This window comes from Ectothiorhodospira lacustris (genome assembly GCF_022227845.1).
Classification (GTDB): Bacteria; Pseudomonadota; Gammaproteobacteria; order Ectothiorhodospirales; family Ectothiorhodospiraceae; genus Ectothiorhodospira; species Ectothiorhodospira lacustris.
Window position 1 is genome coordinate 1 of the sequence record NZ_JAJNQN010000001.1, and the last position, 113,818, is coordinate 113,818.

Here is a 113,818-nt window from a genome sequence, read left to right on the forward strand (position 1 = left end):
TCCCAGATACTGAGCACCTGAGGTGGACCCCAAAATTCGGACCAGGCGCTAAGAGCCTGTTCAAAGTCTCTTGAGAGGACCATCCTTGCGCTGCCGCATGGCTTTGGCAGGCAAACGGGTGCATGCTGGACATGAAGCCTCCATCCCTCAAAGAAAAAAGGCCTGCCATGAGACTCCCGCACCCACGTCTTCCCTTCACGCTGCCGCCGATGCTCTGTCTGCTGGCGGCCATGGCCTTCACACCGGCCACGGCGAATGAAACCGAAGCCACGCTCCCCGTCTTCACCCTTGAACAGGTGGCGGAGCACCACAGTCCGGATGACTGCTGGATGGCCATTCGCGGCAAGGTCTATGACCTCACCCCCTACGTGCCGAATCATCCCGGACCGGCGGGCATGATGCTGGTCTGGTGCGGGCAGGAAAGCACCGAGGCCTGGGAGACCAAGAGCTACGGCGAACCCCACAGCAGTCTGGCGGCACGTCTGCTCCAGCGCTATTTCATCGGCACCCTGGAAGAAACCGACTAGAGAACTTGGGCTTTGCGCCGGGGTCTGAAAGCTCACACCCACCCGGAGCCCCGCCATGCGTCGATGTCTTCTGACCGCCCTGCTGATCACCCTGCCCTGGAGTCCCGGCCTCATTGCCCGGGAGGCACCGGGCCATGGCGATCTGTTTGACCATGACCTGCGGCGCCTGCACTCCAGCGAGGTGGTCAACCTGCGGGAGCGGTTCGCCGGACACCCCCTGCTGATCGTGAACACCGCCAGTCATTGCGGTTTCACCGGACAGTTTTCCGCCCTGGAGGCCGTGCACCGCAAGTATGCGGACCAGGGGCTGAAGGTGGTGGGATTTCCGTCCAACGACTTTCGTCAGGAAGCGGATGATGAAGCAGACACGGCCCGGGTCTGCTTTCAGAACTTCGGCGTGAGTTTCGACATGTTCGCCCCCATCAGCGTGCGGGGTGACACGGCCCACCCCATCTTCCAGGAACTGGCACGGCAAAGCCGGGCGCCGAGATGGAATTTCTACAAGTACCTGGTGGACCGGGAGGGACAGGTAGTGGCCACCTTCTCCAGCATGGTGTCGCCGGATTCCCGGCGTTTTGAGGCGGCGGTGGAAAGACTACTGCGGGATTGACATAAAAAAAGCCCCTCTCCCCTTGATCAGGGAGAGGGGCTTTGGGGACTTATCAGGAAGCCTCGTTGACCGCCTTCATGCTCAGGCGGATGCGGCCCTGCTTGTCCACTTCCAGGACCTTGACCTTGACGGTCTCGCCTTCCTTGACACGCTCGGAGACACTCTCCACGCGCTCTTCTGAGATCTGGGAGATATGCACCAGACCGTCGCGACCGGGCAGGATGGTGACGAAGGCGCCGAAGTCCATGATCTTGGCTACACGACCTTCGTAGATCCGACCCACTTCCACGTCGGCGGTGATCTCTTCGATCCGGCGACGGGCCTCTTCACCGGCCTCCTTGTCCACGGAAGCGATCTTCACGATACCGCTGTCGTCGATGTCGATGGTGGCACCGGTCTCTTCCGTCAGGGCGCGGATGGTGGCGCCGCCCTTGCCGATCACATCGCGGATCTTTTCCGGGTTGATACGAATGGTGATGAAACGTGGGGCGTAGGCGGACATCTCGACGCGCGGGGTGCTGATGACCTTGTTCATCTCACCCAAGATATGCAGGCGACCTTCGCGGGCCTGAGCCAGGGCGGCCTCCATGATGTCACGGGTGATGCCGTCGATCTTGATGTCCATCTGCAGGGCGGTGACGCCCTCTTCCGTGCCGGCCACCTTGAAGTCCATGTCACCCAGATGATCTTCATCACCCAGGATGTCGGTCAGCACTGCAAAACGGTCGCCGTCCTTGATCAGCCCCATGGCCACACCGGCCACCGGCGCCTTCAAGGGCACGCCGGCATCCATCAGGGCCAGGCTGGTACCGCAGACGGAAGCCATGGAGCTGGAGCCGTTGGATTCGGTGATCTCGGACACCACGCGCAGCACGTAGGGGAAGTCGCCTTCCGCCGGCATCACGCCCTGCACGCCCCGCTTGGCCAGACGGCCATGGCCGATCTCACGTCGCTTGGGCGAGCCCACCATGCCGGTTTCACCGGTGCAGTAAGGCGGGAAGTTGTAGTGCAGCATGAAGCGTTCGCGGCGCTCACCCTCGATGGCATCGATGATCTGGGAGTCCCGATCCGTGCCCAGGGTGGCAGTGACGATGGCCTGGGTCTCGCCGCGGGTGAACAGGGCGGAACCATGGGTACGGGGCAGCACGCCGACGCGCACGTCGATGGGACGCACGGTGCGTGTGTCACGACCGTCGATACGGGGCTCGCCGTCCAGGATGCGATCGCGCACGATGCGCTTTTCCAGACCGTGGAAGATCTCCTTGACTTCATCGGCCAGGGGGGAGCCTTCCTCGCCATCGGCAAGGCGGGCCACCACGGCCTCGCGGACCTCGGCGATGCGGTGGGTGCGTTCCTGCTTCTCGGCCACCTGGTAGGCGGCGGTCAGGTCGGCACTGCAGGCCTCCGCCACGCGGGTACGCAGGTCGGTGTTGTCTTGCGCGGGCTGCCAGTCCCAAGCCGGCTTGCCGGCTTCGGCGACCAGTTCCTGGATGGCCTGGATCGCCACCTGCATCTGCTCGTGCCCATAGATCACAGCACCCAGCATCACCTCTTCGGAGAGCATGGCGGCTTCGGATTCCACCATGATCACGGCGTTGGCCGTACCGGCCACCACCAGGTCCAGGGCGGAGTCCTTGAGCGGGGAACGATCGGGGTTGAGGATATACTGACCGTCCACATAGCCTACCCGGGCGGCGCCGATGGGACCGGCGAACGGCAGGCCGGACAAGGCCACCGCCGCGGAGGCACCCAGCAGGGCCGGGATGTCCGGGTCCACTTCCGGGTTCAGGGACATCACCGTGGCCACCACCTGGACTTCATTGATGAAGCCCTTGGGGAACAGCGGGCGCAGGGGCCGATCGATCAGGCGGGAGGTCAGGGTCTCCTTTTCGGAGGGACGACCTTCACGCTTAAAGAATCCACCCGGGATACGGCCAGCTGCATAGGTCCGTTCCTGATAGTTCACGGTCAGGGGAAAGAAATCCCGGCCCGGCACGGCATCCTTGCGGCCCACCGCCGTGACCAGCACCACGGTGCCGGCCACATTGACCATAACGGCGCCGGAGGCCTGACGGGCGATCTCGCCGGTTTCGAGGGTAACGGTATGCTGACCATACTGGAACGACTTGCTTATTGACGGCACGTTGAATCCCGGTTTTGACTGGTTCTTGTTCGATGGCTCCGGCCGAGACTCAACGGCGCAGGCCGAGGCTGCTCACCAGCTCCTGGTAACGATCCTGGTCCTTGCGCTTGAGATAGTCCAGCAGCTTGCGGCGCTGGTTGACCATCTTCAGCAGACCACGGCGGGAATGATGATCCTTCTTGTGCTTGGCAAAATGCTCCATCAGGTGCTGGATGCTGGCGGACAGCAGGGCCACCTGCACTTCCGGGGAACCGGTGTCCACGGAACCACGCTGGTATTTTTCCACGATGGCGGACTTGACTTCACTGCTAAGGGACATGCTCTAAGACTCCTGGAATTGACCCCGGCACCCTCTTGGCCGGAATCGTTACATTCGTTGAAGGCCCGCGATTCTATCACGCGCCCCCTGTTTGGAACAGGGTTTCACCCTGAATTCGAGGGGATCATCAGCCGCTTGGGTGCCACCTTGCCATCGTCCTGGAGCTGACCAATACCCATGAAACGATCACCGGGTCCGTAGAGTCGCAGCCACCCGGTCCGGGCAAGACCGGGTACGAACACCGCCTGCCCCTGGGCAAGATAGAAGGCGCTGTCCGCATCCAGATGCACCACGGGCCAGTGCATCAGGGCCTCGTCGGCCGGATGCAACGCCGTATCCAGGGCCTCGGGGCCCTGCTCGGCCAGCGTCTCCAGTTGTGCCAGCGTCACCATCCGGGGCGCTTGGAACGGCGTCAGCCCCACCCGCCGCAGTTCGATCACATGGGCGCCACACCCCAGTGCCCGGCCGATATCTTCCACCAGCGTGCGGATATAGGTCCCCTTGGAACAGGCCACATCCAGACTCAGGGTATCCGCGGTCCGGGACAGGCAGTCCAGATGGTGAATGGTCACCGGGCGCGGTGCCCGTTCCACTTCCCGCCCCTGGCGGGCCAGATCATAGAGCCGCTGCCCCTGGTGCTTGAGGGCGGAATACATGGGCGGGATCTGCTCGATAGGACCCCGGAACCGGGCAAGGACCGCCTCGATCCGGGTGTCATCCAGTTCAGGCACGGGGCAGGTCTCGATCACTTCTCCTTCCGCATCCGCCGTGGTAGTGGTCACCCCCAGGCGGCAGACGGTGCGGTACTGCTTGTCCGCATCCAGCAGGAAGGCGGACACCTTGGTGGCCTCGCCGAAACACAGGGGCAAAAGACCGGTGGCCAGCGGATCCAGGCTGCCGGTATGACCGGCCTTTCTGGCCTTGAACAGATACTTCACCCGCTGCAAGGCCTGGTTGGAGGTATAGCCCACCGGCTTGTCCAGCAGGATCAGGCCGTGCACATCACGGCGCTGGATTCTTGGCTTGCTCATGAATGGTCGTCGGTGTCATCCCGATGGCGGGCCTTGTCTTCGGCCACGGCCCGGTCGATCAGCGCGGAGATGCGAGCACCTTCGCGCTGGGTATCGTCATAATGAAAATGCAGCTCGGGTATGGAGCGGATGCGCATGCGCCGCCCCAACTCCCGACGCAGGAAGCCGGCCGCCTTGCGCAGTCCTTCCGAGGTGACCTTGATGGCCTCATCGTCCCCGAGCACGGTGAAGAAGACCTTGGCGTGGGCTAGGTCCCGACTCACCTCCACCCCGGCGATGGTGAGCATCCCCACCCGGGGGTCCTTGAGCTCCTCACGCACCAGCTCGGCCAGCTCCCGCTGGATCTGATCCCCCACGCGCTGGGCACGGGAATATTCTTTAGGCATCTCGAAACATCTCCAGGCCTTCGCGTATCGGATACGGGCGATTACAGCGTCCGCGCCACTTCCACCCGCTGGTAGACCTCGATCTGGTCGCCGGGCTTCACATCATTGTAGTTCTTCACCGCGATGCCGCACTCAGTGCCGGTCCGCACCTCGTTGACGTCATCCTTGAAGCGACGCAGGGATTCCAGCTCGCCCTCGTAGACGACCACGTTGTCTCGCAGCACGCGGATCGGGTTGCCGCGGCGCACCGAGCCCTCAATGACCAGACAGCCCGCCACCGCACCGAACTGGGACGACTTGAACACATCCCGCACCTGGGCCAGACCCACGATCTCCTCCCGCAACTCGGGGGAGAGCAGACCGGTCAGGGCCTGTTTGACGTCGTCGATGGCCTCGTAGATCACGCTGTAGTAGCGCAGATCCACTTCCTGTTCCGCCACTGCCTTGCGGGCACCGGCATCGGCACGCACGTTGAAACCGATGATGATGGCGTTGGAGGCCTTGGCCAGATTGACGTCGGACTCGGTGATACCACCCACACCGGCAGCCACGATCTTCACCTTGACCTCGTCGGTAGACAGCTTTTCCAGGGAGTCGCGCAGGGCCTCTGCGGAACCCTGTACATCGGCCTTGAGCAGGATATTGACCACCGAGGCGGCACCTTCCTGCATCTGGCTGAACAGGTTTTCCAACTTGGCGGCCTGCTGGGTGGCCAGCTTGGACTCGCGGAACTTGCCCTGACGGAACAGAGCGACTTCGCGGGCCTTGCGTTCGTCGGCCAGTACCAGCATGTCGTCACCGGCATTGGGCACGCCGGACAGGCCCAGCACTTCCACCGGGATGGAGGGACCGGCCGTCTTCTCGGGCCTGCCGTTCTCATCGAACATGGCACGCACCCGACCGAATTCCTGACCGGCCAGGATCACATCACCCTTGTTCAGGGTACCGGCCTGCACCAGCACGGTGGCGACGGGACCGCGCCCCTTGTCCAGGCGGGATTCGATGACGACACCCCGGGCCGGGCCTTCCTTCGGCGCCTTGAGCTCCATCAACTCCGCCTGCAGATGAATGGCCTCCAGCAGACGCTCCATGCCATCACCGGTCTTGGCGGAGACATGGACGAACTGGGTATCGCCACCCCATTCCTCGGAAATCACGTTGTGCTGGGACAACTCGTTCCTGACCCGATCCAGATCGGCCTCGGGCTTGTCGATCTTGTTGACTGCCACCACCATGGGCACTTCACCGGCCTGGGCGTGCTGAATCGCCTCCAGGGTCTGGGGCATGACGCCGTCATCGGCGGCCACCACCAGCACCACCACGTCGGTGACCTTGGCACCACGGGCACGCATGGCGGTAAAGGCCGCGTGGCCGGGAGTATCAAGGAAAGTGATCCCGGTGCCTTTCTTGAAGGGGACGTGATAGGCGCCGATGTGCTGGGTAATGCCCCCCGCCTCGCCCGAAGCCACCTTGGTGCGACGGATGTAGTCCAGCAAAGAGGTCTTGCCATGGTCCACGTGTCCCATGACGGTGACCACGGGAGGACGCGACAGGGCCTCGCCCATCTCCTCGGTCTCCAGGGCCAGCTCCTCACCCACTTCGGCATCCTGCATGGGCTTGGCGACATGCCCCATCTCCTCCACCACCAGGGTGGCGGTATCCTGATCAATGGACTGGTTGATGGTGGCCATCACACCCATGCCCATCAGGGTCTTGATCAGCTCGGGGGCCTTGATGGCCATCTTCTGGGCCAACTCACCCACGGTGAGCATCTCGGGAATGCTCACTTCGCGCACCACCGGGGCGGTGGGACGCTCGAAACCGTGCTTGCCCGTCGGACTCGCGGCAGCTCCACCGCGTCCAGCCTTACCCTTGCCGCGGCGGCCGCGCTTGTCGCTGGCCACGTGCAGCTCTTCACGCTTGGACTTGCCGACCTCTTCGCGCTCCTTGCCACGACGGCGGCGGCGGGGGTTGTCCGACGCCGGCGCCGGGGTAGCGGCAGCACCAGAGGGTGAGGCAGGTCCGGGAGTCGCCGCAGCGGCGGGGGTGGGGGTGGGGGCGGCGGCCGCGGCCCGTTCCATGGCCGCCTTGCGGGTCGCCTCTTCCACAGCCTGGCGCGTCTGGAGCTCAGCCTCGCGCCGGGCCATGGCCTCGGCCTCCTTGATCATTTCAATCTCACGGGCCTTGAGTGCTTCCGCCGCCTGGCGAGCCGCTTCTTCCGCTGTCCGCTGTGTCTCCTCGGCACGGCGCAACTCAGCCTCGGCAGCGGCACGCTCGGCTTCCTTAGCCTGCATTTCCAGCTCTTCCGGTGTCGGCTGCGGGACTTCCGCCGTCACGACCGGCGTCGGCTCCGGGGCGGGCGGTGCCATATCGGCAGCCGTCTTCTCAACCGAAGACGGGACTTCCGGGATCTCGCTGGAGGTCTCCGTCACCAGGGATTCCGGCGCAGTCTCAACCACATCGGCGTCCGTCTCACCCTGTTTCACGTAGGTGCGACGCTTGCGCACCTCCACGCTCACGGTCTTGGCGCGACCCTGGGCGCTGGTCACTTTGAGTTCCGTGGTGCTCTTGCGTCGCAGGGTAATGCGGCGGGCCTGGCCGGCCTCTGAAGTCTTGCCGTGAACCTTGCGCAGATGTTCCAGGAGCTGCAATTTCTGCTCCTCGGTGACGGTCTGATCGGGATCCGCAACGGGCACTCCCGCCTCGGACAACTGCTCCAGCAGTCGTTCCACGGGCGTCCCAACTACTTCGGACAATTGTTTCACCGTAACGTCGGTCATGTGCCGTTACCTCCGATCTGAATGCTTCCGCGAACCCTGGCCGCGACTCAGGGTCGCGGGGCGTGCGCACGGCTGGCGCACACCGGTCCAACTGTCTTATGCGTCTTTTGGCTGGTCCGCAAACCAGGGGGCACGGGCAGCCATGATCAGGCCGGCGGCCTGCTCGGCATCGATCTGTGCCAGTTCTACCAAGTCGTCCACCGACTGTTCCGCCAAGTCTTCCATGGTGCAGACCCCGCGGGATGCCAGTCGGTAGGCCAACTCACGATCCATACCATCCATCTCCAGCAGATCCTGCGCCGGCTCACCCGTGGTCACCTGCTCTTCGGTGGCAATGGCCCGGGTCAGCAGTGCATCGCGCGCCCGACGTCTGAGCTCTTCGACCATATCTTCGTCGAACTCTTCGATCTGCATGATCTCTGTGGTGGGCACATAGGCCACTTCATCAATGCTGGAAAAGCCTTCTTGCACCAGAATGGCCGCAACTTCCTCATCCACGTCCAGACTGCCCATGAACATCTGCTGCAATTCTGCGGACTCGCTCTCGCTCTTTTCCACCGCCTGCTTTTCGCTCATGACATTGAGTTCCCAGCCGCTCAACTGAGAGGCCAGGCGGACATTTTGCCCACCACGGCCGATGGCCTGGGAGAGCTTTTCTTCCGCTACGGCGATATCCATGACCCGATTATCCTCATCCACCACAATGGACAGGACTTCGGCCGGGGACATGGCATTGATCACAAACTGAGCGGGATTGTCATCCCAAAGGATAATATCAATTCGCTCTCCGGCCAGTTCATTGGATACGGACTGCACCCGGGAACCACGCATGCCTACGCAGGCGCCCACCGGGTCCAGCCTGGGATCCAGGGATCGGACGGCAATCTTGGCGCGCATCCCGGGATCACGGGCCGCGCCCATGATCTCGATCAGGCCCTGCCCCACTTCCGGCACTTCCAGCTTGAAGAGCTCCACCAGAAACTCGGGGGCGGTACGGCTGACAAACAGCTGGGGACCACGAGCCTCGGTACGCACATCCTTGAGATAGCCGCGGAGGCGATCATTGGGGCGCACGGACTCACGGGCGATCATCTCGTCCCGGGGGATAAAGGCCTCGGCATTGCCCCCCAGATCCAGAAACACACCATTGCGCTCCGAGCGCTTGACCACGCCCATCACCAGCTCACCGACACGGCTCTGGAATTCATCCACCACCTTGGCACGCTCGGCCTCGCGCACTTTCTGCACGATCACCTGCTTGGCGGTCTGGGCGGCAATACGACCAAAATCCACCGACTCAATGGGCATCTCGACGTATTCACCCACCTGGACATCGGGGTTTTTCTGGATGGCGTAGGAATACAGGATCTGTCGATCCGGGGATTCGAACTCGGGGTCCTCATCATCCACCACCAGCCAGCGGCGAAAGCTCTCGTAATCCCCGGTGTCCCGGTGGATGCTGACACGCACATCGATGTCGCCACCGTGCTTCTTGCGCGTGGCAGAGGCCAGCGCGGCCTCGATCGCCTCGAAGATCACTGCCTTCTCGACACCTTTCTCGTTGGAGACGGCGTCCACCACCAGCAAGATTTCTTTGTTCATCAGTACGTCTCCACAGGACTGTCCCGCTGGGCCGGGATACAGCCCCCGCCGGACAGGACACGGATTATCTAGAATTTGGGCACCAGCCGTGCCCGGGAGATGGCTTCCAGAGGCAGTCGCACGGAATTTTCTTCCACCGCCAGGATCACTGCGGTCTCCTCGACACCGGCGATCCGGCCACGGTAATTGCGCTGCCCCTCGACCGGCCAGTTCAGGCGGACTCGGATATCTTCGCCCTGGTAGCGTCGGAACTGATCCGGGGTAAACAGCGGCCGGTCCATCCCAGGGGATGAAACCTCCAGCCGGTAGGGAACAGGGATGGGATCTTCCACGTCCAGGACACCGCTGACCTGGTCACTGACTGCGGCGCAGTCATCCAGGTTGATGCCATTGGGACCATCGATAAAGATGCGCAGCAAGGCACTGTTGCGCTGCACACGGTACTCCAGCCCCCAGAGCTCGAAACCGAGTCCGGCGATGACGGGAGTGATCAACTCTTTCAATTCCAGGGCGTCCTGACTCACGCACTCTCCACAAACAAAAAATGGGCCTACGGCCCATTCAAGAATACTCGCCGGCCCGGCACCGTACCGGATGCCACCTTGCCATCCCGCCCTACCGGACGACTGACAACATTGCTGGCCAGCTAACAAAAAAACCCCATTAGGGGCCTTGAACAAACAAAAACTCAAGACTCACGCCGGATTGAGCACTGGAATCAGCAATCAATCCGCCGGATTCATCGTGTCTGACACCGCTGTAGGCCCGGACCCATGATCTGAAGGCGGCGTCATCAGGGATGCGTATCCTAACTCACAAAGACGTACCACGTAAAGGGCTACCGGCTGCGCCACAGCGCCCAGGCGGCCAGGCCGAATACCAGCAGATAGCCGGCGAACGCGGCATTGGCGAAGGAGATCCCCAGCCACTGGGGACCCATCTCGTCACACAGACCGGTGGCCAGGAACAGTGTGGGCACCTGCTGCCCCAACCACTCCACCAGGCGTTCAATGATGCCCATCTGAGGCCCCACGCAGGAAAACCCCAAATCCGGCGGCTGGCGCTCAAGCCAGCTCTGATAGCCCGCCACCCCCAGGCCGGCACCCGCCGTGGCCAGCACCAGCCCCCCCGCAATCATCCCCGCCGAGGCAGCCCCGAACACCACGCCGCCCAGCGCCAGTACGGCCAGGGCCATGAACAGCAGGCGCTGAAAGATACACAGGTGGCAGGGGTGCAGGCTGAACCACTCGGTCAGGCCGATGCTCAGCGCAGCAGACGTCGCCGAAAACAGGGCGATCAGCAACCAGATGGGACGAACCGCGGGTGCGAACATGCATGTCTCCCGAAGACGGGCTATGACCATTGCTTGAGCTTGCGGCACATGATGACCGAATCGGCGGACGGGGAAAAGAGGCATGCCCGACACCCGCCCCTGCGGCTGCACCATCGAGTATTGAACCACCCCTCGAACCCTTCAAAGCCCCCCGCTCACGCGGGGGACCTTGAACTTGACCCGTGGGTCTGCATCCGGATACTGAAAAGCAAACCCAAGCTCCACGGTCAACATGGTTGAACATCTTCCCATAAGAACACGGGCACTGCTGCTCGGGGCTGGCCTGCTGTTTGCTGCCGGCGCCATGCTGGGGCTGGTGCTGCCCATTCGCGCCGAGTTGGAAGGCTTTCCCACATCCCTGATCGGTCTCATCGGCAGTGCCTTTGCCGCCGGCTACGTGGCCGGCTGCCTGTATGTGCCGCGCCTGGTGGCCAAGGTAGGTCATATCCGGGTGTTCGGGGTGATGGCGGCGCTGGTGGCGATGACCGCCCTGATCAACGTCCTGTACGTTTCGCCCCTGGCGTGGATTCTGGTCCGCGCCATGACCGGTTTCGCCTTTGCCGGCGCCACCATGATCATCGAAAGCTGGCTCAGCGAGAGCGCCAGCAGCGAGACCCGCGGACGGGTGTTTGCCCGCTACATGGTGGTCAACCTGGCCAGTTCAGTGCTCGGCCAGCTGGCGGTGATGCTCTATCAGCCGGGTGGCTTTGAACCCTTCGTGATCGTGGCGATCCTGGCCTGTCTGGCCCTGATCCCCACCGCCCTGAGTTCCAGCCGGGCGCCTGAGCCGCTGCACGAGGTCAAGCTGGACTTCAAGCGACTCATCCGGGTGTCTCCCATTGCCGTGGTGGCCTGCTTCGGCGTCGGCCTGGCCAATGGGGCCTTCGGCACCCTGGCGCCGGTCTATGCCAACAGCATCGGCCTGCCGGTCTGGGCCGTCGCCCTGCTGGTGGCCGGAGCCATCGTCGGCGGTGCACTCATGCAGGTGCCGATAGGCCGCCTCTCCGACCGGCTGGACCGGCGCTGGGTGGTGGTGGCCATCGCCCTGACCGGGGCGGGCCTGTCCTTCCTGCTCTACAGCCTGGATCTGCGTGAACCGACGCAGGTGATCCTGATGGTGGTCTTGCTGGGGGGGGCCATGCATACGATCTATCCGGTGGCCGTGGCCCATGCCAACGACCGGGCGGCGGAAGGCAATTTCGTCGCGGTGTCCAGCGGCCTGCTACTGGTCTTCGGCGCCGGCGCCACGCTGGGTCCGGCGGTGGCGGCACCCTTGATGCAGTGGGGTGAGCCGGGCTGGCTGTTCCTGTTCCTGGTCTTCATCTATTCCGGCATGGCCATGCATGCCATCTGGCGGACCCGCATCCAACCGCCCGTGGCAGAGGTGCGGCACACCTTCGTCGGACTGGAGACCATGCAGGGAGCTACTCAGGAAACCATGCACATGGACCCAAGGGCCGAGGACCCCGGTCAAGAGGCAACGCCATGAGATAACCAGGAATCATCCCGGCGGCCGCCTGAATTGCGACGAAGTTCCCGGATACGAGGCCGCGCAGCGCGCAACATCAGGCGCAGGGCGACTCATCCGCAAGGAAAAATCATCGCCCCGCCGCGCCCTTCGTCCAAGCGAAAGGCGCGGGAGACACAGGTTAACTCCACAAGGAGGCTACGCCATGAACAAGGCACTCATTTTTGGTTTTGCCGTCGCTCTCGGCCTGCTGCCCGCGCTGGGTGCAGTCCAGGCGATGGAACAGGCGATGGAAGAGGAAAAGACCATCTACGGCAGCCAACTCATGACCCAGGAGGAGCGGGACGAGTATCGTGCCCGGATGCGGGCGGCAACCACACCCGAGGAAAAGGCACAGATCCGGGAGGAACACCACGCCCGCATGAAGGCGCGGGGCGAGGAAATGGGCGTTGAACTGCCGGACGAGCCCCCCGCTCGGGGTGGGCGCATGGGACCTGGTGGCGGCATGGGACCTGGGGACGGCACGGGACCCGGCTACGGCCGCTGAGGCAACGTTTGTCGGACTGAACGGCATCCAGGGTGCCCATGCACCCTGGATTTGCCATGAAGTCACGCAGACGCATGACGGCGATGACCTGTCCGGTCAGTCGTGGACCTCGCTCCAGGGCACCACCAGCAGTCTTTGGTGATGTTGCTCAAGAATCTCCCGGATCCATCGGCCCTCGGCAGCCTGACGCGCCTTAAGGATGGGATCGCTCACCGTCACTGGGCTGAGTGCCTGATTCACGATCCAGCCGGCGGGCTCGATGCCGGCCCGCCGCAGATCCGCCTGCAGCGCCGCGGCCTCATGCACCGGCGTGGCCTCCGGCAGGGTACAGATCAGCACGTGGGTGAAGGCCGGATCCCGTAGCCGGGGCAGCAGCTGTTCCACTGCCTCCGGCACGCCCTGGCTCTGGCGCCCCAACTCCCGATGGTAGGCCTGCGCGGCATCCAGCAGGAGGATGGTGTGGCCGGTGGGTGCCGTGTCCAGGACCACGAACTGTTCCCGGGCCTGATCGACCGTCTTGGCAAAGGCCTGGAAGACGGCAATCTCCTCGGTACAGGGAGAACGCAGATCCTCTTCCAGCAAGCGGCGGCCCTCCTCGTCCAGATCCTTGCCGGCGGAGGCCATGACCGCTTCCCGATAACGCCGGGTTTCCAGAACCGGGTCCACGCGCCCGATGGTCATGCCTTCGGGCATCTCGCCCACGGCGGCCTGCACATGCGCCGCCGGATCCGTGGTGGTCAGATGGACCTTGTGGCCGCGCTCGGCCAGGGCCACCGCGATGCGGGCCGCCAGGGTGGTCTTGCCCACACCGCCCTTGCCCATGGTCATGATGGCACCATGGCCACCGACTGCCAGGGCATCCACCAGTGCATCGAAGGATTCCCCCTCCGGCACCGGGAACGATTCGCCGGGCTCGGGCGCGGGCGCGGGCTCCGTGTCGGCCAGCAGGATGCGCAGGCCTTCCAGCCCCATGGGGGGACGACCCCGCAGCGGGCGTTCACTGCGCGGCAGGTCCCTCAGCATGGCGGGTATGCGTTCCAGGGCCTGGCGCCCCCGCGCCTCCAGGGCGCGGGCCACTGGATCATCTTGAGCCACGGCCCGGAACAGGCCGTTGACCACCAGATGCTGATTCGCCACACCCAACTCCCGCAGTTCCCCGCTGGAACGGGCCGCCTCGTTGAGGGCCGCCGCCTCGGGGCGGCTGACGAGTACCAGAGTGGTGCGTCGGCCATCGCCAAGGCTCTCCATGGCCCGGGCATAGATCTCTTTCTGGCCGGCCAAACCCTCCAACGGTCCCAGGCAGGAGGTACCGGAGGTATTGCTTTCGATATACCCGGTCCAGGCGCGGGGCAGGGACAAGAGGCGCAGGGTGTGCCCCGTGGGCGCGGTATCGAAGACCAGGTGATCGAAGTCCCGGGTGGATCCGGGATCCCCCAACAGGGCAGCGAAGGCGTCAAACGCCGCAATCTCAATGGTGCAGGCCCCGGAGAGCTGTTCCTCCATGCTGTTGACCACGGTTTCCGGGAGTTTGCCCCGGTAGGGACCCACCACCCGCTCACGATAGGCGGCGGCGGCCTTTTCCGGATCGATGTTCAGGGCCTTGAGGCCCGGCACGCCCCGGATGGGGGTCGGCGTGTCGCAGAGGGGGGTTTCCAGGACCTCGTCCACGTTTGAAGCCGGATCGGTGGAAATGAGCAGGACCTTCCTACCCTGTTCAGCCAGGGCCAGGGCACCGGCGCAGGCCAGCGAGGTCTTGCCCACGCCCCCCTTGCCGGTGAAGAAGAGATGTCGGGTGGGGTCTTGCAGGAAATTCATGAGAAGCCTCGATGTGAATTCATGTCCCCCTGAGTGGAGAAGGGAGCCAGCCCCCCCCTCAGGGAGAAAAGGAAGTCAGAGCCCCTCTCCCGCTGGCGGGAGAGGGGTTGGGGTGAGGGTGGAGAAGCTTCAATTCAGCCGCAGCAACTGTTACCCGGACTGACGCTCTTGCTGCATTCCACCTCCAGACCCGTCCACTGGGCCAATTGCTCCCGATCCGGGTACACACCCCGACTCCTGACCTCTCCGTTCACCAAGAACACCGGCAGGGCGCCCTCGCCGTCCTGCTCCAGGATGGCCTGAATGGTCGCGTTCTCCACGAAGGCGCCGGGTTGCTGGGACAGGTTGTAACGGGTCACGGTCACGCCGGCATGACGCAGCCAGGCCAGATCCCCTGCCAACTTTGAGAGCTTGGGATCCACACTGGGTCCGCACACGCCGCTGGCACAGCACTGGGGTGGGTCGAATACGGTCACTTCGGTCATGATGATTGTCTCCGGGAGAATGGCATTGCTCGTGTAGAATACGCATTTACGCATATATGATCAAACATATATGATGCACTTGGCGCACCCGCCTCTCTGGGCCTAGAGGCCATCCAGACAGCGATCAGCCCTTCATCAAGGGGAACACTGCCAGCCCCGGATTCAGGACAATGACGCCCAGTTCAGGATGAAATCCCGGATCTGTCCCACATCGCTGAGCGACAGTACGGGCAAAGCGGTCTGCACCGATACCGGCTCGTCCGTAGCCACGGCGATGATGTCCGGGTCCTGAAGGTAGCGGGCAGGCTTGCCCAGGGAGGGACGAAACAGTTCCAGCTTGGGGAAGGGCTCCGCCTTGAATCCCTCCACCAGGATCAGATCGGTGCGGGACGCATCCAGGTGCCCGATCAGCTCCCACAGATCCGGCTCCCGGGACTCGGGCTGCTCCACCATCAGGGCAAACCGCTGAGTGGAGGCAATGAGCATCTGCTCGGCACCCGCCTTGCGCAGTGCGTGGCTGTCCTTGCCCGGTTGATCCACATCGAAAGTGTGATGGGCATGCTTGATGACCGCAATCCGAATGCCCCGCTCCCGCAGCAGGGGGATCAACTGCACCAGCAGGGTGGTCTTTCCGGTACCGCTCCAGGCGGCAAAACCCAGGATGGGTGGGGAATGCTCCATGGGGTGTTCTGTCTCCCGCCGAAGGCCTTCGGATCTGTTGGGTGGGGTCACTTCACTTACCGGCCGGAAAAGGATCGCCGTCTTCCCGGCAGACCCGGAGGACACATGGCGGCCATCCCCATGACCTGATCCCGCTCGTCCACGGGGATCGCCACATGTTCGGCGGGCAGGCCGTCGGCCGCCAGTCGCTCCCGGATCACCGCCATGTCCGCCTCGCTCAGGTGGCGACCGGCATACTGGGCACGCAGACGGGCGATCTCCGGATCGATGTCCTCACCGCCTTGGCATGGGACGGGGGGCGCCGACACATGGCCAGCCATGTCCGCCTGTACCGCCGCCTCCAGCAGGCAGGCCAGAGCCGTGTAGGGATGGTCGGGCAGTTCGAATCGGCGGCCTGCCTGCTCGATATCCAGCCGTAGCGGCGTGACCCAGCGGGCCACGAAATGCTGCAGAAACTCATCGGCCGTCATTGGCGCAGGCTCACCCTCCCCGGCTGCGGCCTCGGCACGGGCCGCCAGCAGCCAGGCCACAAACTCCAGCTGCACACTGATCTGATCCGGCAGATCGTGGAAGTCTTCGCCCTTGTCCAGACCGCAGCGCCGGTAGCAGCCGTGTATAGCATGCACCGAACCGCCGGCGATGGTGCCATCCAGGTAACTGGCGGTGTTGAGACTGGGATGATCCGCGCCCGGCATCAGAAAGAGACGGGAATACACCACCAGCAGACCCGGGTCATCCAGGCCTCTCAGGCTGTCCCGCAAGGCCGCCAGCGGGACCTCGACGTCATAGCCGCAGGGTCCGGCGGCCGCTTCCAGGTCCAGGGGCAGGGTATCCCGCAGGGCACTCAGGGTGCCGGGGGCCGGGACCGCAAAGGCCCGGGACAGGCACAGATAATAGGCAGCGCGTTCGATCTCTCGGCCGACGTCGTACATGGAATCACCTTCATCAATTTGCCGTGACTGCAGAACCCCCGGGCATCCGGCACCCGGGGGCGTGACGGGAACGTGGCCTACTCAGCGGCTGCGGGTGATCCCCAGCACCCCGCCCAGGGCGTTGACCACGTTGGCCAGGAAGATGGCCATGATCAGCAACAGCCACTCCGTGGACGACGGGGCATAGGACAGCACCGGCGGTGCCCAGCTACCCTTGAACAGGGGGATGATCTGGCCGCCGATGATGTACTCGTAACGACCGATGAACAGCCCCACCATCACCAGCACGGCGGCGGCCACCTGGACCAGAATGTTGCGCCGCAGGGCATGACTGAACATGATCACCAGGGCCGTCATCAGGGCCGCCAGTTCAATCCAGTACAGGGGGGAGGAAACGATGTACTGCCAGGCCTGCAGACCTTCCACGTTGCCGTACAGGCCGTTGACGGTCCGGCCCACCACGAACACCAGATGCAGCACGATGGCCCAGGCGAAGACGCCCCCCATCCTCCCGGCAAACACCGAACGAATGGACACCGGCACCTTGTCGGCCTGGAAGCCGTAGGCCAACAGGGTGAAGAAATAGACGAAGGCCAGACCGCCGACGATGGATTCCACGATGAAGGCGGCCGGGATGTCACCGGAGGCCCAGAAGGGGCGGAAACTCTGGGAGCCGTACACCACCCCTGCCAGGGCCGTCACCAGAATGGCAAACAGCAACGTCAGCCGGGTGAGCCCCCGCAGACTGTCCAGGGTGGACTGGGTGGCCCGGGCACGCCAGATCAACAGCAGCAGGCAGACGGTGAAACCGATCACCGCCAGCACCTTCCAGTACAAGGGGGAGCTGAAGGCGAAACTGAAGGGAATGAGGAACATGGCCCGCAGGGGGTAGCCCAACTCCATCATCAGCACCGCCACCCCACCGCTGAGACCGGCCAGGGCCAACCACAAGCTGCGCGCAAACAGGGGACGGAAGGTCTCGCCGGTGAACAAAAAACCGAAGCAGGCCACCATGGCAATGCCGGTGGAGGTGAGCAGGAAAAAGTCATACACCACGATGGGAAAACCCCAGAACAGGCCGTCGTTGGAGATGTTGAAGGCCGCATGGCCCTGGCTGGACAGATTGAACATCACCAGCCCGGCGGTGATCAGAAAGCCGATCCCCGCCACCAGCAGGATGGGCATCTGGATGCCCTTGTTGTCCATGGTTGCAGTGGTCATGGTCTGGATTCCTCTCAAGCCTTGTCTTGGTGGACCGCACGCAGTGAGGGCACTGCCGCGGAGGCGCCGCCCGACAGGTAATAGACCTGGGGCTTGTTGCCGGTTTCATCCTTCAGCCGGGTGCCCCGGTGATCGGCGATGAGCTTGTTCACCCGGCTCTCCGGATGATCCAGGTCACCGAAGAAACGGGCCTTGGGGGCGCACACCCGCACACAGGCGGGCACGTATTCCTTCAGTTCCGGGATGTCCTCGTCCAGGTCCGGCACGCCCGCGGGGGCCTGGCTCACCTTGTGGTAACAGAAGGTGCACTTGGAAACGACCCCGTGGGGCTGGATGCCGATGCCCCGACGGGGGTCGTCCTGGGGTCCCTTCCAGGGCGGATCCCACTGGCGGCCCTCCTCCGACGGGAAGACCGTGCGGATGTCCGGCTGTACCACCGCCTTCTCATCGGTGTAGAAACGCACCCCGTAGGGACAGGCCACCTGGCAGTACTTGCAGCCGATGCAGCGGTTCCAGTCGATGAGCACGAACCCGCCCTCCGGGTCCTTGTAGGTGGCCCGGGTGGGGCACACCGAGACACAGGAGGGGTTTTCGCAATGCATGCAGGGACGGGGCAGCCACTTGAGCTGCACGTTGGGATACTTGCCCTCGTGATAGAAGAGCACGTCCTGCCAGTTCTCCCCCGGCAGGCGGCTGTTTTCCATGGCACAGGCCGTGGTACAGGCTTGGCAGCCGGTGCAGGTGTCCAGGTCGATGACCATTCCCCATTTCGCCATGTCTCATGTCTCCTCTGACCGCCAGCGCGCTCAGGCGCGCTCGATGCGAACCTTGGTGGTGTAGTAACTGCACTGGCCGGTGATGCGGTCGGACTGGTTCACCGTGATTTCGCCGCTGTGGCCGGGCTTGCGTCCCTTGGCCCAGCGTCCGTGAGCCCAGTGGCCGTGCTCCATCGGGAATACCAGAGTGTCCGGACGCACCCCCTCGTAGTACTTGCAGAAGCCCTCGATGGCGCCCAGATCGGAACTGATGCGCACCCGTGACCCGTCCGGAATGCCTCGGGCCCGGGCGGTCTTGGGATTGATTTCGATGTAAATGGTATTGCGGCCACCCAGGGTGGGCTGCATGTTGGCGATGGCCACCGGCAGGTTGGCGCCCCGCCCTTCCGCGTGCAGCGCCACCTTGGGGGTGACCATGTAAAGATCACCACCGCCGGGATGGCTGGGTTCCTCCCAGATGGGGAACATGAGCCGGGACGGGTCACGACCGGTCTTGGCGGCGATCCAGTCCGCATGGGCCTCCAGCCAGCCGGAACGGATCTCGAACTTGCCGGACGCGGTCTTGAACAACGCGCCCCTGACTTCATCGGCGGACATGAGACGGGCATGGTCCTGGCCGTCCCACTCATAGAACTCGCCATCGATCTGCCGATAGGGGTAGACCCGCTTGTACCAGACCCCCTTTTCCTTCCAGCTCTCGAAGGAATTGACGCCGTTGTCGCCGGGGTCGCTTTCAAAGCCCTTGGCCAGGTGCCGAATGACGTTCTCCGTGTTGTCCAGGGCTTGGTAGTACTCGCCCATGGAACCATTGATCCGCTTGCCCAATTCGATGAGGACATCACCGAAGTATTTCGTATCGTAGAGGGGCTTGACCGCCGGCACCCGCAACTGGGTCATGGGCCAGCCCTGGAAGGGATAGGTGGGCGCATCCTGCAGCCGCTCCAGATAGGTGTGGTCCGGCAGGATCACGTCGGCGAACATGGCCGTCTCGCTGGGGAACGGGGAAGTCTCGATGACGAACAGTTCCTTGAGGGCCGCCTCCCAGGCCTTCACGTCCGGCGCCGTCCAGATGGCGTTGTTCAGGTAGAACATGATGGTATCCAGCTTGTAGGGCTTACCCTGCAGGGAGTTGGGCCCGATCTCCTGCATCATGTTGTTGGCCAGCAGGTAGCCGTCGGGATGACCCTTGAGGTCGATGCGAGGCTGCGCCTTCCAGCCACCGGCTCTGGCCCAATCATCCAGGTAGTCATCCGCGTTCACCGGCAAAGGACCGTAGGAGGGCCCCACCTGGTAGGCCAGGCCGCCCTTGGCGTAGAGGGACCCCACCAGGGCATTGAGGGTGTGGATGGCCATGCCGTTGAAGATGCCGTTGCTGTGAGCATGGGCCCCCCGCTCATACAGGGCGATGGCCGGACGGGTGGTACCGAACTCATGGGCGGTGGCCAGGATATCCCGCTCGTACAAGGTGGTGACCTGGGCCGCCCAGCGGGGAGTGCGATCCTTGAGTTCCGCATTCCACCATTCCACCAATCCCTTGACCCACTTCTCCTCGAAGCTGTCCGGGTCCACGGTCTCGCCCGGGATGAAGCGGTTGACGCCGTCGCCGAAATCACCCACGAATGCCTTCTCCCACAGCCCTTCGACAAGGATCACGTGGGCGATGGCCAGGGCCAGGGCACCATCCGTCCCCGGCTTGATGAGCAGGGCCCGATCCGAACCGGCCAGGGTGGTGTTCATGTGTACATCCACCGCCGTGATGCGGGTCTTGGGCACCTTCACCCCGCGGATGTAACCCCACACCTGCATGTTGTTGTTGTAGGGACGGAAGGCCTCCAGGAAACCGGCACCGAACATGAGCAGCATGTTGGCGTTCTTGTAGTCATAGCTGTTGTACCCGCCGATGCCGTCCACCGCCTTCTTGGAGATGATGCTGCCGTCGGAGCACATGGAGGAATGACCGATGGCCACGTTGGGGGAGCCGTAAAGCTTGCCGAAATTGCCCAACAGTCCGGCGCAGGAAGCGCCCCAGCCGCGCCCGTAGAGCAAGGCGAAGCGATGGGATTCCTCCCGCTCACGCAGCCCGTTGAGGCGCTCGGCCACCATGTCCAGGGCCTCGTTCCAGCTGATGGGCACGAAGCCAGGGTCCTGGTCCCGGCCCTTGCTCGGGTTGGTGCGCTTCATCGGCCCCTTGAAACGATCGGGGTCATAGAGGATGTAGGCCCCCAGGGGACCCTTGGGGCAGAGCTTGCCGTTGGAGATGGGGTGGTCCGAGGTCCCGTAGATGGCGTGGACCCGGCCCCCGGTGGTGTAGACATCGATGCCGCAACGGGCCGGGCACTGATGGCAGATGTTCTTGGTGATGGTGGTATCGGCCGACGGTGCCGGCGACCGGGCATGGGACAGGGTCGTCAGGCCGGGGACCACCCCGGCCCCACCGGCCACCACCCCGGCACCCGCCACGGCGCCGGTGGCCTTGAGAAAACGGCGCCGATTGATCAAGGTTTCAAGCAGCTTCATCGAGATCCCTCCTCAGGGTTGACTCAGGCCCGGGACACACCGGGCGCATCCGGAGCAGCCTCCGGGGGATGACATGGGTCCGCTATCCGGGCCGAATCCTCACATTCGGCCATTTGCCGAAACAGGGATCTCGCAAAGGCCTGGGAACGGGCGCAGGGGACACATTCGCTCTCATCGCCGAGGGTCTGGAACGGACTGCCGCAGCGGCGGCAGGTGCGCGAACCGAACTCGCGCAGGACTTCCGGCAAGCGCCAGTCATCGTCCTGCCGTGCCTCAATCCGCAGGGCCTGCTCCGGACAGGCCCGCTCACAGGCCCCGCAACCGATGCAGTGACAGGGATCAAAGATCAATGCCGTGGACCCGCTTTCCTCCTGCCGACGAAACAGGGCCCCGGTGGGGCAGACCGAACTGCAGACCCCATGGCCGCGGCAGTCATCACCGACTTCCATGGCACTGAACAGTCCATGGGGCATGGGTAAAGCTTGTTGCCGGGCCAGTTCCAGACAGGCGTTGAGCAGACGCAGACGGGCATCCGAAGGCCGGGCCGACGGCACGCGGGACAAGGCTGGGGGTGCCGTGAGTGAGGCCGTCCCGGTCGCCGGGGAGACGAGCGACATCGCCGGTACGGTATGGCCCATCAAACGCCCCGCCTCCAGCCCCAGGCGGCCCAGAAAGGCCCGGCGTGAGGCGTCGGGGATCGAGGAATCTTGTGCCGTCACCCCGCAAGCCCCCGGGGCCGGGGCCGATTGCAGGCGCGGCAGGTGAGACAGGGGGACCCCCATGGTTTCCAGCAGATGGCGGGCCTGATCCAGGGTCGCCCGGGACGGATGGATCTCTGCCCCGCCACCGGAAGGGCAGTGGGCACAGAGTCCACGATCCACCAACCGGGGTCCCTCCCCCGCCAGACGATGGGCGTGGATCAGGGCGGCCGCATCCAGCCCGCCCAGACAGGGCACCATCCGTGATCGAGGCAGGCGCGCAGAAGGCGGAACCTGCTCACACTCCAGATGCGTGGCCGGCGACGCCTCGGACCCGACCCCCTCCAGGGACAAGGCGCCCATGGGACAGGCCGCCACGCAACGGCCACAGCCGGTGCAACCCTCGGCGGGTTCCGGCACCGCGTCGGCGCTCGACGGCCGCAGGGCCTGAACGGGACAGACCCGCACACAGGCGTCACAGCCGCCGAGGCGAATGGAGAGGGTCTGGCAGGTCATCACCGCCAACTGCAGTCCCCGGGCGGGGTGCAAGGTACGATGCACGGCGACGGGCAGGGAAGAATATGCTTGCATGGCATATATAAAGCACAAAAAATACCTGGTTTTATACCAGACTGTTTTCAAAGATGATTTTGACAATCATCAAAATCATCCAGAGGGTCCCGTTACCATGCGGTAACATGAGCACCCGCTAACCCGTCACCATCGGGTAACACCCGGCACAAAGCGTTACCATGCGGTAACCAGGAGTCTGTACGACATGGGCGAACCTGCCACCGAGACCGGTTTTTCCCTGCGTCGGCGCCGGACCCTGCAGGCGCTGGGCTGCCTGGGCGCCCTGGGCTGGGCACGTGCCGGCGCCGATGAGCCCATCCGCTTCGGCCTCACGCCGGTGTTCCTGGATGACCAGGTGGGTTTTCTGGGGCGCTGGCGATGGTATCTGGAAGGGCGCCTGGAACGGCCATTGCAGTTCGTGCAGCGACGCAGCTATGACGAGATCCTGCAATTGCTGCTGGAGGGGCGCATCGATTTCAGCTGGCTGTGCGGTTATCCCTACTGGCGTCATCGGCACCGCCTGGCCCTGGTCTCGGTACCGGTCTACGAGGGCGCGCCCCTCTACCGTGCCTACCTGATCCGCCACGCCGAGGACCCCCACCTCCAGGACCTGAACCGGCTGCGGGGTCGTACCTTCGCCTATTCGGATCCGGACTCCAATTCCGGCTATCTCTATGTGCGCCATCGCCTGCAACAACAGGGCCTCGACCCGGCGACCCTCTTCGGCCGCAGTTTCTTCACCCTGGCCCACCGCCGGGTCATCGAGGCCGTGGCGGTCCGGCTGGCGGATGCGGGCGCGGTGGATGGCTACGTCTGGGACGTGCTCTCCCGCCGCGCCCCCGGGATCACCGACGACACCCGTGTCATCGAACGCTCGGACCCCTTCGGTTTTCCCCCGGTGGTGGCCAGTCGGCACCTGGCGCCGACGTTGAGCGAATCCATGCAACGGGTGCTCAACGGGATGCACCGGGATGCGGACGGCCGAGCCCTGCTGGCGGAACTGGCCCTGGACCGTTTCGAGACCGCGGCCCCCGACCTCTATGAAGACATCGGTCGCATGGCGGACGGGGTGGCCTGACATGCTGCTGCTGCGCGATCTCAGCCTGCGCTACAAGATCCCCCTGCGGGCCGTGGTCCTGGTGCTGATCACGGCCACCCTGCTCACCGCCGTGCAGGTGCCGCGGGAACGGGATGAACTGCAGCATGACCTGGAGGAAAACGCCCGGCTGCTGGGCATTACTCTCACCCAGAACCTGGTGGTGCCCCTGATACAGGATGACGTCTGGCGGGCCTTTGAACTGCTGCGGTCACCGCTGTCCGGGGTTGACGAGCGGGCGGCGGAGCGCCTGCCCTTCGCCCTGGTATTGTTTGACCGGGACCTGCGGGTGATGGCCAGCTCCGATCCCGCCCGCTATCCGGTGAACGCGGAGCCCGAGGCCCTGCCCCGGTTTCGCGGCATCGCCCCCTGGGTACGGGCATCCCCCACCCTGCCCGGGGCGCGGCCCTTGGTGGTGGACGAAAACACACTGGCCCTGGTGCTGCCGGTGGTGGCCGACGGCGTCACCCTGGGACATCTGGTCCTGGGCTATTCCCGGGACGGCATGCGTGCCCGCGCCGCCCGTCTGGTGCAGCAATCGGTGATCTACACCCTGGCCCTGCTGGCCCTGATCCTGCCCCTCACCTGGTACTGGGGGCAGCGCACCGCCAGACCGCTGATCAAGCTGGCCGACGGCATGGCGCAAGTGGGGGCCGGCCTGCCCGAGGATGCCGCCCTGGACCTGGAAGAGTCGGGGGACGAGATCGGCCGTGCCGGCGTGGCCTTTCGGCGCATGCTCTATGAACTGCGGCAGAAAGAGGCCCTGGAGCAGGAGGTGATGGTGAACGAACGGCTGGCGGCCGTGGGGCGCCTGGCCGCCGGCGTGGCCCATGAGATCAACAACCCTTTGGGGGGCATGCTCAATGCGGTAGATACCTTCAAGCGCTACGGTGGCGATGCCGAGCAGACGGCCCGTACCCTGTCCCTCATCGAACGGGGCCTGCTGCAGATCCGGGACACGGTCTCCGCCCTGTTGGTGGAGGCCCGCCCCTCGGGCAAGCCCCTGTCCCTGCAGGACTTTGAAGACTTGCATACCCTAGTGTCCGCCGACGCCCACCGACAACGGGTGAACTTTGACTGGCACGTGGCGCTGCCGGACGTGCCCCTGCCCTTGCCGGCCACCCTGGTCAGGCAGGTGGTGCTGAACCTGCTGCTCAACGCCCTGCAATCCACGCCGCCAGGCGAGATCATCACCGTCTGCGCCCACATCACGGGCGAATACCTGAGCATCCAGGTGATCAACGCAGGCCCCCTCATCCCGCCGGAACGCCTCGGTCACTTGTTCGAACCCTTCGCCGGAGATCACCCTCGCGGCCACGGCCTGGGCCTGTGGGTGAGCTACCAGATCGTCCAGCAGCTCAGAGGACAGATCGCCGTGGACAGCGACGAGAGTGGCACCGGCTTCACGGTAAGACTGCCCCTGTGCCACGAGGAGGATTGATGAAGATGAAGACGAAGGCACGCATTCTGATCGTGGAAGACGACGCCATCATGGGTGAGTCCCTGCTGGATCGTTTCCGCCTGGAACACTACGACGCCCTCTGGTGCCGCTCCGCCGAAGACGCCCTGGCCCGCCTGTCCGCCCGGCCGGTGGACCTGGTCCTAAGCGACATTCGTCTTCCCGGGATGAACGGCCGTGCGCTGCTGGAGGCCGTCAACGGTCTGCCGACGGCACCACCGGTCATCCTCATCACCGGTTACGGCGCCATTCAGGAGGCGGTCTCGGCACTCAAGGCGGGGGCGGCGGACTATGTCACCAAACCTTTTGATCTGAACCGGCTGATGGAAAAGGTGGCGGGCCTGTGTCCCGAGCGAGAAGACCGGGAGGGTTTCCCGCCTCTGGGCGTCTCCGCGCAGATGCGGCAACTGGAGTCCCTGCTGCCCCGGGTGGCCGCCCAGGCCGGAACCATCCTGATCACGGGAGAATCGGGCGTGGGCAAGGAACGGGTTGCCCGACGCCTGCATGATCTGTCTGGCGGTACCCCCGAATTCCCCTTTTTGGCCATCAACTGCGCCGCCCTGCCCCATCCCCTGCTGGAGGCCGAGCTGTTCGGCCATGAGAAGGGGGCCTTCACCGGTGCAGACCGCCGCCGTACCGGGCTGTTCGAGGCCGCGGGGAGCGGCAGCCTGTTCCTGGATGAGATCGGCGAACTGGATCTGTCCATGCAGGCCAAGCTGCTGCGGGCGGTGCAGGAACGGGAGGTGATGCCCATCGGCAGCCACAGTCCACGACGATTCGAGGCGCGACTGATCTTCGCCACCAACCGAAATCTGCGGGAGGAAGTGGAACAGGGCCGTTTCCGGGAGGACCTGTACTACCGGATCAACGTGATTCACCTGCACGTCCCGCCGCTGCGGGAGCGACGGGAGGACATCCCCTGGCTGGCCCAGGGGTTCGCGGCGGACTGTTCCCGCCGACAGGGCAAGCGCTGTGTGATCACGCCCCAGACGATGGATACCCTGTCGATCCATGATTGGCCGGGCAACGTGCGGGAACTCAAGCACGCCATCGAACGGGCCTGCATCCTGTCCGATTCACCGGTGATCCAGGGGAGTGATATTTTCAGGGAGCGTGACGCGGGCCTATCGGAAACCCACGCCGGGGACACCGGGACATCGGCTCCGGCGGCAACCCATCAGGACTTTGATCTATCCACCCATCTGCAACGCTGTGAGCGGGCCTTCATCCTGGAGGCCCTGCGGGCCAACGAGGGCAGGATCACCCAGACCGCCCAGGCCCTGGGCATCAGCCGCAAGAATCTGTGGGAAAAGATGCGGCGGCTGGGGCTGGGGGCTGATGGGCCGGGGCATTGACTTATTCCGAACATCCCACGCAGATGCGGTTACGCCCCCCGGATTTGGCTTGGTAAAGCAGCTTGTCGGCGGCAATCAGCAGCTCCTGCAGGCTCGTGTCCGGTCTGTGCTGACAGATGCCGATGCTGACCGTGACCGGTCTGGGAACCGGGAATCGATGGGCGGCAATGGCGGCACGGATCTTCTCGGCAATGTTCATTGCCGCGGCCTGATCCGTTTCAGGAAACAGGATGAGAAACTCCTCGCCCCCCCACCGCGCCACGCTGTCGGTGGCGCGAACCATGCTGCGCACCAGGGCCGCCAGTTCCTGGATGACGAAATCGCCCACATGATGGCCATGGGTGTCGTTGATCTGCTTGAAATGATCGATATCGAAGAGCATCAGTACGAAGGTGCCCTGATAGCGACAGACCCGCGAATACTCCTGCTCCAGCTGTTCGTTCATCTTGCGACGATTCATCAGGCCGGTCATGGAGTCGGTCTGGGACAGCCTTTCCAGCAACGCATTGTTGTGCTGAAGCTCCCGATTCTTCTGATACAAGGCGTGTTCCGTCACCGCCTCGATGGCCTGAGAAATGGTACCGATCTCGTTTTTCAATCCCGCCAGCGGCACCGACTGTCGTGTCTGTCCCAAGGCCTTGCCATCGACCACATCCCGAACCCGCTGCTCCAGCAGACGCAACGGCCCCACGATATGGGCGCTCAGGTTTCGTGCCATGGAGGCGGACAGCAACAACGCGATACACAGCACCACGGCCACGCTTTGCAGGATGCGCAACATGATGGGCAACAGGACTTCCCGCTTCTCCACCATGGTGACCACGGTCCAGTTCAGGGGCTCTTCATGAATGAACTGCACCATCCAGGTCCTTTGATCCACTGCCAGGAAGAGCTGACCGCTTCCCTCCCCCATCATCGGCGCCAGGCTGTCCCAACCGGCAAACCGGGTACCGATCAAGGCGTCCTGTGCATGAAACAGTATCCTGCCCTCATGATCCAGCACCAGGTTGCGGGCAGTGGTGAAGGAGGGATCGCGGGCGCCGATGACCTCCATCACCGCATCCACCAAAGCATCAATTGCCACCACGCCGCGTAGCCCGCCATCCTCGTCCAGCAATACCTGACTGAACGACACCAGCCACTCGTCCGACTTGATTTCACGGTAAGGGATGCCACCCGACAATGCCGTTCCCGCTCGCACCCCCGCCTCATACCAGGGGCGGATACGGGGATCGAATCCGGGGGGCGGCACATAATCATTGATGACCAACCGACCGTCCTCGTAGGCTGCGAAGATGAAGTGTATGGTCGGATTGGCATCCTGCAGCACACGGAACAGTTCCAGGAGTTGCGACTCGTCACGGTAGTTCGTATCCATGGCCTGACGCACGGCATCTTTGGCGGCCAGGTACTGCACGACGGACCGCAGCGGCTGTACATAGCCCCGAATATGGTGAGCGGCGGCCATGTTCTTGTTGCGAATGACGGCCTGAGCCGAGTCGAGGCCGCTGTGATACAGCACAACCGACACCAGGGAGCCCAGCAGGATCACCATCGCCAGCGTCAGCAAGACCAGTTTTCCGAACAGCGTCTTCTGGAGGCTCATGCCGCCGGCGCCCCTGTTTTGACTGGTTGCCCCTGGATTGAGGGACAGGGAGAGGAAGGTATGCCGCAGGCGCCATGCCGGCGACCTGCTCCCGCCCATCTTACCAAACAGCGCCATCCTCACGCCGTCACTAACCCTCGCCGGCACCGTCGTCACTCCCGCGAAAGCGGGAGCCCAGGGGGAGGCCCCGCAACTGGATTCCCGCTTTCGCGGGAATGACGGGTACGGATGAAAAACTCTTGCCGTCATTCCAGAACGGACCCTCGCCAAGCCCCGTCGTCACTACGCCAGGCACCGTCGTCACTAACCCTCGCCGGCACCGCCGTCACTCCCGCGAAAGCGGGAGCCCAGGGGGAGCCCCCGCAACTGGATTCCCGCTTACGCGGGAATGTCGGCCTGGACAACCCCGCATCACCCTCACGCTCCCGGAATACCGCTTTGTGCGGGGTGTCCCGTCCGGAGCATCCCAGGACCTGCGGATGAGGCCGCTGACAATGAGGGCTGGTCTACGACTGCCTGACCACCAGCGTGGAGGCAATCAGGTCGTGGAGACCTTGCTTGCGCCGGGTAAAGGCGATCATCAGATAGCCGATGAACAGCAAAAGCGCCGAAAGGATCTTGGACCAGTAGCGGCCATTGGCGCGACCAAAGCCGATCCGGTTGCCGTCCATGTCCGTCACCCGCAGGCCCAGCATCCGCTTGCCGGGGGTGGATTGCCATTTCGAGGACTCGAACACCGTGTAATAGAGCCACCCCAGCAGCAGGGACAGCAGATTACCCATACCTTCCGCAACCAGAGTGATCTCCTGGCCAGTGGCCCCGCTTGCCGCCATGGATGCCCCCAGGGCAAAACCCAGCGGAACCGCCACCACGATGGTGATCAGGGTCAGGATGACCATGTCAATCACGAATGCCAGCAGGCGATACCAGAATCCGGCATCCCTGACCGAGGCTGAGGCGGGCGCAGCAGCGGCGCCCGCTCCCTCCGCCATGTCGGCCGGCAACGGCTGCGTCCCGAGGGACGCCCCGCAACCGGCGCAGAAACGTGCCGAATGATCGTTGTTGTGACCACATTGCGTGCAGTACATGATGACGCTCCCTGTATCGTCGAAGCTGGCAAAAGGACGATTCTACCTCGCTTGATCCCTGCCTGCCGGTCTGGTGATCAGCGGATCAGCGACAGCCAGCCGGCCAGGGCCAGCAGCGTGACCAGCAGCACCGGCGGCGTGATCAGGATGCCGATCCTGAAATACTGGCCCCAGGTGATCTTGATGCCTCGTCGCGCCAGCACGTGCAGCCACAACAGGGTGGCCAGGCTGCCGATGGGGGTGATCTTCGGCCCCAGGTCGGAACCGATGATGTTGGCATAGATCATTGCCTCCTTGATCACGCCGGTGACATTGGCCTCGTCGATGGACAGGGCCACCACCATCACCCCTGGCATGTTGTTCATGATGGAAGAGAAGAAGGCGGCGATGAAGCCGGTCCCCACCGCCGCCGCCGTCACCCCAAACTGACCGATCCAGTCCAGGGCAATGGCGATGTCCGCCGTCAGCCCGGCATTGCGCAGGCCGTAGACCACCAGATACATGCCCACGGAGAAGATCACGATCTGCCAGGGGGCACTGACGAAGACCCGGCGGGTGGAAATCACATGTCCCCGCGCAGCCACCGCCAACAGGATGGCGGCACCCAGACCCACCATGGCGGAAATGGGCACACCCATGGGCTCGATCACCAAAAAGCAGAACAGCAGCAGGGCCAACACCACCCAGCCCGTCTTGAACACGGCCGGGTCCTTGATGGCCTGTTCGGGCCTGCGCAGACCGTCGAGGCTGTAGGTGCGGGGGATCTGTTTGCGGAAGAACAGATACAGGATACCCAGCGAGGCGGTCACCGAGACGGCATTAACCACCATCATCACGGCGGCGTACTCGCGGAAGTTGATACCGAAGAAATCCGCCGAGACGATGTTTACCAGGTTGGAGGTGACCAGGGGCAGACTGGCGGTGTCGGCGATGAAACCGGCGGCGATGACGAAGGCAAAGGCCGCCCCGGCGGTGAAGCCCAGGGCCAGAAGCATCTCCAGCACGATGGGAGTGAGCATGAGGGCAGCACCGTCGTTCGCAAACATGGCGGCCACCGCAGCGCCCAGCAGGATGATGAAACAGTACAGGCGCAGGCCGCTACCCTTGCCCCAGCGAGCCACGTGCAGAGCCGCCCATTCAAAGAATCCGGCCTCGTCCAGCAGTAGGGAAATGATGATAATGAAGACGAAGGTGAGCGTGGCGTTCCAGACGATGTCCACCACGATGGGCACGTCGGAGAACTGCACCACCCCCGTGGCCAGGGCCAGGGCCGCGCCGCCCAAGGCGCTCCAGCCGATACCAAGCCCCTTGGGCTGCCAGATGACGAAGGTGATGGTGACGATGAAGATCGTCAGGGCGGTCAACAACATGGATATGTCCTGTGGTCGGGTTCAGTCAGACAGCCACTGCCGCACCTCGCCATGGCCTTCGGCATGGAAGCGCTGTGCACCAGGGTGAAGATTTCCAGCATGCACTATGCCGGGTCATTCATTAGTCATGAGAGATAAGATATAGTCCATACCGCATATTCGCAAGAACAAATATCTATTCACCCACCAAGGCACAGCCCCATGACTTCATCAAATAATCCCAGCATCCTGTTCCTCTGCACCGGCAACTCCTGCCGTTCCCAGATGGCTGAAGGCTTTGCCCGTCATCTGGGAGGCGACGCCTTCCGGATCCAGTCGGCGGGGATCGAGGCCCACGGCAAGAACCCCCGGGCCATCCTGGCCATGGCGGAACTGGGGATCGACATCAGCGGCCAGGAATCCACCCGCGTCACCGATGCCATGCTGGTGGAGGCGGATCTGGTGGTGACGGTCTGTGGGCACGCGGATGAACATTGCCCCCTGCTGCCTCCGGGCACACGGCGCCTGCACTGGCCCCTGACGGACCCGGCCAAGGCCACCGGCACCGAGGAAGAGATCAACCTGGCCTTCAGGCAGATACGGGACGAGATCCGGGCGCGGGTGAGCACCCTGCTGGCAGATCTGAAGCGCTGAAACGAAAAAACCCGCGCCGGGATGACCGACGCGGGTTTTTTGTACTTCGAATGTGGTAGCGGGGGCAGGATTCGAACCTGCGACCTTCGGGTTATGAGCCCGACGAGCTGCCAGACTGCTCCACCCCGCAACTGAAGATATGTATACTACCGATCTTGCCCGGATAATACAAGGGTTTCATCCAACTTTTTTGCAACTCATGCACCACGGTGGACCAGGTGTCGGCGCAGATCATGTCGATAGATGAATCCGGGCATGGCAAACACGGCAAACATGGACAGGGTGATGGCATAGAACTGCCAGCCCTGGGTATGGATCGTGCCGGTGACCAGACGCTCCAGCCCAAGGCCGATGGCCACCACCAGGGCGTAGAGTATACCCCATTCCAGAAAGCGCATGAAGGCCGGTTTGGCATCGCCCCGTGGCGTCAGAACGAACAGGACCCGTTCATTGAGCCACGGCAGGTTGGCTGCCGCCAGGGCGATGAGAAGATAGAGCCACACGGTAACCTGCAAAAGATCCATACCCCCTCCCCTACCGGACCGCTGCAGTCAGCGACATCAGGATGCCGGGGAAGATCCCCAGACCCAGCATCAGCAGACCGTTGACCGACAGCACCACGTTGAAATCCATGCCCCGGGACAGTTCGGTCCGATCCTCCGGCTTGTCGAAGTACATGAACTTGATGATGCGCAGGTAGTAGAAGGCACCGATCACCGACATCAGGACGGCGAACACGGCTATCCAGACGAAGTCCACCTGCACCACCGCCTGCAGCACCGCCAGCTTGGCATAGAAACCCAGGGTAGGCGGCAGGCCTGCCATGGAAGCCATCAGCAGCAACATGATGAAGGCAAACCAGGGACTGCGTTCATTCAGGCCGCGGAAATCCTGGATGTTGTCCGCCTCGAAGCCCTGGCGGGACAGATACAGCACCATGCCGAAGCCGCCGGCTGCCATCAGGGCATAGGCGATCACATAGAACAGGGCCGCCGCATTCCCCTCCGTCGTCCCGGCCATGACGGCCAGCAGCACGAACCCGACGTGGGAAATGGTGGAATAGGCGAACATGCGCTTGATGTTGGTCTGGGCGATGGCCACCACGTTGCCCACCGCCAGGGAAAGCACCGCCAGGATCAGCAGCATGCCTTGCCAGTCCGCGTGCAGCGGCCCAAGGCCATCCACCAGTAGGCGCATGATGATGGCCAGAGCGGCGATCTTGGGCGCCGTGCCGATAAACAGAGTCACCGGTGTGGGCGCGCCGTGGTACACATCCGGCAGCCACATGTGGAAGGGCACCGCCCCCAGCTTGAACGCCAGGGCCACCACCACGAAGGCCAGGGCGAACACCAGGGCCATGTTGAATTCACCAGAGGCCGTCAGGATGCCCGCGGTCACACCGGCGATGTCCAGGGTACCCGTGATGCCGTAGAGCATGGACATGCCGTAGAGCAGTACGCCCGAGGCAATCGACCCCAGCACGAAGTACTTCATGGCGGACTCGGCCGCCTGGGTGGAATCCCGATTGAAGGCCACCATGGCATAGAGGCACAGGGACAGTAGCTCAAGCCCGAGATAGAGGGTGAGCAGGCTGTTGGCCGAGATCATCACCATCATCCCCAGCACCCCGAACAGCCCCAGGACATAGAACTCACCCTGGTACAGATCCCGGCTCATCAGGTAGGGCCGCGCATAGAGGAAGACCACCGCCGAAATCAGCAACACCACCGACTTGAGCAGATCCGACATAGGATCGGCCACGAAGGTACCGGACATGGTGATCCGTACCTCCGGCGCCGCCAGCCACAGGGTCAGCAGCAGGGCGCCCAACAGGGAGAACTGAGCCAGTCCGTAGGTGATGTCACGCCGGGCCTGGGGGATGAACAGATCCGCCACCAGGATGAAGCAGCCCATGCCCAGCAGGAAGAGCTCGGGAATGACGGGGATGAAGTCCGGAATCTCAAAGGTCATATCGGCATCCAGGAGAGCTTAGAGCTTGGAAACGGCGATATGCCGCACCAGGTTGTCCACGGTGGCGGCCAGCACATCCAGCAGAGGCGCCGGCCAGACCCCCAGCAGGAGTACGGCAAAGGCCAGCACGCCCAGCACCCAGAACTCGCGCCGGTTCACATCCGTCAGCCCGGCCACGTTGTCGTTGGCCACTTCGCCGTAGACCACCCGTTTCACCAGCCACAGGGTATAGGCCGCGGCCAGGATCAGGGTAGTGGCGGCCAGCAGGGCGATCCAGAAGTCGGCCCGGAAGGCGGCCAGGATCACCATGAACTCGCCCACGAAGCCCGAGGTACCCGGCAGCCCCGTATTGGCCATGGCAAACAGCACGAAGAAGGCGGCAAACCAGGGCATGGTGTTGGCCACACCACCGTAATCGGCGATCCGGCGGCTGTGCATGCGGTCATAGAGTACGCCCACACAGAGGAACATGGCCGCGGAGATCAGGCCATGGGAGATCATCTGCACCATGCCGCCACTGATCCCCAGGGCGGCCCCCTGCCAGGAGCCGGTGTTGTTGTAGATCATGAAGACGATGAAGAAGCCCAGGGTCACGAAGCCCATGTGGGCGATGGAGGAATAGGCGATCAGTTTCTTCATGTCCTGCTGCATCAGCGCCACCAGACCGATGTAGACCACGGCGATCAGGGACAGGGTGACCATCAGCCAGTCCAGGGCCATGGCCGCGTCCGGGGCGATGGGCAGGGAAAAGCGCAGGAATCCGTAGCCGCCGATCTTCAGCATGATCGCCGCCAGGATCACCGAACCGCCGGTGGGCGCCTCCACGTGGGCGTCCGGCAACCAGGTATGGACCGGGAACATGGGGATCTTCACCCCGAAGGCCAGCAACATGCCCAGGAAGATCAGGGTCTGGGCGGTCATACCCAGGGGCAGATGGTGGAAATCCAGGATGGCGAAGCTACCGGACTGGGTGTACAGGTAGATCAGGCCGATGAGCAGGAAGACCGAGCCCAGGAAGGTGTAGAGAAAGAACTTGAGGGTGGCGTAGATCCGGTTGGGACCGCCCCAGATGCCGATCACCAGGAACATGGGGATCAGCATGGCCTCGAAGAAGACATAAAACAGCACTGCATCCAGGGCCGAGAAGACCCCGATCATCAGGCCCTCCATGACCAGGAAGGCCGCCAGGTACTGGGATACCCGATACTGGATCACCTCCCAGGCGGCGATGACCACCAGCACCGTGGTGAAGGTGGTGAGCAGGATCAGCGGCATGGAGATCCCGTCCACGCCCAGATGGTAATGGATGTTGAAGGTGCTGATCCAGGGGATCATCTCCACGAATTGCATCTCGTGGGTGCCGCGGTCGAAGAGCGTGAACAGCGGGATACTCACCAGGAAGGTCAGCACCGCGAAGGCCAGGCCCACGCGCCGGGATGCCTCGGGCATCCGGTCACCCATGGTCAGGACGATCAGGCCGCCGAGAATCGGCGTCCATATCACAAGAGAGAGCAGTGGCCAGTCAGCGAACATTATTTCTTCCCAGTGGAATCCTGCGTTGATCCTGTCGTTGCACCCAGCACGACCGCGCTAGAAGGCAAACGCCATGATGAGTACCAGCAGACCGATGATCATGGCGAAGGCGTAGTGATAGACATAGCCCGTCTGCACTTGGCGCACCTGCCGGGATGCCCAGCCCACCACCCTGGCGCTGCCGTTGACGAGGGTCGTGTCGATCAGCAACGTGTCGCCAAAGCGCCACAACCACTGCCCCAGGCGCTGGGTGCCCCTGGCGAACACCACATCATTGAACTGGTCGAAGCCGTAGCTCCGGTTCAGCAGGTCATAGGCCCAGGGAGCGCGCCGGCGTGCGTTGTCGGCAATGTCCGGACGTTTCGTGTACACGTACCAGGCCGTGGCCAGACCCGCCATCGCCAGCCAGAAGGGCGGCATCGCCAGACCGTGGGTGATATAGCCCATGACCCCGGTATAACTCTCGCCCAGACGGGCCAGCACATCCCGGGTCTCGTCCACATGGATCACCCCGGCGAAGAAATCACCGAACAGCAGGGGGCCGACGAAATAGCCCGCCAGTACCGAAGGGATGGCCAGCAGGATCAGGGGTACGGTCACCACCCACGGCGATTCCTTCGGGTCGCCCTGCAGGCCGTGACCATGCCCGTCATGGTCGTGGCCGTGATCGTGGTCGGTGCCGGGCGCCGCATGGCGGAAACGCTCCTCGCCGTGGAACACCAGGAAGAACATGCGGAAGGTGTACAGGGCAGTGACGAACACGCCCAGCAATATCAGCACGTAGGCAATACCCGCCCCCGGAATCTCCGACAGGGACACGGCCTCGATGATGCCGTCCTTGGAGAAGAAGCCGGCCAGGCCCGGGAAGCCGATCAGGGCCAGGGAGCCGATCAGGGCGGTGGCATAGGTGATGGGCATGTACTTGCGCAACCCCCCCATGCGACGGATGTCCTGCTCATGATGCATGGCCATGATCACCGAACCGGCCGCCAGGAACAAAAGGGCCTTGAAGAAGGCATGGGTCATGAGGTGGAAGATCCCCGCCGCATAGGCGGAGGCCCCCAGGGCCACGGTCATATAACCCAGCTGGGACAGGGTGGAATAGGCCACCACCCGCTTGATATCGTTCTGCACCAGCCCCACCAACCCCATGAAGAAGGCGGTGACGGCACCGATGATGAGTACGAAGCCCAGTGCGGTGACGGAGAACTCATACAGGGGCGACATGCGCGCCACCATGAAGATCCCCGCCGTCACCATGGTAGCCGCATGGATCAGGGCCGAGATGGGTGTGGGGCCTTCCATGGAGTCGGGCAGCCACACATGCAGGGGCACCTGGGCCGACTTGGCCATGGCACCGATGAACAGCAGGATACAGGCCACGGTCAGCAGGGACCACTCGGTGCCCGGCAGGACACTGATGCCGGCCTGGGACATGCCTTCCGCCTGACCGAAGACGGTGGCGTAGTCCAGGCTGCCGGTGTAGAAGACGATGGCGGCAATCCCGAGCACGAAGGCAAAGTCCCCCACCCGGTTGACGATGAAGGCCTTGAGGTTGGCATGGATGGCGGTGGGCCGCTTGAACCAGAAGCCGATGAGCAGGTAGGACACCAGGCCCACGGCCTCCCAGCCGAAGAACAGCTGCATGAAGTTGTTGGCCATCACCAGCACCAGCATGGAGAAGGTAAACAGGGAGATCAGAGCAAAGAAGCGCTGGTAGCCCGGATCCTCATGCATGTAGCCGATGGTGTAGATGTGCACCATCAGGGAGACGAAGGTCACCACCAGCATCATCAGGGCGGTGAGGTTATCGATCAAAAAACCCACCTCGAAGCGGATGCCGTCGCTCACCAGCCAGGTGTACACGGTCTCGTTATAGACCCCGCCCCCGCCGAACACGTGATGCCAGAACACCACCAGGGAGAGCAGGAAGGAGACGGCCACCCCGGCGACGGTAACGGTATGGGCCCCGGTCCGCCCCAACTGTTGGCCGAACAGGCCGGCGGCAATGGCCCCGAACAGGGGGGCGAGAACGATGAGCAGATAGATAGTATCCATGCCCTACCCCTTCATCTCGTCCAGATCCTGGACGTTGATGGTCTGTCGATTACGGAACACCAGCACCAGGATGGCCAGGCCGATGGCCGCCTCCGCCGCTGCCACGGTGAGAATGAAGAACACGAATATCTGCCCCGACAGATCCCCCAGATAATGGGAGAAGGCGACAAAGTTCATGTTCACCGCCAGCAGCATGAGCTCGATGCACATGAGCAGGAGGATCAGGTTTTTCCTGTTCAGGAAGATCCCGGTGACGCTCAGTGCGAACAGGATCGCCCCAAGGATGAGGTAATGCGACAGAGGAATCATGCTTGGTCCCGTTTTTGGCCCAGCGCAGGTCTCGCCACGGCGCCCGCTTGGGTGTTTTCGTTCAGCCCTGTAGATTCACTCGAACCCGTCCGCCAGGCCGATCCGGCCACGGCAGACGGGTTCAGGGTCCATCGGCCCATGTGACGCTACTTCTTTTCCGCTTCCATCTTGATCAAGCGCACGCGGTCCTTGCGCTGCACCCGGACCTGTTCCGCCGGGTCCATGTAAAGACTGTCGCGCCGACGCCGCAGCGTCAGCACGATGGCCGCAATGATCGCCACCAGCAGGATCACGGCGGCAATCTCGAAGGGATACACGTACTCGGTATAGAGCAACCGACCGATGGCCTCGGTGTTGCTGTAGTCCGCATCGGCGCGGCCGGGGGACTCCACCTGGAACACCTTGGCACCCACCACCATGGCCATCACCACCATCATGCCCACGGCCACCACCAGCCCCACCGGCAGCAGGCGCGCAAACCCCTCCCTGACCCGGGCCACGTTGATGTCCAGCATCATGACCACGAACAGGAACAGCACCATCACCGCACCCACGTACACCAGCACCAGCAGGATGCCGAGGAATTCCGCCTCCAGCATGATCCAGTGAGCGGCGCAGGTGAAGAAGGCCAGCACCAGAAACAGGGCCGCATGGACGGGATTGCGCACCGTGATCATGGCCACGGCCGAACCCACCAGGACGGTGGAGAAGAAGTAGAACAGAAACTGTTCGAAACTCATGACGGGCAGTCCCCCTGATCAGCGGTAGGGCGCATCGACGGCACGGGCGGCGGCAATCTGCGCTTCGTTCTTGTCACCGATGGCCAGCAGCTTGTCCTTGGTCATGATCTGCTCGCCGCGATTTTCGAAGTGGTAGTGCATGATGTGGGTCTCCACAATGGAATCCACCGGGCAGGCCTCTTCGCAGAAGCCGCAGAAGATGCACTTGAACAGATCGATGTCGTAGCGGGTGGTACGACGGGTACCGTCATCCCGCTGCTCCGACTCGATGGTGATGGCCAGGGCCGGACACACCGCCTCGCATAACTTGCAGGCAATGCATCGCTCTTCTCCGTTGGGATAGCGGCGCAGGGCGTGCAGGCCGCGGAAACGGGGTGAGATCGGTGTGGTCTCGTCCGGATACTGGACGGTAATCTTGCGGGCAAAGAAGTGCCGGCCGGTGAGCTTCAGGCCCAGCAGCAGTTCCCACAGCAGGAAGGTCTTGAAGAACTGGCGAATCGCCGTGCTCATAATGAAAGCCTCCCTCACGCGAACCAGGGACCGACGCCCAGGGCGACGGCCACGCCCAGGACAAACAGCCATATGATGGTCACGGGAATCAGCACCTTCCAGCCCAGTCGCATGATGTGGTCATAGCGATAGCGCGGGAAGGTGGCGCGGAACCAGAGGAAACAGAACAGGAAGAAGGCCGTCTTGATCAGCAGCCAGTGGATGCCGCTGTCCAGCACCCAACCGATCAGCGGCAGGTCGAAGGCGCTCTCGGGCAGGATGCCCTGGAAGGGCGACAGCCAGCCACCCAGGAACAGCAGGGCGGTCAGGGCCGAAATCAGGATCATGTTGGCGTATTCGGCCAGGAAGAAGATGGCAAAGGCCATGCCGGAGTATTCCACGTGGAAACCGGCAACAATTTCCGACTCGCCTTCCGCCACATCGAAGGGCGCGCGGTTGGTCTCGGCCACCCCGGAAATCAGGTAGACCAGGAACAGGGGGAACAGGGGCAGCAGGAACCAGTGGTAGACACTGCCCTGCTGAGACATGACGATCTCGCCCAGGTTCAGACTTCCGGCGGCCATCACCACCCCCACCAGGGCAAAGCCCATGGCGATCTCGTAGGAGACGATCTGGGCGGCGGAACGCATCCCCCCCAGCAGGGCGTAGCGGGAATTGGAGGCCCAGCCGGCGATGATGATGCCGTAGACCCCCACCGAACTCAGGGCCAGCAGGTAGAGCAGGCCGGCATTGATGTCCGCCAACACCATACCGTCGTCGAAGGGGATCACCGCCCATACCGCCAGGGCCGGCGCAATGGCCAGTACCGGCGCAATCAGGAACAGGTACTTGTCCGAATTACTGGGGATGATGACTTCCTTGAGCAGGAGCTTGAGGGAGTCGGCAATGGGCTGCAGCAGGCCCCTGGGTCCCACTCGGTTGGGTCCCACCCGCACCTGCATGTAGCCGATCACCTTGCGCTCGGCGAGGGTGGTGTAGGCCACCACCAGCAACAGGGGTCCCACGATCATCGTGATCTTGGTCATGATCTGCATGATCACGGGTAACCCGTCCCAGAATTCCATCATGGCTTGCTGCATGCTCGGACCCCGACCTTAAACCTTGTGCAGTTCCACCGGCCCGTAAGCGGGGCCGAGGGTGCTTGTTTCCGTGATGCCACCCGGCAGCCAGACACAGCCGGCGGGTACCGTATCGTCGATCACCAGCCCCATACGGGCGGTCAGCTTGCCCTGGCGCACCACCACTTCCTCGGCCCCCAGCAGATCCTGACTGCGGGCCTCGACTTCATTGAGGCGGGCCGCACCGTCCCGGGCCTCCGGCGTCTGTTGCAGCGGCAGGGACCGGCGTACCAGACTGTCCACCCCATACATGGCGGTCGCGGAGACCCGCTGCAGCCCGGCAGGTCTGGGCGGCAGGGCCAGGGCACGGCCTTCCAGGGGGACCCGGTTCTCGAAACCGGTGACGCCCGCCTCGGCCAGGCGTACCTTGAGTTCGTCCCTCACCTCTTCCGAGGAAAGGTATTCGAATCCGGAGAGATCGCTCATGTTGCCCAGTACCCGCAATACCTTCCAGGCGGGACGGGTATCCCCGGGCGGCGTGGCGGCGCCGGGCACACTCTGCCAGCGGCCTTCCACATTGACCCAGGTTCCCGAGGTTTCGGCAAAGGTGGCAATGGGCAGCAGCACATGGGCATGGCGACGCAGACTATCGGTGACAAACGGCGTCATGGCCACCACAAACTCTGCCTCCTGCACGGCTCGCAGGGCTTGAGCAGGGTTGTCACAATCCAACTCCGGTTCCACATTCAACAGCACACAGGCCTTGATACCGTCGGCCAGCATGCTCCGGACATGACGTCCCCCGGCTTGCAGGGCAACCCCGGCCGCGCCCCGATGGGGGACCGCTCCCGCCAACCAGGCACCGGCGGCATTGCCGCCTTCGGGCAAATACCCCTGGCGGGCGCCGGTGATCTCGCACAGGGCACCCGCCAGGGCGCCCAGCAGGGCAAACTGGGGATGATGCATGGCCTGGGTGCCCAGGAGTACGTGCCCCTGCGCCCCTGCCTGGACCAGCACTTCGGCCATGGCCGTATCAACAGCATCGGGCTTGATGGCCTTGAGCACGTCGGCCAGGGCCGCCGGCGCGGATTGCCCCTTCCGGGTCAGTGCCGCCTGCAGTACCCCCGCCAGGGCGGTGAGCATGCCGTGGGGGTCAGTGACCCGCTGATGAGCCAGCGGGAAATGAAAACCAAAATCCCGCGGATTGATGGCCATCACCGGCCGTCCCCTGAGGGCCGCCCTGCGCAGACGATGGGCCAGCAGGGGCTGTTCCTTGCGGACATTGCCACCCACCAGCAACAGACCGCCGGTCTCGTCCAGATCCTCCAGGCTGCTGCCCAGATAGGGGAATAGGGGCGCCTGATCCTGATCCGAAAAATCCGTCTGCCGCAAGCGGTGATCCAGTGACTGGATCCCCAGGCCCCGCAGCCACTGCTGGGCCAGATAGAGTTCTTCCAGGCTGGACTGGGGCGACAGCAGGGCGCCGCTCTCGGCGGCCGGCAGCGCCCGCAGTCCCTCAACGGCCCGGGCCATGGCCGTTTCCCAGTCGGTGCTCACCCACTCGCCCTTGTCACGGATCATGGGGGTGGTAAGGCGATCCTCCGACTGCAGTCCGGCATAACTGAACCGGTCACGGTCCGCGATCCAGGTCTCGTTTACGCCGTCGTTGCGACGGGGCACCACCCGTTTGGCCTGACCGTTATAGCTATGCAGGAACAGGTTGGAACCCACGCAGTCATGGGGAGAGATGGTCGGATGCTGGATCAGTTCCCAGGCCCGGTAGGTGAAGCGGGACGGCTTGGCGGTCAGCGCCCCTACCGGACACAGGTCGATAACATTGCCCGACAGTTCGGACACCACGGTACGCTGGATAAAGGTGCCGATCTCCATCCGTTCACCCCGGCCGGTGGCCCCCAATTCCCGCATGCCGGCGATCTCCTCGCCAAAGCGCACGCAGCGGGTGCAATGAATGCAGCGGGTCATCTCGGTGGCGATCAGGGGACCGATGTCCTTGTCCCTGACCACGCGCTTGGCCTCGCTGTAACGAGACAGGTCCTCACCATAGCCCATGGAGACATCCTGCAGTTCACACTCCCCGCCCTGGTCACAGACCGGACAGTCCAGGGGATGGTTGATGAGCAGGAATTCCATCACCGCCTTCTGGGCGGCCAGGGCCTTGGGCGAGCGGGTGTAAACCTTCATACCCTCGGCCACCGGCGTGGCGCAGGCGGGCATGGGCTTGGGAGCCCGTTCCACTTCCACCAGGCACATACGGCAGTTGGCCGCCACCGACAGCTTCTCGTGGTAGCAGAATCGAGGGATGCGGATACCGGCGGCATCCGTCGCGGCGATCAACATGCTCCCTTTCCTGGCTTGCAGGGGGATGCCGTTGACCTCGAAGTTGACCAGATCGTCACTCATGCTTCACTTCCCGTTGCCCCGTTCCGCACCCGTCAGGCCGCGTCCGCCACCAGGCTGCGACCGTGCTGAATGTAGTGTTCGAACTCGTGTCTGAAGTGCTTCACAAAACTGCGCACCGGCATGGCGGCGGCATCGCCCAGGGCACAGATGGTTCGCCCCTCGATCTTGGCGGCCACATCGTCCAGGCGTTCCAGGTCTTCCATGCGGCCCTGGCCTTCCACGATGCGCGTGACCATGCGGTAGAGCCAGCCCGTACCCTCTCGACAGGGAGTGCACTGGCCGCAGGACTCGGCGAAGTAGAAGCGGGAGATGCGTTGCAGCACCTTGACCATGTCGGTGGTCTCGTCCATAACGATGACGGCACCGGAACCCAGCATGGAACCCACCTTGGTCACACCGTCATAGTCCATGGTCGCGGTCATCATGAGATCACCCGGCACCACCGGCACGGAGGAACCACCGGGGATCACCGCCTTGAGCTTGCGCCCCTTCCAGATACCGCCGGCCAGGGCCAGCAGGTCGGCAAACGGGATCCCCATGGGCACTTCATAGTTGCCGGGGCGTTCCACATGACCGGAGACCGAGAACAGCTTTTCACCCCCGGCGCGCTCCACCCCCAGATCGGCAAACCACTTGCCCCCTTCACGCAGGATGGCGGGCACCGAGGACAGGGTCTCGGTGTTGTTGATGGTGGTGGGCCGGCCGTAGAGACCGAAGTTGGCCGGAAACGGCGGCTTGAACCGGGGCATGCCCTTCTTGCCTTCCAGGGATTCCAGCAGAGCGGTTTCCTCGCCGCAGATGTAGGCCCCGGCGCCCAGGGTGGGATAAAGGTCAAAATCGATGCCGCTGCCCTTGATGTTCCGCCCCAGCCAGCCGTGGTCATAGGCCTCCCTCACCGCCTGGCTGAAACGCTGGTAGGGCTCGTCCATGAACTCGCCGCGCATGTAGTTGTAACCCACGGTGGCGCCGATGGAATAGCCGGCGATGATCATGCCCTCCACCAGGGCATGGGGATTGAAGCGCAGGATGTCCCGGTCCTTGCAGGTGCCCGGCTCGGATTCATCCGAGTTGCACACCACGTACTTCTGGCCCGGCGCCGTGCGCGGCATGAAGCTCCACTTGAGACCCGCCGGGAATCCGGCACCGCCGCGGCCTCGCAGATTGGATGTCTTCACCTCTTCGATGACCTGGTCCGGCGTCATCTTCTGGGCGATGATCTTTTCCAGGGCCTGGTATCCCCCCACCTTGAGATAGTTCTCATAGGTCCAGGGCTCATCGAACCGGCGGGTGATGAAGCAGATGCGGTTGGTCATGGGCGCCTACTCCAGCTTGTCCAGGATCTCATCCACCTTCTCGGGGGTGAGATGCTCGTGATAGACGTGGTTCACCTGCATCATGGGGGCGCCGCAGCAACCCGCCAAGCACTCCTCCTCCTTTTTAAGGAAGAAGCGGCCGTCGGGGGTGGACTCACCCAACGTGATGCCCAGTTTGTTTTCCACATGTTCGAGGATCTTGTCGGCACCACGCAGCATGCAGGAGACATTGGTGCAGACGGAAATGCTGTGACGCCCCACCGGCTCCAGCTCGAACATGGAGTAGAAACTGGCCACCTCGTAGACGGCGATCTCGGGCATGCCGATGTACTCAGCCACCGCATCCATCATCTCGGCACTCAGATGCCCCTGCTCATGCTGGACGGCCCGCAGGGCCGCCAGCACCGCGGACCGGCGGCGATCTTCCGGATAGCGGGCCAACCACTGATCGATCTCCTCGCGCAGATGCGCATCGAGCAGGCTGGCCTTCCCCTTGGTCTGCTTGGCTGACATCAGCGATCAATCTCCCCGAACACGATATCCAGGCTGCCGATCAGGGTGACCACGTCGGCAAGCATGTGGCCCCGGGACATCTCGTCCAGGGCCGACAGATGAACGAACCCCGGGGGGCGAACCTTGACCCGGTAGGGCTTGTTGGCCCCGTCGGAGATCAGGTACACCGCGAATTCCCCCTTGGGATGCTCCACCGCCGAGTACACCTCGCCCTCGGGCACGCAATAACCTTCGGTGTAGAGCTTGAAGTGATGAATCAGAGACTCCATGTCCGCCTTCATCTCCTCCCGCGGCGGCGGCGCGACCTTGTGGTCGTCGAGCATCACCGGACCCGGATTGGCCTTGAGCCAGTCCACGCACTGACGGATGATGCGGTTGGACTGGCGCATCTCTTCCACCCGAACCAGATAGCGGTCGTAGCTGTCGCCGTTGACCCCCACCGGGATATCGAAGTCCATGCGATCATAGACGGCATAGGGCTGCTTCTTGCGCAGATCCCAGGCCACCCCGGAACCGCGCAGCATGGGTCCGGTCAGCCCCATCTGCAGGGCGCGCTCCGGACTGACCACGCCGATCCCCACGGTCCGCTGCTTCCAGATGCGGTTATCCGTGAGCAGGATCTCATATTCATCCACGTGGGTCGGGAAGCGGTTGGTGAAATCCTCGATGAAATCCAGCAGGGAACCGGAGCGGTTCTCGTTGAGACGCTTCACATCCGCCGGGCTCTTCCAGCGGGAGGTCTGGTACTGGGGCATGGTGCCGGGCAGGTCCCGGTTGACGCCGCCGGGACGATAATAAGTGGCGTGCATGCGGGAACCGCTGACTGCCTCATAGCAGTCGATGAGGTCCTCGCGCTCGCGGAAACAGTACAGGAACATGGTCATGGCGCCCACGTCCAGGGCGTGGGTGCCCAGCCACAGCAGGTGGTTCAGGATCCGCGTGATCTCGTCGAACATGACGCGGATGTACTGGGCCCGCAGCGGCGGCTCGATCCCCATCAGGCGCTCAATGGCCTTCACATAGCCGTGTTCGTTGACCATCATGGACATGTAATCCAGGCGATCCATGTAGCCGATGCTCTGGTTGTACGGCTTGCTCTCGGCCAGTTTCTCCGTACCCCGGTGGAGCAGGCCGATATGGGGATCGGCACGTTGCACCACCTCACCGTCCATCTCCAGCACCAGCCGCAGCACCCCGTGGGCAGCCGGGTGCTGGGGGCCGAAGTTAAGCGTGTAATTGCGAATCTCAGGCATCGGCGGACGTCTCCTCGGCGGCATCGTCCAGATGACGATGATCCTTGCGGATCACCCGGGGCACCAGGACCCGGGGGGTGATGGTCACGGGCTGGTAGATCACCCGGCGCTGTTCCGGGTCGTAGCGCATCTCCACATGCCCCACCAGGGGAAAGTCCTTGCGGAAGGGATGGCCGACAAAGCCGTAGTCGGTGAGGATGCGGCGCAGGTCCGGGTGACCATTGAAGACGATGCCGAACAGATCAAAGGCCTCCCGCTCGAACCAGTTGGCACTGTTCCAGACCTCGACCAGGGAGGGCATGGCGGGAAATTCGTCGTCCTCGCAGAACACCCTGATCCGCAGGCGATGATTATGGGCCACCGAAAGCAGATGGTAGACCACCGCAAAGCGGGGATCGGCGCGTTGGGAAACCGGTGGTGTCTCATCGAAGGTGAACCGACCGAAGGTGGCCTTCTCCACCCCGCGACTGAAACCCTCGGCAGTGGAAGACTCGGTGCTCCACTCCGTGACCCCGTAGGCGGAATAGTCCACGCCGCAGACATCCACCAGCATATCGAATCCCAGTTCGGGGTCCCGGCGCAATGTCCTGGCAACCCTCAGCAGGTCTCCCGCAGAGACTTCGAGGGTCAGTTCATCACAGGCCCGGTGTATGCCCCGGATCTGATCCCTGATTTTTTCTTCCAGGCACGCGGCCAGTCTGTCGAGTTTCTCGCTCATCGTGAAGTCCAGGCTGGGGACCGCCGGCTAGCGGGCTATGGTCTGAGTGCGACGGATCTTGTTCTGCAACTGCAGAATGCCGTACAGCAGGGCCTCCGCGGTAGGAGGACATCCGGGGACATAGACATCCACGGGCACGATGCGGTCACAGCCGCGAACCACCGAGTAGGAGTAGTGATAGTACCCTCCCCCGTTGGCGCAGGACCCCATGGAAATGACCCAGCGGGGTTCGGCCATCTGATCGTAGACCTTGCGCAGGGCGGGTGCCATCTTGTTGCACAGGGTGCCGGCCACCACCATGACGTCCGACTGACGTGGACTGGGGCGGAAGATCACGCCCAGGCGGTCCATGTCATAGCGGGCGGCACCGGCATGCATCATTTCGATGGCGCAGCAGGCCAGACCGAAGGTCATGGGCCAGAGAGACCCGGTACGGGCCCAGTTGATGAGCTTGTCTGCGGAGGTAGTGACAAAGCCCTTTTCCAGGACGCCCTCTATTCCCATTCCAAGGCCCCCTTCTTCCACTCGTAGATGAAGCCGATCACCAGGATACCCAGAAACATGGCCATGGCGAGCAGACCGAACATACCGATCTCGTCCAGGGCCACCGCCCAAGGGAAGAGAAAGGCAATTTCCAGATCGAATATGATGAAGAGAATAGCCACCAGGTAGAACCTGATGTCGAATTTCATGCGGGAGTCTTCAAAGGCTTCGAAGCCGCACTCGTAGGGCGAATCCTTGGCGCTATCGGGCTTGCGTGGCCCCACGGCCATGCCGATTGCCAGGGGGATGACGCCGACAAGCAGCCCGATGCCAATGAACACCAGTATTGGCAGGTAGTTTTCCAGCATTTCCCTCTCCTCCTGACCCATCGCTAACGGGCATGAGACAGGACTTGGTGATTTTTCGTGTACCCATGACTTAAGTCCAGGCACATCTTTTTATTAGTTATTTGAGCCGGCGTAAAGTGCCAATGCTTCTGAAGTCCGGGCGAGTCTAGGACACCCATAAAAAAAGTGTCAAGCTCCCAATAAAACCAATGAATTGATGAACCAGCAAATTATTTTGATGACCCGCAATATCCAGCCTATGGAAGGGCTGGTTTGCCGCCACAAAATCCCATCGACGGACAGGCACCGGATTCACCGGACAGGGTGACTCACTCGGAAAAAACCGAGGCCTGCTCTGGATGCAGGATCAGGACTGAAAGGATAAAGATGGTGCAGATGGTCGGACTCGAACCGACACGGCTTTCGCCACCGCCCCCTCAAGACGGCGTGTCTACCAATTCCACCACATCTGCAATATCGACTACTGAGGTCCCGGCAGCTTGCCGCGCTGCGTCAGCTTGGCCGCCGGACCGGCATTCTATCAGAAACCGCGCCGGGGTGAACCCCGAATTTCGCTTTATTTCCAATCAATTCGGCACATCAGCAGGCACATCACGCGCACCGTTGGCGGGCACCTGATCCACCGGCTGCTCGATGACACGCGGTGCGGTGTCGATCAGATCGATGACGCTGGGCGCCTCGGGCCGGTTGGCCACCAGATACGCCAGCGCCAGGCTGTTGACGAAAAAGGCGGTGGCCGTGAAGGCGGTGGCGCGACTGAGGACATTCGCAGAACCACGGGCCCCGAAGACGGTGGCGGAGGCGCCGCTGCCGAACGCCGCACCGGCATCCGCACCCTTACCGTGCTGCAGCAGGATCAGGGCGATCAGTCCAATGGCCAGGATGACCTGGATAACGAGCAAAATGCCATACAGCATGACGATTTCAACCTGCTTGTTCTGCGGCCTTGCAGATTGCCAGGAAATCCGAGGCCTTGAGTGAGGCGCCGCCGATCAGGCCGCCATCGATATCGGGTTGTGCAAACAGCTCGGCGGCGTTATCGGCTTTGACGCTGCCGCCATACAGGATACGAACCTTCTGCGCCACGGCCGGATCCCGGTCCGCCAGACGGGCGCGGATAAAGGCGTGGACCGCCTGCGCCTGTTCCGGCGTGGCGGTCCTGCCGGTACCGATGGCCCAGACGGGCTCATAGGCAATCACGGCATCCGCCAGGGCTTCAATCCCCACCCGCTCCAGCACGGCATCCAGCTGGCGCGCCACAACGGATTCGGTGACCCCGCCTTCACGCTCTTCCAACAACTCACCCACGCACAAAATGGGGGTGAGACCATGGCGGCGGGCGGCGGCAAACTTACGCGCGGTAAAGGCATCATCCTCACCGTACAGGGCACGGCGTTCGGAATGACCCACGATCACGCACGTGCATCCCATGTCCCGCAGCATGTCGCCGGACACCTCGCCGGTGAAGGCACCGCTGTCCTGATCCGACACATCTTGGGCGCCCAGGGCGATCCTGCCATCCCGGCACAATCCCGCCACCTGTTCCAGATACACGAAAGGCGGACAGACCGCCACGTCCACCTTGCCCAGACCGCTCACGGAACCCACCAGTTCCTGCATCAGGACCTGGTTGGCATTGCGTGAACCATTCAACTTCCAGTTACCGGCTACCAGGGGCCTGCGCATGAATCTGCTCCTGAGTTCGCACTGCGTGTTGTATGGAGCCGGGAATCCTACCTTCGCGGCGCGGATAAATCAATTTCATCCTGTCTCGGCGGCCCGGCGTACCACTTCCGCCAGTTCCTGGGCGATACGTCCCACCAGACGCATGTCGGACCCTTCCACCATCACGCGCACCAGGGGTTCGGTACCCGAGGGACGCAACAGGACGCGCCCGCGACCGGCCAGGGTGGATTCGGCGGCCTTCAGCGCCGCAGCAATCTCCTGGTGATCCAGCAACGTGGCACGGGGCATGGCGGCGTTGATAGGTACGTTCACCAAGGTTTGCGGGTATTTTTCCATCACCGCCTTCAGCGCCGACAGCGGCCGTCCCGAAGAACGCATGACCTCAAGAATCTGCAGGGCTGCCAAGATACCGTCTCCGCTACTGCTGCGATCCAGGCAGATCAGATGCCCGGAGGACTCCCCCCCCAGCACCCAGCCCTCCGACTGCAGGGCCTCCATCACATAGCGGTCCCCCACGGCGGCACGGCGAAACGGGATCCCCTTGGCCGAGAGGGCCTGCTCAAGACCTAGATTGCTCATGAGGGTGCCCACCACCCCCCCCTGCAGGATGCCGTCCTCGTGCCGGGCCAGGGCGATGATGCACAAGGCCTGATCACCATCCACCACCTCACCCTTTTCGTCCACCAGGATCAGGCGGTCGCCGTCCCCGTCCAGGGCGATGCCCAGGTCCGCCTGATGAAACAGCACCGCGGTCTGGAGCTGCTTGGGATGAAGGGAGCCACAGCCCTCATTGATATTGAAACCGTCCGGCTCCACGCCGACGGGAATCACTTCGGCGCCCAATTCCTCAAACACATGAGGGGCCACCGCATAGGTGGCACCGTGAGCGCAGTCGACGACGATCCTGAGTCCACGCAAGGTCGTGCCGGTGGGAATCGTGCCCTTGCAGAATTCGATATAGCGACCGGCGGCATCCACCATCCGCTCCACCTTTCCCAGGTCAGCGGAATCCACCGTCTCCATGGGTTTCTCCAACTCCGCCTCAATGGCCTGCTCCACGGCGTCCGGGAGCTTGCTCCCATTGGTGGAGAAGAATTTGAAACCGTTGTCGTAGTAGGGATTGTGAGAGGCGCTGATGACGATGCCGGCCGAAGCGCGGAAGGTGCGGGTCAGATAGGCCACGGCAGGGGTCGGCATGGGGCCGAGGAGGCGGATATCCACGCCGGCGGCGGACAGGCCGGCCTCCATGGCGGACTCGAACATGTAACCCGAGACCCGGGTGTCCTTGCCGATCAGGACCAGGCCCTTGCCGTCCTGTGCCAGCACCCGTCCGGCGGCCCAGCCCAGGCGCAGGGCAAAGTCCGGGGTCATGGGATGATGTCCGACACGGCCGCGGATGCCGTCGGTACCGAAGTATTGTCTTTCCATGGTCTTACCTGAGTCTGTCAGTGAGTCTGCCGGGGCAGTCTTGTCGTTATCATTGTCTATCCCAGGGCGGCCAGGACCCGCAAGGCATCCCGGGTGGCCCCCACATCGTGGACACGCAGAATCCGGGCACCGCGCTGGGCTGCCAGCAAGGCCGCCGCCACGCTCCCCGTGACCCGTTCCCGGGGCGGGCGATCATCGCCGAGCATTTTACCGATCATGCTCTTGCGGGACACGCCCACCAGCAGGGGCAGTCCATTGACCGCCAGCGCCGACAGGTGATTCATGAGGGTGAGATTATGCGCATGGGTCTTGCCGAAACCAAACCCCGGGTCCAGTACCAAGCGATCCTCGCGGATACCGGCCTCAAGGCAGGCGGCCACCCGCGCGGCGAGAAAATCGCGCACCTCCGCCACCACATCGTCATAACGGGGATCCACCTGCATGCTGCGGGGCTCTCCCTGCATGTGCATCAGACAGACCTGAGCGCCCGTCCCGGCCGCCACCGCCAGGGCGCCGGGGGCCTGCAGGGCGAAGACATCATTGATCATGCCGGCGCCGGCGACACAGGCCGCGCGCATTACCTCCGGCTTGCTGGTATCCACCGAGATCAGCGCATTCACCCGCGAGGCAATGGCCTCAACCACCGGGATGACCCGGTCCAGCTCTTCCTGTAGGGACACCCCGGCCGAACCCGGACGGGTGGATTCCCCTCCCACGTCAATGATGCCCGCCCCCTCCTCCACCATGGCAAGCGCCCGCTCGATTGCCTGTCCCGGGGCCAGGAAACGGCCGCCATCGGAGAAGGAATCCGGGGTGACGTTGAGAATACCCATGATCTGGGGCGGGTTGGTGCGATGGATCATGTCTTGCGTCCAGGGATTGGAAATTGACCGATGGCGGGGTACGAATAAAACAAAGAAGCCGCCCAGAGCAGGCGGCTTCTCCCAACGGGCCGTAACGGCCCGTTTCATACGGCCACGGGCGCATCAGGTCTGACTGGCGGGGCCGCCGATCACACCCTTGCCGTCGCCCTTCTCCTGGTCACGACCGGCTGCACCGCCACCGGCGCCCGGCTCGTTGCCACCGGTCCAGCCACCGGGCTCACGAGGCTCGCGACCTTCCATGATGTCGTTGATCTGATCCACGTCGATGGTCTCGAACTTGATCAGGGCGTCGGCCATGGTGTGGAGCCGTTCCATGTTGGCCTCGATAATCGTCTTGGCCCGCTCGTAACTGCTGTCGATGACGCGACGGATCTCCTCGTCGATGGCGTGTGCCGTCTCATCGGACATCTGCTTGCGCTGGGTCATCTGGCGGCCCAGGAAGACTTCACCCTCCTCCTCGCCGTAAGACAGGGGACCCAGGCGGTCGGAAAGCCCCCACTTGGTCACCATGTTGCGGGCAATGGCCGTGGCCCGTTCAATGTCGTTGGAGGCACCCGTGGTCACCTTGTCGGCGCCGAAGATGACCTCCTCGGCGATACGACCGCCGAACAGGGAGCAGATCTGGCTCTCCAGCCGGGTCTTGCTGTGGCTGTAGCGGTCCTCGTCGGGCAGGAACATGGTTACGCCCAGGGCACGGCCACGGGGGATGATGCTCACCTTGTAGACCGGATCATGCTCGGGCACCAGACGACCGACGATCGCATGACCCGCCTCATGATAGGCAGTCAACTTCTTCTCGTCGTCGCTCATCACCATGGACTTGCGCTCGGCGCCCATCATGATCTTGTCCTTGGCGCGCTCGAAATCGGTCATCTCCACCAGGCGCTTGTTGGAACGCGCCGCGAACAGGGCCGCCTCGTTGACCAGGTTGGCCAGGTCCGCACCGGAGAAACCGGGGGTGCCCCGGGCGATCAGGTCGGCACGCACGTTCTCGGACAGGGGAACCTTGCGCATGTGTACCTTGAGGATCTGCTCACGTCCGCGCACATCCGGCAGGGGCACCACCACCTGGCGGTCGAAGCGGCCGGGACGCAGCAGCGCCGGATCCAGCACGTCGGGGCGGTTGGTGGCGGCGATGACGATGATGCCCTCGCTGCCCTCAAAGCCGTCCATCTCCACCAGCAACTGGTTCAGGGTCTGCTCGCGCTCGTCATGGCCGCCACCCAGGCCGGCGCCGCGATGACGGCCCACGGCATCGATCTCGTCGATGAAGATGATGCAAGGGGCATGCTTCTTGGCCTGGTCAAACATGTCACGGACACGGGAGGCGCCCACGCCCACGAACATCTCCACGAAGTCGGAACCGGAAATGCTGAAGAAGGGCACCTTGGCCTCACCGGCAATGGCCTTGGCCAGCAGGGTCTTGCCGGTACCGGGCGAACCCACCATCAGGACGCCGCGGGGGATCTTGCCCCCCAGTTTCTGGAACTTGCTGGGATCACGCAGGAAGTCCACCAGTTCGGAGACATCCTCCTTGGCCTCGTCACAACCGGCCACGTCACCAAAGGTGATCTTGATCTGGTCCTCGCTCATCATGCGGGCCTTGCTCTTGCCGAAGGACATCGCCCCCCGGCCGCCGGCACCACCCTGCATCTGGCGCATGAAGTAGATCCAGACACCGATCAGCAGCAGCATGGGGAACCAGCTGATGAGGATATCCATCAACAGCGAACGCCGGGCGGGCTCCTCCACGCGGATCTCCACATTGCTGGCCAGCAGGTCGCCGATCAGGCCGGGATCATTGGGGGCGTAGGTATTAAAGCGCTCGCCGCCGATGGTACGACCTTGGATGGTCTTGTCCTCGATGTAGACGCTATTGATGCGTCCGGCCTTCACCTCACTGAGGAATTCCGAATAGGACCAGGCCTGGGGCTGCGGTTGGGTCGGGCTGAAGTTGTTGAACACCGACATCAGCACGATGGCGATAACCGCCCAGATAATCAGGTTTTTTACCAGCTCGTTCAAGGGTCTACCTCGACTTTGTCTGTCGTGTGCTCGTGGTTTTAACTGACCTTACACCAGTTTGACGCCCCTGGCCAACGCATATACTTCCCGCGATCGGGAGCGTGACGCCTCGGGCTTGCGGATCTGGACCTTTTCGAACCGTCCGCGCAGGGTCTTCACGTAATCGTCAAAACCCGCCCCGTGGAAAAGTTTGACCAGGAAATCACCGCCGGGTTTCAACACCCGGCCTGCCGTATCCAGGGCCAGCTCCGCCAGGTACATGGCCCGAGGCTGATCCACGGCCTCCACACCACTGGTATTGGGGGCCATGTCGCAGATTACAAGGTCTGCCGGCTCACCCCCCAGGGCGGCGAGGATGGCCTCCAGGACGTCCTCCTCGTGAAAATCCCCCTGGATGAACGTCACCCCCTCAATGACATCCATGGGCAGGATATCGGAGGCGATCACCCGGCCCTTGCGACCCACCTCGCCGACGGCGAACTGGGTCCAGCCGCCGGGGGCGGCGCCCAGGTCCAGCACCTGCATGCCGGGCCGGATAATCCGGTCGCGGGCCTGGATCTCCTGCAGCTTGTAGACGGCGCGGGAGCGCCAGCCTTCCTGCTGCGCCTTCTGGACGAAGGGATCGCTGAAATGTTCCTTGAGCCAGCGGCTACTGGTCTTGCTGCGTGCCATGGGTACGGGTTTCCGGGGGTTACTTCCTGCGGACGTCGGATCGGCGGGCGATGTTGCCCGGGGTCAGACTCCTACAGCGGGTGAGTGCATGCTAGACTCGGCATCCCTGGAACGGCCCGCATGCCCCGGCCGCCCTGTCATCTCGCGGGAACCTCCCGCGCCTTGGTTATTCTTGCGGATTTTCCCTGACATGCCCATCGAAAGACACATCAAGCACCTGCGTGCCCTGGCGCACTCCCGTAAACCCGTGGTCAGCCTCGGCCGCAACGGCCTCACCGAACCGGTCATGGAGGAAATCCGCCGGGCGCTGGATCACCATGAACTCATCAAGATCAAAGTGGCCATCGGCGATCGGGAGCAGCGAGATGCGGCGGTCAGTGAAATCTGCGGGCAAACCGGGGCGGAACTGGTACAGCGGGTGGGATTCATCGCCACCCTGTTCCGACGCAATCCGGAAAAGCCGGTGATCGAACTGCCCTGAATCCCGCAGCCCTTCTCCCCGGGGGAGAAGGGCTGTCCGCGGCCATCAACGGTAGTGTACCGCCAGGATCTCGAAGTGTTTCTCCCCGCCCGGGGCGCTGAAGTGGATCTCGTCCCCTTCATGCTTGCCGATCAGGGCCCGGGCGATGGGTGAGTTCACCGAAATCAGGCCCGCCTTGATGTCGGCCTCGTCGTCCCCCACGATCTGGTAGGTCACCTCCGCGTCCGAATCCAGGTCCACCAGTTCGACGGTGGCGCCAAAGACCACCTTGCCGCCGGCACTGAGGGTGGTCACGTCGATGATCTGTGCGTTGGAGAGCTTGGCCTCCAGATCCTTGATACGTCCTTCGATGAACCCCTGCTGCTCCCGTGCGGCATGGTATTCGGCATTTTCCTTCAGATCGCCATGGGCACGGGCCTCGGCAATGGCGGCAATCACCCGCGGACGATCCTCGCTCTTGAGGCGCTGCAACTCCGCCTTGAGCAATTCGGCCCCACGTACCGTCAAAGGCGTCTTGTTCATGAGCGGATCTCCTTGTGCATGTCCTGCAGGCAGTACACCTGGTCGCTGTCCAGGTATTCCAGGGCCTGGACCGTGGCATAGGCGCCGGCCAGGGTGGTGGTATAGGTCACCTTGTGCTGTAGGGCCTCGCGGCGGATCGTGAAGGAATCCGCGATGGCCTGCTTACCTTCGGTGGTGTTGATGATCAGGCTGATCTCGTCGTTCTTGATCATATCGACGATATGGGGACGACCTTCGGTCACCTTGTTGATGCGCGCGCAGGCCACGCCGGCGTCCTCCAGGGCCTGGGCGGTACCCTGGGTGGCGATCAGCTCGAAACCATGGGCGACCAGCTCCTTCGCCACCTGGATGATGCCGGGCTTGTCCACCTCGCGCACGCTGATGAAGGCCTTGCCGGTCTCGGGCAGCTTGACGCCTGCACCCAGCTGGCTCTTGGCAAAGGCCTCGGGGAAGCTGCGGCCCATGCCCATGACCTCACCGGTGGACTTCATCTCGGGGCCGAGAATGGGGTCCACGCCGGGGAACTTGATGAAGGGGAAAACGGCTTCCTTCACCGAATAGTAGTCAGGTACCACGGTCCGGGTGGCGCCCTGCTCCACCAGAGAGCGGCCGGCCATGCAGCGGGCGGCGATCTTGGCCAGAGGCATGCCGACGGCCTTGGAGACGAAGGGCACGGTACGGGAAGCGCGGGGGTTCACCTCCAGCACGAAGATGCGGTCCCGCTGAATGGCGAACTGGGTATTCATCAGTCCCACCACACCCAGGGCCAAAGCCATCTTGCGCACCTGTGCGATGATCTCGTCCTGCAGCGCCATGCTCAGGCTGTAGGGCGGCAGGGAACAGGCAGAGTCACCGGAATGCACACCGGCCTGTTCGATATGCTGCATGATGCCGCCGATGAGTACGTCCTTGCCGTCGCAGATGGCGTCCACGTCCACCTCCACGGCATCATCCAGGAAGCGATCCAGCAGCACCGGCGCATCATTGGACACCTTCACCGCGTCACGCATGTAGCGCCGCAGATCGGACTCGTTATAGACGATCTCCATGGCGCGGCCGCCCAGCACGTAGGAGGGGCGTACCACCACCGGATAGCCGATGGCCTCGGCGTGACGTACCGCCTCGTCCACGCTGCGGGCGGTGCGGTTGGGAGGCTGGACCAGTTCCAGCTTCTCGATCAGCTGCTGGAAGCGCTCCCGGTCCTCCGCCAGGTCGATGCAATCGGGGGTGGTGCCGATCACCGGCGCACCGGCGGCCTCCAGGTCCCGGGCCAGCTTCAGCGGGGTCTGGCCACCAAACTGGATGATGATGCCCTTGGGTTTTTCCAGGTGCACGATCTCCAGCACGTCCTCCAGGGTCAGCGGTTCGAAGAACAGCCGGTCGGAGGTATCGTAGTCGGTGGAAACGGTCTCCGGGTTGCAGTTGACCATGATGGTCTCATACCCGTCCTCGCGCATGGCCAGGGCGGCATGCACGCAGCAGTAGTCGAACTCGATCCCCTGCCCGATACGGTTGGGGCCGCCGCCCAGCACCATGATCTTCTCGCGGCCGGAGGGGTTGGCCTCGCACTCTTCCTCATAGGTGGAGTACATGTAGTCGGTGGTGGAGGCGAACTCGGCGGCACAGGAATCCACCCGCTTGTAAACGGGGTGGATGCCCAACTCGTGGCGATAGGCACGCACGGTCCGTTCGGTCTCGTTGAGCAGCTTGGCCAGACGGCGGTCGGAGAAACCGTACTGCTTGAGGGTGAACAGGGTCTGACGATCCAGGTCTTTCAGAGATCGGGTCTTGAGGTCCTGCTCGATGTCCACCAGCTCCTGGATCTGGGCCAGGAACCAGGGATCGACGCGGCTGAGCTCATGCACCTGCTCCAGGGTCAGACCGAAACGGAAGGCATCGGCCACGTACCAGATGCGCTCGGGACCGGCATCCGCCAGTTCGCTGCGGATGGTGGACTCGGCGTCTTCTCCGTTCAGATCCACCATCTCGTTGAGACCGTCACTGCCGGTCTCCAGGCTGCGCAGGGCCTTCTGGAAAGATTCCTGGAAGGTACGGCCGATGGCCATGGCCTCACCCACGGACTTCATCTGGGTCGTCAGCTTGGCCTTCGCGCTGGGGAACTTCTCGAAGGTGAACCGAGGAATCTTGGTCACCACGTAATCGATGGACGGCTCGAAGGAGGCCGGGGTCACCCCGCCGGTGATCTCGTTGCGAAGCTCATCCAGGGTGAAGCCAACGGCCAGCTTGGCCGCCACCTTGGCGATGGGGAAGCCGGTGGCCTTGGAGGCCAGGGCCGAGGAGCGGGACACCCGGGGATTCATCTCGATGACCACCAGACGACCGTCCTGCGGATTCACAGCGAACTGCACGTTGGAACCGCCGGTATCCACACCGATCTTGCGCAGCACCGCCAGGGAGGCGTTGCGCATGATCTGGTATTCCTTGTCCGTCAGGGTCTGGGCCGGGGCCACGGTGATGGAGTCACCGGTATGGACGCCCATGGGATCCAGGTTCTCGATGGAGCAGATGATGATGCAGTTGTCCGCACGGTCGCGGACCACCTCCATCTCGTACTCCTTCCAGCCCAGCACGGATTCCTCCACCTGCACCTCGTTGACCGGGGACAGGTCCAGGCCGCGCCTGACGATCTCTTCGTATTCTTCCCGGTTGTAGGCGATGCCGCCGCCGCTGCCGCCCATGGTGAAGGACGGGCGGATGATGATGGGATAACCGATCTCCGGCTGCACCCGCTGGGCCTCTTCCCAGCTGTTGACCATGAAGGCCATGGGTGAGGCCAGGCCGATCTCGTCCATGGCCTGACGGAAGCGTTCCCGGTCCTCGGCCATGTCGATGGCGTCTTCGGTGGCGCCGATCAGTTCCACGCCGAACTGTTCCAGCACGCCGTTGCGGGCCAGATCCAGGGCACAGTTGAGGGCGGTCTGCCCGCCCATGGTGGGCAGGACCGCGTCCGGGCGCTCCCGTTCGATGATGCGGGCAACGGTCTTCCACTCCACCGGCTCGATATAGACGGCATCGGCCATCTCCGGATCGGTCATGATGGTAGCCGGGTTGGAATTCACCAGGATGACCCGGTAACCCTCTTCGCGCAGGGCCTTGCAGGCCTGGGCACCGGAGTAGTCAAACTCACAGGCCTGGCCGATGACGATGGGGCCGGCGCCTATGATGAGGATACTCTGGATGTCGGTTCTCTTTGGCATGGGTGTCCTACCGTGAACAGCCCGGCGCCTTCAGGGGCGCCGGCGGGCAAAATGGGGGGCGGTCTTTATGGGTCGGATCAGGTGCCGTAGCAGCGCCATCCAAATCGAAACGAGCAGGCCCGGACGACGCTTGGAAAGTACTTCATGACACGCCGAGTCCTCAGCCCTGATGGGCTCGCATCATGTCGATGAACCGGTCGAACTGCGGCGCCACGTCCTCGGGACCGGGGCTCGCCTCCGGGTGTCCCTGGAAGCTCAGGGCCGGACGGTCGGTCAGTTCGATGCCCTGCAAGGTCCCGTCGAACAGGGAACGGTGGCCCGCGCGGGCATTGCCCGGCAGGGTCTGCTCGTCGATGGCAAAGCCGTGGTTCTGACTGGAGATCATCACCTTCCCGGTGGCCAGATCCTGGACGGGATGATTGGCACCGTGATGGCCGAACTTCATCTTCACGGACTTGGCGCCCACGGACAGTCCCAGCAGCTGATGCCCCAGGCAGATACCGTACAGGGGAACATTTTTTTCCAGCAGTCCCTGGATGCCGCGGATGGCATAGTCGCACGGAGCCGGGTCACCGGGGCCGTTGGAAAGCAGGACGCCGTCCGGGTTCAGGGCCAGAATCTCCTCGGCGGTACTGGTACCGGGCACGACGGTAATCCGGCACCCCCGATCCGCCAGCAGACGCAGCATGTTGCGCTTGACGCCGAAGTCGTAGCAGACCACATGGAAAGGACGCTCGGCAGGTCCCGGGCGATAACCTTCGCCCAGGGCCCAGCTACCTTCCGTCCATTCGTACGCCGCTGCCGTGGTAACGGTCTTCGCCAGATCCATGCCGTTGATGCCCGGGAAGGCACGGGCGGCCTCCAAGGCCTTGGCCTCGTCCACCTCGCCGGCCATGATGCAGCCGTTCTGGGCGCCCTTTTCCCGCAGCAGGCGGGTCAGGCGACGGGTGTCCACGCCGGTGATGGCGACGATACCGTGACGCTTGAGGTAGTCGGGCAGGGATTCGGCGGCACGCCAGCTGGACATGCGCGCAGGCACGTGGCGGACGATCAGGCCGGCGGCCTGGGGCCCGGCGGCCTCTTCATCTTCGGGATTGATGCCGGTATTGCCGATGTGGGGATAGGTGAGCGTCACCATCTGACGCGAATAGGAGGGATCCGTGAGGATTTCCTGATAACCGGTCATGGATGTATTGAACACGACTTCACCCACGGTGGTTCCTTCCGCACCCAGGGCGTAACCGTGAAACAGACTGCCATCTTCCAAAGCCAGCAAGGCGGGTGTGGTTCTCAAAGAGTCCTCCGGCACACATAGAAACAGGGCGGGTTGGGAGACCCAACCAGCCCTGTCAGGGATTTCAAGACCTGTTGAATGGCACAAATTCTAGCGGATCAGGGCCATTTCGTCCAATGAGCCCCGCCGCCGGGGCGGCTTAACCGGCCAGTCCCAGCACGTCCTGCATGTCGTACAGCCCTGCCGGCCGCCCATTGAGCCAGGCGGCGGCGCGCATGGCCCCCTTGGCGAAGGTCATGCGGCTGGAGGCCTTGTGAGTGATCTCCACCCGCTCCCCCAATCCGGCAAACATCACCGTATGCTCGCCCACGATGTCACCGGCCCGGATGGTCTCAAAACCGATGGTCTGCCGGTCCCGCTCGCCCGTCACCCCTTCCCGGCCGTAGACGGCGCAGGTCTTCAGATCGCGCCCCAAGGCATCGGCCACCACCTCACCCATGCGCAGGGCGGTACCGGAAGGGGCATCCACCTTGTGCCGATGATGGGCCTCGATGATCTCGATATCCACCTCGTCACCCAACACCCGGGCCGCCAGGTCCAGCAGCTTGAGGCACAGGTTGACCCCCACGCTCATGTTGGGCGCAAAGACCACGGGGATCTCTTGTGCAGCCTTGCGGATGACGGCCTTTTGTTCATCGGTGAACCCGGTGGTCCCGATCACCATGGCCTTGCCCGCCCGGCGACAAATCTCCAGATGGGCCAGGGAACCCTCCGGACGGGTAAAGTCCACCAGCACATCGAACCGGTCCACGGCGGCCGCCGGGTCCGACTCCAGCAACACACCCAGACGGCCCAGGCCGGCCAGCTCACCGATGTCGGAACCCAGCAGGGAGCTGGACGGCATCTCCGTGGCCACGGTGGGCTCCAGCCCCGGGGCCAAGACCGCCGCCTCGATCAGGGTACGCCCCATGCGCCCCCCGGCACCGACAATGGCTACGCGTACCGCGCTCATGACTTTCTCCAGAATTTCAGATCTTCAAAGAAACCCTTCACCCCATCCAGCCAGCCCTCATGCTGGGGGCTGTGCTTCTGACCGCCCGCCTGCATGGCGGCATCAAACTGCTGCAACAGCTCCCTCTGCTCCTTGGTGAGGTTCACCGGCGTCTCCACCTTGACACTGCAGATCAGGTCACCCTCGGCGCCGCCGTGGACGGACCTGACACCCTTGCCCCGCAGGCGGAACAGCCGCCCGGACTGAGTCTCGGCGGGGATCTTCAGGGCCACCCGACCCTTGAGGGTGGGGATCTCCAAATCACCGCCCAGGGTGGCGACGGCGAAGCTGATGGGTACCTCGCAGAACAGATCGCTGCCCTTGCGGGTGAACAGCTTATGGGGTTTGACGTGGACCTGCACGTACAGATCCCCGGACGGCCCGCCGTTGACCCCTGCCTCCCCTTCTCCGGACAGCCGGATACGGTCGCCGCTGTCCACACCGGCGGGAATGGCCACGCTCAGGGTACGACGCTCCTCCACGCGGCCCTGCCCCCGGCAGGTTCCGCACGGCTTGGCGATGATCTTGCCGGTGCCGCGACACCTCGGGCAGGTCTGCTGCACCGAGAAGAAACCCTGCTGCATGCGTACCCGCCCGATCCCGTTACAGGTCGGGCAGGTCTCGGGGCTGGTGCCGGGCTCGGCGCCCGAACCGTTACAGGTCTTGCAACTCACCAAGGTGGGGACACGGATCTTCACCTCGGTGCCGAAGACGGCCTCTTCCAGGGTCATTTCCAGGTTGTACTGCAGGTCCGCACCACGGAAGGCATTGCTGCCGCCGCGCCCACCGGCACCCCCGAAGATGTCGCCGAACAGATCCTCGAAGATATCGCTGAAACTGCCGCCTCCCGGTCCCCCACGGCCGGCACCGGCAGCACCCTCAACGCCGGCATGCCCGAACTGGTCATAGGCGGCCCGCTTACGGGCATCGGACAGCACCTCGTAGGCCTCCTTGGCCTCCTTGAAGTGTTCTTCCGCCTGCTTGTCCCCGGGGTTCCGGTCGGGATGATATTTCATGGCCAACCGGCGGAAGGCCTTCTTGAGTGCGTCCTCGCTGGCGTTCTTCGCCACCCCCAGGACTTCGTAATAGTCGCGTTTTGCCATGATTACCGTGGGTCTTGCAGAAACGTTAAAGCCCGCAGACCGGCACATGCCCCTTTTGAGGGCACCTGCCGGTCAACGGACCCGGATGCCGTGGAAAAGGCCCGTCCTGGAACGGGCCCTGACCGTCACTTCTTCTTATCGTCCACTTCTTCGAACTCGGCGTCCACCACATCGTCCCGGGCACCCTTGCTGCCGGCCTGGCCCTGGGTGTCGCCGGCATCTTCGGCGGCGGCACCTTCAGGCTGCTGGGCATACATGCGTTCCGCCAGCTTGCCGGAGGCCTCGGACAGTTTCTGGGTCCGCTCTTCGATGACCGCCTTGTCGTCACCCTTCATGGCATCCCGCAGGGCGCTGACAGCGGATTCGATGGCGCTCTTCTCGCCGGCCTCCACCTTGTCGCCCATGTCCTTGAGGGTCTTCTCCACCGAATGGATCAGGTTATCCGCCTGATTGCGCACGCCCACCAGTTCGTGGAAGCGCTTGTCTTCCTCGGCGTGGGCCTCGGCATCCTTCACCATGCGCTCGATCTCGTCATCGTTCAGGCCGGAAGAGGCCTTGATGATGATGGACTGCTGCTTGCCGGTGGCCTTGTCCTTGGCGGAGACGTTGAGGATGCCGTTGGCATCGATATCGAATACCACCTCGATCTGGGGTACGCCGCGGGGCGCCGGCGGGATATCCGCCAGGTCGAAACGGCCCAGGGACTTGTTGGCATGAGCCACTTCGCGCTCACCCTGCAGCACATGCACCGTCACCGCCGTCTGATTGTCATCGGCAGTGGAAAAGACCTGGGAGGCCTTGGTGGGGATGGTGGTGTTCTTCTCGATCAGCTTGGTCATCACGCCGCCCAGGGTCTCGATACCCAGGGACAGGGGGCTGACGTCCAGCAACAGCACGTCCTTCACGTCACCGCCCAGCACGCCGCCCTGGATCGCGGCGCCCACGGCCACTGCCTCGTCGGGGTTGACGTCACGACGCGGCTCCTTGCCGAAGAAGTCCTTCACCGCCTCCTGCACCTTGGGCATGCGGGTCTGACCGCCCACCAGGATCACGTCATCGATCTGGGACACGGACAGGCCCGCATCTTTCAGGGCCACCTTGCAGGGTTCGATGGTGCGCCTGACCAGCTCTTCCACCAGGGCTTCGAGCTTGGCCCGGGAGACCTTGATGTTCAGGTGCTTGGGCCCGGTGTTGTCGGCGGTGATGTAGGGCAGATTGACGTCGGTCTGCTGGCTGGAGGACAGCTCGATCTTGGCCTTCTCTGCGGCCTCCTTCAGGCGCTGCATGGCCAGCGGGTCGCCGGTCAGGTCAATGCCCTGCTCCTTCTTGAACTCGGCCGCCAGGTATTCGATCAGGCGGGAGTCGAAGTCCTCGCCACCGAGGAAGGTATCGCCGTTGGTGGCCAGCACCTCGAACTGGTGCTCGCCGTCCACTTCCGCGATCTCGATGATGGAGATATCGAAGGTACCACCACCCAGGTCATAGACCGCCACCTTGCTGTCACCGCGCTTTTTGTCCAGGCCATAGGCCAGGGCGGCGGCGGTGGGCTCGTTGATGATGCGTCTGACTTCCAGACCGGCGATCTTGCCGGCGTCCTTGGTGGCCTGACGCTGGGAGTCGTTGAAGTAGGCCGGCACGGTGATCACGGCCTCGGTGACCGGCTCGCCCAGATAGTCCTCGGCGGTCTTCTTCATCTTCTGCAGGACGCGGGCGGAGATTTCCGGAGCGGCCATCTTCTTGCCGCGCACATCCACCCAGGCGTCGCCGTTGTCCGCCTTGACGATCTTGTAGGGCACCAGCTTGATGTCCTTCTGCACTTCGGGTTCTTCGAAGCGGCGTCCGATCAGACGCTTGACCGCAAACAGGGTGTTCTGGGGGTTGGTGACCGCCTGGCGCTTGGCGGACTGGCCCACCAGCACCTCGCCGTCTTCGGCAAAGGCCACGATGGAGGGGGTGGTACGACCACCCTCGGCGTTTTCAATGACCTTGGCGCTGCCGCCTTCCATGATGGCGACGCAGGAATTGGTGGTGCCCAGGTCAATACCGATGATCTTGCCCATGTGTTTCTCCAAAAATGTTCAAATGTCTGTCAATGCCGTGAATTCCGGGGTTAACCGCTTGATGGGGGTGGCGTCGGACCTTTTCAAGCCCCGGCCGAAAATCCCCCCGTCGGCTATTCGCCTCCGGCCGCCGGCGCCTTGCTGACGATCACCATGGCAGGGCGCAGCAGGCGGTCGTTGAGGGCGTAGCCCTTCTGCAGCACGGCCATGACGGTGTTGGGCTCCAGCTCGGCATTTTCCTGCATGGACATGGCCTGATGCCGCTCCGGATCGAAGCGCAGGCCGGCGGGATCCACCGTCTCGATGCCCTGCTTGGACATCACCTGCTCCAGCATCTTCAGGGTCAGCTCGGTACCCTCGCGGATCTTGTTCAGATCGGCCTCGCCCCGGGTGGCGTCCAGCCCCATCTCCAGGCTGTCCTTCACCGGCAGCAGTTCACCGGCGAAGCGTTCCAGGGCGAACTTGTGGGCATTCTCCACATCCCGGCTCATGCGCTTGCGCAGGTTTTCCAGCTCGGCCTGGGTACGTACCAGCTTGTCCCAGTGGTCCTGGGCCTGTTTCTGTGCCTCTTCCAGCTGCTTGAGCAGCGCCCCGGGACTGAATTCCGGCGCCTTCTCTTCAGGGGCCGCGGGCGCCTGTTCATGCTGGGGGTTTTCGACTTGTTCCTCGTTCGCCATGGAAAGCTCCGATCCGCTCATGTCTTGGTGTGTTCCGGCAAAAGCAATCGCTCACCGGCGATGATTCCGATGAGCGCATGCCACATGTATGTGGGACTTCAGTTACGGGAATTCAAGGCCGCACCCAGCAGCCTGGCGGTGATATCCACCACCGGGATGATGCGCTCGTAGGCCATGCGGGTGGGACCGATCACCCCCAGCACCCCCACAATCCTGCCACCCACGCTGTAGGGGGCCGTCACCACGCTGCAGTCATCCAGCATCTGGTGCCCCGATTCCTGGCCGATGAAGATCTGAACCCCTTCGGCACTGATGCAATTGTCCAGCAGGGTGAGCAGCTGCCTTTTTTCGTTGAAGGCCTCGAACAGGTTGCGCAACTTCTCCACGCTGGAGAGTTCCGCGTAGTCCATGAGGTGGATCTGACCGGCAAAGACCAGGTCGTCCGCACCTTCATCGTCGCAAAAGGCCTTTTCCCCCAGCTCGATGGCGGCCAACATGAGAGTATTCATGTGCTCGCGGACGGCCTTCATCTCCTTGAGGATCTGTTCCCGGGCCTGCCGCAGATCTCGCCCGATCAGATGCTGGTTGAGATAGTTGGCCATCTGCTGCAATTCGGCATGGGAGTACTCCCGGTCCAGATCCAGGATGCGGTTCTGCACCTCCCGCTTGTTCATCACCAGGATGGCCAGCACCTGGCGCCCGGACAGCTTGAGAAACTCGATCTGGCTCAGGGCGGCATGATCGCGCCGGGGCACCCGCACCATCCCGGCCATCTGGGTCACGGCCGAAAGCAGATCCGATGCAGACTCCACCAGGGCCTTGGTATCCATGTCGGGGGTGAGGCGCTGCTTGAGCGTATGCACCTCGGCGCTGTCCAGCGGCTTGACCTCCAGCAGGGAATCCACGAACAGGCGATAACCCAGCGAAGTGGGTATCCGTCCCGCCGAGGTATGGGGGGAACTGACCAGCCCGAGATCCTCCAGATCCGCCATGACGTTGCGGATGGACGCAGGACTGAGATCCAGCCCGGCCGTGCGGGCCAGGGTACGGGACCCCACCGGCTGTCCGTCGCGCACATAGCTCTCCACCAGCGCCCGCAGCAGCCGTCGGGCACGTTCGGAAAGGGCCTGCGATGATCTTGTCGAGGATGTCTTCAATGGTCCACCCTGGCACTCGTTGAGTGTGAGTGCCAGGGTCAGCATGTTACTCAAGGAAACGGCCAGTGGCTAGTGGCGTGCCGATACTCGCCACTCACCACGTATTTCCACCATAATCCCTCCCATGAATCCGTCCTTTCACACCATCGGCATCATTGCCAAGACTCACGAGCAGCGCCTGGGGCACATCCTGGAGGCCCTGATCGGGCATCTACAGCACCATCAGCGCCGCATCCTGCTGGATGACACCGTCCTGCCCTGGCTGGAGGACGACACCCTTGGCGGCGAACCGGCGACACGGACACGGATGGCTGCCGAAGCGGACCTGGCCATCGTGGTGGGCGGTGACGGCACCTTTTTGGGTGCGGCCCGCACCCTGGTGGATGCGGAGGTCCCCCTGCTGGGCATCAACGCCGGCCGCTTGGGCTTTCTGGTGGATGTCTCGCCCCACGAGATGCTGGGGCGACTGGACGAGATCCTCTCCGGGCTCTATGTGGAAGATCGGCGCAGCATGCTGCATGCCCGCCTGATGCGGGGGGATGACGTGGTGGCGGCCCAGGACGCCTTGAACGACGTGGTCCTGCACATCCGAGATGCCATCCGCATGATCGAATTCGATACCTGGATCAACGGCCGTTTCGTCAACACCCAGCGGGCTGACGGCATGGTGGTGGCCACCCCCACCGGCTCCACCGCCTATGCCCTGTCGGGCGGCGGTCCCATCCTCTCCCCCTGCCTGGAGGCCGTGGTCATGGTGCCGATCTGCCCCCATGGCCTGAGCAATCGCCCCCTGGTGGTCCCGGCCGGCAACCGTATCGAGATCGCGGTCAACGAGCATAGCCGCACCCTGGCCCAAGTGGCCTTCGATGGTCAGGACACCTTCGACATGGAGCCCCTGGACCGGATCGTGATCGAGCCCAAGCCCCGCAAGCTGCGGCTGATCCACCCCACCGGCTATGACTATCTGCAGATCCTGAGGGTGAAACTGGGCTGGGGGGAACAGCCCTGACCCCAACACAATACTGTTCAAACATACAATAAAATGGTCACGCCCTCTTTCTTCGAGGGCATTTTCTCTTTAACCTCTCACAGACATCAGGGCCGCCACCCCGCGACACGCCCACAACCCGCAACCGCGAATCCCGACCGTGCTGACCCACATACAGATCCGAGATTTCGCCATCGTCGATGAACTGTCCCTGGACCTGTCCGCGGGCATGACCGCGCTGACCGGGGAGACCGGGGCAGGCAAATCCATCCTCGTGGATGCCCTGGGTCTGGTCCTGGGCGACCGGGCCGACAGCACCACCGTCCGCCACGGCGCGGAACGGGCCGAGATCAGTGCCCATTTCGACATCAGCCGGGAGGCGACCGCCGGTGCCTGGCTGGAGGAGCAGGGTCTGGCGACGGAAGATTGCCTGATCCGGCGGGTCATCGGCCGGGACGGCAAGAGCCGGGCCTGGATCAATGGTTCGGCGGTCACCCTGCAATCCCTCAAGACCCTGGGCGAGATGCTGGTGGACATCCATGGTCAGCATGCCCACCAATCCCTGCTGCGCCGGGACGTGCAGCGACGCATCCTCGACGACTACGCCGATCATCTGGAACTGCTGACCGCCATGGCCCGCGATCACGGCATCTGGCAAAAGGCGGCCCACCGGCTGGCGACGCTGAGCGAGGACGGCGAGGCGCGAGAGGCACGTCGGGAATTGCTGCGATTCCAAAGCGATGAACTCAAGGCCCTGGACCTGGCGGCGGGGGAACTGGAACGGATCGAGGAAGAACACGGCCGCTTGGCCCATGCCGGGCGCCTGCTGGAGGTAGCGGAGACCGCCTACCAGAGCCTTTATGAAGCCGACGGCAGTGCCGAATCCCTGGTGGGGCGCTTTTGCAGTGACATTGAACATCTGCAGCCCCTGGACAGCCGTCTGGCAGAACCGCGGGAACTGCTGGCAGCCGCCCAGATACAGATCCGCGAGGCCGCCGACTGGCTGCGCCGCTATGCCGATGGCCTGGAGATGGACCCGGCGCGGCTGAATTTTCTCGAATCCCGCATGGCCGCCGCTCAGGACCTGGCCCGCAAGCACCGGGTGGAACCCACCACCCTGCCCCACCTGCTGCAAACACTGGAAACGGAACTGAATCGGCTGGAAGAAGGCGGCGACAACCTGGAAACCCTGGCAAAAGCGGTAGAACAGGCACTGCAGACCTGCCTGCGTCAGGCCACCGCACTCTCGGATGCCCGCCGTCGGGCAGCGGATCGGCTATCGCAAGCCGTCACCCAGGCCATGCAGGGCCTGGGTATGGAAGGTGGGCGCTTTGCGTGCAGTGTGGAGGATGACGGCAGGGGGCACCCTTCCTCACACGGCATGGATCGGGTGGAGTTCATGGTCAGCGCCAATCCCGGCCAGCCCCTGCAGCCCCTGACCAAGGTGGTCTCCGGTGGCGAACTCTCCCGCATCAGCCTCGCCATCCAGATGATCGCAGCCCATGCCCTGCCCATCGCCACCCTGGTTTTCGACGAGGTGGATACGGGAATAGGCGGCGGGGTGGCCGAAGTGGTGGGGCGCCAGCTACGGAGTCTGGGCCGGCACCGTCAAGTGTTGTGCGTGACCCATCTGCCTCAGGTGGCGGCCCAGGCCCATCAGCATCTGCAGGTGAAGAAGCACAAGGGCAAGGATCACACCACCACGCGCATCCGCTCACTGGCGGACGAACACCGGGTCCGGGAACTGGCCAGGATGCTGGGCGGCGTCGAGATCACCGAGCAGAGTCTGGCCCATGCCCGGGAGATGATGACCCGGGCATCGACCGACTGATCAGTTCCCCAGACCCGGTTCCTGCTTCTTGGGGCAGCCGCCCTGGCTGCACTCACCATAAATGATCAGGGCGTGGTCCTGAATGGTGTACCCCAGTTTCTCGGCGATGGCCTTCTGGCGTTCCTCAATGATCGGGTCCACGAACTCATCCACGCGACCACACTTCATGCACACGATATGATCATGATGACGCCCGCGCTCCAGTTCAAAGACCGCCTGATTGCCCTCGAAGTGATGACGACTGACCAGACCGGCCGCCTCGAACTGGGTGAGCACCCGATAGACTGTTGCCAGACCGATCTCCTCGCCCGCCGACAACAGTTGGCGGTAGATGGTCTCCGCGCTCATATGGTGGTCTTCCGCGGTTTCCAGGATCTGCAGGATCTTCACGCGGGGCAGCGTCACCTTGAGTCCGGCCTTCTTGAGCTCTTGGGTTTCCATGGGATTTGATCTCCATGCGAGATGATCCGACACCTGGTGTAGAATCCCGCGCTATTGGTTTTCGGAACGAGGCCCATCTTGCAACTCACGGCCCACAGGACGCAATTATGGCAAGACTGATTCTTTATTCTATCCTCATTGGCGGATTACTGCAGGGGTGCGGTAGCGGACTGCTGTCCGTGCATCGACCGGACGTGCAGCAGGGCAATGCCATCGAGGAGAGCCGACTGGAACAGGTACAGGTCGGGATGACCCAGCGGCAGGTCCGATTCCTGCTGGGAGAGCCGGTGCTGAGGGACCCCTTCCAGGGCGAGAGCCGATGGGATTACGTGTACTACCATCGGCCCGGGAACGGCACGGCAGTGCATCGACGGGCCATTATCTTCTTCGAAGGCGGTCTGGTGTCGGGGATCGAGGACAGCGGGCTGCGGGAGTGACGCGGGCGTAGTCGATCCCGGCATGAGGGGGGAGGCGTCAGGCCTCCCCTGCGCCTTTCTTCATAGCCTTGCCTTCGGCAGCACGCTTCTTGCGGACCTGTTTGGGGTCCGCGATCAATGGCCGGTAGATCTCCACCCGGTCACGCTGGTTCAGCACGGCATTGAGCTTGGCGAGCTTGCCGTAGACACCCACCTTGTTCACCGCCAGGTCGATCTCCGGCACCTTGTCCAGAATACCGGACTCGCGGATGGCGTCTTCCACCGTTGCGCCCTGGGGCAGAGAAACCTCCAGGACCCACTGCCGGTCGGAGCGGGCATAGGCAACCTCCACCCGGAGCCGTTCATCGGACACCGTAGACCTCCCGTGCCCGCTTCACGAAGGAGTCCACCAGGGTATTGGCGAGCTGATGGAATATCGGACCAAAGGCCATGCTCATGATCCGGTTGGAAAATTCGAACTCCAGATCCAGGGACACCCGACTGGCGGTGTCACTCATGGCATCGAAGCGCCAGAAACCCTCCAGATGCCGGAACGGCCCTTCCACCAGCCGCATCTCGATCATCTTGTTGCGCTGCAGCCGATTACGGGTGGTGAACGACTTGCCCACGGCACCCTTGGCCAGCTCGATGCTGGCCTTCACCTCATCCTCATTGGCCGACAGCACAGCCGAGCTGCGGCACCCGGGTAGAAAGCGCGGATAGGCCTCCACGTCATTCACCAGATCAAACATCTCCTTGGGCGTATAAGGCACCAGCGCATGACGACTTATGGAAGGCATGAAGCTCCCCTGGATATCAGATGAGATTGACCGCCTTGAGGAAGACCAGCAGGATGCCGATCGGGGCGGCGAAGCGCAGGACATAATACCATGCCCTGAAAAAGGCCCGGCTGTGCAGACCCAGTTCGTCCTCCACGGAACGCTGGGTCATGCGCCAGCCCACGAACAGGGCGATCAGCAGGCCGCCCAGGGGCAGCATGATATTGGAGGTCAGGTAATCCGCCATCTCGAACAGGGTGCCGCCGATGAACAGGGCTTCACCCCCGAGGGTCAGATTGAAGCCGATGGGGTTGGACCACAGGCTGAAGGAGAGGATCGTACCCAACCCCAGGAACCAGGCGATCCCGCCCACGATCACCGCGGCCATGGGCCGGTCAAGGCCCCGATTTTCCACCAGCCAGGCCACCGCCGGCTCCATCAGGGAAATGGATGAGGTCCAGGCCGCCGTGACCAGCAACAGGAAGAACAAGGTGCCGAAGACCAACCCGCCCGGCATCTCCGCAAAGGCCATGGGCAGGGTGATGAAGATCAGCCCGGGGCCTTCACCGGGTGCCAGACCGCCGGCAAAAACGATGGGGAAAATGGCCAGACCTGCCAGCAGGGCGACGGCGGTATCCGCCGACACCACCATGGCAGAGGTCTTGAAGATGGAGGCCCTGGAGCTCAGATAGGAGCCGTAGATCATGATGGCGCCCATGCCCAGGCTAAGGGTGAAGAAGGCCTGCCCCATGGCCAACAGGATGGTGTCGCCGGTCACTTCGCTCCAGTCCGGCTTGAACAGGAAGCTGACCCCCTCCATGAAATGCCCCTGACTCATGGAATAGCCGACCAGGAGCAGCAGCAATCCGAGCAGCGCCGGCATGAGGAACTTGACGGCCTTCTCAAGGCCGGAGCGCACCCCCCTGGCCACCACCAGGACATTCATGATCATGAACAGGGTATGCCAGGCCAGCAGCCGTTCGGGATCGCTCACCAACGACTCGAACATGCCCCTGACCCCGTCCGCGTCCAGGCCGGTGAAGGCACCGCCGCCGGCCCTGAAGACATAGGAAAGCGACCAGCCGGCGATCACGCTGTAGTAAGAGAGGATGATGAAACCCGCCGCCACGCCGAGCCAGCCGACGAACCCCCAGGCCCGATGCAGCCCTTCTTCCCGGGACAGGGTGGCCATGGTGTTGATGGGGCTTTGCCGCCCGCGCCTGCCCAGCGCGATTTCCGCCATCATGATCGGCAGGCCGATCAGCAGGATGCAGGCCAGATAGATGAGCACGAAAGCGCCGCCGCCGTTCTCTCCGGCGATATAGGGAAAGCGCCAAATATTACCCAGACCGACCGCCGACCCGGTGGCCGCCAGCACGAACACCAGCTTCGAGGACCACTGGCCATGAATCGAGCTTTCTCTTCTCATTGATGGTCTCCCCCCCACGCGATCGACGCATTTTGCGGAATTTACCGCCACGGCTCAACAGCCTACCTCCCCCGGATCGTCAATTTTCCGCCTGTCGCAGGCGGCGAAGCGTGCGTGGGAAAATGAGGATGACAGTCCATTGGATGAAACAGCTCGTTTATAATCGCCCGATGAGCAAAAAATCAAAAAATGCCCCGGGCGGCAGCACCATCGCCCTGAACAAGAAGGCCAAGCACGAATACTTCATCGAGGAGCGTTTCGAGGCCGGTCTGGCCCTGCAGGGCTGGGAGGCCAAGAGCCTGCGGGCCGGACGGGTGCAGCTCAGCGAGAGCTATGTCCTGATCAAGGCCGGAGAGGCCTGGCTGTTCGGTGCCCATCTCACCCCGCTGACCACGGCATCCACCCATATCCACCCGGACCCCATGCGCACCCGCAAGCTGCTGCTGCACCGGGCGGAGCTCAACAAGCTCATCGGGCAGGTGGAGCGCAAGGGCTATACCCTGGTGCCGCTGGCAATGTACTGGAAACGCGGCCGCGCCAAGCTGGAAATCGGCCTGGCCAAGGGCAAGAAGGAACACGACAAGCGGGCCGTTTCCAAGGAACGGGACTGGCAGCGGGAGAAGGCGCGGGTGGTCAAGACCGTGACGCGCTAGCGCCGTGACCGATCCTCCACCGAGGGGAGTTACCAGTTCGGGAGCTCCCCAGCCTTGGCCAGCACCTTGAGATAGGCCTCATGGGCCTCCAGCTCCCCCTGACCGGGACGGATGACCGCCAGCGGCGGCCGATCGGCCGGGAGGCGGCGGATGCGCGTGTCTGCGGTCCGGGTCCCCTGCCCCTCCGACTCCACGCCCAGGGACAGGCTTTTCTGCCCGCCGGTCATGGCCAGGTAGACCTCCGCCAGGATGCGGGCGTCCAACAGTGCGCCGTGGAGTTCCCGGCCCGAGTTGTCGATCTGGTAGCGCTTGCACAGGGCATCCAGGCTGTTGCGCTGGCCTGGATGCATCTTGCGCGCCATCACCAGGGAGTCGGTGATGGTGCAGTAATCTTCCAGCCGCCCCCGGTCACCCTCCAGTCGCGACAGCTCGTGGTTGATGAAGCCCACGTCAAAGGGGGCATTGTGGATGATCAGCTCCGCCCCGCGCACGAACTCGATGAAGTCCTCCACCACGTCGGCAAAGCGCGGCTTATCGACGAGAAACTCATTGGTGATGCCATGGACTTCCACCGCACCGGCATCCACTTCCCGGTCCGGCTGCAGGTACTGATGATAGTGGCACGAGGTATGACGACGCCGCACCATCTCCACGCAGCCGATCTCGATGATGCGATGACCATCGGACGGATCCAGGCCGGTGGTCTCCGTATCCAGGATCACGATCCGGTCATTGGCTTGCAGACTCACGATCTTTCCTCACTTCACCCGCAGGGCATCAATGGCTTCGTTGGCCAGGCGGTCGGCCTGCTCGTTCTCGGGATGTCCGGTATGCCCCCGCACCCAGTGCCAGCGCACCTGATGCCGTGAGGCCGCCTCATCCAGGCGCTGCCAAAGGTCCTGATTCTTCACCGGCTCACCGGCCGCGGTACGCCAGCCGCGCCGCTTCCAGTTGGGCAGCCACTGATTGATCCCGTTTTTGACATACTGGGAATCGGTGGTCAGATCCACCACGCAAGGGCGCTTGAGCAATTCCAGCGCAGCGATGGCGGCCATCAGCTCCATGCGATTATTGGTGGTCTGGGGCTCGTTCCCATTGAGCCGTTTTTCATGGCCCCCGAAACGCAGCAATGCCCCCCAGCCGCCGGGCCCCGGGTTCCCACGACAAGCACCATCGGTAAAGATTTCCACCACATCAGTCACGATCCGTTCTCCGACAAAAGGGACTGGCCAGGCCACTGGGCACCATGCTTCGGGACGGCCGCCAGCGTGTCCGCAAGTGCATCACATTGGCCACGCGCTTACGGGCCAGGATCACGTAGGCGCCACCCAGGTAGGGCAGGTGACGCCCCCCCAGAGACTCTACCACCCGCAGGCGAACCCGGAACCCGGAACGCCCCTCCGGGGGGCGAAAGCCCGCGTAGGCACGCGCCAGGACTTCGAAACCCAGCAGGGACAGCCAGTCCCTCACCCGCCCCGTCGCATGACAATGACCGGACCAAGGCCCTCCCTTGCTGCCGGAGCGCCCGGGCAGCTGCCCCCACAGTCCCGGCAGGCTCAGGGGATTGCAACCGATAATCAGGACATGCCCCTCGGGCACCAGGATGCGGTCCGTTTCACGCAGAACCTGATAGGGATCTTCCACCTGCTCCAGGCAATGCACCAGCAACACCAGATCCATGCTGTCCGTAAGAATGGGCAGGGCGTCGGCCAGGGCACTGAGATCCCCCTGGCCGGGCTCACACTCCAGGCGCACCCTATGATTGATCCGGCTGGTGCTCAGCAGATCATGATCCGGGCTCAAGTGCCCTATCTGCAGAGCATGATAGCCGAACAGTTGCGGCACAAAGCGGTCCAGGTGGGACTGCAAGGCAGCCTGCATGGCTTGCCCCGGCGCAGACCCATACCAGACTCGCAGGCATTCCCGCTGCCGGGCACATGAAGTTCTGGGTAACGACATGAGTGGAGCATAGAGTTTTCCGGGGGGACATGGCCAGTGATAATAAGTGTCCCGCAGGGTTGAGGGCACGGGGATGCCCCGCTATCCTAGCTCCCCTATGAAAAAGAACAAGCCGAAAGGTCTTGGGGGCGCCCTGCTGGGGGCAGCGGCGCTGTTACTGTCGGCCTGTGCCAGCATGGATGGAGGACCCTCCGCTCAGGACGGCCCGGTTCTCACCGGGGCAGACCCTGCCGCCAAGACCAGTCAGACAACCACGGCCACCCCTTCCCGGGGGGCGGCCACCAAGCCCAAGCCCCGTATCGAGGTTGCAAGGCCGCTTACCCACACCTCGCCGGCGCCGGCCGTGGACGAAGGGCTTTGGGGCCGGGTGCGTCAAGGCTTTGCCCTGCCGGATGAGCGGGACCACGAACGGGTGCTGCATTACATCCAGTGGCACCAAGCCAACTCCGACTATCTGGGCCAGGTCCTGGCCAGAGCTGAACCCTACCTCCACTATATCCTGGAAGAAATCGAGGCCAGGGATCTGCCTGCCGAACTGCTGCTGCTGCCGGTGGTGGAAAGTGCCTATCGCCCCGATGTCTATTCCTCGGGGCAGGCAGCGGGCATCTGGCAGTTCATCCCCTCAACGGGCAGTCACTTCGGTCTCCATCAGAACTGGTGGTATGACGGCCGCAAGGACATTCATGCCTCCACCCACGCGGCCCTGAACTACCTCACCCAACTGCACGAGCGCTTCAACGGCGACTGGCTGCTGGCCCTGGCGGCCTACAATGCCGGACAAGGCACCGTCAGCCGGGCCATCACCCGCAATGAATCACTCGGACAGCCCACCGACTACTGGAATCTGGACCTGCCGCGGGAGACCCAGCACTACGTCCCCAGACTGCTGGCCCTGCAGGCCATCGTGACCGACCCGGAGCACTACCAGGTCGGCCTCTGGCCCGTGCCGGACGAGCCACGTCTGGGACTGGTGGAACTGGGCGGACAACTGGAACTGAGCATCGCCGCGGAACTGGCTGACTTGTCCCTGGATGACATCACGCAACTCAACCCCGGGTTCCACCGCTGGGCCACGGACCCGGAAGGCCCCCATCACCTGCTCCTGCCGCTGGATCGCGTGGAGCCCTTCCAGATCGCCCTCGCCGCCCTGCCCCGGGAACAGCGCGTATCCTGGCTGCGGCACCGGGTTCAGCCCGGTGAGACACTGGGACACATCGCCGCCCGCTACAACACCACCATCGCGCTCCTGCAACGGACCAATGAACTGCGGAGCCACATAATCCGGGTCGGGGATCATCTCCTCATCCCCACCGCAGAGCCCTCCCCCGAGACTGTTACGGCCCGGCAGGACGAGGGCCGGTCGGTTTCACGGACCCACAACACCCTCCATCACCGGGTACAACCGGGTGACACCCTCTGGGCCCTCGCCAGGACCTATGACGTTTCTTTGCAGGAGCTGGCGGCCTGGAACCGCATCAGCAGTGACGCCACCCTGCGCCCGGGCCAGACCCTGCTGATACGGCAGGCGGGGACGACCACGGCGGCAGCGCAACCCGCAGCGATGGCAACCGGCGCCGCCCGCGGAAACACCCTGACCTATGCGGTTCGTCCCGGCGATTCACTGTCCTCCATTTCCCGGCGCTTCGGGGTTCGGGTCAGCGATATCCAGGTCTGGAACCAACTGGATGGGCATCTGATTCGCCCCGGTCAGCAGCTTCATCTCCACCTGGATGGCCATCCGCAGGAAAGCTGACGACGCCGCCCGCCGAGGCGGCTTCAGCGGCATGCCGATACCTTTCGGAGCAAGACACATAGCATCTGGAAGCGCGCCCGCCTATGATCTGGGGACACGGACTTCCCCCTTTGCCCGATGCACCCAGCAGCCGCCATGCACTCTTCCGAAACCCTCCAGATCGTCGGCCGCACCCATCCCGGGAAAATCCGGCCCCATAACGAGGACTGCATCGGAGAAGACCCTCAACTGGGTATCGTCGTGGTCGCCGACGGCATGGGTGGCCACCTGGCGGGCGAGGTCGCCAGCCGTCTGGCGGTGGACACGGTGCTGCAGAATCTCAAGCAGTGCCTCAAAAAAACCGCCCCCGACCACCGAACCGGGGATACTGTCGCTCTGGATCGCAGCCTCGCCGTCCGGCGGGCCATCATCAATGCCAACATGGCCATCCAGCAGGCGGGCAGGGACCATGCCGGTCATGCCGGCATGGGCACCACTCTGGTCATGGCCCTGTTCAATCACCACCGGGTGATCCTGGCCCACGTCGGTGACTCAAGAATCTATCGTTTTCGGGAAGATCGCCTGGAGCAGATGACCACGGACCACACCCTGATCCAGGAAATGGTGGATCGGGGTTTCTATTCCCATCAGGAGGCACGGGTATCGGTCAACCGCAACCTGGTCACCCGTGCGCTGGGCATCGACAGCACCGTGGCCGTGGATATCCGGGATGAAATGGTGCTACCCGGTGATATTTACCTGCTGTGCTCCGACGGCCTGAACGACATGCTGGAAGATGCTTTCATCGAGGATGTCCTGCGCCAGCACCCTTCCGACCTGGGGCAGGCGGCCGACCTGCTGGTGCAAAAGGCCAACGAACACGGCGGGCGGGACAACATCTCCGTCGTACTGGCAAAACCCGCCTTGCCGCTCACCCGTCGGATGCCCTGGTACCGACGCGTGATCAAATTCTGGCGTTGATTTGCAGGAGGCGCAGGCGTCAACCATGTCCAGACTCTGTCTTTCCTGTGGCGATACGTTGATCGGTGAGTATCCCATGGGACAGAAAACCCTCAGCATCGGCCGTCGACCGGACAACGACATACGGCTCAATAACCTGGCCGTCAGCGGCTACCATGCCCAGGTGATCAGCCTGCTCAATGATGCCTTGGTGGAAGACCTCGGCAGCACCAACGGCACCCTGGTCAATGGCATCCGGATTCGCAAGCGGGTACTGCAGGAAGGGGACGTCATCGCCATCGGGAACTACCAGATCCGTTTTACCCAGGTCAGCGCGCCCAGGGAAGACAACCGCCATAGCGGTGACGAGACACTGATCCTTACCTCGGCCCCCCTCCCATCCCCGACCCCTGTCAACCAGGCTACGGCCGACGCCCCCGTCGCCGGCCGGAAAGCGCTCGTCACGCATCCCACCCTGACCCTGTGCAAGGCCAGGGTTCAGATACTCAGCGGCGCCAACGCAGGCCGTGAACTGCCCATTACCAAGTCCGTGACCACCCTGGGTCATCCCGGCGTGCAAGTCGCAGCGATCCTGCGTCGCGGCACGGACTACTACATCACGCACGTTGAGGGCGGCTCCAGAAAAACCCCTCCCCGGCTCAATGGTACCGATTTCACCACCCAGGCGCGCCCGCTCAGAAACCATGACATCATCGACGTCGCGGGAGTACGCATGGAATTCATGATGAATTAGGGAAGTTCTGAAAAAGCCCCTGGCCATCATCTGGACGGGGGATCTGCGAGGAGGATTCCTTGGCTTATCTACAGGCATACATCAACCGCCGGCCCGCCGGCGAATATCCGCTGCAGGAAGGCACCACGACCATCGGTCGCCGGCAGGGCAATCTGATCCGCCTGGATGACCGTTCGGTCAGCGGCCACCACGCCCGCCTCCGGTTTTACCGAGGCATCGCCACCCTGCACGATCTTGAAAGCACCAACGGTACCTTCGTCAACGGCGAAAAGATCCGGGAAGCCACGATCCAGGATGGTGATTTCATCATCATCGGCAAATATCGTCTCCGTTTCCGGCTGAGCCGGCAGGCCTCGCAACAGGAACCGGAGGCGCAATCCCCGGATGACGGCACCTATATCCTGCGCCTGGCGACACCGGGGATGCCGCCCATCCTGGCAGGCCGTGAGATCAGTCACCAGATCCGCGGCACCCGGGCACAGGCGGCGGCCTCATCGTCCGACGACGAGCACATGGACATGGCGGCGCCACGCGTCACCCTGCGCATCCTCAGTGGACGCAACCAAGGCAGACATCTGGATCTGCTGTCGGCCGTGAATGCCCTGGGTGAACCGGGACGACAGGTGGTCGCACTGATCCGCGATGAAGGACAGCTATTCCTGCAGCCCCTGGAAGCCGAACTGGGCCCGCCTCTGATCAATCACCGGCCGGTCGAGGGCCATGGTCGGCACCCGCTGCAACAGGACGACCTGCTGGAAGTGGCGGGTGTCCGCATGGTGGTCAACATCGAGATGCCGACCCGGTAAGCGCGCACGTCCTCAGTGGCAGGCACACCTCGTTCGCCCGCCTCAGTCCAGGGTTACCCGCGGCACCGCCGACAGCAGCTTCTTTGTGTATTCATGCTCGGGTTGCCGACAGATCCGGCGGGCCTCCCCTTGCTCCACCACCCGCCCCTGATACATCACCGCCATGGTATCCGCCAGGTATTCCACCACCCCGATATTGTGGGTGATGAACAGCAGGGTCAGCCCCCGCTCCCGGGTAAGGCGGCTCAGGATCTGCAGCACCTCCGCCTGCACGGAGACATCCAGGGCACTGGTCACCTCGTCACAGACGATGAAGGACGGCTCCAGTACCAGGGCGCGGGCAATGCCGATACGCTGGCGCTGCCCCCCGGAAAACTCATGGGGATAACGCCACAGGCTTTCCACCGGCAGTTGTACCTGCTCCAGCACCTGGGCCGCCATGGCCAGCCGCTCCTCCCGATCCTTGCCGATCCCGTGCACGGCCATGGGTTCGGTCAGGGTGGCCGCCACGGTCAGGCGGGGATTGAGGGACGACATGGGGTCCTGAAAGATGATCTGCATGCGCCGGCGGTAGGGCTTCATAGCCGAGGCCGGCAGACGAGTGATGTCCTCCCCGGCAAACAGGATGCGTCCGCCGGTGGGTTCCAGCAACCGGATGATCGCCCGACCCAGGGTGGTCTTGCCGCAGCCTGACTCCCCCACCAGGGCCAGTACCTGCCCTTTGGGGATATCCAGGCTCACCCCGTCCACCGCCCGCACATGATCCACCACCCGACGCATGAGTCCCTTGCGCACCGGGAAATGGATCTGCAGGTCCTGCAGACGGATCAGCGGCGCCTCCGGCGTTTTCCCGGCAGCCCGGGCCGGCCCCTGAGCAGCCCGGCGCCGGCTGAGGTTCTCCGGCAGGGCATCGATGAGTTGCCGGGTATAGGCATGCTGCGGCCGGTGCAGGACCTGCTGCACGGTCCCCTCTTCCACCAGCCGGCCCAGACGCATCACGCCCAGCCGGTGCCCCATCCGGGCCACCACGCCGAAATCATGAGTGATGAAGAGCATGGCCATGCCGTTACGATCCTGCAGTTCCCGCATCAGACGCAGGATCTCCGCCTGCACCGTCACATCCAGGGCTGTGGTCGGCTCGTCGGCGATCAGCAGATCCGGCTCACAGGCCATGGCCATGGCGATCATCACCCGCTGGCGCTGCCCGCCGGAAAGACGATGGGGAAACTCATCCACCCGTTCGGCAGGATGGGGGATCTGCACCTGGGCCAGGGCCTCGATGGCCCGCTCCCGCGTCTCGGCCTCCGACAGGTCCGAACGGTGCAGCCTGAGCACTTCCATGATCTGCTCGCCCACCGTGAACACCGGATTCAGGGAGGTCATGGGCTCCTGGAAGATCATGCTCATGCGGGCACCGCGGATGCGGCGGCGTTCTGCCTCGGGCAGACGCAGCATGTCCACGGTCCTTTGGCTGCCGTCCGCACGGCGCTCCTGGAACAGGATCTGCCCGCCGGGGTGATGACTGATATCCCGGGGCAGCAACTGGATCACCGACAGGGCCGTGACCGACTTGCCGCTGCCCGACTCCCCCACCAGGCAGAAGGTCTCCCCCCGCTCGATACCGAAGCTGATCTCATCCACGGCCGTCACGGTCCGGCCGCCGGCCTGGAGATGGGTCTGCAGGTTTTTGACCTCCAGCAGCATGTTCAGGCCTTCTTCTTCAGATAGGGATCAAGGGCATCCCGCAAGGACTCGCCCACCAGGTTGTAGGCAAACACGGTGAGGAAGATGGCCCCGCCGGGGAAGGCGGCCATCCACCAGTTGAAGGAAGAGGACTGCACCGCCTGGTTGAGCATCTGCCCCCAGGAGGGGTCATCCACCAGCCCCAGCCCCAGGAAGCTCAGGGTGGCCTCCGCCAGGATCGCCGAGGCCACCCCGAAGCTGGCCGCCACCAGGATGGGGGCCACGCCGTTGGGCAGCATGTGTCGGAACAGCACGGAGCGCAGCGGCAGGCCACAGGCCACCGCCGCCTGCACATAGTCCTGCTCCCGCAGCTTGAGGAACTCGGCGCGCACGTAACGGGCATACCCGGACCAGGAGGTAATGCCGATGATGATCATCATCATGTAGAGACTGCGGCCGAAAAAGGCGACAAAGGTGAGCAGTAGGAACAGGGTGGGGATGGCCTCGAAGATCTCAACGATACGCATCCCGATCATGTCCACGATGCCGGAGAAGTACCCCATCAGACCGCCCACGATGACGCCGATCACCAGGGCGATGCCGGTGGCGATGAAGCCGATGGCCAGGGCAATGCGTGAGGCATGGACCATCCGCGACAGCACATCGGCGCCGTTTTCCTCCGTACCCAGCCAGTGTCGGCGTCGCTCATCGGCCAGGGGCGACTCCAGACCCGTATCGCCAAAGTCCCGCAAATAGTCCTTGGGCGAATACGGGATCGGGGCACGCAGCACCCGGTCGTACTGCCCGGCCGCCTCCGCCTCCCGGTACTGCTCATAGATCACCAGCTTGGGTGGCGAAACGGTGAAGGCGCTGAGTCCGCCACTGAGCACCAGCACCCCCGACAGGATCAGCAGCTTCCGTGACAGGGACATACTCAGAAACAACAGCACCAGGCCGGTGCAGAAGCCCGCCATCAAGGTCACGTCGGTGGCGGTCAGATAGCGCAGCACCGGGCTGGACCAGGTGCCCTGCTCCAGGATCAGCCAGGGATGGCTGCTGGCCAGGAAGGGGGCAAACACCGCCGCCGCCGCCAGGATGCCGATCCAGGCCAGCCCCACCCGGGCACCCCAGCGCAGCAGGACCTCCCTGGCCACCTGGGCCCCGTAGCTGCGGGAGCGGCGGGCGGGGGGCGTCAGCATCTTGTCCGGCACCGTGTCAGTCATAGCTCACCCGCGGGTCCGCAATGGCGTAGCACAGATCCGCCAGCAGATAGCCCACCAGCGTCAGCACGCCGCTGATCAGGGTGACCGACAACACCAGTTCCCGGTCACGGGTCTGTACCGCCTCCACCGCCAGCTTGCCCATACCGTCAATGGAGAAGATGGTCTCGACGATTACCGATCCCGCCAGCAGGCTGGGCAGCAGGGTGGCTGAGACGGTGATCAGGGGCAGCAGGGAATTGCGAAACACATGGCGCCAGAGCACATCCTTTTCCGCCACGCCCTTGGCCCGGGCGGTGCGGGCATAGTCGGACAGCAGGTTTTCCAGCACCGCCGCGCGGGTCAACTTGGCCAGAAAGGCGAAACCGCCGTAAGACAGACAGAGCACCGGCAGGATCAGGTGCCAGGCCCGATCCAGCAGGAACCCCCGGACAAACTCCCCCTGGGCCAGCTCCGCCGCCAGACCGATCCCCACGCCCATACCCAGCAGACCCAGGATGCCGACCCGCAAACCGGTGAAACCGGAAGCCGCCACCAGGCCTACCAGCCCCCCCACCAGCACCATCATGACCAGATGCGGCAGGCCGAAGCCGGAGGCCGACACCCCGGCGGCCATCAGCACGCCCAGCCCACCGCCGAGGATCGCCCCGGCCGGGATGCGCCAGTGACGGGCCGACTTCAGGGCCACCCAGATCATCAATGCGGCACACAGCCCGGCCAGCAGGAACAGCAGGAGCAGGTCGGTCGCCACCGTCCAGTGCGGCAGGAACGGCATGTCCAGGGCCTCGCGACGATTGATGCCGCCGGTGGGAAACCAGCGCCAGAACTGTTCCGAGGCAAAGAACCCGATCAGCAGCACCCCAGCCAACATGGTGGGCACGGACCACAGACCCAGAAGGACCATCCCGGAGCCGGTATCAAAGCTGCTCCCGCGGCGGGTGGCCGCCTGCACCCCCACGGCGATGGCGATCACGTAGATGATGGGGATGGACAGGATATTGAGCAGCAGGGTGATGGGTAGACGCTCGGCGATCAGATCCCCCACCGGGCGCCCGTAGCGGAAACTGGTCCCCAGTTCGGAACCCTTGAACAGGGAAAAGCCGCTCACCGCGCCCTCCCCATCAAAGGTGAAACCCGCCGGAGAGACATTGTTGAGCCAGCGTAGATACTGCACCGGCGCCGGCTGATCCAGGCCGTACATGCGGTTGTAATAGTCCTCCAGGGCCTTCTTGGCCTGAGGTTCCAGGTTCATGCCGTCTACCAGGGACTGGGCACTGATGCCGCCGGGGGCGGCCGCCATGACCACGAACACCACCACGGTGATCCCGATCAGGGTGGGAAACATGAGCAGTAGGCGACGGACGATATAGGTCAGCATGGCCGGGCCCCGGGGTCTGCGTGGATGCCGCGGGGCATGGTCAGCGGGCGTACTTCTGCTGGATCGCCGGCACGTAGATCTCCACCGGGATGCTGGTCAGGTTCAGGCCCAGCCGGGTCTCCTGGAGGTTGGTGATACGCTCGTCGATGAAGGCCAGGGTCATGCGGCGCATGAGGAAGGTATAGGGCTGATCCTCGTGCAGGATGCGCTCCGCCTCGTGCCAGATGGCCATGCGTTCCTCGTCATCCACCGAGGCCCGGGCCCGCTCGATCACCGCATCCAGCACCGGGTTGCGATAGTTGATGAAGTTGTCCCCCCCGGACACGGTCTGGCTGGAATGGAGCATCTGGTAGATATCCGTCTCCACCCCGCTGGTCCAGCCCAGGGTAATGGCATCGAAGTCCTTGCGGTTGAGCAGGTCCAGCATCACCGACCACTCGGTGGGCCGGGGCCGCATCAAGATGCCGGCACGGGCATAGAGATCCCGCAGGAACAGCACCATGCGGCGGGTATCCTCGTTGTCCTGAAAAAACACCAGGTCGAACTCGAAGGCCTTGCCATCCGTATCCTGCAGGATGCCGTCCCCGTTGCGGTCCTCGTAGCCCGCCTCCCGCAGCAGGGCGCGTGCCCGCTCCAGATCGAAGGTATAGGGCTCAAGGTTGGGGTCATGCTGGGGGCTGCGGGGATTGAAGGGGCTCACCGCCGGCTCGGCATAGCCCAGCATGATCTCGTCGATAACCCGCTGGATGTCCGTCAGATGGCTCATGGCCCGGCGTACCCTTTGATCGGCAAACCGGGTGGGCAGGCCGTCCCGCTCCTGGTTCCAGCCAATGTAGGAATAGCCGGCGGTGGGGCTCATGTACTCGAAGTGGTGGGTGCGCTGGCGCAGGCGGGTATCATTGAGCAGTTGCTCATATTCCCGCGGCCGGGCGCCATAGACATCCAGTTCCTGATTGCGGAAGGTGGTCAGACGGGCGCTGTCGTTCTCGATCACCCGCCACAGCAGGCGGTTGAAGGGCGGGTCCACCGGTCCCCAGTAGCGGGGATTGCGTTCCAGCTCCACCAGGCCCTGGTCCGGAGTCCAGCCCCTGGGGTCCGCCAACCGATAGGGACCGGAGCCCATCAGCAGGCCACGGGACTGATTGAACCGCTGGGGATTCTCCAGGAAAGGGGCGTAGAAATGCCGGGGCAGGATCTGCAGGCCGCCCGCCAGGGACAGGCTGTTGAAATAGGGCTCGGAAAAGGTGAAGGCCACCTCATGGGGTCCCAGGGCTTCCACCTTCTCCAGCTTTTCCAGGAAGGCCCGCGCCCGGGGGGCGGCGATGGCATCGGTCATGATGAAATCGTAGGTGAACACCACGTCCGCTGCGGTCAGCGGCTCACCGTCGGAGAACTCGATCCCCTCCCGAAGTTGGAACGTGATGGTCAGGCCGTCCTCGCTGAAGGACCAGTCCCGGGCCAGCAGCCCCTGCCATTCCAGCGTGTCCGGGTCACGGACCAGCAGGGACTCCAGGACATAGCTCTGCACCTCTGCGGAATAGGCGTCGGAGGACACCAGCGGGGTCAGCGTGGCCAGGCCGGTGCCGAAGGCCCGTACCAGCCAGTCGCCTTGGGCATAGTCCGGCTGCCGGGCGGCGGCCAAGGCCCGCTCGAAGGCGGGCGGCACTTCTGCGTGGGCATCCGGACCGCCGTCCTGGGCGGCAATGACCCCTGCCCTGAGCCGTGCATCCAGGGACTGCATCACTGCTCGCATGCGCCGCATGTCGTCGGCCTGCTCCTGCATGGACCGCTGCATTTCGGACAGCCGGTTCCACTGCCGATCCACCTGGTACATGAGCAGCACCACCAGCAAGGTGATCCCCAGCAGGAAGGCCATCAGGACGACATCTTTGGACGTGAAGCGCTTTTCCATGGATCGAGGTTTCTTCTCGGGGTGCGTGACCGGTCCAGAGTATAGAGATTGCGGTGGGTCCCACAAGTTTCCCGATCAGGACCCGGCGGGCACGCAGTCGTAGTATCATGCCCGCCTTGAAAAACCTAATCACAACATCATCAGGAGACCACAGCATGGGCTTCATGACAGGCAAGCGTGTACTGATCGTCGGCCTCGCCAGCAATCGCTCCATCGCCTACGGCATTGCCAAGGCCATGGCCCGTCAGGGTGCCGAGCTCGCCTTCAGTTATCAGAATGATCGCCTGAAGGAGCGGGTCGAGAAGATGGCGGCGGAATTCAATTCCAGCATCGTGCTGCCCTGCGACGTATCCAGCGACGAAGAGATCACCGGTCTGTTCGAGGCACTGGGCAAGCACTGGGACGGGCTGGACGGGCTGGTACACTCGGTGGCCTTCGCACCCAAGGAAGCCCTGGAAGGCGATTTCCTGGAAGGCATGTCCCGAGAGGCCTTCCGCATCGCCCATGACATCAGCAGCTACAGCCTGGCCGCCCTGGCCAAGGCCGCCCGCCCCATGATGCAGGGTCGTGAAGGGGCTATTCTCACCCTGTCCTACCTGGGCGCCGTGCGTTCCATGCCCAACTACAACATGATGGGCCTGGCCAAGGCCAGCCTGGAGGCCAATGTGCGCTTCCTGGCCTACACCCTGGGTCCGGAAGGCATCCGGGTGAACGGCATCTCCGCCGGCCCCATCCGCACCCTGGCGGCCGCCGGCATCGGCGACTTCCGCAAGATCCTGGACCACGTGGAAAAGAACGCGCCGCTGCGACGTAACGTGACCATCGAGCAGGTGGGCAATGCCGCTGCGTTCCTGTGCTCGGACCTGGCATCAGGCATCACGGCCGAGATCACCTACGTGGATTCCGGCTACAGCACCCTGGGCCTGGGTCCGGCGGAGGTCTGATCCACCCACCCCTGTTCGCCGGCTTGCCGGCGAACAGGGGTCAGACTCACAGATTGTCTCGATGGATCTTGATCTTGGCCTCGGCCTCCATGGCGTTCAACACGGCCTCGAAGTCCAGCGCCCCATACAGCCCTTCCAGATGACTCCGGGCCCGTGCCAGTTCGGCACGTCCAGGTTCCACATCCCTCACTGCATGCAATTTCACCAGGGCATAATCCCCGCTATCCAGGGACATACCCGCCGCGCCCGAGGCCGATAGACCGAAGGCTGCCGTGATGATCCCTCCCGGCACATCGGTACTGTCCCGTGTGATGGTGCGATGCTGCTCCAGGCTACCCGGCAGTCCTTCCACCACCGTGGTCAGATCCCCACCATCACGCAAGGCTTCCAGCACCCGCTCACCGGCCTCCCGGGACAGACGGCCTGACTGTTCACGCCGGATCAGCGCCCGGATCTCGTTTGCTACCTCAGCCAGGGCACGGGGTGCAGCCGGCTCATGCGCCGACACGCGCACCACGACGGAACGGCCATCGGGCAGATCGATCAGATCGCTGTTACGCCCTTCCTGCAGCACCTCCTGGCTGAAGGCGGCCTGCCGCACCATGGGGAAGCTGCCCAGCTCCTGCCCTTGGTCACGGGTCATCCAGTCGGAACGACGGATCTCCAGACCCGTGGCATCGGCGGCCGCATCCAGGCTGCGAGGGTGCTCATAGCTCTCGGTCAGCAGGCGCTCCATCAGCTCAATCTGACGAGACTCCACCTGCCGGGCACGCAGCTCCTCCGCCACCTGCTCGCGCACATTCTCAAACGGCTCCGAATAGGCCCGTTCGATATCGCTCAGCAGGATCAGATGAAAGCCTTCGCTGGTTCGCACCGGCTGACTCAGGTCACCGACGGATTGGGTGAACAGCACCCCGTCCAGGGCCGGCCCCAGATCACCCCGCTGGACATAACCCAGATCCCCTCCCCGCGCTGCCGTCAGGCGGTCTTCCGAGGCATCCGCGGCCACCCGAGCAAAATCCTCACCACCGCTCACCCGGGCGCGCAGTGCCTGGGCACGGGCACGGGCATCGGCCACCGCATCGGCGTCGGCGTCGGCGCCGACCCGGACCAGGATATGGGCGGCACGCCGCTCCTCGGGGGTCGTGAAGCGGTCGATCTGCTGCTGATAGTGGCGGCGCAGTTCAGACTCGCTGGGCGTGATACGGGCCTCCAACTGCTCCAGATCCAGCAGCAGATACTCCAGACGCACCCGCTCCGGCGTCCGGAAGCGGTCACCATGGGCCGCATAGTAGGCCTGAACGTCCTCGTCGCTGATCTCCACGCCCGCGGCATATTCCGCCGCCGGGATGACGAAATAGCTCAGATCCCGTTCCTGATCCCGCAGACGCAGATATTCGCGCACCTCGGCATCGGTCACAAAGGCGGAGATCCTGACCCCGCCCTCGAACTGTTCCATCAGCAACCCCATGGCCACATCCTGCTCGAAAGCACCACGGCTGATGCGCTGGGCCTCCAGGAGTTGGGTATACCGGACCGGGTCAAAGACACCGTCCCGCTGGAATGCCTCAAAGCCCGCCAGTTCACGGGCGACGGCCTGCTGGCTGACCCGGAAACCCTGAGCGGCCACTGCCTGCTGCATCAGCTCCCTACGAATCAGGGTCTGCAGGGCATTTTCCCTGAGGCGTTCGTCATCCACCAACTCCGGCGGCAGTCGCCCGCCGAAGAACTGAGCCACCTGCTGCCTTTGCTGCTGTACCTCTCGCTGGAGGGCCCGGGTGGTGATCTCCACCCCGTTCACCTCCACGGCCACCAGACGGGCGCCACCGCCGAAGTATTCATGCACACCCCAAAGGGCGAAGGGAATAGCGATCATGATGATGATCGCATAGGCCAACCAGCCGCTGGCTTTGTCGCGAATTTTCAGGAGCATGAGAAGAAGCTATCAGTCTGCCATTGGGAAAATGACCGACATGATACCGGATAAGCGGGGCGGACATGCAGAGACGGGGCAATAAAAAAGGGCGCCCTGAGGCGCCCTTTTCGATAGATGGCGGAGCGGACGGGACTCGAACCCGCGACCCCCGGCGTGACAGGCCGGTATTCTAACCAACTGAACTACCGCTCCAGATACTGCTGTAAAGAACCTTGGTGGGTGCTGAGGGGATCGAACCCCCGACATTCGCCTTGTAAGGGCGACGCTCTACCAGCTGAGCTAAGCACCCATCTAAAGCACGCTAGTTTACAGCATCCTTCAGCGCTTTACCAGCCTTAAAACTCGGAACGTTGGAAGCCGCGATCTCGATGGTCTCGCCGGTGCGGGGATTGCGGCCGCTACGGGCTTCACGCTTGCGCACCAGGAAGGTCCCGAATCCGACGATCGTCACCTGATCACCCTGACGCAGGGTGGCAGAAATCACGTCGATCATGGAATCCACCGCGCGCGCAGCCGCTGCCTTGGGAAGATCGGCGGAGCTGGCTACGGCGTCAATCAGTTCGGATTTATTCATTCAGTTTTACCTTCGCTTGGGCAGAGGGTGGAGAAGTGGTGTGAGAGTCGCGCGAGTCTGGAGAAAAACACGTACGGATGCGCCTGACTCTCGTGGTCGGCGCCATGACTCGGGCAATGAAAGGTTCTAGGTATAGTTATGGGTGCTGCGACAAGAACGCGGACTTTATACCAAGCGGATTTCGGACCTGTCAACAAGGCTTCATCCTGCGCTGAAACGGTCGGCAGACGGCGCTCCAGAAGGTTCCGGAACGGAAACCGGCGGCCGGAAGAACATGACTCTTCCAGCCGCCGCGCCTTATGACCTGCCTGCCGTGCCCTCCATCAGTCGGACGGACTCAATGGTGGGGCACCCCTCCTCGCTTCGTGGCCTCCTCCGCCCCCTTGGAGACCACCTCAGGCTTTTTCGGCTTATCCCCTTCATCTGCCGTCGGGCGCTCCTTGAGGGCAATGGCCAGCACCTCATCGATCCAGCGTACCGCGCGGATCTCCAGCTTGCTCTTGATATTCTTGGGGATATCCACCAGGTCCTTCTCATTCTCCCTGGGAATGATCACCGTCTCGATACCACCCCGATGGGCGGCCAGCAGCTTCTCCTTGAGACCGCCGATGGGCAGGACTTCACCCCGCAGCGTGATCTCGCCGGTCATCGCCACGTCGGACCGCACCGGGACACCCGACAGGGCCGAGACGATGGCCGTGCACATGCCGATACCGGCACTGGGACCATCTTTGGGTGTCGCCCCTTCCGGCACGTGGATATGGATATCCTTCTTCTCGTAGAAATCCTCGGCGATGCCCAGGGTACGGCAACGACTGCGTACCACGGTCATGGCGGCCTGGATGGACTCCTGCATCACATCACCCAGCTTGCCGGTATGCAGGCACTTGCCCTTGCCGGGGACCACGGCGGCCTCGATGGTCAGCAACTCACCACCCACCTCGGTCCAGGCCAGGCCGGTGACTTGACCCACTTGGTCATGCTCCTCGGCCAGACCGTAACGGAAGCGCCGCACACCCAGATATTTATCCAGATTCTTCGGCGTCACCTGGGTCTTGCGCTCGGTACCCTTGAGCAGATGCTCCTTGACCACCTTGCGGCAGATCTTGGAAATCTCCCGCTCCAGGTTACGCACCCCCGCCTCCCGGGTGTAGAAGCGGATGATGTCACGAATGCTGCCCTCATTGACCACCAGTTCCCCATCCTTGAGGCCATTGTTCTTCATCTGCTTGGGCAACAGATAGTTATGGGCGATATTGGTCTTCTCGTCCTCGGTATAGCCGGGCAGTCGAATGACTTCCATGCGATCGAGCAGGGGGCCGGGGATGTTCAGGCTGTTGGCCGTGGCCACGAACATGGTATCCGATAGATCGAAATCCACTTCCAGATAATGATCCGCAAAGGTACTGTTCTGTTCCGGGTCCAGCACCTCCAACAGAGCCGAGGCCGGATCGCCGCGAAAATCCATGGCCATCTTGTCGATCTCGTCCAGCAGGAACAGGGGGTTACGGGTGCCCACCTTGGAGAGGTTCTGCACAATCTTGCCGGGTAAAGCGCCAATATAGGTGCGACGATGGCCGCGGATCTCGGCTTCGTCACGCACCCCGCCCAGGGACATGCGGGTGAACTTGCGATTGGTGGCCCGGGCGATGGAGCGCCCCAGGGAGGTCTTGCCCACCCCCGGCGGCCCCACCAGGCACAAGATCGGGCCCTTGAGCTTGCGCACCCGCTGCTGCACGGCCAGGTATTCCAGAATCCGTTCCTTGACCTTTTCCAGACCGTAGTGATCCTCATCCAGCACCCGCTGGGCCTCAGCCAGATCATTGCGCACCTTGCTGCGCTTCTTCCAGGGCATGTTGGCCAGCCACTCCACGTAGTTGCGCACCACGGTGGCTTCGGCGGACATGGGGGACATCATCTTGAGCTTGTTGAGCTCGTTCTGGGCCTTCTGTTTGGCCTCCTTGGGCATACCGGCGTCATCGATACGCCGCTGCAGGTCCTCCAGCTCGTTGGGGGCATCCTCCATGTCACCCAGCTCCTTCTGGATCGCCTTCATCTGCTCATTGAGGTAATACTCCCGCTGGCTCTTCTCCATCTGCTGCTTCACGCGACCGCGGATGCGCTTCTCGATCTGGAGGATGTCGATCTCGCCCTCGATCATGGACATGAGGTGTTCCAGGCGGGCACGCACGTCATCGATCTCGAGGATCTTCTGCTTCTCCTCGATCTTCAGCGACATATGAGCGGCGATGGTATCCGCCAGCCGTGCTGCGTCATCAATGCCGGCCAGGGAGGTCAGGATCTCCGGCGGGATCTTCTTGTTCAGTTTCACATACTGATCAAAGAGGTTCAGGACCGAACGGGTCAGCACTTCCATCTCCCGCTCATCCCCGCCCGGCAACTGTGCCACCCGAGTGATCTGGGCGGTGAAGTGTTCCTCGGCATCCGTCAGTTCGATCACACGGGCACGCTCGGAGCCCTCCACCAGCACCTTGATGGTGCCGTCGGGCAGCTTGAGCAATTGCAGGATGGAGGACAGGGTTCCTACGCGATGGATCTCCTCTGCCGAAGGCTCATCCACCTCGGCACTCTTCTGGGCCACCAGAAGGATCTGCTTGTTCGCAGCCATGGCCGTATCCAAGGCCCGGATGGACTTCTCCCGACCGACGAACAGGGGGATGACCATGTGGGGATAGACCACCACATCACGCAAGGGCAGCACGGGAACGGTCTGAATCGGGTCGTCCATGGCTGCCTGGGGTTTTTGATCATTATCCATGGTGTTCGTCTCTCAATAAGGATTTGGTGATAGATTTCACCAAGACCGGGGCCGACCCGGGATTGGCAATCCGCCATAACCTATTTGATGGGTATGTTCCCCGGGAAATCAAGGCGCCGGGCGACAAAAGGCTGCAAATCGAGTAAAGGGAGGGAGAAACAATCAAGACAGGCTAGCAACCGACACAGCGCCACGCCGGGAGTGGGGCATGGCGCTGCGTCATAGTCCGGATACCACCCTGACATCCGTCGGAAAGCAACGCATCCGAGGACCAGGGGGCGGGCACTCAGTCCGAGGCGGCCTTCTGATAATCGGAATTTTCGTAAATCAGATAGGGGTTGGCATCACCCATGATCACGGCATCATCGACCACCACCTTGGAAACACCTTCCACCGAAGGGATCTCGTACATGGTGTCCAGCAGCACCTGCTCCAGGATGGTCCGCAGGCCACGGGCACCGGTCTTGCGTTCCATGGCCTTGCGTGCCACGGCGCGCAGGGCATCTTCCCGGAACTCGATCTCCACCCCTTCCATATCGAACAGCTTGCGATACTGTTTGGTCAGGGCATTCTTGGGCTCGGTGAGGATGCGCACCAGGGCGTCCTCATCCAGTTCTTCCAGCGTCGCCACCAGAGGCAGACGGCCCACGAACTCGGGGATCAGCCCGAACTTGATCAGGTCTTCCGGCTCCACACCGAACAGCAGCTGATTGGAAGACTGGGCGTCGTTGCGGCTCTTGACCTCGGCGGAAAAACCGATGCCGCCCTTCTCGGTGCGGTCGCGAATGACCTTCTCCAACCCCGCAAAGGCACCGCCCACGATGAAAAGGATGTTGCGGGTATCCACCTGCAGGAACTCCTGCTGGGGGTGCTTGCGGCCACCCTGGGGCGGGACCGAAGCGACGGTGCCTTCGATCAACTTGAGCAGGGCCTGCTGCACACCCTCGCCGGAGACATCCCGGGTGATGGAGGGGTTATCGGACTTGCGGGAAATCTTGTCGATCTCGTCGATGTAGACGATGCCGGTCTGGGCCTTCTCCACGTCGTAGTCGCATTTCTGCAGCAACTTCTGGATGATGTTTTCCACATCCTCGCCCACGTAGCCCGCCTCGGTGAGGGTGGTGGCATCGGCGATGGTGAAGGGCACGTTCAGCAGGCGTGCCAGGGTCTCGGCCAGCAGGGTTTTGCCGGAACCGGTGGGACCGATGAGCAGGATGTTGCTCTTGGCCAGCTCGACTTCATCCTTGCCCCCACGAGCCTCCAGGCGCTTGTAGTGGTTGTACACCGCTACGGACAGGATCTTCTTGGCCCGCTCCTGCCCAATGACGTATTCATCCAGGATCTGCTTGATCTCATGAGGACGAGGCAACTTGCTGCCCGCGACCGCGCCCTGCTCCTGCATCTCCTCGCGGATGATGTCGTTGCACAGCTCCACGCACTCATCGCAGATGAATACCGACGGACCGGCAATCAGCTTGCGCACCTCATGCTGGCTCTTGCCGCAGAAGGAACAGTAGAGCAGTTTGCCGCTGTCCGAATCCTTGCCTTTCTTGTCGCTCATGAGCGGACCTCAAGTAATACCATTCGGTTACACCTTGCCCCTTTTCGGGACAAGATGCAAGCCGCAGCCGGACGCGGTTTCCCTGCCGTCCGGAACCTTCCGGATCAGGAACCCTGGAGCAGACTCCGGGTCTCCAGGACCTTGTCGATGATGCCGTATTCCTGGGCATCAGTGGCGCTCAGGAAGCGGTCACGCTCGGTATCCTGCTCAATGCGCTCCACCGGCTGGCCGGTGTGATGGGAGAGGATGCCGTTGAGCTGGTCACGAACCTTGAGGATCTCGCGGGCATGGATGTCGATATCCGTCGCCTGCCCCTGAAATCCGCCCAGGGGCTGGTGAATCATGATCCGGGAATGGGGCAGGCAGTATCTCTTGCCCGCAGCCCCGCCGGCCAGCAGGACGGCGCCCATGCTGGCGGCCTGACCGATGCAAAGGGTGCTGACATCGGGTTTGATGAACTGCATGGTGTCGTAGATGGCCAGCCCGGCGGTGACCACACCGCCGGGGGAATTGATGTAGAGACTGATGTCCTTGTCGGGGTTTTCAGACTCCAGGAACAGGAGCTGCGCCACGATCACGTTCGCCATGTAGTCCTCCACCGGACCCACGACGAAGATCACCCGCTCCTTGAGGAGTCGGGAATAGATGTCATACGCACGCTCCCCCCGGGCGGTCTGCTCGACCACCATGGGGACCAGATTCAGTGCCCGGGTATCCAGGGCACCGCCCGTTGCTGCAAACCCACGATCGCTCATTTAGACTTCAGTCTCCTGCGATGGGTTCATGAGACGGTCGAAGCTGATGGACTCATCCTTGGCCTGGCACTGTTCCAGCACCTGATCCACCACCTGTTGCTCAAGAACCATGGCTTCCAGGCCACTCATGGCCTGCTTGTTACTGCGATAGTACTTCACCACTTGTTCCGGGTCTTCATAACCGGCGGACATGGCGTCCAGCTCTGCCGTGACACGGGCCTGATCCACGCGGATCTCATCGCGACGGATGATCTCGCGGATCACCAGCCCCAGGGCCACCCGACGGCGGGCCTCTTCCTCGAACAGCTCGTCCGCCAGGTCCGGCACCCCCTGGGCGCTACGACCGAAGCGGGAGATGGCCTGCTCCCGCAGACGGTTGATCTCGTCCTTGACCACGGCCTTGGGCAGATCCACCGGATTGCGGTCGAACAGCGCCTGCATCACCTGCTCTTTGACCTTGGCCTTGACAGCCTGTTCCATTTCGCGGGTCATGTTCTTGCGCACTTCTTCACGCAATTTTTCCACACCACCGTCTTCGACACCGAAATCCTTGGCAAATTCGTCATTGACTTCAGGCAGCACGGATTCCTGCACGGCCTTGACCTTGACGGCAAACTCAGCCGGACGACCGGCCAGATGCTCCGCCGGGTAGTCTTCGGGGAAGGTCACGGAAATGGTCTTCTCATCACCGGTCTTGAGTCCTTCCAGTTGCTCTTCGAAACCGGGGATCATGCGGCCTTCGCCCAGTTCCAGATTGGCATCCTCAGCGCTGCCGCCTTCAAAGGCCTCGCCGTCCAGGGTGCCGGTGAAGTCGATGACGATGCGGTCGCCCTTGGCCGACTCGCGCTCCACGTCGGACCACTGACGGCGCTGCTTGCGCAGGGAGTCAATGACCTTGTCCACATCCGCATCGGCAATGTCCACCTGAGGGCGAGCAATCTCCACGCCGCTCATGTCGGCGGGCACCACGTCGGGGAAGACTTCGAAAACAGCCACGTATTCCAGCGCCTCACCCGCCTCGACGGACTTGGGTTCGATATCCGGCGGGCCGGCGGGAATCAGGCTTTCCTGGTTCAGGGCGTCCTGGTAGGAGGACTGCATCAGTTCACCCAGGACCTCCTGGTACACCCCGTCACCATAACGCTGCTGGACCACCTTGAGCGGCACCTTGCCGGGGCGGAAGCCATCAATCTTCACCCGCTTCACCAGGGATTTGAGACGACGATCCACTTCTTCCTGAATCCGCTCGGCAGGCACCTGAACCGTCATGCGCCGTTCCAGGCTGCTCAAGGACTCCACTGATACTTGCATGGACTGAAAACCTCTTCGCGTCGTTCGCGTCTATTTCAGAATTCTTGGACCGGGCAAGATCCGGGGACCGAGAGCGCCGTGTGTGCGCCCGCCATGTCTCCCGGCACATCGCCGAGTCCCTGAGAGTGTGTCTGCCGGACACGCATTGCCGATGGCTTGAACATGGTGCGAAAGGAGAGACTCGAACTCTCACGGGTTACCCCACTGGAACCTAAATCCAGCGCGTCTACCAATTCCGCCACTTTCGCCAAACACCGCCACTGCCGGATGTAGCAGGGCATTATACAGGCACGCCCGCAGGTTCATAACCCTGCCCCACAATGCAAAAAGGCCCGACAATCGTCGGGCCTCCTGCATATCCGGACACATTGGTGGGCCGTGTAGGAATCGAACCTACAACCAATGGATTAAGAGTCCACTGCTCTACCAATTGAGCTAACGGCCCAGGAACACGACTTTTCGCTTTACGCTTCCCTGACGCGGCATCCTGAGAATGCCTGCACGGTCATCCTTGGTAATCTGGGGTGGCCGACGGGGCTCGAACCCGCGACAACCGGAATCACAATCCGGGACTCTACCATCTGAGCTACGGCCACCATAAACAAAACAGCTACTGCATCAAACCATACAATTGGCGCGCCCGGCAGGACTCGAACCTGCAACCCTCGGCTTAGAAGGCCGATGCTCTATCCGGTTGAGCTACGGGCGCCTGGATCCTGCCGCCTGGCGGTTTCAAATGGTCGGGGTAGAGGGATTCGAACCCCCGACATCCTGCTCCCAAAGCAGGCGCGCTACCAGACTGCGCTATACCCCGGATTTCCCGAGCATCGCGTGCAGTCAATGGCGATGCCGAAGGCGCACATATTACGCATAAGCGGTGACACCGTCAATCCCGTATTTAACTTTACGCCACACGCCCACACCCCGTTGGCCCGGGGCAAGAGATCAGTCCTCCCCCGACACCCGCTGCAGACGCCGACGCCGCCAGCGGAACAGCATCAACGCGGGCCCCGACAAGGCATAAACGACAAAACCGAGCCATAACACCTTCGGCGGATCGATGGCCGTGAGCATCACCGCCAGCAGCACCGCGATGACCACGAAAAAGGGGACCCGATGGCGAAAATCCATGTCCTTGAAACTGAAGTAGGTGAGATTGCTCACCATGGCCGCACCACAGAGGACGGTGATCAGCAATGCGGGCAGCATCATGCCGGCACCGGAAAACTCAAGGTCGTTCCAAACCCAGACCAGGCCCATCATGACGGCCGCGGAAGCCGGACTGGGCAATCCCTGGAAAAACCGCTTGTCCGCCACGCCCAGCTTGGTATTGAACCGGGCCAGGCGCAGGGCCGCGGCAGCGGTATAGAAGAAAGTGGCCACCAACCCCAGCTGGCCGAGTCCGTTCAGGACCCACAGATACATGACCACTGCCGGCGCCACCCCAAAGGACACCATGTCGGCCAGGGAATCATACTCAGCGCCGAAGGCGCTTTGGGTATGGGTCAATCGCGCCACACGCCCATCCACGCCATCCAGCACCATGGCGATGAAAACCGACACTGCTGCCGCGATGAAATCCCCATTAATGGCCGCCATGATGGCGAAAAAGCCGGCGAACAGCGCCGCCGTGGTAAACAGATTGGGCAGGAGATAAATCCCCTTGCGCCCTTTGGGATGTTCCGGCTGCCCCTCCATGATCATGAACCTCCCGTCGGCTCTTTTCTATGCAGCAGAGTGGCAATCACGTCGGTCCCCGCCAGGACCGTCTGACCGGGCTTCACGTCCACTCTGGCATTGTGCGGCAGATAGAGTTCCATCGGGCGCCAGAAGCCCAGGAACCCGCAGCGCCGCCCCTGCCCTAATCGCTCACCGGCCTGCGCCAGGATGCTCAGGCGATGGGGCCAGCGGCGACGGTCCGTGGCCAGCACCACGTCCTCCTTCTCGTCGGTCTGCAGCCAGATGGCAAAACGGCCTTCGGCTTCCGCCACTGCCTGCCCTTCGCCACCCGCCCAGTATTGCTGAAACTTGCCCTCTACCGGGCTATGGATATTGAACTCCCCGAAACGACGCTGATGCAAGATGACCCGGGTGGTCCGGCGATCCAGAAAGGGGTCATGGCATTCACGCACATCGGCCACCACCCCATCCACGGGGCTCACCACCGCCAACGGATTGGGCGGCGTCTTGCGCGGCATGTCACGGAACATCACCAGTGCGGCGATCAGCAATAACCAGGTCGGGAAGGCCCAGAAACCCAGAAAAAAATGCGCCAGGGCCACCAGGACGGCGACCTGGGCCAGATAGGGACGTCCTTCCGGAGCGATGGGGAGCATGGATGTATCCCGGACGACAGGCCCGAAAGGCGGTTCACTCTCGGGCTGGATTGCACACAAGACAGGGGCTGCGCCAGGCGCAGCCCCTGTCATCACAACACCATGAAAGATCAGTTCTTGGACTTGTCCACGATCTTGTTGGCCTTGATCCAGGGCATCATGTCGCGCAGACGGGAGCCCACCACTTCAATGGGATGCTCGCGGGCGATGCGGCGGCTGGCCTTGAGCTTGGCATTGCCGGAAGCGCTTTCCAGGATGAATTCGCGGGCAAAGTCACCGGTCTGGATCTCGCGCAGGATCTTGCGCATCTCTTCCTTGGTCTGCTCGTTGACCACCCGAGGGCCACGGGTGATGTCGCCGTACTCCGCCGTGTTGGAGATGGAGTAGCGCATGTCGGCGATGCCGCCCTCGTACATCAGGTCGACGATCAGCTTGAGTTCGTGCAGACACTCGAAGTAGGCCATTTCCGGCGGATAGCCGGCTTCCACCAGGGTTTCGAAACCGGCCTGGACCAGGGCGGAGGCGCCACCACAGAGCACGGCCTGCTCACCGAACAGGTCGGTTTCAGTCTCGTCCTTGAAGGTGGTTTCGATCACACCGGCACGGCCGCCGCCGTTGGCGGAGGCGTAGGACAGGGCGATGTCACGGGCACGACCGCTGGCGTCCTGGTAGACGGCGATCAGGCTGGGCACACCGCCGCCCTGCTTGTAAGTGGAACGTACCAGATGGCCGGGACCCTTGGGTGCGATCATGATCACGTCCAGATCCTCACGGGGCTGGATCTGCTCGAAATGGACGTTGAAACCATGGGCGAAGGCCAGGGCACCGCCTTCCTTCAGGTTGGGCTCCACCAGTTCCCGGTAGAGGGCGGCCTGGTGCTCGTCGGGGGCCAGGATCATCACCAGGTCGGCATTCTTGACCGCCACTTCGATGTTCTTGACGTTCAGACCGGCATCTTCGGCCTTCTTGGCGGAGATCGAGCCGGGGCGCAAGCCCACGGTCACGTCAACACCGGAATCCTTCAGGTTGTTGGCGTGGGCGTGGCCCTGGGAGCCGTAACCGATGATGGCCACCTTCATCCCCTGGATGATGGAGAGATCGGCGTCTTTGTCGTAATAGACCTGCATGGTAGGTATCCCCGAAATACGGATAAAGAGTAAAGGTTCAGATTTCAGATTAAGGAAAATGGGATCAAAGCCTGAGGGCCACGTCGCCGCGGGCAATGCCCATGACGCCGGAGCGTACCACTTCAACCACCTCAAAACCGCGTACCGCGTCGATGAAGGCATCCAGCTTGGGGCTGTCGCCGGTGAGTTCCACCACATAGGCGGTGGCACTCACATCGATGATGTGGCCGCGAAAGATCTCGGTCATGCGCACAACCTCGGCCCGCTGCTCACCGTCCTGGACCTTGAGCTTCACCATCATCATCTCGCGCTCAATGTGGCGGTGCTCGGTCAGATCCAGCAGCTTGACCACGTCCACCAGCTTGTTGAGCTGCTTGGTGATCTGTTCGATCACCTCATCCGACCCGCGGGTCACCAGGGTCAGGCGGGACAGGGTCGGGTCCTCGGTGGGGGCCACGGTGAGGGACTCGATATTGTAGCCACGGGCCGAGAACAGCCCGGCCACCCGGGACAGGGCGCCGGACTCGTTTTCCATCAGGATTGAGATTATGTGTCTCATGGTCGCATCACAGGAGGATCATTTCGTTCTGGCCTGCACCGGCCGGAACCATGGGGTAGACGTTCTCGCTCTGGTCGGTGATAAAGTCCATGAACACCAGGCGATCCTTCATCTTCAGGGCTTCCTGGATGGCACCTTCCACGTCACCCGGCTGCTCGATGCGCATGCCCACGTGACCGTAGGCCTCGGCGAGCTGCACGAAATCAGGCAGTGCATCCATATAGGACATGGCATAGCGCCCCTGATAGAAGAACTCCTGCCACTGGCGCACCATACCCATGTAGCGATTGTTCAGAGTCACCACCTTGATGGGCAGATGATATTGCAGGGCGGTGGACAACTCCTGGATGCACATCTGGATACTGGCTTCGCCGGTGACGCAGACCACAGTCTCGTCCGGATGGGCGATCTGGGTCCCGATGGCCGCCGGCAGACCGAAGCCCATGGTGCCCAGGCCGCCGGAATTGATCCAGCGGTTGGGCTTGTCAAAGCCGTAGAACTGGGCCGTCCACATCTGGTGCTGACCCACGTCGGAGCAGACGAAGGCATCCCCCTTGGTCAGGCGCCAGAGGGTCTCCAGCACGTACTGGGGCTTGATCAGTTCGCTGGTCTTGTCGTATTTGAGACAGTCCATGGCCCGCCATTCGTCGATCTGCTTCCACCAATCGGCCAGGGCATCCGGATCGGGCCGAGCCCCGCTAGCCTTGATCTCCTTGATCATGGTCTTGAGCACCTGATCCACCTGGCCGACGATGGGCACGTCCACCTTCACGTTCTTGGAGATGGAGGCCGGGTCCACGTCCACATGGACGATGCGGGCATGGGGGCAGAACTTCTCGATGTTGCCGGTGACCCGGTCATCGAAGCGGGCACCGATGGCGATGAGCACATCCGCATGGTGCATGGCCATGTTGGCCTCATAGGTGCCGTGCATGCCCAGCATACCCAGGAACTGACGATCGGAGGCCGGATAGCCGCCCAGCCCCATGAGGGTATTGGTAATGGGGTAGTTCAGCAGCCGGGTCAGTTCGGTCAGGGACTTGGCCGCATTGCCCAGGATCACGCCGCCACCGGTGTAGAGCATGGGCTTTTTCGCGGACAGGATCAGGTCCACCGCCTTGCGGATCTGTCCCGGATGCCCCTTCACCGTGGGGTTGTAGGAGCGCATCTTGATGCTCTTGGGGTAGCTGAACTCAAAGCGCGCGGCGGTGATGTCCTTGGGGATGTCCACCACCACAGGTCCCGGGCGACCGGTGGTAGCCACGTAGAAGGCCTTCTTGATGGTGGTGGCCAGATCCTTGACGTCCTTGACCAGGAAGTTGTGCTTCACGCAGGGGCGGGTGATACCCACGGTGTCCACTTCTTGGAAGGCATCGTTGCCGATCAGGCTGGTGGGTACCTGGCCGGTGAAGATCACCATAGGCACGGAATCCATGTACGCATCGGCGATACCGGTGACGGCGTTGGTGGCACCGGGGCCGGAAGTCACCAGGACCACACCGGGCTTGCCGGTGGACTTGGCAAACCCTTCGGCGGCGTGCACCGCCCCCTGCTCATGTCGCACGAGGATATGCTTGACCTTATCCTGTCGGTACAGGGCGTCGTAGATATGGAGTACGGAGCCGCCGGGGTACCCGAATATCAGATCAGCACCTTCCTCCTGCAGACAGCGGACGAAAATCTCGGCACCGGTCAATTCCACGGTCTTGGTCTCCTGCTGCATAAGAAGCTTGCCTGCTCTGGGCTAACTACGCCCCGGGACAACCCCCTGAAGAGTTTGACCGCGGAACGAAGGGGAAAAGGCTCGATCATAATATGTCGGGGCATGAATTTCACCATTCGGATCGTTTTCCCCCGCCGAAGTTGCCGATGTCGAAACCGGAAAGCCGCAGTCGGGTGGACCCGGGCACACGCCGGGACCACCCGCGCTTGGTACAGGGGACATGGAAAGGTTTTGTTACGCGCAACGCAGACCCGGGGGCGTGCCCCGCCGTTCGGCCGGGATATCCGCCTGAACGTCCGGGAACAGACCGGGTGGGGTGATTGCGCCCTACCCGCCCCAGCCGTATTGCTCGAAGAAGTCGGGCAGCATGTCCAGCATCTCATCCCGGGTAAAGAATCGATCAGCCCGGGCCAGACGCATCTGGTCCTGCAGATCCTCGTCCCCGCCGAAGCAGAATACCGGGATGTTGATCTGATACTCCGTCCTCAGCATCCGGATCACGTCCAGGGGATCGAAGGCGTCGCCCCCTTCCAGGTCCAGCAGCACGAAGCGATGGAGCAGGATGTCGTTCCAGTCTCCCAGTTCCGCCAGCTCCGTGGCCACCACCCGGGTCCAGCCGATGGGGGCCACCATGTCCAGATCGGACAGCAGCGACTCCCGAGCGGTCATGACGATGAACCTGCGATCCAGACGGGATTGAATGGTAGGCCGGCGGCTACCGGTCTGTTCACGAAAAGTACCTGAAGTAGACATCACTGTGCGCCGACTCCTCGCGGATATCACTGACCGGGACAATCCTGACTCCCCTCATAGCCTTTAACTCTAGACTTATTCCATGAAAGGTCAAGTCTCCCATGCATCTCCCCCCGCGGGCGCCTCAACACAGGTCACACCTATGCGTCACCTTCATGGTCGAAGGTACCGATATCCTCCCCCGCCATCTGACGTCGCACGAAGGCCACATCCTGGTCCGACAAGGCAAACGGGAAGGACATGATGTCCGTGGGACTCGAATCCCCATACGGACGGTTGCAGGCCGAGATCTCGTCATCGGAATGCCCGGGGCAACCGGAGGTCTGAAACGGACGACCGGAAGCGATCAGGGCCTCCAGTTCCTGGCGATCCAGACCGAAATCCACCACCCGCCCCTGCCCGTTGAAACCCATGTCCTGCACCCGCACCCCGCGATAGTCGATCAGGAAACGGGCCAGCTGCACCCGCCGCCACTGGTCCCGGGGCGCCGGCGACCAGTCCTCCATCAGGGAACCCTGTTCCGGGAAGAAGGCAAACAGATGATTGTGCCCACCCATGTCGCAGATGCGCTGGCAGACCTCCAGCATCTCCCGCTCCGTCTCCCCCATGCCGCAGATGAGATGGGCACCGAAACGCTCCGGGCCGTAGATCTCGGCGGCCCATTCCAGGGCCTGCCAGTAGGTCCCCCAACGATGGGGGCTGTCCACCGACGCCCCCCGGGTGCGCTCGAAGACTTCGGGCGTGACGGCGTCCAGGGCGACGGTGAAGATCTGGGCGCCGATGTCCCGCAGTCGCACCAGGTCGTCGTAGCCCATGGTGGTGGGGTTGGACAGGATGGAGGCCGGGATATGGGGCACCGCCTGCACCCACTTATCCAGCAGGATGGCGGTGTCCTCGTCCGAATCCGGATGGGTGATCATGGAGATGCACATGCGCTCGAACCGTCCCTGGTCGGCCCCGTTGCGAATGCGCTCGATCACGTCATCATAGCGAGCCGTGGGCCAGTCCACCCGGATGAAGTTACGGTCGGCATAGTCGCGGGATTCCTCCCGGTGACGGGCCAGGCCGCAGTAACTACAGTTGGCCCGACAGCCTTCCGGATAGGTGACCAGCAGATTGAGGCAATGGGTGCAGCGGGTACGGTGCATCCAGCCCTTGACCAGTCCCAGGGTGATGGCGGCGGCAGTGGACATCTGCACATATTCCGGGGAACGCATCCGGGGCGTCTTGATGTACGGATCCGGACGATAGAAATTGACCGGGATGTCCCGGGCATCGGCGGGGGTGCTCATATGGGTATCCGCTCCTCGGTGGTCGGTGCTGGTGTGTGTGATCCCGGCTCGCGGGCAGGAGGGTCCTGCAGGTATTCGGGGAAGGCGATCCAGCCGCGACGGTGGGGGGCATCCTGATCCAGCGCCGACACCCGCCAGGCGGCGATCAGCTCGCGACGCCGGGCCACGGCGCGGTCCAGGCCGGGCTGATACAGGTCGCGGATCTCCTCGTCATAGTCGACCAGGGCCCCATCCTCGCCCTGCAAATATGCCACAGCGGCCCCCCCGGCCCGTTCGCCGGAGATCACTGCCGGGGCGATGCCGCCGCCGGTAATGGGATGGGTCAGGCCCGCCGCATCGCCCACGAACAGCACCTCACCATGGACCAGGACACCTCGCAGGCCGCCCACGGGAATGGCCCCGCCGGTACGGCGCAAAATCTTTGCCCCGACCCGCCCTTCCCGCACCAAGGTGCGATGCAGGGCATCCAGGGGTGCCTTCAGATCCGGGGTCAGGCGCTTATCGATCCCCAGACCCAGATTGGCTTCGCCCTTCTTGGGAAAGAGCCATGCGTAGCCGCCGGGATAGTCCCCGGACAACCAGATGTCCGTCTCTGCATGAACCTTGAGCAGTGGCACGGTGTACTGTCGGGTCTGCACCAACTCCAGGGCCGGCAGCCCCAGATGGGCCGCCACCGAAGAATGGGGGCCATCCGCCGCCACCAGCAATCGGTAGGTGACGGATGTCATCCCGCCTCTTTGCCGAACCCGGGCCACCCGGGCCACCGGGTCCAGTCCCACCAGGGTCGTGCCGGTCCAGAGCCTTGCGCCGGCCCGCTCGGCCTGCCGGGCAATGGCCCGGTCAAAGGCACCCCGATGAATCATGATCCCGGGAAAGTCACTGTCGTGGCGAACGCCCGAGGGTAGATAGGTGCTCATCCCGGTGATGGGCTGACAGTACACGGCCGCATCCCGGGCATGACACCCCATGGGCAGCGGAATGAACTCGGCGCACTGCACCGGCTCTCCCACCGCGGCCCGACGCTCCACCGCCAGCACCCGGGCGCCGCCCTCGGCCGCGATCCGGGCGGCGCTGCCCCCCCCCGGCCCCAACCCCACCACCAGCACGTCAACCGGAAACACGGGGCTCTGCCCTTGCAGACGCCGGGTCACGGGAGTCCAGGGACTTGCGCAGGACCTGCAGGAAATCCTCCCGGGAGAGCATCAGCATCTCCACCCGATAGGCATCGAAGAAGCGGTGGATATTCGCCTCCAACTCCGCCACCGGCGTCTCCTTGAGAGACGCCTCCAGATCCACCAGCATGCGCCGGGGGTTCATGAAAAAGTCCCCGGTGATCCAGACCTGACGGATGATGCCCCGGGCCTCATCCAGCATCACCCCGGCACGCATGAGACCACCTTGGCAGCGATGCACCGCCTCCAGCAGGGGCATGCCCCCTTCCGGGCGATTGCGCTGGTAAACCCATTCTTCGCTGTCGATCTCCGCCAGGGCCTGGGCAAAGTGGTTCTGCTCCCGCGAATTCAGGTTATCCGCCGGTACCAGATCCACCTGGAAGGCCTCGGCAAAGGCCTCGGCCAAAGCGGACTGGACCCGCGCCAGGGGCGGCGGCTCGCCCAGCAGTTCCCGCAGGTTCGTTACCCGCTCCCGGGCCGAGGCAATGGCCTTGTCGGAGAGTTTTTCTGCCGGGATGCGCAAAACCCTCAGCATGCGTTCCACATCGAAGTCGATGAGCAGGGTGCCCTGGTACATGATGGAGTTGCCGTCAAAGGCCCCGCCGGTGCCGGAGATCTTGCGTCCCGCCACCTCGATGTCGTTGCGGGGGCGGTAGCGGGCGTCCACGCCCAGACGGCGGATGCCGTCCGCCGCCGCCTCGCAGATGCGACGGGCGATCTTCCCCATGTCGGCGGTGCCCAGAAAGCGCCGATCCACGTACAGCTCCCAGCCGATCTGACCGGGATCGAAATAGATGGCACCACCGCCGGTGATGCGGCGCTGGATGTCGATCCCCTCGGCAAGACAGCGATCGATCCGCAGTTCCTGCGCCACGTTCTGGTGGAAGCCCACCAGGGCACAGGGCTCAAAGCGCAAAAAACGCAAGGTATGGGGGCTATGCCCCGCCTGATGACACTCCAACAGAGTCCGGTTCAGGGCCATATTCTCGGCGGCCCGGCGCAGACCGGTGTCCAGGACTCTGAGATTGATCTTTTCCGACATCGGTCCACTCCCATTCATGCTTGATATTCACCCGGCACCCCAACCCCTCTCCCACAAGGGGTGAGGGGCTTAACCGGGATCATGAACGCGCCATGGCGGCCGGTGCCTGGGCGACGACGGGGATGCCGGCTAGCCCCCGAGGTGTCCGGCGCCGGTGCTCGTCCGCCAGGATGGCTTCCAGATCCAGTTCCAGACCGGCCTGGTCATCGCCCAGCACCTCCTCGCCCACGGCCATGGAGCAGCAGGAAGGAATGACCCGAACCCGATACCCCAGCCGTGCCGCCAGTTCCACGGTGCCTTCGGCCGGGTGGGCCAGTCCGTTGATACCCGCCATCACCGCATAGGTATCGATCATCGCCTTCACCTCCCCCGGGGGGCGGGCGCACCCCAGCAACAGCGGTGTCCCGGGCAGGGCCTGGCGGGCATCCAGAAAGAACCTGCCCACCGCATCCGGGCTCGGCGTTTCGAAAGGCCGTTTCGGATTGGCATGAAAAGGCATCACCACCACCAGCACCACCGCATCGGGAGTGTGACGCCGGAGCATCGCCAGGGCATCCCATTCTCCCAGAAAGCGTCCGTAGTGCAGCCCCATGACGATATGAGGCACCACCTTCATGGGGGTCTTCACCAGGTGTTCCAGGGTGGCCTCGAAATCTTCCACGCGGCGGCGCAGGTGATAGACCTGGGTGATGGTTTCCTGGGCACCGATCACATCCATCATGGCGGCATCGATGCCCGAATCGGCCATGCAGCGGGCGCCATCCTCGTCCACCAGGGCCGTGTGCAGGGCGATGCGAAATTGGGGAAATTCATCCTTGATGCGGCGGATGATGTCGTAATAGGGGCCGTACTCCACCTCATTGCGGTGGTTGGAACCGCCGGTCAGCAGCATCCCCTGCCCCCCCTCCTCCAGCAATCGGTTCACCAGCGCCCACAGGGCCTCCGGGGATCGGGCAGGGATCATGGGCTCCAGCAGCTTGGCCTTGCAGTGGTCGCACTGCAGCTTGCAATCGCCCCCGGTGATGGACACCGCGGGCCAGGCATGGCCGGCACAGCGGCTGATCTCGGTGGTCTGGTAGGACTTGAAGCTGGGGGTGTAGAAGTCGATGCGGGCATCCGAAGCCAACCCGTCGGCCGGATGCCGGGCCTGGAGACGGCGCACCAGATCAGGATTCAGGGACAGCTCTTCCAGGGCCTCGATACGGGCGGCCAGCGGGTACCAGTCGGTCATGGGAATCCTTGCTTGACGGTGGTTCTGTTGGCACGTTTTGCGGCGAACATCCCGCACTCCCCTCACCCCAACCCCTCTCCCCGAGGGAGAGGGGCACTGGGTCAGCCGCCGCCGATCAGGCACAGCCCTTGAAGCCGTCCGCGTCCATCTTGGCCTGGAAGGCCGCCAGCGCATCGGCGCCGGTCTTGAGGTCGACGGCATCGCCATCCCAGTCGGCGGGCTTGATCTTCACCAGCCAGCCTTCGCCGTAGGGATCCTGGTTGATCAGACCCGGACTGGCGGAGACGGCATCATTGACGGCCACCACCTCGCCGCTGATCGGGGTCTTGGCGGGACCCACCCACTTGCCGGATTCCACGGTGGCGCAGGACTTGTCCTTCTTCACATCCTTGCCGGCCTTCTTCGGGGTATAGGACACCACCTGCCCCGCCAGGGCACAAGCGTAGGCGGTCATGCCCACGGTCACGTTGCCGTCGTCGCCCCGGCGCACCCAGACGTTGTTGTCGATGCTGTACTGAAGCTCTTCCGGCAGATCACAGCCCTTGACTGCGCCCATGATTATCTCCTTTTCGAGTATTTGAATATTACCCATTGCAGTATATCGAGTCTCCCGGCGACGGCGATGGCCCCGAGGTGATGCAGGTCAAGACCTGCCACCCTGCCCGTTCAGAAGGTGATCAGCTTGTCACAGTCCAGCACCAGATCCGCCAGATCACTGGCACGGGCCACGTGATCCACCTCCGGGATCAGGTCGGCATCCGGGTCCATGTCATAGCCGGGCATCGCCGGCTCACAGACGTGCAGCACTACCCCGGCCCGCTTGGCGTCCCGGATGAATTCGATGATGCGACGCCCACCCGGCATGGCACACAGCGACTCCGCCACCCCCGTCTGCATCAGTCTCACCCCCTCCATGGTGAAAAAGATGTGTACCCGGGCATCCATGGCAGCCAGCACCGACCCCAGATAGAAAGGGGTGGCACAGCGCGCCGGGGAGGAAGGACCGCTGGTCATGATGAAGACCACGGTCTGGTCTGCCTCCACATCATCCGGTGTTGCCGATGGTGTCTGCACCATGTTCCTTACTCACGCCCGCAGTGGATGTCGTCCCGTTCGGCGCGGGCACAATAACCCGCCCTCGCCGCCTCCCCGGTCACGAAACGCCGCAGGGCGGCATCCAGGGGCTCATGCACCGCCACCCGGGCAATCCAGGCCCCGAAGGGGTCCTGGTTCAGCAGGGCCGGGGTCGCCATCACCGCCTCGTTGATCTCCAAAATGGTGCAGTCCACAAAGTTGGGGACAGGCCCCGCCCACTTGCCGCTCTCGATGGTGGCCACCGGCTTGCCGGGGGGACGCCGGCTGCCCGGCCGACGCACCCGCACGTGCAGGATTTTGCCGGCGATGGCCTGGGACAGGTCGGTCATGCCGACGGTCAGGATATCTCCCGGTTCCCGGCGCAGCCAGACCTGGTACTCATCGTCGTAGTAAAGATCCGGATGGAACTCGCAGCCATTGCAATCCATAAACCCTAAATGACTCCCTTGTCCTTCAGAAAACCGATGGAATCACTGACATTCTCGTGAATCCCCAGCTTGCGCGGGGACAGCCCCATGGACAGGCCCAGCAGCTGGGTGAAGTAGACGATCTTCACATGGGTCTTGATACCAAACTCGGTCTCCGCGCGCACCTGGTGCATCTCCAGGCCCGAGTGACAGGTGGGACATTCAGTGGCGATCACCTCGGCCCCCGAATCCTCCGCCGCCTGCAAGAGATTCAGCACCAACTGGGTGGAGGTGTCGGAATCCGACAAGGTATGCGCACCGCCGCAACAGGCCGTCTTCAGCGGAAAATCCATGTTCGCCCCACCAACGGCCTCCAGCAGGTCATCCATGAAATGCGGCTTGTAGGTGGACTCGGAACCCGGCCCCTGATCCTTCTCCGGAAAGATCTGCCGGGGACGGGTGTACATGCAGCCGTAGTAGTTGGCGATGCGAATGCCGTTCAGGCTCTTCTTCATCCGGTCCTTGATGCCTTCAGGCCCTTTCTCTTCCATCAGCCACTCCAACAGATGCACCGTGCGAACATCTCCCTTGTACACCGGGTCGCCCGCCTTGCGGGCCAGGTCCTGCACCGTCTCCATGGTTTTTTCGGAGGTAGCAGTCTCGTACTCGGCCTTCTTCAGGTTGTGGTAACAGCCGTTGCAGGGGGCCATCACCGTGTTCAGCCCCATCTGCTCGGTGGCGATGGCCAGATTGCGGGCGGACAGATAGGTCTGCAGCATGGGATGGATGTTCTTCACCTCCATGGCACCGCAGCAGTTGTAGTCCTTGAGGTTGACCATCTCCATGTCCAGCGCCTTCACCAGCACCCGGGTGGACTTGTCATAGGGGCCGGCGGAGCCTTCCAGGGCGCAGCCGGGATAGTACGCAACCTTAGCCTTAGCCATGGGTGGCCTCCTTCTGTTCACGCACATACTGCTTGAGCACCTCGCCGGTGCGTCCCCAGGACCGAGTTCTGGGGGCAAAGAAGAAATTGCGCGCAAAGCGCATCCCCAGACCTACCGGCAGATGCTGCATCAGACGCACACCGAACACACGCAGCCACTGGGGCACCAGGGGTTGGCCGGTTTTCCTGAAGAAATTCAGCAACACCAGACTGTCCTCGATGCGGCCACGGGCATAGATCTGCTCGGTGAACTCCTCGTCGAAGACCCGGGACGGTGACTTGGGCGTGTGGCCCTCGTCCTCCAGCCAGTGTGACAGGGCCTTCATCACCCCTTCCGGGCGTACGTCCTTGGGGCAGATGCTCGTACACTTGTTGCAGGATACGCACTGCCAGATGATGTCCTTGTCCTTGATGATCTCCTCCTTGAGTCCGGTACGCACCGCATAGATCCAGTAGCGGGGATTAAACTGCACGTTCTGGGCGTACATGGTGCAGGAATTGGTGCAGGAACCGCACTGCCAGCAGCGGTGTACGTTCTCGGCACCCGGGTAGCGCTGGATGACGGCCTCGAAGTCATCATCGTAATCGGTGATGGTCCGGGGCGTGATCATAGTATTCCAGTGACCGGAAACATCCACACCGTCCACCACCAGGGTATCGTGGCGGAGCAGCCGCTCCGGTTCGATCAGGGATTTTTCGTGAATCGCCATGCTTTTCTCCGCAACACTTCATGCATCATGGGTCAGGCCGGACCCGCCTGATGCCAAGTCTCTTGACCCGCGGCGGCCATCGCGCCGCGCCGCTCGTCGATACCCAGCAGTTTGACCACCAGTTCCATCGGGTCCTGTCTGGCGCCGAAGTCCCCCTGCAGGATGCCCAGCCCCCCGGAAACGGAACGCACGTAGTCCGCGTAGGCCCGAGCCAGGATCAGGTCCGTGATGAAGGGTAGATCCCGGTAGAAACCGCTGGCGGAGAGGTGTGCGGCAAACCACTGACGCACCCCCTCCAGGGCCTCCGGTGTCATCGCCAGGGGCAGGGTCTGCAGACTGTCGCTGCCCGGCACGAACTCCCGCACCGCACCGCTCATGGTCTGGGTGTCCCAGACCCAGCGGGTCATGAGGGGGATCGTTTCCGGTTCCCGGAAATGCAGCAGTTCCGCCCCCAGGTCCCAGGCCGCCCGCCGCAGCTTGCGCTCCGGCACCGGCAGACGGTCACAGAAGCCCTCCAGGCGCCTGAGCAAACCGCCTCGGCCGTAAACCAGCTCCAGCACGGCCTCGGCCAGGGCCTCCCGAGGCATCTGCCGCAACACTGGCCCCAGTCGCCGCCGGGCCGGAAAGACACATTCCAACAACAGCAGGGGCAGCTCCGGAACCAGGGCCGCGGGACGGACCCGGGGCAGGGCCTGGGCGAACAGGGCATGCTTGCTGCCCAGGGCGGTCAGGTAGTTCTCCACCCCGCCCCGCTCGCTCATGTCCTCCAGCAGGGCCGCCAGCTTGACGGCCGCCACCTTCTCATCCAGGCGGATGGACAGGGGCGCCGGGGTGATGGACTGATTCATCAGCACCTCAGCCCGCCTTGCGCGTCAGACCATGCAGGTCCGCAATGGCGCGGGCACCGGCGGCCATGCCCTGGGAGATGGAGTCATCGATGGTCTCCGGTCCGTAGGCGGCCCCGCAGGAATAGATGCCGGGACGGGTGGTGCCGCAGGTATTGGTGTAATGCTCGCCGCGTTCGATAAAGCCGTGATTCTCCAGACTCACGCCGAACACCTCCGCGATCTCCGGATTGTCCATGTTGGGGTCCATGCCCACCGCATGCACCACCATGTCGAAGGGAATGACGATGGGGCGCTTCACCAGGGTGTCCTCTCCCTTCAACAGCAGCCGGCCATCGGGCGCGGCGGTGACTTCGGCAATACGGGCCTTGATGAACTTGGTGCGGAATTCCTCCTGGGATTTCCAGTAGAAGCGGTCCTCGTAAAGGCCGAAGGTGCGGATGTCCATGTAATAAACGAACACCTGGGTCTTGGGCGAGAGCTCCTTGATCTCCATGGCCAGATTGGTCGAGACGGTACAACAGATCTTGGAACACCACTCGCGCCCGATCTGCCGGTCGCGGGAGCCCACGCACAGCAAGATGGCCACCCGCTCCGGGGTACGGCCATCGGAGGGACAGGCGATCTTGCCGGCGGTTACCATCTGCTCCACTTGGGTGGTGGTGACCACGTCCGGGAAGGTGCCGAAGCCCCACTCGGGCTTGTTCACGGAATCAAAGTGGGTGAAACCGGTGGCCAGCACCACGGCACCGGCCTTGACGCTCTTGCCGTTGCTCAGCTTGGCAGTGAACTTGCCCGGCTCCCCGTTCAACTCCGTCACCTTGGTGCCCTTGTGGATGGCGACGTTGGCATCATCTTCCACCCGCTTGACCATGCGCCCGATGGCGTCCTTGGCCCATTCACCGGAGGGGACCAGCCGGGCATAGCCGGAGATGATAGGGGCGCCGCCCAGCACGTCTTCCTTTTCCACCAGCACGGCCTTGTAACCGACACCGGCCACCTGGGCCGCCGCGGACAGGCCGGCCGGTCCCGCACCGACGATCAGAACGGTATCCTGCATCACGCATTACCCCCATAAGCGAGTTCGGGTTTGTAGAGATATTCGATATTGCCCTGCTCGACTTCCTTCAAATAGGCCTGGAAATTCTTCTTGGCCTCGGACCAGGAAATGCCCATCTTCTCCACCAGGTCCTCACAGGGTGAGGCATGCCACTGCAGCTGCACGATCTTGAGGGGGTCCGCCCCGCAGGCCAAGGCGGCGAACTGCACCTCGGCCATGATGGGGATCTGGAAGTCCTGATCATGGGCCTTGCCGATCCACTGGTTCTTGTCCATGGTGGTGACACAACCGGTGTCGTTGGCCAGCATGACATCGGCATTGGCCTCTTCCCGGGCCACGCGGATCTTGCGGTTCATGGTGAAGGAACGGGTGAACTCCCGCTCGGAGATGATGTGCCGAAAGCCAAAGCCGCAACAGTCGTACCAGGTGGAATAGTCGATTACCTGGGCGCCCAGGGCCTGGGCCATGGAAGTGATGATGGCGGTACGATTGCCGCCCAGGACGTCGGCGTCGTAGACGGCATCCTCGTGGATCATCTTGTAATAATGGCAGGCCACATGGGCGGTGGTGCGGATATGTGAGACATCAATCTTCTGCAGCTCCGAGGCGATGCGATGACGCATCACGTGTACCCATTCCGAGTAGTGGATGATCTCCTCGGGGATCACCAGCTTGCCGTCCACCAGCCGCCCCAGCTTGTCCAGGATCTTCGTGACCTTCTCCCGCAACTGGGGGGATTCGACCAGGTACTTGCGGATCTCCTTGTAATTGCCGAAGGAAGTCCCGCAGTGGACCAGGGGATAGAAATGACCCGGCCCGTGACCATGCGGCTTGCCGGAGACATAGGCTTGGTGGAAATTGCGTAGGAACACCGCCGCCAGGGACTCCACGTTGCCGATGCCGGAACCGTGGTAGTTCCAAGCGGTGCAGGAGGTCTGGTCGGTCTCGTCCAGGTAGTCCTTGCCGGGCACGAAGCCGAACTCGTTCATGAACCACAGCAGGGAGGTGGGATAGCCGGGGATGTTGCCGCACTGGCCGCAGGACTTGTGGTGCCAGAGCTGGCGGGTAGGAATCTTCTTGTCCCAGCCGAACAGGGTCTTGACCATCTTGGGGTCATGCTGGTCCTCCACCCGGTGGATGATGATGTGGCCTTCCTTTTCCAACTCATACATGTGCTCGCGCACATCGTCCATGCGATCACCCAGGTCGACGGTGCGACGGTCCACGTGCTTGCGGACCCAGTCGGTGGCCTGGACGGCCTCATCGCGGGACAGCTGGGTCTGCTGGAAGAAGGCGCCGTGGCCGGCCACGCCCTGGCCGTCGGTATTGTGAAACCCGGGCTTCATGGCCCCGGGGCCGGTCCCCTCGGCGGAGGCATTATGCCCGCCGGGGGTATGATCTTTCTTCTTGGAAGTCATGTGTGCCACTCCTCTACTACGCTCGACTTTGGTACTTAGGCAAGGGATATTCCGAATAAGTCATTCGCATAAACTCCGCATAGGTCACCCTCGCAAATCCTCCGCCCGTCATCCCCGCAAATTCCCCGCCCGTCATTCCCGCACCCTCCCGCACGTCATTCCCGCGAAAGCGGGAATCCAGTGACAAACTGAAAACCCTGGACTCCCGCCTTCGCGGGAGTGACGCTGAAGACGTCATCCTCGCAAATCCTCTGCCCGTCATTCCCGCAACCCCCCGCCCGTCATTCCAGCAACCCCTCGCCCGTCATTCCCGCGAAAGCGGGAATCCAGTGACAAACTGAAAACCCTGGACTCCCGCCTTCGCGGGAGTGACGGTAAAAGGCCTTCGCGGGAGTGACGGTAAAGGGCCTTCACGGGAATCACGGCAAGAAACCTTGACGGAATCACGGCGAGGGCTTTTTCAGAACTTCCCACCGGTCCGGCTCAGTCTTCTTCTTGTTCTTCGAGCCATTCCTCGTATTCCTCCCTCTTCTCTTCGATAAAGTCCTCAATCACGTCAAACAGGTTCTCATCCATCAGTTCCAGGGACTTGAGTACCCCGGTCATCTCCCAAATGGTGTACATCTCCACCGAGGTCTTCAGGGAGATTTCCCAGGCGGTGTCCGTGGTCTGCAGGGTCTTCATGGGGATGGCCTTGCGCAGGATGCGCAGGTCGCCGTCCACCTTCTGGATGTTCGGACCCCAGTCGGGAAAGTGATCCGGCTGGATCATGTCCGGGGAGAGCTGGTTGCCGGTGGTGATGAGCTTGAGCATCACCCGACCGAAGGGCCTCAGTACGTCCTTGGCGGACTGCATCTCGTGCTTGATGGCCACCTCCCGCATGATGGCCACCAGGCCACCGGGAGAATTCTTGAAGGGACAGCGGGCGGCGCAGGTCATGCACTGAGCACAGGCCCAGATCTTCTCCTGCATGGCGTCGTACACCTGCTCCACGTTCTCGGTCCACAGAAGCTGCACGATCTCCCGGGGGCTGTAGTCGTAGAACTGTGCCGACGGGCAGGTGGCGGTGCAGATCCCGCAGTTCAGACACCCGTTGAGCTCATGGTCGTAGCGAAAATCGCTGCGGATGTCGTCGAATACCTGTTGCATTTCGGCGTAAGTAGCCATGGCATACCTCGTCTTTCATTGCCCGGAGAGATATCCTTACACCCAAGCAAAATTGTCAACCATTAACGTTCAGCGAGTGTAGTTCATTTTCTCGTTGACGCGCCGATCACGGGCCTCCGGTGCGGGAACCCGACCCACCGACGTCAATGGATTCGGTTCAGTGTCCCGCCCCCGCCTGCGGCCGAGGACCGCGCCCACAGGGAGTACAAAGGATCGCGGCTAGACGAACAGACAGATGTCGGACTCGCCCGCAAACTCGAAGAAGGTGGCGGCACCGCCGTATTCCACGCCATCAATGAAGTCATCCCGAGACATGTCGAACAGATCCACCGTCATCTGGCAGGCGATCATCTTGACGTCCGCCTCCTGACACATCGCGCGCAGTTCTTCCACGCCGGCCACGCCCTTGGACTTCATCTTCTGCTTCATCATGTAGGTCATCATGGCCTGCATACCGGGCAGGGCCTGCAGCAAGACCGGCATCGGCAACGGCATGGGCATGCCGGGATTACCCAATGAGGTCACTTTCAGATCGGGGCTCTTTTTGAGCAGTTGTAGGCCATAAAAGGTGAAGAACACCTGCACCTGGTAACCCAGGGCGGCTGCGGTGGAAGCCAGGATGAAAGGCGGGTAGGCCCAGTCCAGGGTCCCCTTGGTGGCGATGATGGCCAACTTCTTCTCAGACACGAGGCATCCCCTCCGTTATGCCTTGATAAAGCCCGAGGTGTACGTCCTGCCGCAGCCGGGGCGCGGCAGGACGGCGCCGCGGATCAGGACTTACGTATCAGGAACAGGAACTTGCCGCCCTCATCCCGGTGTTCAAGCAATTCATTGCCGGTCTGCTTGGCAAAGGCCTCGAAATCCTTCACGGAACCCGGATCGGTGGCGATGATCCGCAATACCTGGCCGCTGTCCATGGATGCCAGGGATTTCTTGGCACGCAGGATGGGCAGGGGGCAGTTCAGCCCGGAGGCATCCAGTTCCTGGTCAAAATCGGACATCTCGATTTTCTCCTCGTCTATCAAGTGGTCTGGGGTCTCTTCGCCGACGCCCCCGATGGGGTCCTGCCGGCGCCCGCCCCGATCATCTCACGAAATTTCCCGTTATCGGACAGGGAAAACTTCAGTATTTTTTATCCGCCTACCAGAACGACTTGGGGAAGTTCCTCCTCTGCCGTCACTCCCGCGAAAGTCCACGCCACTCCCGCCCCTACCGCGCCACTCCCGCGAAAATCCACGCCGCTCCCGCCCCTCCTACCTCGTCACTCCCGCGAAAGCGGGAGTCCAGGGCTTCTAGTCCGCCGCTGGATTCCCGCTTACACGGGAATGGCCAGTTCAAGCCGTCCCTTGATAGGACACCCCGGGGCGGACATAAAATTATTTGCTTATCATCAATAACAATATAGCTATATTCTTCTAAACTTCCAGCTTATGCGAAAAGAAGAATATGAGAACAATTCCCACAACCACTGAACGAAGAAATCAGGCCGCTGTCTCACCGGAAACACGCATGATAGTGTTCCCCAACACCAGCCCGGACGCCCAAAGCGGAGGAGCCCTCATCGTGGACAAGAAGCATTTTGCCGCCGATACCCAGTATGCTGTCACCTTGCGTGACGAACATCGGCGCCTGCGCCCCGC

The 113,818-nt window shown here is 63.0% G+C and carries 105 protein-coding genes and 9 tRNA genes (1 of these 114 cut by a window edge); 19 read left to right on the forward strand and 95 right to left on the reverse strand.

What is annotated here, in order from left to right; genetic code table 11:
* Nucleotides 1-167 precede the first annotated feature (167 nt).
* Both LQ956_RS00005 and LQ956_RS00010 read left to right on the forward strand, forming a co-directional pair.
* Complete coding sequence (locus LQ956_RS00005; RefSeq protein ID WP_238629115.1) at nt 168-527, forward strand: cytochrome b5 domain-containing protein; 360 nt, start codon at nt 168-170, stop codon at nt 525-527.
* Nucleotides 528-582: 55 nt separating this feature from the next.
* Complete coding sequence (locus LQ956_RS00010) at nt 583-1,137, forward strand: glutathione peroxidase (protein WP_238621428.1); 555 nt, start codon at nt 583-585, stop codon at nt 1,135-1,137.
* A gap of 52 nt (nt 1,138-1,189) precedes the next feature.
* Here the strand turns inward: LQ956_RS00010 and pnp are convergent, their stop codons facing one another.
* From pnp to LQ956_RS00050, 8 genes are all read right to left on the reverse strand, one after another.
* Nucleotides 1,190-3,280, reverse strand: a complete 2,091-nt coding sequence (pnp, locus tag LQ956_RS00015) for a polyribonucleotide nucleotidyltransferase (protein ID WP_238629116.1) — start codon at nt 3,278-3,280, stop codon at nt 1,190-1,192.
* A 49-nt stretch (nt 3,281-3,329) separates the two neighbouring features.
* Nucleotides 3,330-3,599, reverse strand: a complete 270-nt coding sequence (gene rpsO, locus LQ956_RS00020; protein ID WP_238621430.1) for a 30S ribosomal protein S15 — start codon at nt 3,597-3,599, stop codon at nt 3,330-3,332.
* A gap of 104 nt (nt 3,600-3,703) precedes the next feature.
* A complete protein-coding gene (gene truB, locus LQ956_RS00025) occupies nt 3,704-4,630 on the reverse strand; it encodes a tRNA pseudouridine(55) synthase TruB (RefSeq protein WP_238621431.1) in 927 nt (308 codons plus the stop codon).
* On the reverse strand, nt 4,627-5,016 hold the full coding sequence (gene rbfA, locus LQ956_RS00030) for a 30S ribosome-binding factor RbfA (RefSeq protein ID WP_238621432.1): 390 nt from the start codon (nt 5,014-5,016) through the stop codon (nt 4,627-4,629). The genes truB and rbfA overlap by 4 nt, the downstream gene beginning before the upstream one ends.
* Nucleotides 5,017-5,057: 41 nt before the next feature.
* Nucleotides 5,058-7,796: a translation initiation factor IF-2 gene (infB, locus tag LQ956_RS00035; RefSeq protein ID WP_238629117.1), complete on the reverse strand. Its 2,739-nt coding sequence runs from the start codon at nt 7,794-7,796 to the stop codon at nt 5,058-5,060.
* A gap of 96 nt (nt 7,797-7,892) precedes the next feature.
* Nucleotides 7,893-9,398: a transcription termination factor NusA gene (gene nusA, locus LQ956_RS00040; RefSeq protein ID WP_238621434.1), complete on the reverse strand. Its 1,506-nt coding sequence runs from the start codon at nt 9,396-9,398 to the stop codon at nt 7,893-7,895.
* A 68-nt stretch (nt 9,399-9,466) separates the two neighbouring features.
* On the reverse strand, nt 9,467-9,907 hold the full coding sequence (gene rimP / locus LQ956_RS00045; RefSeq protein WP_238621448.1) for a ribosome maturation factor RimP: 441 nt from the start codon (nt 9,905-9,907) through the stop codon (nt 9,467-9,469).
* Between the two features lie 329 nt (nt 9,908-10,236).
* Complete coding sequence (locus LQ956_RS00050) at nt 10,237-10,731, reverse strand: disulfide bond formation protein B (protein ID WP_238621435.1); 495 nt, start codon at nt 10,729-10,731, stop codon at nt 10,237-10,239.
* Between the two features lie 232 nt (nt 10,732-10,963).
* Between LQ956_RS00050 and LQ956_RS00055 the strand changes: the two genes are divergently transcribed.
* Together LQ956_RS00055 and LQ956_RS00060 are read left to right on the forward strand one after the other, a co-directional pair.
* Nucleotides 10,964-12,220 carry an MFS transporter gene (locus tag LQ956_RS00055; protein ID WP_238629118.1) on the forward strand — a complete coding sequence of 419 codons (1,257 nt, stop codon included), beginning with the start codon at nt 10,964-10,966 and terminating at the stop codon, nt 12,218-12,220.
* A gap of 184 nt (nt 12,221-12,404) precedes the next feature.
* Nucleotides 12,405-12,746: a hypothetical protein gene (locus LQ956_RS00060; RefSeq protein ID WP_238629119.1), complete on the forward strand. Its 342-nt coding sequence runs from the start codon at nt 12,405-12,407 to the stop codon at nt 12,744-12,746.
* Nucleotides 12,747-12,842: 96 nt separating this feature from the next.
* Here LQ956_RS00060 and arsA read toward each other — a convergent pair whose 3' ends face one another.
* The 8 genes from arsA to LQ956_RS00100 form a co-directional block, all read right to left on the reverse strand.
* Nucleotides 12,843-14,561, reverse strand: coding sequence for an arsenical pump-driving ATPase (arsA, locus tag LQ956_RS00065; protein ID WP_238629120.1), 1,719 nt, complete (start codon nt 14,559-14,561; stop codon nt 12,843-12,845).
* A gap of 134 nt (nt 14,562-14,695) precedes the next feature.
* Nucleotides 14,696-15,046: an arsenite efflux transporter metallochaperone ArsD gene (gene arsD / locus LQ956_RS00070; RefSeq protein WP_238621439.1), complete on the reverse strand. Its 351-nt coding sequence runs from the start codon at nt 15,044-15,046 to the stop codon at nt 14,696-14,698.
* Nucleotides 15,047-15,208: 162 nt separating this feature from the next.
* Nucleotides 15,209-15,727, reverse strand: coding sequence for a molybdopterin-guanine dinucleotide biosynthesis protein MobB (gene mobB, locus LQ956_RS00075; RefSeq protein ID WP_238621440.1), 519 nt, complete (start codon nt 15,725-15,727; stop codon nt 15,209-15,211).
* A 56-nt stretch (nt 15,728-15,783) separates the two neighbouring features.
* Nucleotides 15,784-16,659, reverse strand: a complete 876-nt coding sequence (locus tag LQ956_RS00080; RefSeq protein ID WP_238621441.1) for a TorD/DmsD family molecular chaperone — start codon at nt 16,657-16,659, stop codon at nt 15,784-15,786.
* An 81-nt stretch (nt 16,660-16,740) separates the two neighbouring features.
* Nucleotides 16,741-17,880 (reverse strand): NrfD/PsrC family molybdoenzyme membrane anchor subunit, encoded by a 1,140-nt coding sequence (nrfD, locus tag LQ956_RS00085; protein WP_238621442.1) that lies wholly within the window; start codon nt 17,878-17,880, stop codon nt 16,741-16,743.
* A gap of 14 nt (nt 17,881-17,894) precedes the next feature.
* Nucleotides 17,895-18,656 carry a 4Fe-4S dicluster domain-containing protein gene (locus LQ956_RS00090; protein ID WP_371200083.1) on the reverse strand — a complete coding sequence of 254 codons (762 nt, stop codon included), beginning with the start codon at nt 18,654-18,656 and terminating at the stop codon, nt 17,895-17,897.
* A 30-nt stretch (nt 18,657-18,686) separates the two neighbouring features.
* Nucleotides 18,687-21,173 (reverse strand): molybdopterin-dependent oxidoreductase, encoded by a 2,487-nt coding sequence (locus LQ956_RS00095; RefSeq protein WP_238621443.1) that lies wholly within the window; start codon nt 21,171-21,173, stop codon nt 18,687-18,689.
* Between the two features lie 23 nt (nt 21,174-21,196).
* Nucleotides 21,197-22,462: a 4Fe-4S dicluster domain-containing protein gene (locus tag LQ956_RS00100; protein WP_238629121.1), complete on the reverse strand. Its 1,266-nt coding sequence runs from the start codon at nt 22,460-22,462 to the stop codon at nt 21,197-21,199.
* A gap of 187 nt (nt 22,463-22,649) precedes the next feature.
* Here LQ956_RS00100 and LQ956_RS00105 point away from each other — a divergent pair, with 187 nt between their 5' ends.
* From LQ956_RS00105 to LQ956_RS00115, 3 genes are read left to right on the forward strand one after another with little or no spacing between them, the layout of a single operon-like run.
* A complete protein-coding gene (locus tag LQ956_RS00105; protein WP_238629122.1) occupies nt 22,650-23,522 on the forward strand; it encodes a substrate-binding domain-containing protein in 873 nt (290 codons plus the stop codon).
* A gap of 1 nt (nt 23,523) precedes the next feature.
* A complete protein-coding gene (locus LQ956_RS00110) occupies nt 23,524-24,981 on the forward strand; it encodes a sensor histidine kinase (RefSeq protein WP_200172233.1) in 1,458 nt (485 codons plus the stop codon).
* Entirely contained in the window at nt 24,981-26,354 is a 1,374-nt protein-coding gene (locus LQ956_RS00115) for a sigma-54-dependent transcriptional regulator (RefSeq protein WP_347402206.1), read from the forward strand. Before LQ956_RS00110 ends, LQ956_RS00115 begins: the two co-directional genes overlap by 1 nt.
* 1 nt (nt 26,355) lies before the next feature.
* Here LQ956_RS00115 and LQ956_RS00120 read toward each other — a convergent pair whose 3' ends face one another.
* The 3 genes from LQ956_RS00120 to LQ956_RS00130 form a co-directional block, all read right to left on the reverse strand.
* Nucleotides 26,356-27,960, reverse strand: coding sequence for a sensor domain-containing diguanylate cyclase (locus LQ956_RS00120; RefSeq protein ID WP_238629123.1), 1,605 nt, complete (start codon nt 27,958-27,960; stop codon nt 26,356-26,358).
* A 506-nt stretch (nt 27,961-28,466) separates the two neighbouring features.
* Nucleotides 28,467-29,048, reverse strand: a complete 582-nt coding sequence (locus tag LQ956_RS00125; protein ID WP_200172227.1) for an RDD family protein — start codon at nt 29,046-29,048, stop codon at nt 28,467-28,469.
* 77 nt (nt 29,049-29,125) lie between these two features.
* Nucleotides 29,126-30,418, reverse strand: coding sequence for an arsenic transporter (locus tag LQ956_RS00130; protein ID WP_430733381.1), 1,293 nt, complete (start codon nt 30,416-30,418; stop codon nt 29,126-29,128).
* 201 nt (nt 30,419-30,619) lie between these two features.
* Between LQ956_RS00130 and arsC the strand changes: the two genes are divergently transcribed.
* The gene (arsC, locus tag LQ956_RS00135; RefSeq protein ID WP_200172550.1) at nt 30,620-31,051 is read left to right on the forward strand and encodes an arsenate reductase (thioredoxin); all 432 of its coding nucleotides are present in this window, start codon (nt 30,620-30,622) and stop codon (nt 31,049-31,051) included.
* 53 nt (nt 31,052-31,104) lie between these two features.
* Here arsC and LQ956_RS00140 read toward each other — a convergent pair.
* The 23 genes from LQ956_RS00140 to rlmE form a co-directional block, all read right to left on the reverse strand.
* A tRNA-Met gene (locus LQ956_RS00140) sits at nt 31,105-31,181 on the reverse strand.
* Between the two features lie 67 nt (nt 31,182-31,248).
* Nucleotides 31,249-31,575, reverse strand: a complete 327-nt coding sequence (locus LQ956_RS00145) for a DUF2818 family protein (protein WP_200172552.1) — start codon at nt 31,573-31,575, stop codon at nt 31,249-31,251.
* Nucleotides 31,576-31,585: 10 nt separating this feature from the next.
* The gene (gene nuoN / locus LQ956_RS00150) at nt 31,586-33,022 is read right to left on the reverse strand and encodes an NADH-quinone oxidoreductase subunit NuoN (protein WP_200172554.1); all 1,437 of its coding nucleotides are present in this window, start codon (nt 33,020-33,022) and stop codon (nt 31,586-31,588) included.
* Nucleotides 33,023-33,040: 18 nt separating this feature from the next.
* On the reverse strand, nt 33,041-34,555 hold the full coding sequence (locus LQ956_RS00155) for an NADH-quinone oxidoreductase subunit M (RefSeq protein ID WP_238622905.1): 1,515 nt from the start codon (nt 34,553-34,555) through the stop codon (nt 33,041-33,043).
* Nucleotides 34,556-34,612: 57 nt separating this feature from the next.
* Nucleotides 34,613-36,613 carry an NADH-quinone oxidoreductase subunit L gene (gene nuoL / locus LQ956_RS00160; protein WP_238622904.1) on the reverse strand — a complete coding sequence of 667 codons (2,001 nt, stop codon included), beginning with the start codon at nt 36,611-36,613 and terminating at the stop codon, nt 34,613-34,615.
* A gap of 3 nt (nt 36,614-36,616) precedes the next feature.
* Nucleotides 36,617-36,922 carry an NADH-quinone oxidoreductase subunit NuoK gene (nuoK, locus tag LQ956_RS00165; protein ID WP_238622903.1) on the reverse strand — a complete coding sequence of 102 codons (306 nt, stop codon included), beginning with the start codon at nt 36,920-36,922 and terminating at the stop codon, nt 36,617-36,619.
* A gap of 146 nt (nt 36,923-37,068) precedes the next feature.
* Nucleotides 37,069-37,662 carry an NADH-quinone oxidoreductase subunit J gene (locus LQ956_RS00170; protein ID WP_238622902.1) on the reverse strand — a complete coding sequence of 198 codons (594 nt, stop codon included), beginning with the start codon at nt 37,660-37,662 and terminating at the stop codon, nt 37,069-37,071.
* An 18-nt stretch (nt 37,663-37,680) separates the two neighbouring features.
* Entirely contained in the window at nt 37,681-38,172 is a 492-nt protein-coding gene (nuoI, locus tag LQ956_RS00175) for an NADH-quinone oxidoreductase subunit NuoI (protein ID WP_238622901.1), read from the reverse strand.
* 14 nt (nt 38,173-38,186) lie between these two features.
* Nucleotides 38,187-39,239: an NADH-quinone oxidoreductase subunit NuoH gene (gene nuoH, locus LQ956_RS00180; protein ID WP_430733384.1), complete on the reverse strand. Its 1,053-nt coding sequence runs from the start codon at nt 39,237-39,239 to the stop codon at nt 38,187-38,189.
* 27 nt (nt 39,240-39,266) lie between these two features.
* Nucleotides 39,267-41,651 (reverse strand): NADH-quinone oxidoreductase subunit NuoG, encoded by a 2,385-nt coding sequence (gene nuoG, locus LQ956_RS00185; RefSeq protein WP_238622899.1) that lies wholly within the window; start codon nt 41,649-41,651, stop codon nt 39,267-39,269.
* A gap of 32 nt (nt 41,652-41,683) precedes the next feature.
* Nucleotides 41,684-42,964: an NADH-quinone oxidoreductase subunit NuoF gene (gene nuoF, locus LQ956_RS00190; RefSeq protein ID WP_238622898.1), complete on the reverse strand. Its 1,281-nt coding sequence runs from the start codon at nt 42,962-42,964 to the stop codon at nt 41,684-41,686.
* A gap of 6 nt (nt 42,965-42,970) precedes the next feature.
* The gene (locus LQ956_RS00195; protein ID WP_238622897.1) at nt 42,971-43,477 is read right to left on the reverse strand and encodes an NADH-quinone oxidoreductase subunit NuoE family protein; all 507 of its coding nucleotides are present in this window, start codon (nt 43,475-43,477) and stop codon (nt 42,971-42,973) included.
* A complete protein-coding gene (locus LQ956_RS00200) occupies nt 43,477-44,730 on the reverse strand; it encodes an NADH-quinone oxidoreductase subunit D (RefSeq protein WP_238622896.1) in 1,254 nt (417 codons plus the stop codon). Before LQ956_RS00200 ends, LQ956_RS00195 begins: the two co-directional genes overlap by 1 nt.
* Complete coding sequence (locus LQ956_RS00205; protein WP_238622895.1) at nt 44,723-45,448, reverse strand: NADH-quinone oxidoreductase subunit C; 726 nt, start codon at nt 45,446-45,448, stop codon at nt 44,723-44,725. Before LQ956_RS00205 ends, LQ956_RS00200 begins: the two co-directional genes overlap by 8 nt.
* Nucleotides 45,449-45,475: 27 nt before the next feature.
* Entirely contained in the window at nt 45,476-45,952 is a 477-nt protein-coding gene (locus tag LQ956_RS00210; RefSeq protein ID WP_090204666.1) for a NuoB/complex I 20 kDa subunit family protein, read from the reverse strand.
* On the reverse strand, nt 45,943-46,299 hold the full coding sequence (locus tag LQ956_RS00215) for an NADH-quinone oxidoreductase subunit A (protein WP_008931995.1): 357 nt from the start codon (nt 46,297-46,299) through the stop codon (nt 45,943-45,945). Before LQ956_RS00215 ends, LQ956_RS00210 begins: the two co-directional genes overlap by 10 nt.
* Before the next feature lie 367 nt (nt 46,300-46,666).
* Nucleotides 46,667-46,751, reverse strand: a tRNA-Leu gene (locus LQ956_RS00220).
* A 114-nt stretch (nt 46,752-46,865) separates the two neighbouring features.
* Nucleotides 46,866-47,216, reverse strand: a complete 351-nt coding sequence (secG, locus tag LQ956_RS00225) for a preprotein translocase subunit SecG (RefSeq protein WP_238622894.1) — start codon at nt 47,214-47,216, stop codon at nt 46,866-46,868.
* Between the two features lie 7 nt (nt 47,217-47,223).
* Nucleotides 47,224-47,985, reverse strand: a complete 762-nt coding sequence (gene tpiA, locus LQ956_RS00230; RefSeq protein WP_238629125.1) for a triose-phosphate isomerase — start codon at nt 47,983-47,985, stop codon at nt 47,224-47,226.
* 75 nt (nt 47,986-48,060) lie between these two features.
* Nucleotides 48,061-49,413, reverse strand: a complete 1,353-nt coding sequence (gene glmM / locus LQ956_RS00235) for a phosphoglucosamine mutase (RefSeq protein WP_238622892.1) — start codon at nt 49,411-49,413, stop codon at nt 48,061-48,063.
* Between the two features lie 56 nt (nt 49,414-49,469).
* On the reverse strand, nt 49,470-50,276 hold the full coding sequence (folP, locus tag LQ956_RS00240; protein ID WP_238622891.1) for a dihydropteroate synthase: 807 nt from the start codon (nt 50,274-50,276) through the stop codon (nt 49,470-49,472).
* A gap of 123 nt (nt 50,277-50,399) precedes the next feature.
* On the reverse strand, nt 50,400-52,322 hold the full coding sequence (ftsH, locus tag LQ956_RS00245; protein WP_255721703.1) for an ATP-dependent zinc metalloprotease FtsH: 1,923 nt from the start codon (nt 52,320-52,322) through the stop codon (nt 50,400-50,402).
* Nucleotides 52,323-52,370: 48 nt separating this feature from the next.
* Nucleotides 52,371-52,994, reverse strand: a complete 624-nt coding sequence (gene rlmE, locus LQ956_RS00250; RefSeq protein ID WP_238621018.1) for a 23S rRNA (uridine(2552)-2'-O)-methyltransferase RlmE — start codon at nt 52,992-52,994, stop codon at nt 52,371-52,373.
* A 190-nt stretch (nt 52,995-53,184) separates the two neighbouring features.
* Here rlmE and yhbY point away from each other — a divergent pair, with 190 nt between their 5' ends.
* Entirely contained in the window at nt 53,185-53,475 is a 291-nt protein-coding gene (gene yhbY, locus LQ956_RS00255) for a ribosome assembly RNA-binding protein YhbY (RefSeq protein WP_238621017.1), read from the forward strand.
* 45 nt (nt 53,476-53,520) lie between these two features.
* Here the strand turns inward: yhbY and greA are convergent, their stop codons facing one another.
* From greA to hrcA, 8 genes are all read right to left on the reverse strand, one after another.
* Entirely contained in the window at nt 53,521-53,997 is a 477-nt protein-coding gene (greA, locus tag LQ956_RS00260; RefSeq protein WP_238629126.1) for a transcription elongation factor GreA, read from the reverse strand.
* The gene (carB, locus tag LQ956_RS00265; RefSeq protein ID WP_238621013.1) at nt 53,994-57,215 is read right to left on the reverse strand and encodes a carbamoyl-phosphate synthase large subunit; all 3,222 of its coding nucleotides are present in this window, start codon (nt 57,213-57,215) and stop codon (nt 53,994-53,996) included. The genes greA and carB overlap by 4 nt, the downstream gene beginning before the upstream one ends.
* Before the next feature lie 160 nt (nt 57,216-57,375).
* Nucleotides 57,376-58,509 carry a glutamine-hydrolyzing carbamoyl-phosphate synthase small subunit gene (carA, locus tag LQ956_RS00270; RefSeq protein WP_238621012.1) on the reverse strand — a complete coding sequence of 378 codons (1,134 nt, stop codon included), beginning with the start codon at nt 58,507-58,509 and terminating at the stop codon, nt 57,376-57,378.
* Between the two features lie 139 nt (nt 58,510-58,648).
* Entirely contained in the window at nt 58,649-59,461 is an 813-nt protein-coding gene (gene dapB, locus LQ956_RS00275) for a 4-hydroxy-tetrahydrodipicolinate reductase (RefSeq protein ID WP_238621010.1), read from the reverse strand.
* Nucleotides 59,458-60,603 carry a molecular chaperone DnaJ gene (gene dnaJ, locus LQ956_RS00280; RefSeq protein WP_238621009.1) on the reverse strand — a complete coding sequence of 382 codons (1,146 nt, stop codon included), beginning with the start codon at nt 60,601-60,603 and terminating at the stop codon, nt 59,458-59,460. Before dnaJ ends, dapB begins: the two co-directional genes overlap by 4 nt.
* Before the next feature lie 125 nt (nt 60,604-60,728).
* Nucleotides 60,729-62,663 carry a molecular chaperone DnaK gene (gene dnaK / locus LQ956_RS00285; RefSeq protein ID WP_238621008.1) on the reverse strand — a complete coding sequence of 645 codons (1,935 nt, stop codon included), beginning with the start codon at nt 62,661-62,663 and terminating at the stop codon, nt 60,729-60,731.
* Nucleotides 62,664-62,776: 113 nt separating this feature from the next.
* A complete protein-coding gene (gene grpE / locus LQ956_RS00290) occupies nt 62,777-63,340 on the reverse strand; it encodes a nucleotide exchange factor GrpE (RefSeq protein ID WP_238621007.1) in 564 nt (187 codons plus the stop codon).
* 98 nt (nt 63,341-63,438) lie between these two features.
* A complete protein-coding gene (gene hrcA / locus LQ956_RS00295; protein ID WP_238621021.1) occupies nt 63,439-64,542 on the reverse strand; it encodes a heat-inducible transcriptional repressor HrcA in 1,104 nt (367 codons plus the stop codon).
* Nucleotides 64,543-64,621: 79 nt separating this feature from the next.
* On the opposite strand from hrcA, the gene LQ956_RS00300 reads away from it, so the two are divergent.
* Nucleotides 64,622-65,506, forward strand: coding sequence for an NAD(+) kinase (locus LQ956_RS00300; protein WP_238621006.1), 885 nt, complete (start codon nt 64,622-64,624; stop codon nt 65,504-65,506).
* Nucleotides 65,507-65,645: 139 nt separating this feature from the next.
* Entirely contained in the window at nt 65,646-67,316 is a 1,671-nt protein-coding gene (gene recN, locus LQ956_RS00305) for a DNA repair protein RecN (RefSeq protein ID WP_238629127.1), read from the forward strand.
* On the opposite strand, the gene fur is transcribed toward recN, so the two are convergent.
* Nucleotides 67,317-67,757: a ferric iron uptake transcriptional regulator gene (fur, locus tag LQ956_RS00310; RefSeq protein WP_238621004.1), complete on the reverse strand. Its 441-nt coding sequence runs from the start codon at nt 67,755-67,757 to the stop codon at nt 67,317-67,319.
* Between the two features lie 107 nt (nt 67,758-67,864).
* Between fur and LQ956_RS00315 the strand changes: the two genes are divergently transcribed.
* On the forward strand, nt 67,865-68,194 hold the full coding sequence (locus LQ956_RS00315; protein WP_238621003.1) for an outer membrane protein assembly factor BamE: 330 nt from the start codon (nt 67,865-67,867) through the stop codon (nt 68,192-68,194).
* 37 nt (nt 68,195-68,231) lie between these two features.
* On the opposite strand, the gene LQ956_RS00320 is transcribed toward LQ956_RS00315, so the two are convergent.
* Genes LQ956_RS00320 through LQ956_RS00330 form a run of 3 tightly spaced genes read right to left on the reverse strand, consistent with a single transcriptional unit; the run spans nt 68,232 to nt 70,381 of the window.
* On the reverse strand, nt 68,232-68,546 hold the full coding sequence (locus tag LQ956_RS00320) for an RnfH family protein (protein ID WP_238621002.1): 315 nt from the start codon (nt 68,544-68,546) through the stop codon (nt 68,232-68,234).
* Nucleotides 68,536-68,973, reverse strand: coding sequence for a type II toxin-antitoxin system RatA family toxin (locus tag LQ956_RS00325; RefSeq protein ID WP_238621001.1), 438 nt, complete (start codon nt 68,971-68,973; stop codon nt 68,536-68,538). The genes LQ956_RS00320 and LQ956_RS00325 overlap by 11 nt, the downstream gene beginning before the upstream one ends.
* Nucleotides 68,974-68,989: 16 nt before the next feature.
* On the reverse strand, nt 68,990-70,381 hold the full coding sequence (locus LQ956_RS00330) for a sodium-dependent transporter (RefSeq protein WP_238621000.1): 1,392 nt from the start codon (nt 70,379-70,381) through the stop codon (nt 68,990-68,992).
* A gap of 170 nt (nt 70,382-70,551) precedes the next feature.
* On the opposite strand from LQ956_RS00330, the gene smpB reads away from it, so the two are divergent.
* Nucleotides 70,552-71,034 (forward strand): SsrA-binding protein SmpB, encoded by a 483-nt coding sequence (smpB, locus tag LQ956_RS00335; RefSeq protein WP_238620999.1) that lies wholly within the window; start codon nt 70,552-70,554, stop codon nt 71,032-71,034.
* A gap of 29 nt (nt 71,035-71,063) precedes the next feature.
* Here smpB and dnaQ read toward each other — a convergent pair whose 3' ends face one another.
* The 3 genes from dnaQ to LQ956_RS00350 are packed head-to-tail and all read right to left on the reverse strand — an operon-like array spanning nt 71,064 to nt 72,915.
* Complete coding sequence (gene dnaQ / locus LQ956_RS00340; RefSeq protein ID WP_238620998.1) at nt 71,064-71,783, reverse strand: DNA polymerase III subunit epsilon; 720 nt, start codon at nt 71,781-71,783, stop codon at nt 71,064-71,066.
* A gap of 9 nt (nt 71,784-71,792) precedes the next feature.
* Nucleotides 71,793-72,236 carry a ribonuclease HI gene (rnhA, locus tag LQ956_RS00345; protein ID WP_238620997.1) on the reverse strand — a complete coding sequence of 148 codons (444 nt, stop codon included), beginning with the start codon at nt 72,234-72,236 and terminating at the stop codon, nt 71,793-71,795.
* Nucleotides 72,229-72,915 carry a class I SAM-dependent methyltransferase gene (locus LQ956_RS00350; RefSeq protein ID WP_238620996.1) on the reverse strand — a complete coding sequence of 229 codons (687 nt, stop codon included), beginning with the start codon at nt 72,913-72,915 and terminating at the stop codon, nt 72,229-72,231. The genes rnhA and LQ956_RS00350 overlap by 8 nt, the downstream gene beginning before the upstream one ends.
* 175 nt (nt 72,916-73,090) lie before the next feature.
* Here LQ956_RS00350 and LQ956_RS00355 point away from each other — a divergent pair, with 175 nt between their 5' ends.
* The 4 genes from LQ956_RS00355 (at nt 73,091) to LQ956_RS00370 (ending at nt 77,245) form a co-directional block, all read left to right on the forward strand.
* A complete protein-coding gene (locus LQ956_RS00355; protein ID WP_238620994.1) occupies nt 73,091-74,746 on the forward strand; it encodes a LysM peptidoglycan-binding domain-containing protein in 1,656 nt (551 codons plus the stop codon).
* Between the two features lie 135 nt (nt 74,747-74,881).
* Nucleotides 74,882-75,706 carry a Stp1/IreP family PP2C-type Ser/Thr phosphatase gene (locus LQ956_RS00360; RefSeq protein ID WP_238620993.1) on the forward strand — a complete coding sequence of 275 codons (825 nt, stop codon included), beginning with the start codon at nt 74,882-74,884 and terminating at the stop codon, nt 75,704-75,706.
* Nucleotides 75,707-75,731: 25 nt separating this feature from the next.
* The gene (locus tag LQ956_RS00365; protein ID WP_238629128.1) at nt 75,732-76,439 is read left to right on the forward strand and encodes an FHA domain-containing protein; all 708 of its coding nucleotides are present in this window, start codon (nt 75,732-75,734) and stop codon (nt 76,437-76,439) included.
* A gap of 59 nt (nt 76,440-76,498) precedes the next feature.
* Nucleotides 76,499-77,245: an FHA domain-containing protein gene (locus LQ956_RS00370; protein WP_238620990.1), complete on the forward strand. Its 747-nt coding sequence runs from the start codon at nt 76,499-76,501 to the stop codon at nt 77,243-77,245.
* A gap of 42 nt (nt 77,246-77,287) precedes the next feature.
* On the opposite strand, the gene LQ956_RS00375 is transcribed toward LQ956_RS00370, so the two are convergent.
* Genes LQ956_RS00375 through LQ956_RS00390 form a run of 4 tightly spaced genes read right to left on the reverse strand, consistent with a single transcriptional unit; the run spans nt 77,288 to nt 83,438 of the window.
* On the reverse strand, nt 77,288-78,949 hold the full coding sequence (locus LQ956_RS00375; RefSeq protein WP_238620989.1) for an ABC transporter ATP-binding protein: 1,662 nt from the start codon (nt 78,947-78,949) through the stop codon (nt 77,288-77,290).
* Nucleotides 78,950-78,951: 2 nt separating this feature from the next.
* Nucleotides 78,952-80,127 (reverse strand): ABC transporter permease, encoded by a 1,176-nt coding sequence (locus LQ956_RS00380; RefSeq protein ID WP_238629129.1) that lies wholly within the window; start codon nt 80,125-80,127, stop codon nt 78,952-78,954.
* A gap of 16 nt (nt 80,128-80,143) precedes the next feature.
* Complete coding sequence (locus LQ956_RS00385; RefSeq protein WP_238620987.1) at nt 80,144-81,526, reverse strand: ABC transporter permease; 1,383 nt, start codon at nt 81,524-81,526, stop codon at nt 80,144-80,146.
* 40 nt (nt 81,527-81,566) lie between these two features.
* A complete protein-coding gene (locus LQ956_RS00390) occupies nt 81,567-83,438 on the reverse strand; it encodes a peptide-binding protein (protein ID WP_238620986.1) in 1,872 nt (623 codons plus the stop codon).
* 155 nt (nt 83,439-83,593) lie between these two features.
* Between LQ956_RS00390 and LQ956_RS00395 the strand changes: the two genes are divergently transcribed.
* On the forward strand, nt 83,594-84,382 hold the full coding sequence (locus tag LQ956_RS00395) for an enoyl-ACP reductase FabI (RefSeq protein ID WP_238620985.1): 789 nt from the start codon (nt 83,594-83,596) through the stop codon (nt 84,380-84,382).
* A gap of 46 nt (nt 84,383-84,428) precedes the next feature.
* On the opposite strand, the gene LQ956_RS00400 is transcribed toward LQ956_RS00395, so the two are convergent.
* The 34 genes from LQ956_RS00400 to LQ956_RS00565 all read right to left on the reverse strand — a co-directional run bounded on the left by LQ956_RS00400 (nt 84,429) and on the right by LQ956_RS00565 (nt 113,179).
* Nucleotides 84,429-86,315 carry a SurA N-terminal domain-containing protein gene (locus tag LQ956_RS00400; RefSeq protein WP_238620984.1) on the reverse strand — a complete coding sequence of 629 codons (1,887 nt, stop codon included), beginning with the start codon at nt 86,313-86,315 and terminating at the stop codon, nt 84,429-84,431.
* Nucleotides 86,316-86,433: 118 nt separating this feature from the next.
* A tRNA-Asp gene (locus LQ956_RS00405) sits at nt 86,434-86,510 on the reverse strand.
* A 21-nt stretch (nt 86,511-86,531) separates the two neighbouring features.
* Nucleotides 86,532-86,607, reverse strand: a tRNA-Val gene (locus LQ956_RS00410).
* A gap of 12 nt (nt 86,608-86,619) precedes the next feature.
* Nucleotides 86,620-86,892, reverse strand: coding sequence for an HU family DNA-binding protein (locus tag LQ956_RS00415; RefSeq protein WP_238615876.1), 273 nt, complete (start codon nt 86,890-86,892; stop codon nt 86,620-86,622).
* A 337-nt stretch (nt 86,893-87,229) separates the two neighbouring features.
* Nucleotides 87,230-89,671 carry an endopeptidase La gene (gene lon, locus LQ956_RS00420; protein ID WP_238629130.1) on the reverse strand — a complete coding sequence of 814 codons (2,442 nt, stop codon included), beginning with the start codon at nt 89,669-89,671 and terminating at the stop codon, nt 87,230-87,232.
* 286 nt (nt 89,672-89,957) lie between these two features.
* Nucleotides 89,958-91,232 carry an ATP-dependent Clp protease ATP-binding subunit ClpX gene (clpX, locus tag LQ956_RS00425; protein ID WP_238620982.1) on the reverse strand — a complete coding sequence of 425 codons (1,275 nt, stop codon included), beginning with the start codon at nt 91,230-91,232 and terminating at the stop codon, nt 89,958-89,960.
* Nucleotides 91,233-91,336: 104 nt separating this feature from the next.
* Nucleotides 91,337-91,987, reverse strand: coding sequence for an ATP-dependent Clp endopeptidase proteolytic subunit ClpP (gene clpP / locus LQ956_RS00430; RefSeq protein WP_238620981.1), 651 nt, complete (start codon nt 91,985-91,987; stop codon nt 91,337-91,339).
* Entirely contained in the window at nt 91,988-93,298 is a 1,311-nt protein-coding gene (gene tig, locus LQ956_RS00435; RefSeq protein WP_238629131.1) for a trigger factor, read from the reverse strand. It abuts the gene before it with no gap.
* 163 nt (nt 93,299-93,461) lie between these two features.
* Nucleotides 93,462-93,546: transfer RNA gene (locus LQ956_RS00440), tRNA-Leu, on the reverse strand.
* 121 nt (nt 93,547-93,667) lie between these two features.
* Nucleotides 93,668-93,743: transfer RNA gene (locus tag LQ956_RS00445), tRNA-Lys, on the reverse strand.
* A gap of 75 nt (nt 93,744-93,818) precedes the next feature.
* A tRNA-His gene (locus LQ956_RS00450) sits at nt 93,819-93,894 on the reverse strand.
* A 36-nt stretch (nt 93,895-93,930) separates the two neighbouring features.
* A tRNA-Arg gene (locus LQ956_RS00455) sits at nt 93,931-94,007 on the reverse strand.
* Between the two features lie 28 nt (nt 94,008-94,035).
* A tRNA-Pro gene (locus tag LQ956_RS00460) sits at nt 94,036-94,112 on the reverse strand.
* A gap of 131 nt (nt 94,113-94,243) precedes the next feature.
* Nucleotides 94,244-95,002, reverse strand: a complete 759-nt coding sequence (gene pssA / locus LQ956_RS00465) for a CDP-diacylglycerol--serine O-phosphatidyltransferase (protein WP_238620978.1) — start codon at nt 95,000-95,002, stop codon at nt 94,244-94,246.
* Nucleotides 94,999-95,634 (reverse strand): phosphatidylserine decarboxylase, encoded by a 636-nt coding sequence (locus LQ956_RS00470; protein ID WP_238620977.1) that lies wholly within the window; start codon nt 95,632-95,634, stop codon nt 94,999-95,001. Before LQ956_RS00470 ends, pssA begins: the two co-directional genes overlap by 4 nt.
* Before the next feature lie 110 nt (nt 95,635-95,744).
* The gene (gene ilvC / locus LQ956_RS00475) at nt 95,745-96,761 is read right to left on the reverse strand and encodes a ketol-acid reductoisomerase (RefSeq protein WP_238620976.1); all 1,017 of its coding nucleotides are present in this window, start codon (nt 96,759-96,761) and stop codon (nt 95,745-95,747) included.
* 64 nt (nt 96,762-96,825) lie between these two features.
* Nucleotides 96,826-97,320: an acetolactate synthase small subunit gene (gene ilvN, locus LQ956_RS00480; protein WP_200172700.1), complete on the reverse strand. Its 495-nt coding sequence runs from the start codon at nt 97,318-97,320 to the stop codon at nt 96,826-96,828.
* 7 nt (nt 97,321-97,327) lie between these two features.
* Nucleotides 97,328-99,043, reverse strand: a complete 1,716-nt coding sequence (locus LQ956_RS00485) for an acetolactate synthase 3 large subunit (protein WP_238620975.1) — start codon at nt 99,041-99,043, stop codon at nt 97,328-97,330.
* Between the two features lie 327 nt (nt 99,044-99,370).
* Complete coding sequence (locus tag LQ956_RS00490) at nt 99,371-99,796, reverse strand: hypothetical protein (protein WP_238620974.1); 426 nt, start codon at nt 99,794-99,796, stop codon at nt 99,371-99,373.
* A 140-nt stretch (nt 99,797-99,936) separates the two neighbouring features.
* On the reverse strand, nt 99,937-101,088 hold the full coding sequence (locus tag LQ956_RS00495; RefSeq protein ID WP_238620973.1) for a radical SAM protein: 1,152 nt from the start codon (nt 101,086-101,088) through the stop codon (nt 99,937-99,939).
* Complete coding sequence (locus tag LQ956_RS00500) at nt 101,085-102,209, reverse strand: NAD(P)/FAD-dependent oxidoreductase (RefSeq protein WP_238620972.1); 1,125 nt, start codon at nt 102,207-102,209, stop codon at nt 101,085-101,087. The genes LQ956_RS00495 and LQ956_RS00500 overlap by 4 nt, the downstream gene beginning before the upstream one ends.
* Nucleotides 102,196-103,302: a lipoate--protein ligase family protein gene (locus LQ956_RS00505; RefSeq protein ID WP_238620971.1), complete on the reverse strand. Its 1,107-nt coding sequence runs from the start codon at nt 103,300-103,302 to the stop codon at nt 102,196-102,198. The genes LQ956_RS00500 and LQ956_RS00505 overlap by 14 nt, the downstream gene beginning before the upstream one ends.
* A gap of 79 nt (nt 103,303-103,381) precedes the next feature.
* Complete coding sequence (locus tag LQ956_RS00510) at nt 103,382-104,533, reverse strand: radical SAM protein (RefSeq protein ID WP_238620970.1); 1,152 nt, start codon at nt 104,531-104,533, stop codon at nt 103,382-103,384.
* Nucleotides 104,534-104,648: 115 nt separating this feature from the next.
* The gene (gene gcvH / locus LQ956_RS00515) at nt 104,649-105,089 is read right to left on the reverse strand and encodes a glycine cleavage system protein GcvH (protein ID WP_238620969.1); all 441 of its coding nucleotides are present in this window, start codon (nt 105,087-105,089) and stop codon (nt 104,649-104,651) included.
* 110 nt (nt 105,090-105,199) lie between these two features.
* Nucleotides 105,200-105,610 carry a DsrE family protein gene (locus tag LQ956_RS00520; protein ID WP_238620968.1) on the reverse strand — a complete coding sequence of 137 codons (411 nt, stop codon included), beginning with the start codon at nt 105,608-105,610 and terminating at the stop codon, nt 105,200-105,202.
* 5 nt (nt 105,611-105,615) lie between these two features.
* Nucleotides 105,616-106,056, reverse strand: coding sequence for a biotin/lipoyl attachment domain-containing protein (locus LQ956_RS00525; protein ID WP_238620966.1), 441 nt, complete (start codon nt 106,054-106,056; stop codon nt 105,616-105,618).
* A gap of 5 nt (nt 106,057-106,061) precedes the next feature.
* The gene (locus tag LQ956_RS00530) at nt 106,062-106,979 is read right to left on the reverse strand and encodes a CoB--CoM heterodisulfide reductase iron-sulfur subunit B family protein (RefSeq protein ID WP_238620965.1); all 918 of its coding nucleotides are present in this window, start codon (nt 106,977-106,979) and stop codon (nt 106,062-106,064) included.
* Nucleotides 106,972-107,688 (reverse strand): 4Fe-4S dicluster domain-containing protein, encoded by a 717-nt coding sequence (locus LQ956_RS00535; protein ID WP_238629132.1) that lies wholly within the window; start codon nt 107,686-107,688, stop codon nt 106,972-106,974. Before LQ956_RS00535 ends, LQ956_RS00530 begins: the two co-directional genes overlap by 8 nt.
* A gap of 32 nt (nt 107,689-107,720) precedes the next feature.
* Complete coding sequence (locus LQ956_RS00540) at nt 107,721-108,536, reverse strand: hypothetical protein (protein WP_238629133.1); 816 nt, start codon at nt 108,534-108,536, stop codon at nt 107,721-107,723.
* Nucleotides 108,537-108,543: 7 nt separating this feature from the next.
* Entirely contained in the window at nt 108,544-109,593 is a 1,050-nt protein-coding gene (locus tag LQ956_RS00545; protein WP_238620959.1) for a CoB--CoM heterodisulfide reductase iron-sulfur subunit A family protein, read from the reverse strand.
* Nucleotides 109,593-111,011 (reverse strand): heterodisulfide reductase-related iron-sulfur binding cluster, encoded by a 1,419-nt coding sequence (locus LQ956_RS00550; RefSeq protein ID WP_238629134.1) that lies wholly within the window; start codon nt 111,009-111,011, stop codon nt 109,593-109,595. Before LQ956_RS00550 ends, LQ956_RS00545 begins: the two co-directional genes overlap by 1 nt.
* A 483-nt stretch (nt 111,012-111,494) precedes the next feature.
* The gene (locus tag LQ956_RS00555; protein WP_238621020.1) at nt 111,495-112,160 is read right to left on the reverse strand and encodes a 4Fe-4S dicluster domain-containing protein; all 666 of its coding nucleotides are present in this window, start codon (nt 112,158-112,160) and stop codon (nt 111,495-111,497) included.
* Nucleotides 112,161-112,397: 237 nt separating this feature from the next.
* Nucleotides 112,398-112,865 (reverse strand): sulfur carrier protein DsrE2, encoded by a 468-nt coding sequence (gene dsrE2, locus LQ956_RS00560; RefSeq protein ID WP_238620955.1) that lies wholly within the window; start codon nt 112,863-112,865, stop codon nt 112,398-112,400.
* 83 nt (nt 112,866-112,948) lie between these two features.
* Complete coding sequence (locus tag LQ956_RS00565) at nt 112,949-113,179, reverse strand: sulfurtransferase TusA family protein (RefSeq protein ID WP_238620953.1); 231 nt, start codon at nt 113,177-113,179, stop codon at nt 112,949-112,951.
* Between the two features lie 562 nt (nt 113,180-113,741).
* Between LQ956_RS00565 and LQ956_RS00570 the strand changes: the two genes are divergently transcribed.
* On the forward strand, nt 113,742-113,818 hold the 5' portion of the coding sequence (locus tag LQ956_RS00570; protein ID WP_238629135.1) for a hypothetical protein. 235 nt of this gene lie beyond the right edge of the window; 77 of the gene's 312 nt are visible here — the first part of the coding sequence; the start codon lies at nt 113,742-113,744; its stop codon lies off the right edge, out of view.

What these genes read in the sequence shown, in the direction of transcription:
- rpsO (WP_238621430.1), bottom strand. Translation starts at nt 3,599, where the DNA reads ATGTCCCTTAGCAGTGAAGTCAAGTCCGCCATCGTGGAAAAATACCAG.
- LQ956_RS00115 (WP_347402206.1), top strand. Translation starts at nt 24,981, where the DNA reads ATGAAGATGAAGACGAAGGCACGCATTCTGATCGTGGAAGACGACGCC.
- gcvH (WP_238620969.1), bottom strand. Translation starts at nt 105,089, where the DNA reads ATGGGCGCAGTCAAGGGCTGTGATCTGCCGGAAGAGCTTCAGTACAGC.
- clpX (WP_238620982.1), bottom strand. Translation starts at nt 91,232, where the DNA reads ATGAGCGACAAGAAAGGCAAGGATTCGGACAGCGGCAAACTGCTCTAC.
- rlmE (WP_238621018.1), bottom strand. Translation starts at nt 52,994, where the DNA reads ATGGCACGCAGCAAGACCAGTAGCCGCTGGCTCAAGGAACATTTCAGC.
- LQ956_RS00365 (WP_238629128.1), top strand. Translation starts at nt 75,732, where the DNA reads ATGTCCAGACTCTGTCTTTCCTGTGGCGATACGTTGATCGGTGAGTAT.
- LQ956_RS00055 (WP_238629118.1), top strand. Translation starts at nt 10,964, where the DNA reads ATGGTTGAACATCTTCCCATAAGAACACGGGCACTGCTGCTCGGGGCT.
- yhbY (WP_238621017.1), top strand. Translation starts at nt 53,185, where the DNA reads ATGCCCATCGAAAGACACATCAAGCACCTGCGTGCCCTGGCGCACTCC.
- dapB (WP_238621010.1), bottom strand. Translation starts at nt 59,461, where the DNA reads ATGAGCGCGGTACGCGTAGCCATTGTCGGTGCCGGGGGGCGCATGGGG.
- dnaJ (WP_238621009.1), bottom strand. Translation starts at nt 60,603, where the DNA reads ATGGCAAAACGCGACTATTACGAAGTCCTGGGGGTGGCGAAGAACGCC.
- LQ956_RS00510 (WP_238620970.1), bottom strand. Translation starts at nt 104,533, where the DNA reads ATGACCGACTGGTACCCGCTGGCCGCCCGTATCGAGGCCCTGGAAGAG.
- tig (WP_238629131.1), bottom strand. Translation starts at nt 93,298, where the DNA reads ATGCAAGTATCAGTGGAGTCCTTGAGCAGCCTGGAACGGCGCATGACG.
- LQ956_RS00360 (WP_238620993.1), top strand. Translation starts at nt 74,882, where the DNA reads ATGCACTCTTCCGAAACCCTCCAGATCGTCGGCCGCACCCATCCCGGG.
- infB (WP_238629117.1), bottom strand. Translation starts at nt 7,796, where the DNA reads ATGACCGACGTTACGGTGAAACAATTGTCCGAAGTAGTTGGGACGCCC.
- LQ956_RS00525 (WP_238620966.1), bottom strand. Translation starts at nt 106,056, where the DNA reads ATGGATTGCAATGGCTGCGAGTTCCATCCGGATCTTTACTACGACGAT.
- grpE (WP_238621007.1), bottom strand. Translation starts at nt 63,340, where the DNA reads ATGGCGAACGAGGAACAAGTCGAAAACCCCCAGCATGAACAGGCGCCC.
- LQ956_RS00145 (WP_200172552.1), bottom strand. Translation starts at nt 31,575, where the DNA reads ATGGATCTTTTGCAGGTTACCGTGTGGCTCTATCTTCTCATCGCCCTG.
- pssA (WP_238620978.1), bottom strand. Translation starts at nt 95,002, where the DNA reads ATGATCATGGAGGGGCAGCCGGAACATCCCAAAGGGCGCAAGGGGATT.
- LQ956_RS00130 (WP_430733381.1), bottom strand. Translation starts at nt 30,418, where the DNA reads ATGTTGTTGACCGCCCTGACGATCTTCATCGTCACCATCACCTTCGTC.
- lon (WP_238629130.1), bottom strand. Translation starts at nt 89,671, where the DNA reads ATGGATAATGATCAAAAACCCCAGGCAGCCATGGACGACCCGATTCAG.
- LQ956_RS00355 (WP_238620994.1), top strand. Translation starts at nt 73,091, where the DNA reads ATGAAAAAGAACAAGCCGAAAGGTCTTGGGGGCGCCCTGCTGGGGGCA.
- LQ956_RS00395 (WP_238620985.1), top strand. Translation starts at nt 83,594, where the DNA reads ATGGGCTTCATGACAGGCAAGCGTGTACTGATCGTCGGCCTCGCCAGC.
- LQ956_RS00215 (WP_008931995.1), bottom strand. Translation starts at nt 46,299, where the DNA reads ATGCTGGAAAACTACCTGCCAATACTGGTGTTCATTGGCATCGGGCTG.
- nuoK (WP_238622903.1), bottom strand. Translation starts at nt 36,922, where the DNA reads ATGATTCCTCTGTCGCATTACCTCATCCTTGGGGCGATCCTGTTCGCA.
- greA (WP_238629126.1), bottom strand. Translation starts at nt 53,997, where the DNA reads ATGAACAAGACGCCTTTGACGGTACGTGGGGCCGAATTGCTCAAGGCG.
- LQ956_RS00080 (WP_238621441.1), bottom strand. Translation starts at nt 16,659, where the DNA reads ATGTACGACGTCGGCCGAGAGATCGAACGCGCTGCCTATTATCTGTGC.
- LQ956_RS00530 (WP_238620965.1), bottom strand. Translation starts at nt 106,979, where the DNA reads ATGGCTAAGGCTAAGGTTGCGTACTATCCCGGCTGCGCCCTGGAAGGC.
- LQ956_RS00110 (WP_200172233.1), top strand. Translation starts at nt 23,524, where the DNA reads ATGCTGCTGCTGCGCGATCTCAGCCTGCGCTACAAGATCCCCCTGCGG.
- LQ956_RS00200 (WP_238622896.1), bottom strand. Translation starts at nt 44,730, where the DNA reads ATGCCTGAGATTCGCAATTACACGCTTAACTTCGGCCCCCAGCACCCG.
- LQ956_RS00535 (WP_238629132.1), bottom strand. Translation starts at nt 107,688, where the DNA reads ATGGCGATTCACGAAAAATCCCTGATCGAACCGGAGCGGCTGCTCCGC.
- arsD (WP_238621439.1), bottom strand. Translation starts at nt 15,046, where the DNA reads ATGACCGAAGTGACCGTATTCGACCCACCCCAGTGCTGTGCCAGCGGC.
- nuoG (WP_238622899.1), bottom strand. Translation starts at nt 41,651, where the DNA reads ATGAGTGACGATCTGGTCAACTTCGAGGTCAACGGCATCCCCCTGCAA.
- carB (WP_238621013.1), bottom strand. Translation starts at nt 57,215, where the DNA reads ATGCCAAAGAGAACCGACATCCAGAGTATCCTCATCATAGGCGCCGGC.
- LQ956_RS00060 (WP_238629119.1), top strand. Translation starts at nt 12,405, where the DNA reads ATGAACAAGGCACTCATTTTTGGTTTTGCCGTCGCTCTCGGCCTGCTG.
- LQ956_RS00375 (WP_238620989.1), bottom strand. Translation starts at nt 78,949, where the DNA reads ATGCTGCTGGAGGTCAAAAACCTGCAGACCCATCTCCAGGCCGGCGGC.
- LQ956_RS00485 (WP_238620975.1), bottom strand. Translation starts at nt 99,043, where the DNA reads ATGCAGCAGGAGACCAAGACCGTGGAATTGACCGGTGCCGAGATTTTC.
- clpP (WP_238620981.1), bottom strand. Translation starts at nt 91,987, where the DNA reads ATGAGCGATCGTGGGTTTGCAGCAACGGGCGGTGCCCTGGATACCCGG.
- folP (WP_238622891.1), bottom strand. Translation starts at nt 50,276, where the DNA reads ATGATCCATCGCACCAACCCGCCCCAGATCATGGGTATTCTCAACGTC.
- nuoL (WP_238622904.1), bottom strand. Translation starts at nt 36,613, where the DNA reads ATGGATACTATCTATCTGCTCATCGTTCTCGCCCCCCTGTTCGGGGCC.
- LQ956_RS00350 (WP_238620996.1), bottom strand. Translation starts at nt 72,915, where the DNA reads ATGCAGGCTGCCTTGCAGTCCCACCTGGACCGCTTTGTGCCGCAACTG.
- smpB (WP_238620999.1), top strand. Translation starts at nt 70,552, where the DNA reads ATGAGCAAAAAATCAAAAAATGCCCCGGGCGGCAGCACCATCGCCCTG.
- nusA (WP_238621434.1), bottom strand. Translation starts at nt 9,398, where the DNA reads ATGAACAAAGAAATCTTGCTGGTGGTGGACGCCGTCTCCAACGAGAAA.
- dnaK (WP_238621008.1), bottom strand. Translation starts at nt 62,663, where the DNA reads ATGGGCAAGATCATCGGTATTGACCTGGGCACCACCAATTCCTGCGTC.
- LQ956_RS00400 (WP_238620984.1), bottom strand. Translation starts at nt 86,315, where the DNA reads ATGCTCCTGAAAATTCGCGACAAAGCCAGCGGCTGGTTGGCCTATGCG.
- LQ956_RS00520 (WP_238620968.1), bottom strand. Translation starts at nt 105,610, where the DNA reads ATGGTGCAGACACCATCGGCAACACCGGATGATGTGGAGGCAGACCAG.
- fur (WP_238621004.1), bottom strand. Translation starts at nt 67,757, where the DNA reads ATGGAAACCCAAGAGCTCAAGAAGGCCGGACTCAAGGTGACGCTGCCC.
- LQ956_RS00325 (WP_238621001.1), bottom strand. Translation starts at nt 68,973, where the DNA reads ATGCCTTCCATAAGTCGTCATGCGCTGGTGCCTTATACGCCCAAGGAG.
- LQ956_RS00195 (WP_238622897.1), bottom strand. Translation starts at nt 43,477, where the DNA reads ATGTCAGCCAAGCAGACCAAGGGGAAGGCCAGCCTGCTCGATGCGCAT.
- LQ956_RS00210 (WP_090204666.1), bottom strand. Translation starts at nt 45,952, where the DNA reads ATGGGAATAGAGGGCGTCCTGGAAAAGGGCTTTGTCACTACCTCCGCA.
- LQ956_RS00555 (WP_238621020.1), bottom strand. Translation starts at nt 112,160, where the DNA reads ATGCAACAGGTATTCGACGACATCCGCAGCGATTTTCGCTACGACCAT.
- truB (WP_238621431.1), bottom strand. Translation starts at nt 4,630, where the DNA reads ATGAGCAAGCCAAGAATCCAGCGCCGTGATGTGCACGGCCTGATCCTG.
- LQ956_RS00105 (WP_238629122.1), top strand. Translation starts at nt 22,650, where the DNA reads ATGGGCGAACCTGCCACCGAGACCGGTTTTTCCCTGCGTCGGCGCCGG.
- LQ956_RS00125 (WP_200172227.1), bottom strand. Translation starts at nt 29,048, where the DNA reads ATGTACTGCACGCAATGTGGTCACAACAACGATCATTCGGCACGTTTC.
- ilvN (WP_200172700.1), bottom strand. Translation starts at nt 97,320, where the DNA reads ATGAGACACATAATCTCAATCCTGATGGAAAACGAGTCCGGCGCCCTG.
- ilvC (WP_238620976.1), bottom strand. Translation starts at nt 96,761, where the DNA reads ATGCAGGTCTATTACGACAAAGACGCCGATCTCTCCATCATCCAGGGG.
- LQ956_RS00100 (WP_238629121.1), bottom strand. Translation starts at nt 22,462, where the DNA reads ATGCAAGCATATTCTTCCCTGCCCGTCGCCGTGCATCGTACCTTGCAC.
- LQ956_RS00205 (WP_238622895.1), bottom strand. Translation starts at nt 45,448, where the DNA reads ATGAGCGAGAAACTCGACAGACTGGCCGCGTGCCTGGAAGAAAAAATC.
- nuoH (WP_430733384.1), bottom strand. Translation starts at nt 39,239, where the DNA reads ATGATGGAATTCTGGGACGGGTTACCCGTGATCATGCAGATCATGACC.
- arsA (WP_238629120.1), bottom strand. Translation starts at nt 14,561, where the DNA reads ATGAATTTCCTGCAAGACCCCACCCGACATCTCTTCTTCACCGGCAAG.
- LQ956_RS00390 (WP_238620986.1), bottom strand. Translation starts at nt 83,438, where the DNA reads ATGGAAAAGCGCTTCACGTCCAAAGATGTCGTCCTGATGGCCTTCCTG.
- LQ956_RS00155 (WP_238622905.1), bottom strand. Translation starts at nt 34,555, where the DNA reads ATGTTCGCTGACTGGCCACTGCTCTCTCTTGTGATATGGACGCCGATT.
- LQ956_RS00120 (WP_238629123.1), bottom strand. Translation starts at nt 27,960, where the DNA reads ATGAGCCTCCAGAAGACGCTGTTCGGAAAACTGGTCTTGCTGACGCTG.
- LQ956_RS00300 (WP_238621006.1), top strand. Translation starts at nt 64,622, where the DNA reads ATGAATCCGTCCTTTCACACCATCGGCATCATTGCCAAGACTCACGAG.
- LQ956_RS00330 (WP_238621000.1), bottom strand. Translation starts at nt 70,381, where the DNA reads ATGAGAAGAGAAAGCTCGATTCATGGCCAGTGGTCCTCGAAGCTGGTG.
- LQ956_RS00315 (WP_238621003.1), top strand. Translation starts at nt 67,865, where the DNA reads ATGGCAAGACTGATTCTTTATTCTATCCTCATTGGCGGATTACTGCAG.
- LQ956_RS00545 (WP_238620959.1), bottom strand. Translation starts at nt 109,593, where the DNA reads ATGCAGGATACCGTTCTGATCGTCGGTGCGGGACCGGCCGGCCTGTCC.
- arsC (WP_200172550.1), top strand. Translation starts at nt 30,620, where the DNA reads ATGACTTCATCAAATAATCCCAGCATCCTGTTCCTCTGCACCGGCAAC.
- rbfA (WP_238621432.1), bottom strand. Translation starts at nt 5,016, where the DNA reads ATGCCTAAAGAATATTCCCGTGCCCAGCGCGTGGGGGATCAGATCCAG.
- LQ956_RS00385 (WP_238620987.1), bottom strand. Translation starts at nt 81,526, where the DNA reads ATGCTGACCTATATCGTCCGTCGCCTACTGCTCATGTTTCCCACCCTG.
- LQ956_RS00470 (WP_238620977.1), bottom strand. Translation starts at nt 95,634, where the DNA reads ATGCTCCCCATCGCTCCGGAAGGACGTCCCTATCTGGCCCAGGTCGCC.
- LQ956_RS00005 (WP_238629115.1), top strand. Translation starts at nt 168, where the DNA reads ATGAGACTCCCGCACCCACGTCTTCCCTTCACGCTGCCGCCGATGCTC.
- tpiA (WP_238629125.1), bottom strand. Translation starts at nt 47,985, where the DNA reads ATGCGCAGGCCCCTGGTAGCCGGTAACTGGAAGTTGAATGGTTCACGC.
- LQ956_RS00170 (WP_238622902.1), bottom strand. Translation starts at nt 37,662, where the DNA reads ATGAGTTTCGAACAGTTTCTGTTCTACTTCTTCTCCACCGTCCTGGTG.
- LQ956_RS00505 (WP_238620971.1), bottom strand. Translation starts at nt 103,302, where the DNA reads ATGTCGGAAAAGATCAATCTCAGAGTCCTGGACACCGGTCTGCGCCGG.
- hrcA (WP_238621021.1), bottom strand. Translation starts at nt 64,542, where the DNA reads ATGCTGACCCTGGCACTCACACTCAACGAGTGCCAGGGTGGACCATTG.
- LQ956_RS00380 (WP_238629129.1), bottom strand. Translation starts at nt 80,127, where the DNA reads ATGCTGACGCCCCCCGCCCGCCGCTCCCGCAGCTACGGGGCCCAGGTG.
- LQ956_RS00050 (WP_238621435.1), bottom strand. Translation starts at nt 10,731, where the DNA reads ATGTTCGCACCCGCGGTTCGTCCCATCTGGTTGCTGATCGCCCTGTTT.
- LQ956_RS00550 (WP_238629134.1), bottom strand. Translation starts at nt 111,011, where the DNA reads ATGACTTCCAAGAAGAAAGATCATACCCCCGGCGGGCATAATGCCTCC.
- nuoF (WP_238622898.1), bottom strand. Translation starts at nt 42,964, where the DNA reads ATGACCAACCGCATCTGCTTCATCACCCGCCGGTTCGATGAGCCCTGG.
- glmM (WP_238622892.1), bottom strand. Translation starts at nt 49,413, where the DNA reads ATGGAAAGACAATACTTCGGTACCGACGGCATCCGCGGCCGTGTCGGA.
- LQ956_RS00090 (WP_371200083.1), bottom strand. Translation starts at nt 18,656, where the DNA reads ATGGCGAAATGGGGAATGGTCATCGACCTGGACACCTGCACCGGCTGC.
- LQ956_RS00540 (WP_238629133.1), bottom strand. Translation starts at nt 108,536, where the DNA reads ATGAATCAGTCCATCACCCCGGCGCCCCTGTCCATCCGCCTGGATGAG.
- secG (WP_238622894.1), bottom strand. Translation starts at nt 47,216, where the DNA reads ATGCTGTATGGCATTTTGCTCGTTATCCAGGTCATCCTGGCCATTGGA.
- LQ956_RS00415 (WP_238615876.1), bottom strand. Translation starts at nt 86,892, where the DNA reads ATGAATAAATCCGAACTGATTGACGCCGTAGCCAGCTCCGCCGATCTT.
- nuoI (WP_238622901.1), bottom strand. Translation starts at nt 38,172, where the DNA reads ATGAGCACGGCGATTCGCCAGTTCTTCAAGACCTTCCTGCTGTGGGAA.
- LQ956_RS00495 (WP_238620973.1), bottom strand. Translation starts at nt 101,088, where the DNA reads ATGAGCACCCCCGCCGATGCCCGGGACATCCCGGTCAATTTCTATCGT.
- LQ956_RS00490 (WP_238620974.1), bottom strand. Translation starts at nt 99,796, where the DNA reads ATGTCTACTTCAGGTACTTTTCGTGAACAGACCGGTAGCCGCCGGCCT.
- LQ956_RS00565 (WP_238620953.1), bottom strand. Translation starts at nt 113,179, where the DNA reads ATGTCCGATTTTGACCAGGAACTGGATGCCTCCGGGCTGAACTGCCCC.
- LQ956_RS00010 (WP_238621428.1), top strand. Translation starts at nt 583, where the DNA reads ATGCGTCGATGTCTTCTGACCGCCCTGCTGATCACCCTGCCCTGGAGT.
- nuoN (WP_200172554.1), bottom strand. Translation starts at nt 33,022, where the DNA reads ATGACCTTTGAGATTCCGGACTTCATCCCCGTCATTCCCGAGCTCTTC.
- LQ956_RS00095 (WP_238621443.1), bottom strand. Translation starts at nt 21,173, where the DNA reads ATGAAGCTGCTTGAAACCTTGATCAATCGGCGCCGTTTTCTCAAGGCC.
- nrfD (WP_238621442.1), bottom strand. Translation starts at nt 17,880, where the DNA reads ATGACCACTGCAACCATGGACAACAAGGGCATCCAGATGCCCATCCTG.
- mobB (WP_238621440.1), bottom strand. Translation starts at nt 15,727, where the DNA reads ATGGAGCATTCCCCACCCATCCTGGGTTTTGCCGCCTGGAGCGGTACC.